Genomic DNA, 115,343 nt, shown 5'->3' with positions numbered 1-115,343 from the left:
TTTATGCCGGCAGACGCAGAGGGTTGGTACGATACATGTTGGGAATGGCCGACTTTTATTTTCCGCTGATCGAACAAAAACTGGATGCCTACGGATTGCCGTTGGAACTTAAGTATCTGGCGGTGGTAGAATCGGCCTTAAATCCTGTAGCACTTTCAAGAGTGGGTGCCTGCGGATTATGGCAGTTCATGCTTCCTACAGGAAAGAGCTACGGCTTGGAGATTAACAGCCTGGTAGACGAACGCCGTGATCCGGTTAAGGCAACGGATGCCGCCTGTCGCTACTTTAAAGATATGTATGCTATTTACGGTGACTGGAATTTGGTGATTGCCTCTTATAATTGTGGTCCGGGTAATGTAAATAAAGCCATTCGCCGTTCGGGCGGCAAACGCGACTTCTGGGCGATTTTCCCCTATCTGCCTAAAGAGACACGCTCGTATGTTCCCTTGTTTATTGCGGCCAACTATATCATGAACTATTCGTGCGACCATAATTTGTGTGCGATAGAAACATCGCTGCCGCTGGCAACCGATACGGTTATGGTAAATAACACGATTCATCTGCAACAGGTGTCGGATGTGTTGGGTGCAGATATCGGACAACTTAAAGCGCTCAATCCCCAATACAAAAGAGATATCATACCGGGTAGCTCAACTCCTTCTGTCTTAAAACTTACAGCAGCTCATGCCTATGCATTTGTTACAATGGAAGACTCCATCCGTAAGTACAAGGCCGAAGAGTTTTTAGCAAATCTCATCCCGGATGCTTCCGGCAACGATTCTAAATCGGATACGAAAGAGCGGATCACACACGTAGTAAAGAAGGGCGAGAACCTGTATACGATTTCAAACCTGTATGGTGTAGCCTCGAGGGATGTACGTAAGTGGAACAAGTTAAAATCCTCCAAAGTGGTAAGCGGCAGACGCCTTGTTCTTTATATTGATAACGGCGGAGTACGCCTTGCCGATAAGCCGTCCGCCTCTTCGGAAAAACCAGCTTCCGAACCTGCCTCCAAGTCGACCGCCGCAAAAACACAGGTTGCTGCATCAGGCGATTATATATCCTATAAGGTTAAATCGGGAGATTCGTTATATACCATTTCGAAAAAGTACCCGGGTGTAACTGCTCAGGTAATTCAGGAAACGAATGGGTTGCCTAATTCGGATATCCGTCCGGGACAAGTTCTTAAAATCCCTGTTGTGTAAACTATTTTACTCAGCACTGCTACTTTCTTGCAAATATTTGTATATTTGTACCTATAGTATATTAAAAGGAGGTAGTGGATATGAGTGAAGCAAACGATATATTATCAGCAGATGAACAGCTTATTCAGGAGGAATTTTCTAACCTTCTGAATGACTATCTTAATTCCAATCACAGGAGGAAAGTTGAGCGTATCACAAAAGCATTCAATTTTGCCAATCAGGCGCACAATGGAGTGAAAAGACGTTCCGGTGAACCCTACATCCTTCATCCTTTAGCGGTAGCACGTATTGTTTGCAGGGAAATGGGATTGGGTTCCACTTCCATTTGTTCTGCGCTGCTTCACGATGTGGTGGAAGATACCGAATATACCGTAGACGACATCCACGATATGTTTGGCGAGAAAATAGCCCAGATCGTGGACGGACTCACCAAGATATCCGGAGGAATCTTTGGAGAGAAGGCATCGGCACAAGCCGAGAACTTCAGAAAGCTGCTGCTTACCATGAGTGACGATATCCGTGTTATCCTGATCAAGATTGCAGACCGCCTGCATAATATGAGAACGCTCGGTTCGATGTTGCCAGCCAAACAATTTAAGATTGCCGGCGAAACACTCTATCTGTACGCGCCCCTGGCTCACCGGTTGGGCCTTTTTTCCATTAAAACGGAATTAGAAGATCTAAGCTTTAAATACGAACACCCCAAAGAATACGACTTTATAAAGGCGAAGCTCAAAGCAACGGAAGAGTCCCGAAGGGCTCTTTATGATCATTTCGCCGTACCTGTAAACAATAAACTCAGCGCCATGGGGCTTACCTATGAGATGCGGGACAGGGTAAAGTCTGTCTACTCCATTTGGTGTAAGATGGAATCCAAAGGTGTGACGTTTGAAGATATATACGACATCTTTGCCGTACGTATTATTTTTGACCCCATTCCGGGTATCGACGAGAAGAATCAATGTTGGGATATTTATTCGGCTATAACGGATATCTATCGGATTCGTCCGGACCGTATCCGCGACTGGGTAAGCAGACCTAAAGCAAATGGTTATCAGGCCCTACACCTAACCGTGATGGGACCCGACGGACAATGGGTGGAGGTGCAGATACGAAGCCGCAGAATGGACGATATAGCCGAAAAAGGATTTGCAGCCCATTGGAAATACAAAGAGAATAATGTGGAAGAAGATACCGAACTTGATAAGTGGCTGCAGACCATTACCGAGATTCTGGAAAGTCCGGATCCCAATGCACTCGACTTCCTCGATACCATTAAATTGAATCTTTTCTCGTCCGAAATATTTGTTTTCACCCCCAAAGGAGATATCAAAACATTACCTCTCGGCGCTACAGCGTTGGATTTTGCCTACGCCTTACACAGCAACATCGGCTACCATTGCATCGGAGCCAAGGTAAACCACCGGCTGGTGCCATTGAGTCACCCGCTTACCAGTGGAGACCAGGTAGAGGTGCTTACCTCCCGGTCGCAGGAGCCACAGCCCGAATGGCTCAGCTTTGTTACAACAGCCCGTGCCCGTGCCAAGATTGATGCCGTATTGAAACGTACGCGTAAAGAGATGGCCAAGTCTGGCGAAACAAAAGTAATGAACCTGCTTACCCGATCGGAAGTGGAAGCTTCTGTTGCCAATATAGAAAAGCTGTCTGTCTACTTCGGTTTTGCCAAACGTGATGAGTTCTTTTATGCTGTGGAGAAGGGAGACGTAACCTTGCCCGACAATGTGAAAAAGTTGTTGAAAGAGAAAACGGACAATGTTCTTTTCAAATATGTAAAGCAGGCTTTGGGCGTAACCCCTAAACCGGTTAAAACTCCTGAACAGTTGCCCGACGAGGCAGACAAGAAGCCTTCATACGATAAAACGAAACCCTATGTGTTGAGGGAGGAGGCCTTTGAACGGAACTATGTGATAGCCGATTGCTGCAAACCGATTCCGGGCGATGATGCCTTCGGGTTTGTAAACGACGATGGTAGTGTTGTGGTACACAAACGCTCATGCCCTATTGCCATGCGGTTGAAAAGCAGCTTTGGCGAACGGATCCTTTCTACAGAGTGGAGCAGTCATAAAAACGCCTCTTTTGAAGCGACGCTCGAAGTAAAAGGAATAGATTCCATCGGTGTGCTCAATATCATTACGAAAACCATCTCGGAGCAATTTTCGGTAAATATCCAGCGGCTGACAATCGAAGCTAAAGACGGGGTTTTTGAAGGCAAGATTAAAATGAAGGTACACGATGTGGAAGATATTCAGAAGATGTGTGTAACCCTGGCCAAAATTAAAAATATCAAATCGGTAGGCAGGATTGCCGACTAATAGGATAAAATAAAAACGGGCCGGTTCTTGTTTCAAAAGAGCCGGCCCGCTTTATGTCCTATTGTTTAGAAAGGCAGATCATCAATCGGATTTACCGGTCCAAAGTCGGGAGCGGTAGGTACGGCACCCGTGGCAAAGTTATCCGGGGTGTATCCGGCTGCAGGCATAGCCTGTGCAGCACCGGCACGATCTACTTTCCATCCGTTGATATTGGTATACCATTTACCATTAAACTCCCTGCTTTCTATATCAAAAGAGACGGTAACTTCCTCGCCGGATTGAATGGCATACTGATCGATCTTCTCTCCCCACAAGTTAAAGCATATCTTTTTGGGGTATTGATCATGTGTTTCCAAGATATAATCCTGCTTTTTCCACTCATTTCCACTTTTGCTGGTTCCTCCTTGAATGGGTAGAATAGCAATAATCTTTCCTGATACTTCCATGTTAGTCGCTTTTTATAAATAGGATGCGAATGTACTTATTTTCGCCTTTACGTACTAATTTATTGTCTCCAATTTTTGTTACAGCTTATTCGTTGCCGGGCTGAAGCGCATCAAAGGCCTCTTTTAATTTGTTCAGCTCTTCGCGTATGGCTTTAAGTCTGTTTACAATATCTTCCTGCCGGATAACTGTATCTTTGTTATCTTTCAGTTTTTGTTTGGCACCTGCCAGGGTGAGTCCTCTTTCCTTTACAAGGTGGTAGATCAGCCGTACGGCATCAATATCCTCCTTGGTATAGAAGCGGGTACCTTTGGCAGTCTTTCTGGGATTGATAATATCAAATTCCTTCTCCCAAAAACGCAGTGTAGACTCATTTACCCCAAAGAGCTGAGCTACCTCGCTGATAGAAGAATAAATCTTGACATCCTTATCTTTTTTAAGTCCCATTTTTGTTTTATTAATCCATTACCTGACCATGATTTTCTGCAATCTGAATCATCCTGTCGTATTCTTCGGGTGTTAGATCCATAAAGTAATACTTGGCAGGATTGTCGTATTTACCACGTACCATAACCTCGTAATGTAAATGCGGACCGGTAGACTTACCCGTGTTTCCAACCGTACCGATAACTTCGCCGCGGGTAACCTTCTGGCCTACTCTGGCTTTAAACTTATCAAGGTGGCCGTAAAGCGTCTCGTAACCGAATCCGTGTTTTATAACCAGGCAATTGCCATACCCCTGTTTCCATGAAGCAAAGGTAACCACTCCATTTCCGGTAGCATACACATCCGTTCCCTTTTTAGCGGAAAAGTCCATCCCCGAATGGAAGCGGGGAGTACGGTAGATAGGGTCGATACGCATCCCGTAGCCCGAAGCCGTCTGCCGTAAATCTTTATTGGATATGGGCTGGATGGCAGGGATACACTTCAGCCGTTCTTCCTGATTTTTACCCAGATGGATAAGTTCTTCCAGCGAATTAGACTGGATGTAAAGCTGTTTACTTAACATATCCATCTTTTGAGTGGTGGAAACCACCAGATCCGGGTTGCTTAGCGTAAGCAGATGTTCGTAGCGGTTGGTGCCGCCAAAACCGGCCTTACGCACCGACTCGGGAATCGATTCGGTCTGAAAGATTGCGCGGTACAGGTTTTCATCCCGAAGCTGAATATCGTTCAATACACTGAGAGCCTCGTTAAGCCGAAGGGATAATACCTCGTATTGTGTTTGAAGCAGCTTGTTCTCCTTTTGCATGAGCGACTCCCTGGGAGACTCCACAGCATATACCATTATAAAGAATATACCTACACCAATCGCGATACCAATGCTCAGATGGCGCAGAACAATAAAAAAGCGATCCTTGGCGGAAGGATAAACCCGCTCGTAATTAAGTGTATTAGGATTATATAAATAGTATGTTTTCCGACTTTTGAATAGTTTCATTGAATATTTATTGCGTGAACTAAGTGCAAAAATAATAATTTATGGTACTTTTGCAAATTGTTTTTCAGAATATTAACGACACTAGAATACAGATTATTGATTATGTTGACAGCAAAAGAAATCCGGGAATCATTTAAATCGTTCTTTGCATCCAAGCAACACCAGATTGTACCTTCCGCACCTATGGTAATTAAGGGAGACCCTACATTGATGTTTACCAATGCAGGGATGAATCAGTTTAAAGATATTATTTTGGGGAATGTGCCCATAAAATATCCCCGTGTCGCGGATTCTCAGAAATGTCTTCGCGTAAGCGGTAAGCATAATGATCTTGAAGAGGTAGGTCATGATACGTACCACCACACCATGTTCGAGATGTTGGGAAACTGGTCTTTTGGCGATTATTTCAAGAAAGAGGCTATCAACTGGGCATGGGAATACCTTGTTGAGGTACTTAAGCTGGATCCGAACCGTTTGTATGCCACCGTATTTGAAGGAAGTGCCTCCGAAGGACTGGAGCGCGACAACGAGGCTGCAGGCTATTGGGAACAGTACCTGCCTAAAGACCGTATCATCAACGGAAATAAAAAAGATAATTTCTGGGAAATGGGCGACACCGGTCCTTGCGGTCCCTGTTCTGAAATACACGTTGATATCCGTCCGGACCACGAACGTGCCGAAGTAGACGGATTGACACTGGTTAATCAAAGTCATCCGCAGGTAATTGAAATATGGAACCTTGTATTTATGCAGTTCAACCGTAAAGCAGACGGCTCATTGGAATCGTTGCCTGCCAAGGTAATTGATACCGGTATGGGTTTCGAGCGTCTTTGTATGGCTTTGCAAGGTAAAATTTCGAATTACGATACCGATGTGTTCCAGCCCATTATTCAGCATATCGCTTCGATGGCAGGAGTTACTTACGGCCAAAACAACCAGCAAGATATTGCCATGCGTGTAATTGCCGACCATATCCGTACCATCGCTTTCTCAATTACAGACGGTCAGCTGCCATCCAATGCAAAGGCCGGCTATGTAATCCGTCGTATTCTTCGTCGTGCCGTTCGCTACGGCTATACTTTCCTGGGCCGTCGCGAAGCATTTATGTATCAGCTGCTGCCTACTCTTATCGAGGTGATGGGCGATGCTTATCCGGAGTTGCAGGCACAGAAAACCCTGATCGAAAAAGTAATCAAGGAGGAAGAAGAATCCTTCCTGCGTACGCTGGAAACCGGTATTCGTTTGCTGGATAAGAAGATTGACGAGGCTAAAGCTGCCGGCAAGAACATTATCAGCGGGGTGGATGCCTTTACACTGTACGATACCTTTGGTTTTCCGTTAGACCTTACCGAACTTATTCTTCGCGAAAACGGGATGGAGGTAAACATCGACGAATTTACAGCCGAGATGCAAAAGCAGAAAGACCGTGCACGTAATGCTGCCGCCATCGAAACTGGCGACTGGGTTATTGTGAAGGAAGGCGACAGTAAATTTGTTGGTTACGATCAGTTTGAATGTGATGCCGAGATTTTGCGTTACCGTAAAATCAAACAGAAAAATAAAGAACTATATCAGCTTGTACTGGATGTAACTCCCTTCTATGCCGAAATGGGTGGACAGGTAGGAGATTCAGGCTGGCTTATCTCGGACGATGAGCAGCTTGATATTATCGATACAAAGCGCGAAAACAACCTGGCGGTTCATCTGTCAGCTAAATTGCCAAAAGATATTACGGCAACCTTCACCGCTAAAATCAATACGGAAAAGAGAATCCAGTGCGAGTGTAATCACTCTGCCACCCACCTGTTGCACGAAGCTTTACGCGAAGTGTTGGGCGACCATGTTGAACAGAAGGGTTCATATGTATCTCCGGAATCATTACGTTTCGACTTCTCTCACTTCCAGAAGGTGACCGACGAAGAGATCCGAACTGTTGAAAAGCTGGTGTCGGAAAAGATTCGTTCCAACTTCTCGTTGGAGGAACACCGTTCCATGCCGATTGCTCAGGCCAGAGAAATGGGAGCCATGGCATTGTTCGGCGAAAAGTATGGCGACGAAGTGCGTGTGGTTAAGTACGGAAGTTCTGTCGAGCTTTGTGGTGGAACTCACATCCCCGCCACCGGAATGATCGGTGCGTTTCGTATTGTAGCCGAAAGCTCCATTGCCGCCGGCGTACGTCGTATTGAAGCCGTTACTGCCCAGGGAGCCGAAAACTACCTGTATGCTCAACAAGATTTAATCCGCGAATTGCGCGGCATGATGAATAACATTCCGAACCTGGCACAGGCTATTAAGAAAACAATCGAAGAAAGTTCCGAACTTAAGAAACAGGTTAGCGAATTCCTGAAAGAAAAGGCGGTTGAACTTAAAAAACGTCTTATTGATGAAGCCCCTGAAAAACTAGGTGTAAAGGTGATTGTATTCCGTGGAGGCGGAAGTTCCGAGATAATGAAAGATGTGGCATTCCAGATCCGTGGCGAGGTAAAGGGTAAATTCCTGTTTGTTGCCGGTGTGGACGAAGGTGCTAAATGCCAGCTTCAGGTGATGATAAGCGACGAGTTGGTTGCCGAAGGACTTGATGCAAGCAAGCTGATCAAATCGGGAGCTCAATTCATCAAAGGCGGTGGCGGCGGTCAGCCTCACTATGCTACAGCCGGAGGAAAGGATGTTAACGGACTGGCTGATGCAGTGAATGCCATTGTAGAAGCAGCCGGATTAAATTAAGAACTATGGCGGCTCAGAACGTAATAATATGTAAAAACTTACAGTCGGAGTTACAGAATTTTCTCCAGTCGGTAAAGTATGACAAACTATTCGTGCTTACAGATTCCAATACATTGGAACTCTGTTTGCCGATGCTGAAGGAGGTTCCCCAATTGCAGGGAGCGCCGGTCATTACGGTAGAGGCCGGAGATACCAATAAAAATATTGAACAGGTAACAGCAATCTGGATGCGCCTTTGCAACGAAGGTGCATCCAGAAACTCGCTGCTGTTAAATGTGGGAGGCGGCATGATCACCGATATGGGTGGTTTTGTGGCTGCTACATTTAAACGCGGAATACATTCTGTAAATGTGCCAACTACACTGATGGCTTCCGTGGATGCCGCAGTAGGAGGGAAGACCGGTATAAATTTTAACGGACTTAAAAATGAGATAGGCTCTTTTTATCCTCCGTTGTGCGTGCTGATCGATTCGTCTTTTCTGAAGACGTTAGACCGGGACAACCTGCTTTCGGGTTATGCCGAGATGGTGAAGCATGCATTAATTAGCAACATGGAAACCTATCATGCCATCCTCTCATTTGATCTGGACCTGGTAGACTATACCCTGCTGAATCAGATGGTAGCTCAATCCGTAGCTGTAAAGGAGCGGATTGTGGAGGAAGATCCTAAAGAGATGGGCATACGCAAGGCCCTTAATCTGGGACATACCGTTGGTCACGCTTACGAAAGTTTATCTTTCAGAAAGGGAAGACCCGTATTGCACGGACATGCCGTTGCCGCCGGTTTGGTAAGCGAGCTATATCTGTCTTACAAAAAGTGTGGTTTCCCCATGGAAAACCTATCGCAGGTGGTATATTATCTGAAGAAATATTATCCCCCGTTTTTCTTTAATTGCGACGATTACGAGGCTTTGTACGAGCTTATGACGCACGATAAGAAAAATGAAGGAGGTATTATTAATTTCACCCTGCTTTCTCAAGTAGGTGAGGTTCAGATCAATCAATCGGTAACAAAAGAAAAAGTACTTGAGTCGTTCGATTTTTACCGCGAAAGTTTTGGCATTTAATAAAAAACCACTACTTTTGCACCCGTAAAGATTACTCGGGGTGTAGCTCAGCCCGGTTAGAGTACGCGTCTGGGGGGCGCGTGGTCGGACGTTCGAATCGTCTCACCCCGACTAACTGAAAATTAAGCACTTACATTAAATTGTAGGTGCTTTTTTTATGCCTTCAAGCAAAATTCTAAGTCCGATTTATGGGATCACTACCAAATTCTGGGTCTAAGCATAAATTTTGCATAATCTGTATAGGAAGAATTTAATGTCCGTTACACCTCTAAACTGTCTTCTGAACTCTTTTATCTTTGCATTAAACGATTCAGCAGCTGCATTTGTACTTCTGGATTGAAAGTAGTTTACAATGGTATTATAATGTTTTTCAAACGTTCTTTTCACTGTAGAGAATGCATCAAATCCCACTTCTTCTACCTGGTTGAACCATTCTGCAAGTTTTGCTCTGGCCACGTTAGGAGATATTTGACGGTTATAGATCTTGCAAAGACCGTAAGATAGTTCGTAAGCTTTCTTGATATCAGGATAGAGTTCAAATAATATATGTGCTCTATGCCATTGTGATAAGGTCCATTTTTCCTCCGGTTTAAATAACAGGTACCGGCTTCTGGCCAGCAATTGTTTTCGGGTATCTCCATTTGCCAATACCTCTGGTTGATACTCAATACCCTTTTCTTTGGCTTCTTTGTGAGCGGTATTTTCTTCGTCCAATGTTTCCCACCGATGCTTAATCCGGATATCCTGTACAGCTTCATAAGCCAGCTTCTGCACATGAAAACGATCTGTTACCCGTTTAGCCTCTGGAAAGCATTTTTTGACAATCAGATTCATATTGGCAGCCATATCCAGTGTCACTTCACGGACTATTTTGCGTCGTTGTTCTGGATAATGCTTATGTATAAGTTTGATGATCTCATTGGACTCGGTTCCTTCAAATATGCCAACAATTGAACCTTTCTTCCCTCTTCTGGCTTTATTGGTGATGATGGTATAAAGCTCACCATTCGAGAGTGATGTCTCATCAATGGTCAGGTAAGCTCCCAGGTTCTTAGGATAAACAACGTATCTTTCGGCATGTGCTCCTTGGCTCCAATAGCGAAAATTACTTAGCTTTTCTTTATGTTGTCGCTGAAAGTTACGTCCGTTAACCCCCAGGTAGGTCTCAAGGCTTTGACAACTGATGGCGTTAGTATCGACTAATTTCTTTTAAAAAAAGCAGCATACTCTGCGCTCATGCGAGTACCCTGTGCAATGACATTCCAATCCCTGCTTACCTTTTTAACTTCCCCTTCTATTTCAACATCCCATCGACGTCTTTTCACACTTAAGGTAACTAACATATTCCGTATGGGATAATCATTTATCAGACGCGGCTCCATGAAACCACTTGCCTTGTATTTATAATATTTGTATTCCGTTGGAATCTGGTTTTTCTCTTCCAGATAAATGGTCAGAGTTTTATCATATACATACTTTCCACTATTCCCTTTATCAAAGCCTACTATAGTAAAGTATTCTAGTATCCCTTCGGGTAATATTAACTCTAATAATGATTGGTTGAGATCCTTATCCATTTAATCTTATTTAGGAACACAAAGATAAATCATTTTAATTTTAGACCCAACTTTTGTCGGTGATCCAATTTTATCAGTTCTTTGAGCATTCACAAAGCACCAACAAAAAGAATGGTACGGGGAACTCACCCATACGTAGCAGAGGTAATGGCATACTCGGCAAACGAAATAAGTAAGTCCGTGCCAAAACGATTCGAGCATTGTACATCTCATCTTGTTTGTCTTTTAAAAATGCCAGTTTTCTGCTAAAGTATTAGCTGTGAACGCAATATTAATATATCTTTTTTGAATATATCCGCTTGTTTTCTGTTGTAAAGATACGAAATCCTACATGAAATTCGCAATTTAGCAATAATTTAATGTTGATTATTCACTCAAAGGTGAACTTATTGCAAGAAATAATTGTTTTTTAAAAAAAACATCTTTATCTTTGCGGGGAAAATCACTTAAAAGTAAAGTTGTGGAGTGTGAACTTGAGCTGTATTTAGAAAATGAAAATGTCAATATTTACTCTATTAGAACGAATGGAGAGAAACTTGAGATAGAAAAGTTTTTAGAAAAATTCCCTCCTGGTTCAACATATGAGAAAGATATAAATATAATATTAGCTGCGATAAAAAAAATAATATCTAACGGGGCATTAGAGCGTTATTTTAGACCGGAAGGGTCATATGCTGATGGTATTGGTGCTATACCTATAGAAGGAAATAGATTGAGACTTTACTGTATTCGCGTCTCAGATTCAATTTTAGTTATTGGGAATGGAGATGTTAAGCAAGTGAAAAAATGGCAAGAGTGTCCTATATTATCTCAATATGTTGAACAATTAAAGAAACTTCAAGAAAAGCTCACTCAATCCCTAAAAGATCGCACTACTACAATTGTGAATAAAAATATAAATGGACGTCTAAAATTTAATATAAAATGAACGGAAAAGGAAATTTGCTCGAAAATAGATTGAAGGAAATACCAAAAGATATAGAGGAATTTGTTTCGTTGTCATTTGATATTTCAGATAGGATTAGAGATGTTTTAGAAGAAAATAACATCTCTCAAAAACGGCTAGCTCAACTTTTAGGGAAAAGAGAATCAGAGGTTAGCAAGTGGTTAAAAGGAACTCATAATTTTACAATAGAAACGATTGCAAAAATAAGTGTTGTTCTTGATACTAAGATTTTTTACATACCAACAAAAACAAAATCTTTAGTAGAAATAAAACAGGCTATAAGTGATTTTGAATGTTTGTATAATAAATCATCTAATGAAAGATTCTTTAACATCAAGTTGCAGACTCTTCCTGAAAAATCAATATACAAAAACGAAGATCATATTGGGCTTGTTGGCTCCGAAAAGAAAATAGCTATAAAAAAAGTAGACAGTACAACTATCTATAAATTAGCTTGCACAACTAATTTTGAGAGTTCAAAAGAAAGTCCTACTATAAGTATTGTATTTTAGTAATTTTTTGAAATATGAAAAATAAAAAATCTGATTTTAAAGAAATTAGCATTAGTTTAAAGAAGATCCAGGATTGTAAATTTTATTATAATTTAGATTTTAAGTGTAATCAGGAAAGCTTGAAAGAAGATAAATTGCCATACAACGTAATCGTCAAATACTTTTTATCATATGAATTAGAAGAAGATTTGTTTTACATAAATATTTCCATTATTTATGAAGAAAAAGACAATCCAATATTAGAGGCGGAAAACCGTTTTACATTTCACATTAAGGAACTAAAAAAGCTTATCAAAGTACAAAGTAGCACATCGTTTGCGTTAGAAGTAGACTTTTTGCCAACCTTAATAAATGTAGCAATAGGAACAATGCGTGGAATTATCTTTTCAAGGACAGGTTCTAGTTCTCTTTCTGATTACCCATTACCTATGATTTCAATGAATGAGTTAACCCCTACAGATCAATAAAAGATTAAAGTATGGATAAGGCACAAAGAAAGGCTATTTTAAATCAGGCTTTTTCCCCGACACAGCCAATTCAAGAAAAAGATTTCTTTTTTGGAAGAATGAATCAACTCATGAAAGTTATTGAAGCCATAAATGAGAAAGGACAGCATGCAATTTTATATGGTGAGAGAGGAGTGGGAAAAACTTCCTTAGCAAATATAATGTATAAATCTTACACTAATATTTATCCGGTAAAAATCACATGTGATAGAAGACATACATTTCGTTCTCTTTGGGAAGATGCATTTGATAAGATACAGTACTCTCAAACAACAAGTGGCATAGGCTTTAATGCGCAAAATAAGAGCAAAATGGTATCAATGAAAAGCCTAATTTCATCATATACAGACTTGAAAACGAATCAAATTGTTGACATACTTAATAACCTTGGAAATGATTACAAATTGATGTTTATATTTGATGAATTTGATAATATAGATGATTTAAATACCAAATATTTTTTTGCAGATCTAATAAAATCACTATCCGATAATAACATTAATACAACGGTTATATTGGTGGGGATAGCGGAAAGTGTAGAAGATCTAATAGGAAGCCATCAATCACTGGAACGATGCCTAAAGCAAGTAAAGATGCCGCGAATGAAAAAGGAAGAGTGTGAAGAGATAATAGTCAATGGATTAAAACTTCTAGATATAAAAATAGATAAGAGTATTCAAGAAAAAATAATAGAATTTTCTTCAGGATTTCCGCATTATATTCATTTATTATGCAAATATGGGTGCTTAGAATTAATAGAAAATGATAAAAACTATTTTTCCGAACCATATTTAAATATTGCCATAAATAAAGGTATTGAAAATACTTCTGAACAATTACGAATAACTTTTAGGGCAGCTATTTTATCATCAAGCAATAACGGCAAATGGAAGAATATTTTATATGCTTGTGCTAATTCAGAATTAGATGAATTCAATTCATTCACAATCAGTGATATTGTTAAAGAATATAATAAAATCACACAAAAAGCATCTAATAATTCAAATCTGCATTATTGCATTAATGAACTCACAAAAAAGAATAGAGCAGAAATATTGACAAAATTGGGCAAGGGCAGAAGTTCTCGTTATACATTTAAAAATCCTATGATGAGAGCGTTTATTAAACTTAAAATGAATGCGAAATAAAATTATGTGACACAATTATGCACTAGTAATACTACTCTAACAACCTCGTTAATAACTCTATTCCCGAACCTATCCAAATACACTTCGGTTGTTTTTGCGTTTCCATGTCCGAGAATTTGTGAAATTTTATTCGTTGCGATATTACTGTTTCGTAGGTGTATAGATAGAGAATGGCAACATTGGTAGTCAAATTCAACTCAATGCCGACAGGTATAAAAATAGGTTCCAATGTTGAAATAGGTGAAATTTCGTATTTAACAGAATGTCAAATAAATGCAACATAGACTCAACGACTTTCTTTGATTCTTTGGGGCGCGTGGTCGGACGTTCGAATCGTCTCACCCCGACTAACTGAAAATCAAGCACTTACATTAATTTGTAGGTGCTTTTTTTATGTCTTCAAGCAAAATTCTAAGTCTGATTTATGCCTTTTTCTTGCTCTTAACGTTACATTCTATTGCAAATCTATTGCAAATCTATTGCAAATCTATTGCAAATATTGTGGATTAAATACTGATAAATCTGCTTCATTTCTTATTTAATCGTCTTACAACCTCCATTGGATATAAATAACAGTTCAAAAGTGGTTCTTCGTCAAATTTGGTGCAGGTTATCCTAAGTTGGAAAGCACGACCTTTCGTCTTAACAGTTCAAATCCAGCCCTGCCATACATCTCTCTTTTCTTGTTTTTTAATCTGTTTACATGACCCTCCACAACTCCATTACTCCAAGGGTATTTAATGGCGTTTTTTACTGCTTCCAAATCATGAATAATGCCATTTATAAAACTTTTAATCCTCCGTATTTGGGTCGACTTATACTTCTCGAGCCATTGGTCTAATCTAAGTTCATCTTTACTGTTCAAAACCTCTCTAAAAGTGTTGTATACCTCTCTCATGCTTTTTAATAACATAGAGGAGTTAATAATATCCTCTGCCAGTATGTGAGACTTGCTACACTCGCCTGTTTCCTTTGAAACACCCCATTCACTATTTGTTAAATGTATAGCAAGTCTGTTGGGTGACATTCCGCTAAATCGAGTTTCTTCATAAACTATCGGAGAGGTATTTAATGCTACTGGTAATCTTTTCTTATTCTGATATTCCGGGAAGTGCCTGTTGAACCACTGATAAAAAGATGTTTGATTACCCTTGAATCCCTGTTTTTTCAGAGACACAAATATATTTCTTACATTTAACCCCTGATTACAACACTCCTTAATCAGATCCATAAAATCTCCATAATTATTATAATAGATGGTTGCTCGTGGCAACAACTCTTCCATTTCAAAATAATATCTTACAGTATTACGGCTAATGTTTAAAGCCTTGGCAATTGCTCTTTGAGAGTAGTTGTTGTTTTTAAGCTCATGAATCCTGTTAAACAACTCCTGTTTTCTATGGTTAACACTATTGGTGTGTTTGTTATATTGTGAATCGCTGGTATTTTCGTTATCTCCACTACTTAAGCAGATGTTTTTTTTTTTGCTTTTATAAAGACTCTTCCTGTGAGCCAACCAACTATTTTTAATGGTTTTATACTCCATTCGTATTTCATGTGCTATGTGATCTCCCAGATTTTTCACTAAATGAAACCTGTCTGCTATTTGTGACGCCTTGGATGCCCCAGACTTTATAGCATTAGAGTAGCTGCTTGATCGATCCCTGGTTACATACAGTATGGAGTTATGTCTTATAAGCCAATCTGCAACCTCCTCCTTGTCTCTACTCTTTAGTAGTTCTACGGGACGGTGATTAATCGCATTTACAATAATAGTACCATACGATTTGCCTTTCCTGTATGCCCAGTCATCTATGCCTATGGTAGTTAGTTCCTGAAAATGGGGCATTTCTATAGACTTAACGATTCTAAGACAGGTAGAACTGCTCTGCTTTATTGATAGGAGCTCACTTATATACTCACCTTTACGAGAAGAGACCTCAATGAGCAGTTTTTGCAAAAAGTGACTTGTGCGATCTGTCAGTCGTGAGTGTTTCCGCGTTAAGGGCAGATGTTGCTCAGAGAAAACTGTTTGAGTGCAATTACTGTAACGGCATCTAAACTTTCTGACTTTCAGTATAATTTTAACAGCTCTGCCAACTACAGCTAGATCTGTTAATTTGCGCATATAGGATGAATGGACACTTTTACTCCTTTTACCGCAACAGATACATTTTGCTGTCTTGTCTTTAAGACGGGCAGATAGAAGAATCAAATTATCACTTATAACGGAATCATAGAATACAACACCTGGGATTCCAAAAATAGCTTGGAGCGAATGTTTGTTTATAAAAAAGTTATTATCTTTGGGTTGGCTAGTGTTGTCAATCATCTTTAAATCCTTTAGTGTCAGACCTTTAAAGATAATAAAAATAATTCTATTATACTAGCTTTTTGTTATTTATTTGCCTGTATATCAACACAATAAGTCAATTATACTGGTTGTTTAAGAACCGTTATTTTGCACCAAATTTGACGAAGAACCTCAAAAGTATACCACCATTCCAATTGAAAAGTATACCAGCTAATCAAAAAAAATAGAGGCTAATGTCAGCACTTGATGGAGTGCAGGCGTAGCCGAAACGGAATCAAGTGCTGACCTAATTAATCAAGATTAAGCACTTGTTCCATAACGTTTAATTTCTTTGTGATGTAAAAACCAGCACAGAGATAAAATGATTAGCATGAAAGACAAATCAGAAATTATCAGATTACGAAATTATGAGGGTTTGAGTGAAAGGGAAATTTCACGCAGACTAGGTTTTAGCCGCATTACGGTTCACCGTATCCTGGATGAGTATACCAAAGCCCTGAAGGAACAAGAAGGGGATAAATCCAGGATAGAGGCGTATATATTAACGCCCCCAATTTATAAAACAGAAAATCGTCCCAAACGACGTCTTACCGAGAATATCATCCGTATTATAGACCATTGTCTGGAGGAAAACGAAATTAAGAAACGGTCCGGGCGTCATAAGCAGCGTATGTTCAAACAAGATATACATGAGTTGCTAGTGGAAAAAGGTTATGACATATCCTATTCTACAGTATGTGGTTATATCAGCAACCAAAGCAGTCAAAAAGAAAAGGAAAGCTTTATCAAACAGGGTTATATCCCGGGTGAGAAGGCGGAGTTCGATTGGGGGGAAGTAAAGCTTTGCATAGCGGGTCGTTGGCAGAAACTGTACATGTCCGCATTTGCTTTATGTAGCAGCAATGGCCGTTGGGGGGATCTGTTTCACCGGCAAGACACGCTGGCCTTTATGGAATCTCACGCCAACTATTTTGAAGAATGTAAAGGTGTTCCCCATGAAGTTGTATACGACAATATGCGTGTAGCCGTAGCTTCTTTTGCCGGAAATGAAAAGGAACCAACCCAGGCTCTTCTTCGAATGACGGCATTCTATGGCTTCAAATACCGGTTCTGTAATGTCAGACGAGGAAACGAAAAAGGACATGTGGAACGTACGGTGGAGGTTTTGCGCCGCAAAGCCTTCTGCCTAAAAGACACTTTTGATACCATAGAACAGGCAACGGAGCATCTGCACCAGACCTGCAGGAAGCTAAACGCATCCGAAGATATCAGGCCAAAACTGGAGGAAGATCTTCGCTCGCTGTTACCCTATACAACACCAATGGGTTGTTTTGAAAGGCGAGAACTCAAAGTAGATAAATGGTCTACCATCACATTGAATACCTCCCATTACTCTGTACCCGACACGTTGGTAGGCAGAATGGTCGAGGTTAAAATATTCAGTGAAAAGTTACTGGTATATATGAACAATGCCCCTGTGGCGGAACATGAACGTTCTTATTATTCAACCTGGTCGCTCAATCTCAATCATTATCTACAGACACTTAAGCGAAAACCGGGTGCTTTAAGTGGTTCTGTTGCCTTATCTCAAGCTCCGGAATCAATGAAAGAGCTGTATTATAAGTACTTTACGGATAATGGAAAGTCTTTTGTTGACCTGCTTATCTTCGCAAAAGAACATGCAATCTCTTACGATGAAATCGCTCTTGCTGGCAAAGATGCCGAACAGTCCGGAATCAAAACAGTTACAGCAGCACATATTACAACGTTGCTATATAACAGGCTCAATCAAACACCTCCGCTTTACAAGCATGAACAAAAAGACGAGATAGAGGATTTTGCCATCAAGCAATTATCCATGTGGTCTATGATGATGAACAACAACTCTAAAATAGTATAATAATGAAAGAAAATGAATCCAACCTAAGGCAGCAAATAACAGACTTGTCGAAAACACTGAAGCTGCCTTCCATTCGCAAAACATTGCAAGATACCATAAAGGAAGCTGTTTGCCACTCCTGGAGCTATGAACAGTTCCTCTTTACCCTGCTTCACAGTGAAGACACACATCGTGAAGAGAATCGTAAAAAAGCCCACGTTAAACGTGCCGGATTCCCTCAATATAAATACCTGCAGGAATTGAACCGGGAAGAACTTCCCGATGATGTAAAAATTGTATTGCCTGAATTAGAGACTCTTGAATTTATTAAAAACGCTCAGAACATAGTCCTTGCCGGCAATCCGGGAACCGGAAAAACCCATATCGCCATCGGCCTTGGAATTAATGCCTGTAAAATGGGATATAATGTGTTGTTTACTTCCATCCCCCAGTTGCTTACTCAGATCCGGGAATGCCGTTCGGCCAGAACGCTGCACCAGCTGGAGTTGAAGTTTATTAAATACGATCTGGTAATATGTGATGAGTTTGGTTATGTATCCTTTAACAAAGATGGTGCTGAAGCCTTGTTCAATCACCTTTCCTTAAGGACTGGACGAAAAGCAACAATTATTACTACCAATCTGGCTTTCGATCGATGGAAAGAAATCTTCGGAGATCCAATCCTCACGGCCGCAATGGTAGATAGATTAACCCATAAAGCATATCTAATAAATATGAACGGTGATTCTTTTAGAATGAAAGAAACTCAAAAATGGATCAAAAATAAAAGAATCTAACCTGCGTTTAGATAACTTTTTTTATCTTCGCAAACAATGAGCACTGGTATACTTTTCAACTGGAATATGGTATACTTTTCAATTGTTATATACACATTGGAATGAGTTTTTGTCAAAACAAGTCGAGTAGGCCTGAGCATTTCAGCTCAAGCCTCTCACAGAACCGTGCGTGACAGTCTCCCATCACACGGCTCTTCTTATTCAGTCTGATAAGATTACCATTTCTTGTTAGCTGTTGGAGTTACTCCCCACTGCCAGTGGTAAAAGAGTTTAGACTCTTTCCGGGAGATGTTTCCCAGCCAGTAGTAAGCCCGATAGGGTTTCCCCTTGAAGCGCTTGAACTTGGCTGTAACCCATCTGGCCAGATGTCTGTTTACTTCATCTAACAGGATTTTGAGTCGGGTGGGATAAAATTTACCATAATAAGTAATCCATCCCCGAAGCACCGGATTGATGCTTTTCGCCAGGGTTTCCAGCGATAGAAACAGTTGTTTCCTTGTTTTCCAGCTGCGCATCTTTTCACGGATGCGGTTGCAGGCCTTGTTGCTGATTGCCGGCAGAAAGCCTGTAAAGTTGATGCCATTTCTGCCTTTTGCCTTCCGGGGTCGGAAGGTGTAGCCAAGGAAATCGAAAGAGATTGTATCAAACTCTCCCTTTCTGCGGCTGTCTTTACAGTACACAATCTTTGTTTTGTCATCGTTCAACATCAGTTTACATTGAGCAAACCGTTGTTGAACAGCTACTTTCAGTGCTTCGGCCTGGGATTGGGTGGCGCAGTGACAGATGGTGTCGTCTGCATACCTTTCGAAGGGAATGTGCGGATAATACCTGCTCATCCACTTGTCGAAGGCGTAATGCAGGAACAAATTGGCCAGCACAGGTCCGATTACGGACCCTTGCGGGACCCCTTTGTCCCGGTCGATTTTACTTCCATCCTGCAGTTCGTAGGGAACTTTGAGCCACCGTTCGATGTAAAGCAGCACCCATACACAATCGGTATGAAGTCTGACTGCTTTAATCAGCAGTTCGTGGTCAATGGAATCGAAGAACTTGCTGATGTCCATATCCAATACCCAGTTGTACTTCCAGCACCGCTCGCGTGCTTTGGCGATGGCATCGTGAGCAGAGCGGTTGGGCCGGTAGGCATAAGAATCCTCGTGAAAACAGGGTTCAATCTGTGGCTCCAGTATCATCACTGCCGCCATTTGAGCAATCCTGTCTCCTACCGTAGGTATACCTAACGGACGTTTATCTCCATTGGGTTTAGGTATTTCTACCAGTTTGACCGATGGAGGGAAGTAGCTTCCCGAACTCATGCGGTTCCAGATTTTGTAGAGATTGTCTTTGAGATTTTTCTCAAACTGTTCAATCGATACGCCGTCAATACCCGCACTTCCATGGTTTGCCTTGACTCGTTTGAAGGCCTCCATGATTAAAAACTTAGAAATCTCATGCGACTTTGCGTCTTTCATTTGCATCCTCCTGTTTTAATAGTTGTACATTTACTACGCTTGAATAAGCTGTTCCCTTGGCTCCATTTCCATTACAGAAACTTCGTCGCTACTACGGAACAGTCCGCCCCTGCCTCCGGTCCTCGGTACGCTGGTTCTTGCAGGGCTTCTGCTTGAACTTCTCCCTTCACATCCCGGCGCAGGTTCCTGCGTTCCGTGAAAAAGCCTCTGTACAAGTCATGCTATCTTTGCACCGGATGCCACCCGGACCGTAAACAGGTTCCTTCCGGATTTATCCCGGGTCTGACAGAAAAGCCCCGGTTCTGACATCGTCTGAACAGTTTTCGATGCTTCATCAATAGTTCCCTTGCGGTCATCTCTTGTACAGTTACCTGACGATTTATATCGCCTTTTGGTGTATCGCTCACCACCTTGTCTCTTAAACAAAGCAGCATACACTGGTTTGTAACCATCTCCTGTAAGACGGTTACGAGGGGCCTGCCCTCATCTCTTTCACAGTTACAAACATTGCCGCCTGCAATGTTTTCACAGCACACTCTGTCATCTATCATTATTTTGCTCAAAACCCCGTATGGGAGCGGCTTTTGGAAATGACAGATGGGGTGTGACGGATCTGTTTCATCTGTCATCTGTCATTCCGGGGTAAGCGTCTCCGCGATGCCATCTTGTGAACACATTTGATCCCCTTTACCTTTGTTTTCAAAAAAGAAACAAATGAAAGCATCCGAACTTTATGCATTGGCAATCGAAGAGTACAGGCAAATCTGTATTTTAAGTAGCATGACTTTACGGGACTATTGCAAAGAACGTCATGTCTGCTACGGAGGTATCCAGAATTGGATGAGCAGGCATTCGATCAAAGTAGCAGATCTCAAGCCTCGTCCCGTATTACCCGATACTTCTGCCTCCACTCCTGAGCAAGCCTCTTGTGAAGGACAACAACTCTATCCGCTCTCCTTTATAAAGGAAGCATCAGAAAAACCGGTTTTCACAGGGAATGTTTTCCCTGTGCTTAAAGGCGTCAACATCACTTTTCCCGATGGCGTAATTATAACCATTAAAGAGATTAGCCAGGAAGATCTGAATAAATTTATACAAACCTATTTTAACCAATAATCCGATGTTTGCACTTACAGAATCCATGAGCTATTATCTATGTCCGCATTACGTGGACATGCGCAAAGGCATCTATTCCCTATACCAGTTAGTGAAGACAGACATGAAACGGAATCCTTTGTCGGGAGAGGTTTTTCTCTTCCTTGGCAGGAACCGGTCGTTAATTAAGATCCTTCACTGGGAAGACGGTGGATTTGTTTTGTATCAGAAAAAGCTGGAACGGGGCACCTTTGAAGTCCCCCGATTTAACCCTTCAAACAATGAGTTTGAGATGAAATGGAAGACCTTTGTCTTGATAATGGAGGGCGTCTCGGTCCGTTCGGCAAAGTACAGGAGAAGGTTTTAGATAAGGCTTAATATATTGTATACCAAATACATAGCTAAATTATTTATTGTAATTTACTTTGATATCCGAAGTATTGTCCGTATCTTTATGACATGAATAGCAAACGGATTATTGAACTACAGGAAGACCAGCTGAAACTTTCCGCTCAAAGGGAAAAGATGTATTTGGAACAACTCGTCCGGCAATCTGAACAAATAGAAAGACTCTCTGTCCAGGTTGGTAGTTTAACCGAAACAATCCGTTCGCTGGAAAAAAGCCTGCTTCAAAAGAACGGGGACATGCAGAAGGTTGAGGGGAAAAACCGGAGAATGAGCAAGCTTCTCTCCAATAAATCGGAAAAGCTTGTGCCCGATACCGCAAAAGAAGAACCGACAGAAACCGCTCCCCCTGTTTTGCCCAAAGACCGCGGAAACAACAATGCCAAACGGAAAGAATACTTCTCTCTAGAAACCATTGTCGAGCATGTATATCCCGATGATCCTGCCTTTGACAAAGAAAAGGCCAGGGTGATCGGATCTGTAGACTCCGTCATGTATACCTACAGCAAGGCTACTTTTAAGAAAATCATATACAGACAATATAATTGCGTACAGCAGGAAAAGGTTTACTCGGGTAAAGCCCCCAGATCTCCCCTGCAGAACTCAAACTATGATGCCTCCTTTATCGCCGGCATGCTTCAACTGCGGTATGTTTACTCCATGCCTGTGGAGCGGATTGTCAAGTATTTTACAGAAAATGGCTTTGAATTAAACAAAGCTACCGCCCACGGACTGATTAAGAAGTCTGCCGGATTAATGGACCGCCTGGATGATGTTCTTCATACAGCGATCCTTGAAGATGACTATCTTTGTATGGATGAAAGTTACCATACCATCCTTACCAAAGAGAAAAACAAGGATGGTAAGGGCGTACGCAAAGGGTATATCTGGGCTGCGCTGGCCAATACAAAGAAATTGGTCCAGTACTTTTATGAAAACGGGTCTCGATCCCGGGAGGTTCTGACCAACTATATCGGCAATCATTACAAAGGAGCCATCCAGAGTGACGGGCTGATCAACTATAAAATACTTGAGACCGATACCTATCCTGATGTAATCCGGCTGGCATGCTTCCAGCACTGCAAGCGTCAGTTCCTGGATCTCGCAAACGATAAAGAAGCCATCGGAATTGTCAACATAATCAACCGGCTTTATCAGGCGGAGCATAAGATTGACCCGAAATGGAAGCCCGACAAAATCCTTGAACATAGACAAGAGTACGCCCCACCCATACTGGCTGAACTAAAAAGCAAACTGTTGGAAATACAATCCAATCCATCCACCCTTCCCAAGAGTCCCCTCTCGAAGGCCGTGAATTATACTCTCAACGAGTACGATGCACTGTGTAATTACATTGTACGTCCGGACTATGCGTTGGATAACAATGCCGTGGAAAGATGTATGCGAAGCATATCTTTAAGCAGAAAAAACTCTCTTTTTTGTGGCAGTCATGCCGGAGCTAAAAGAACGGCATTGCTCTACTCGCTATCCATCTCCTGCAAACTTCATAATATAAACTCCTTCGAATACTTTACGGACATACTAAACCGACTGGCATACATAAGTCCAACCGCTCCCGATCAAATATATCGCGATTTACTTCCAGACAAGTGGACTAAACTCTAATAACAATTAATAAATCTTACAAGACGGTATCGCGGAGACGCTTACTTCCGGGGCGAAAGCGTCTCAGAGTAAGCGTCTCCGCGATGCCATCTTGTGAACACATTTGATCCCCTTTACCTTTGTTTTCAAAAAAGAAACAAATGAAAGCATCCGAACTTTATGCATTGGCAATCGAAGAGTACAGGCAAATCTGTATTTTAAGTAGCATGACTTTACGGGACTATTGCAAAGAACGTCATGTCTGCTACGGAGGTATCCAGAATTGGATGAGCAGGCATTCGATCAAAGTAGCAGATCTCAAGCCTCGTCCCGTATTACCCGATACTTCTGCCTCCACTCCTGAGCAAGCCTCTTGTGAAGGACAACAACTCTATCCGCTCTCCTTTATAAAGGAAGCATCAGAAAAACCGGTTTTCACAGGGAATGTTTTCCCTGTGCTTAAAGGCGTCAACATCACTTTTCCCGATGGCGTAATTATAACCATTAAAGAGATTAGCCAGGAAGATCTGAATAAATTTATACAAACCTATTTTAACCAATAATCCGATGTTTGCACTTACAGAATCCATGAGCTATTATCTATGTCCGCATTACGTGGACATGCGCAAAGGCATCTATTCCCTATACCAGTTAGTGAAGACAGACATGAAACGGAATCCTTTGTCGGGAGAGGTTTTTCTCTTCCTTGGCAGGAACCGGTCGTTAATTAAGATCCTTCACTGGGAAGACGGTGGATTTGTTTTGTATCAGAAAAAGCTGGAACGGGGCACCTTTGAAGTCCCCCGATTTAACCCTTCAAACAATGAGTTTGAGATGAAATGGAAGACCTTTGTCTTGATAATGGAGGGCGTCTCGGTCCGTTCGGCAAAGTACAGGAGAAGGTTTTAGATAAGGCTTAATATATTGTATACCAAATACATAGCTAAATTATTTATTGTAATTTACTTTGATATCCGAAGTATTGTCCGTATCTTTATGACATGAATAGCAAACGGATTATTGAACTACAGGAAGACCAGCTGAAACTTTCCGCTCAAAGGGAAAAGATGTATTTGGAACAACTCGTCCGGCAATCTGAACAAATAGAAAGACTCTCTGTCCAGGTTGGTAGTTTAACCGAAACAATCCGTTCGCTGGAAAAAAGCCTGCTTCAAAAGAACGGGGACATGCAGAAGGTTGAGGGGAAAAACCGGAGAATGAGCAAGCTTCTCTCCAATAAATCGGAAAAGCTTGTGCCCGATACCGCAAAAGAAGAACCGACAGAAACCGCTCCCCCTGTTTTGCCCAAAGACCGCGGAAACAACAATGCCAAACGGAAAGAATACTTCTCTCTAGAAACCATTGTCGAGCATGTATATCCCGATGATCCTGCCTTTGACAAAGAAAAGGCCAGGGTGATCGGATCTGTAGACTCCGTCATGTATACCTACAGCAAGGCTACTTTTAAGAAAATCATATACAGACAATATAATTGCGTACAGCAGGAAAAGGTTTACTCGGGTAAAGCCCCCAGATCTCCCCTGCAGAACTCAAACTATGATGCCTCCTTTATCGCCGGCATGCTTCAACTGCGGTATGTTTACTCCATGCCTGTGGAGCGGATTGTCAAGTATTTTACAGAAAATGGCTTTGAATTAAACAAAGCTACCGCCCACGGACTGATTAAGAAGTCTGCCGGATTAATGGACCGCCTGGATGATGTTCTTCATACAGCGATCCTTGAAGATGACTATCTTTGTATGGATGAAAGTTACCATACCATCCTTACCAAAGAGAAAAACAAGGATGGTAAGGGCGTACGCAAAGGGTATATCTGGGCTGCGCTGGCCAATACAAAGAAATTGGTCCAGTACTTTTATGAAAACGGGTCTCGATCCCGGGAGGTTCTGACCAACTATATCGGCAATCATTACAAAGGAGCCATCCAGAGTGACGGGCTGATCAACTATAAAATACTTGAGACCGATACCTATCCTGATGTAATCCGGCTGGCATGCTTCCAGCACTGCAAGCGTCAGTTCCTGGATCTCGCAAACGATAAAGAAGCCATCGGAATTGTCAACATAATCAACCGGCTTTATCAGGCGGAGCATAAGATTGACCCGAAATGGAAGCCCGACAAAATCCTTGAACATAGACAAGAGTACGCCCCACCCATACTGGCTGAACTAAAAAGCAAACTGTTGGAAATACAATCCAATCCATCCACCCTTCCCAAGAGTCCCCTCTCGAAGGCCGTGAATTATACTCTCAACGAGTACGATGCACTGTGTAATTACATTGTACGTCCGGACTATGCGTTGGATAACAATGCCGTGGAAAGATGTATGCGAAGCATATCTTTAAGCAGAAAAAACTCTCTTTTTTGTGGCAGTCATGCCGGAGCTAAAAGAACGGCATTGCTCTACTCGCTATCCATCTCCTGCAAACTTCATAATATAAACTCCTTCGAATACTTTACGGACATACTAAACCGACTGGCATACATAAGTCCAACCGCTCCCGATCAAATATATCGCGATTTACTTCCAGACAAGTGGACTAAACTCTAATAACAATTAATAAATCTTACAAGACGGTATCGCGGAGACGCTTACGTCTCAGAGGTGTTTTCAGGATACTATCTTGTATGGTTCGACAGACTGTAATCAGACCGTTGAGCACCTCCGTAAGTACAACTTTAATCTTAAGCGGAAGTTTTAAACGTTTTTCATTCCTGAATCAGAGGTTTTCCCTTAAGGATTTAATGCTTTTCATAACGATGATTAGTCATTAACCTAAAGTATATTCTTCGTCCCACATCTGAGTGATCATTGTCTTCCATCTGTGTGACAATGGTCCCTCAGCTGTGTGACTATTGTCCCTCAGTTGGAAGACGAGTAAAGTCTGGAATGAAACAGGGCAGACGCATATTATTTTAGAGCTAAAAGAGTAAGGATTATTACTTAATGTGTATATATATAATGCAGATATTCAATATATTAAACATAGCATATCTGACGTTCATAATTTATTGTATCAAAACATCGTCAATTTAAAATAAGATTAAAATAGCCATATTTAATATTAATCGTACATATTGTATGTGATAAAATTTGCTTTAAAAATAATAACCGTCTCTAAAAATTGGATGTATCTTTTTGCTACGACAACTTTGTTAAGTTAAAACTTTAATCAGAATATTTAAGTTCAGTTTGAAGTCATATTGACATTACTAAAAAGAGCCCAAAAACGGTAATTACAACTACGAAAAGAAAGATAATAAATCTTCAAAATAATCACTTAAACTCATTGATATCTCAGTAAAAAATCGTATATTTACCTTATTATCAATAGTTTAAATACATAAAATATGACATTGCTTGCTTTTGCTTCAAGTATCGAAGATTATCGTTTTGACAGAAATAAGGTTCACTCTGCAGAAACTATTATTTATATTACGTTAGCTGCCGTTATTTGCGGGGCCGAGACATGGAATGAAATAGAAGACTTTGGTCATTGTAAAATTGATTTCTTCTCTCGTACGATCCCTTCTTTTAATGGAATACCCTCACATGATACATTTAACCGATTTTTCACAGTCTTGGATACCTCATATTTTGAAAATCAATTCAGAGAATGGGTTAAATCCATATGTGGCAAGTATAAAGGCGTGGTTGCTATCGACGGCAAAACAATATGCGGAGCATATGAGTCTGAAGAGGCTAAATTATTCAGAGGTACCTACTTAAAACCATCGAGTCCCAAATATAAACTTCACATGGTAAGTGCCTGGGCCGCAGACAATGGAATAAGCCTTGGACAAATCAAGACAGAAGAAAAATCCAATGAAATTACCGCTATCCCCGAACTATTGGAAGCATTAGATATTAAAGAGTGTATAATCACTATTGATGCTATGGGATGTCAAAAGACAATAGCATCTAAAATAATAGACAAAGAAGCTGATTACGTTTTGGCTGTGAAAAACAACCATATGCATTTATACAAAGAAATAGAACATTTTTTCACCATTTGGAGTGCTGAGAAGCCCAACCGGGTAAGCGTTTACGAGAAGAGCGAGACTGGACATGGTCGTTTGGAAAAAAGAACTTGCATAGCCTGTGACAACCTATACTGGTTAAATACTAAAGACTTCACTCAATGGGCTGGTTTGAAAACATTTGCCTGTGTCATTACAGAGCGTACCGTTCCAGGCGAAAAAGGCCCTCGTAAACAAAAAGAAACCAGATACTATATTTCTTCATTAGCTTTAGATGCTGAATTAATCGCTAGTTCTGTCAGAAAACACTGGTCTGTGGAAAATAATTTACACTGGCAATTGGATGTCTCGTTTAATGAAGATTACGGAAGAAAGAAGAACAATGCTGCCGTCAACTTTTCGCTTGTCTCTAAAACAGCTTTATCTATGTTAAAGCACTATGAAAGTAAAAGTAGCATTGCTCGCAAAAGAAAATCAGCAGGATGGTCTGACGACGTTCTCCAAAGCATACTTTCTGTGGAGAAATTTTAATGCGTCTGCCCTGTGGAATGAAAACGACTAATCTATGCCATGAACGGAGCTAATCACTTAAGGGAAAATGTAAAAACAGGAAGGGTGAATCTCTCTTAAAACCTTGGTTGTACAATTGTCTTAGCAGGAGTAGCCTGACCAAAGTTTGAGCCGCGTGTTCTTTGGTTATTGCAGCATACTTTTGCTGTATGGAGGCCGGTTGTAATCAAGATGTGCTGTTTGAATGATATTATTAAATATATTAAAAACCGTTATACTTGATTTGGATACATAAAAAAAGCATATCTTTGTTTATCAGAAATAATTGGAAAATACATATACATGAAAAAGATACTGCTACTATGTTTGGTGATGTTGATGGTGCCTGCTGTTTATGCACAGGTGTCGTTCGGGGTTAGGGCAGGGATCGGTTCTTCCGCTCTTGTCCAGAAGGTGGATGGGTCGCCTGTATCGGGAGCCCGTTTTGGCTTCAGCTTGGCTGGAATGCTGGATGTTCCGGTGTATAAACGATTTTCACTAAGGCCGGAACTTGTATTTATTAATCAGGGAGGGTCGTACGAGGCTTTCGAAAACAGTACAACACCTACCGCCCATTCATGCTACTACTATTCTATTCAGGTTCCGCTGAATGTGGTTTATTCTATTCCTATAAACGAAGCTAAGCTGGGAATTTCTCTTGGACCGAATTTTAATTATTCTCTTTTCGGTAATATGAAGTCCGGACAGGCCGATTATGATATCAAATTCGGACAAACGGAAGAAAATGACCTCAAGCCCTTCGATCTGGGTGTAAATATTGGATTAAGTGCGATTTATAAAGATGTATTCTTTGGCATACATGCTACTTACGGAACCCTGGACCGGTTGGCCGAAAAACCACAGGGAGCCTCCTCCGTTTATCAGAACAATATTACCTTTTCGCTTGGCTACTTCTTCCGTTAGGCTTGATTTGCTTTGAGTTGTCTGTTAAAAACATAGGCAAAAGTTTTTTTATTTAAAGAAAAGCCGTACCTTTGCAAGCCGATTATTATCAAATTGTACTAAGAGTTTAATTCTTAGCATGTTGTTACTTCATGTGTCCGAAGGAGCTCATGTAAAAGAATTTGTTTTTTGAATTATTAATTAAATTAATTTTAAGCAAGTGGATACTTTAAGTTTTAAGACCATTTCTGCAAACAAAGCAACTGTAAACAAAGAATGGGTGATTGTTGACGCAACAGGTCAGTCTTTGGGTCGCCTTTGCGCAAAAGTAGCAAAGCTTTTGCGTGGTAAGTACAAACCCAACTTTACCCCTCACGTTGATTGTGGTGATAATGTAATTATTATCAATGCAGACAAAGTCGTTCTTACCGGAAATAAGTGGAACGACCGTGTTTATCTGAGATACACTGGTTATCCAGGTGGACAAATCGCATTTACTCCTGCTTCATTGATGAAGAAGGGCGAACGTCGTTTGTTCGAAAAAGTAGTGAAGGGTATGCTGCCAAAGAATCGTCTGGGTGCGAAATTGCTTGGCAACATGTACGTGTATGCAGGCACTGAGCACAAGCACGAAGCTCAACAGCCTAAGGAAATTGATATAAACTCACTTAAATAACTAGTATGGAAGTAGTAAATGCAATAGGAAGACGTAAAGCTGCAGTTGCTCGCGTATTCGTTAGCGAAGGAACAGGAAAGATTACAATCAACAAACGTGATCTTACAACTTACTTCCCTTCAACAATTCTTCAGTTTATTGTTAAGCAGCCTTTATCTAAATTGAATGTTGCTGAACAATACGACATTAAGATTAATCTTGACGGAGGTGGTTTCAAAGGTCAGTCTGAAGCAGCTCGTTTGGCAATTGCCCGCGCGTTGATCAAGATCAATCCGGAAGACAAGCCTGCTTTAAGAGCTGAAGGCTTCGTTACACGCGATCCACGTACGGTTGAACGTAAAAAACCAGGTCAGCCAAAAGCACGCAAGAGATTCCAGTTCAGCAAACGTTAATGTTATTTGTGAGTATCTTGCAAGTAAGACGCGTTTAGTATCTAAATTGTTGGGATTTCTTTTGCATGATGATTTGCCGGAGAACTACCTGACGATTGTGTGTTAAACAGAATGTAAACGATTTTAAAAACAAAACAATGTCAAGAGTTAATTTTGATCAGTTATTAGAAGCCGGAGTCCACTTCGGACACTTAAAAAGAAAGTGGAACCCCGCTATGGCTCCTTATATTTTCATGGAGCGCAATGGTATTCATATCATTGACTTATATAAAACAGTTGCTAAAGTAGACGAAGCTGCAGAAATCTTGAAACAGATGGCTAAAGCCGGCAAGAAAATTCTTTTCGTTGCTACCAAAAAACAAGCTAAACAAACCGTTGCTGATAAGGCTGCTTCTGTAGGTATGCCTTACGTTATCGAAAGATGGGCTGGTGGTATGCTTACCAACTTCCCTACAATTCGTAAAGCCATCAAAAAGATGACTACGATCGATAAAATGACAAAGGACGGTACATTTGATAATCTTTCAAAAAGAGAAAAACTTCAGATTACTCGTCAGCGTGCAAAATTGGAAAAGACTTTAGGTTCTATTGCAGACCTAACCCGTCTTCCTTCTGCTTTGTTCGTTGTAGACGTAATGAAAGAACATATTGCTGTTCGTGAAGCAAACCGTTTGGGTATTCCGGTATTCGCTATGGTGGATACAAACTCTAACCCTAACAACATCGACTTCGTAATCCCTGCTAACGATGATGCTACAAAATCTGTAGAAGTTATCCTGGGTGCAATTTGCGAAGCTATGAACGAAGGTTTGCAGGAACGTAAGGCTGAAAAGATCGACACTGAAGCTGCAGGCGAAGGCGAAGCTGCTCCTAAAAGAGAACGCAAAGCTAAAGCTGGTGTTAAGAGAACAAGAAAAGAAGACGAAGAAGCATTGAATGCACGCGTTGTTGGAAAGTTCGTTAAGGATATAGAAGAATAATATATCATCAATACTACAATGTGTCAGTCCTGCCGCTTAATGAATCGCTTCGTTAATCTGCAAGTTGACACATTGTTTTTTTTATAAATCAGAAGATTACATACCAATAAAAATATAAAACTATGGCAGTTACAATGGCTGATATTTCTCACCTTCGCAAAATGAGCGGAGCGGGAATGATGGATTGCAAGAAGGCTTTGGAAGAAGCTGGAAATGATTTCGATAAAGCAATGGAAATTATCCGTAAAAAAGGTCAGGCTGTTGCCGCAAAACGTTCAGATCGCGAAGCTTCTGAAGGTTGTGTACTGGCAGCCGAAAACGCTGGATTTGCTGCAATTGTAGCTTTGAAATGCGAAACCGACTTTGTGGCTAAGAACGAACAGTTTGTTGCCCTTACTCAGGATATCCTGAACGTAGCTATGAGCGTTAAACCAGAAACTGTAGAGGCTTTGTTGGCTTCTCCTTTGGCTGATGGCCGCGCTATTCAGGAACACATCACCGACCGTGTTGGTGTAACTGGCGAAAAGATGGAATTAGGTTTCTATCAGTTCGTAAATGGTGCAAGCTCTGTATCTTATATCCACCCGGGAAACAAATTGGCTACTATCGTTGCATTCAACGAAGCAGTTGATCACACAGTTGCCCGCGACGTAGCTATGCAGGTTGCTGCTATGAATCCGGTTGCTGTACGTGCAGAAGAGGTTCCTCAGAATGTTATCGATACAGAAATGGAAATTGCCCGCGACAAAGCTCGTCAGTCAGGCAAACCAGAAAATCTGTTGGATCGTATCGCTCAGGGTGCTTTGCAGAAGTATTACAAGGAAAATACATTGCTTCAGCAGGAATTTATCAAGGATTCTAAGATCTCAATTGAAGAATACCTTCGTCAGCAAAGTAAAACACTTACAATTCTTGCATTCAGCCGTGTTACATTAAACGTTGATTAATCTTTGTAAGATATACATCAAAATGAAAGGGCTGCCCGTTTGGAGCAGCCCTTTTTTTGCTAGAGTGTGTTGTGTATAGTAAGCTAAAGTTTGATTGGAACGCCGTTGTAGAAATCCAGAATTTTGGCTCTGAAAATATAGTTGTATTTGGCCTGGATCTGTTCAGACAAACTTTGCGAGTATTTTGTTTTGGCTTCACTATATTCGTAAACCGTACTTTTACCTGCGTTGTATTTATCTTCTGCATAGCCAAAGGCCTCTTTGCTGGCAAGCACCGATTTATCCGCTGCTTTGTACTTTTCTTGTGCTGCAGTAGCATTAAAATAGGCTTGCTGTATCTCTTTGTAGAGTGTTTTCTTTGAACTTTCCATCATCAGTTCGCGGTTCAAAATCGCAATCTTGTTACTACGTACGCTGTTGCGTACCTGGAAACGGTTGAAGATTGGAATACTTAAACTGAAACCGATGGTCTTACGTTCGTTTTGTTTGATCTGATCGCTAAACGGAGTGTTTACAATATCGTTTCCTCCCGAGTAGTGATAGTATCCGTTGCTGTAGCTTGCGTTAAAGTCCAACTTGGGCAGATAACCTGATTTTGCCACTTGCAGCATTTTCTTCTGACTTTCCAAAAGGTATTCCTGCTCCTTAATCTGCGGCTTTACGTCAACTGCATTGTTGTACACCATGTCCGGAGGCAGGATGCTGTTCATATATTTCTCAATAGCATCTTCCACAACCGGAACGCTGATGTCGAACGATTGTCCGCTACGCTCCAGTTCAAGCATCTGCGCCAGGTTCAACAGAGAAAGATTCACATTGTTTCTGGATTCGGTAAGCGAAACTTCATCTTTAGCCAGCTGAGCTTTGATGTCGTACAACTGCGACATAGGAACCTTGCCTGCCTTTACAAGGGCATCGGTACGTGTAACCTGTTCGCTGGTTAGTGCAACCTGCAACTCGGCTACCGAGAGCAGTTCTTTATTATACAAGGCTTCAACAAAATAGGAAGCCACGTTGATGGCCAGGTCTTCTTTGGCTTTATTCAGATTTTCGGTAGAAGCCATCAAATCGAGTTTTCTGGCTTTGATATCGTTCGAAATCTTGAATCCGTCAAACACAGGCATGGATGTCTGCAGGTAAAAAGAGGAGTTGGCCGAGTTCTGATCAACAATCACACCCGTTTTGGATGGCGAACGGCCAAAGTCGAAGTTCTGTCCCAAACCGGCATTCAGGTTGGGCAGCCAGCTGTTCTTGCTCGTACTGAGGTCTACTTTTTTGCTTTCCTGATCTTGTACCTTTTGTTTAAGATCAATGTTGTGCTCGATGGCGTAGTTTATACACTCCTCGAGCGACCATTTCTTAGCTGGTTCCTGTGCCTGCGCACTCCAGCATAGGAGGAGTGCAGGCAGGTATAATTTGAATTTATTCATCTTAAGTCGTTATTAGATTATTTCTTGTTAGGCTCGATGGCAGCACCACGAATTTTGCTTTTAACGGTAAGACCTTCCGTAATTTCAATCTTAATACCGTCACTTAATCCTACTTTTACGTACTTCTTTTCGAACACCTGCTCAGGTTTTTCCTGTTTTACAACCTGAACAAAGGCCGAATCGCCGCTGAATTCTACAGTGCTTTCGGGTACGGTTAGTACGTTTTCTGACTTTTTAAGTACGATTTCGGCATTTGCACTATATCCTGCACGGATAAATGCATCCCCCGGGATTGATACGGCAGCCTTTATCTCAAATAAGATGGCTCCGTTTTTCTCTACACCTTTAGGAGATACATATTCCAGCATAGCATCAAATACCCGGCTTTCCATTGCTCCAACCGTCAACCGGATAGGCATTCCTTCGTGTATACGGCCAATTTCGGTCTCATCTACGGTTCCCTTAAAGATCATATCGTTCATGTTGGCTACCGATGCAATGGTTGTTCCATCGTTAAAGTTGTTGGACTGGATTACAGAGTTACCAACCTTGATGGGCACATCCAGAATCATACCTGTAATTGTACTGCGAACAAGTGTTGTACTGGCTACTTTCGAATTCTTGGCAATACCGTCGCGTATAATCTCCAAAGCATCTTGTGCGTTCTGTGCCTCTTCCTTCGCTTTCTTGTAGTTGGCTTCAGACAATTCGAAGTCTTCTCTGGCAATTACCCCCTGGGTATGCAGTTGTTTGTCTCTTTTATAGGTCTCTTCAATCTGCGACAGCGTAATTTGCGCAACTTTAACGCGTGATTCGGCACTGTTAAGCTGAACCATTTCCGGTATAACCTTGATTTTTGCAATAATCTCGCCCTCTTTTACCATCTGTCCGGCCTCTTTGTTAAGCTCGGCCACGATACCGCTGATCTGCGGTTTGATAAGTACTTCGAAACGAGGTTCCACATTTCCGGTTGCTACAGTTTTGGTTACAACCGTGTCTAGTTTAGGGGTCACGATTTCATATTGGGTGATTACCGGTTGTGATTTTTTCCACAAGAAATAGAAAGTACTGAGAACGGCTACTCCTACCAACACGAGTAAGAAAGTGCGTAAAATCTTTTTCACGTTGATGCTTTTCATAATCTTTGTTTATTATTTTTATTGTATTAATCTTAATTTATTATTCTTCTCTGATGGCATCTATAGCCTTAATCTGCATGGCCCGCCACGCCGGGATCAATCCGGCAACCATACCACTTATCAGCAATACGATTGAGGCATACACGGCTGTGTCTATATCTACTCCCGGATTAATAAAGAATGTCTCTCTGGTAACCTCCTGCGTGGACATGGCTTTATTGATGATATCCAGGATGAATACCCCGAAACTGAGTCCGAGCAATCCGGCCATGGCTGTAAGTGCAAGACTTTCGCTCATAACCTGCGAAATGATATTGTAGGGTTTGGCTCCCAGGGCACGTCTTACTCCGATTTCTTTGGTACGCTCTTTTACAGTCACCATCATAATGTTACTGATACCGATTACACCTGCCAGCAACGTACCCATACCAACCAGCCAAACCAGGAAGTCGATCCCGATAAACAGCATGTTGAATGTCTCGAACTGCTTGGCGATATTTACAAACTGAATAGCTTGCGGATCGTTTGGTGCAATCTCATTCTGAGCACTCAATATCTTTCTTACATCTTCAATAATGGGTTCAACCGACTGACCCGCATAGGCGCTGAAGCACAACAGGTGAAGTATATCGCCCTGGTTCAGGGTTTGCTGCATGGTGGAGAAGGGCAGGTAAATGCTCTCTTCAGAACGTCCCCCCAGGTTTAGTCCGGAGGCCTTGCCTTTTATTACACCTACAATCTGGTAGTATAGTCCGTTTACCCGGATAAACTTTCCGCAGGGGTCTTGTCCCATAAATAGTTCATCGCACACTTTTTTTCCGATATTGCAAACCTTTCTGCGGCTGTTATGGTCGATGTCGTTCAGCAAACGGCCGAAGAAGATGTCCTGACTTTCAATCTTAAAGTAATCGGGATAGATTCCTTTTACATTGTATGTGCCCGAAACCTGGCCGTAGGCCACGTTCTTGTCCGATCTGTTACCCCAGATAACCGGCGAGATCGCTTCGATTCCCTTTACATTTTTGCGGATACTCTCCACATCTCTGTTGCGCATGTTCCACGAACGGCCTTTGTTAAAGCCTTTGTATGGTTCGCTGGTCTGGTTTGAGAATACGAACACCGAGTTGGTGGCAAATCCTTTTACCCCTTGCATCATGCCGTTTTTTAATCCCGTTCCCGATCCCAGCAGCAACACAAGCATCAGAATACCCCAGAAAACGCCAAAACAGGTAAGAAGACTTCTTGTTTTGTTACGGGTGATGGTAACCCAAATTTCTTGCCATCTGTCTATATCAAACATATTTCTTTTCTGTTTTATATGAATTATTCGGCTCGCATCGCTTCAATGGCTGTGATTTTAACTGCTTTTCGTGCAGGGAAATAGCCGGCCAACACACCCGCAAGGATCAGTACTCCTGTGGATATCAATGCGATGGTAAGACTAACGGTAGGGTCCCTGAACATAGAAATATCGTCTTGTCCGGCGGCTTCACCTGCGCCGGAAGCCTGCATGCCATAGTTGATAAGCTCGGTAAGCCCGATTCCCGAAATCATTCCAACGTATCCGAAGATGGCCGTTATGAGGATTGATTCGAAGATAACCAGTTTCAGGATCGAGATGGGAGATGCCCCTACAGCTTTACGTATGCCGAACTCTTTGGTCCGTTCGCGTACGCTGATCAGCATAATGTTACTTACGCCTACAATACCTGCAATTAGGGTTCCGATACCAACAATCCAGACAAAGAAGATAATTCCGTTCATCATACTATTGAACATCCTGAACTCGTTGGCTGTGTTCCACATACCGATGGCACTTTTATCAGTAGGGTCAAACTGATGCCGTCTTCCCATACGCTGACGGAAACGATCTTCGAATGCCGTTGTTTCGTCTTCGGTATTCACTCCAACCACTGTAAACGAAAGCTGATTTAAACCATAACCTGCATTATACAGGGATTGTCCGGTTGAGAACGGGATATAGCAAGGAGCATCGTTGCTTTTATTGTCATCTTTATAAACACCAACCACCTGATACATCACTGTCCCTGCTTTAACGTATTTGCCTAGTCCGCTTTCCTTCTTAAACAGGATTTCTTCGATACGGGGACTAATTACAATCACTTTACGTTTTTCCACTATGTCGAGGTTGTTGATAAAACGTCCTTTACCAACCAGCATCTCTACAAAGTTGATTTTGGCATAATCGGGGAAAACGCCGTTCAGGTTACAGTTGTTAAACTCCTTCCCGTAAAACAAGGTGTCTCCATGATTGATGGTGGCAGATTTAAGGTCCACTTCAGAGTGTTCGCGGTTAAGAGCCACATAATCGTCTTCCTTGAAGCTTATCTGGCGGTTGCTTTGCAAACCTTTGTATGGCTTTGATGTAAAGCGGGGCCAAACCTCGATCTTGTTCATAGCCATGTTGCGGAAATTGTACATTACGCCGTTGCGTAAGCCGTTTCCTGCACCAAGCAGCACAATCAGCATAAAGATTCCCCATGACACGGAGAATCCGGTAAGAAAAGTACGAAGCTTATTCTTCTTGATTGTACTGAAAATCTCTCTGAAATTGTCGAAATCAAACATGGCCTTTTCCGTTTTCTATGGATTCAATCTGTCCGTCGCGCAAACGAATGATTTTTTTAGTTACATCGGCTACCGATTGTTCGTGGGTAACAATAATCATGGTCATTCCTTCCTGGTTTACATTGCGAAGCAGATCCATTACTTCGAGTGTAGTGTGACTGTCCAGCGCACCGGTAGGCTCATCAGCCAAAATAATCTGTGGTTTGGCAATGAGCGCACGGGCTATGGCAACACGCTGCTTTTGTCCACCGGACATCTCGTTCGGCATATGATCTGCCCAGTCGCGTAAGCCTACCATGTCGAGGTATTCCATTGCCAGCGCATTCCTTTTTTTTCTTTTCATACCTTGGTAATAAAGGGGTAGCGCTACATTCTCCATGGCATTTTTAAATGATATGAGGTTGAAAGATTGAAAGATGAATCCAATCATCTGATTACGAAGCTCGGCTGCACGAGTTTCACTTAAATTCTGGATCAGCTGATTGTTCAGCATGTATTTGCCCGTATCGTAGGTGTCTAATATTCCCAATATATTAAGAAGGGTAGACTTGCCCGATCCGGAAGCCCCCATAATAGAGACCATTTCTCCCTTATCGATGTCAAGGTCAATCCCTTTTAATACATGTAAAGGTGCACCGTTATGATACGTTTTGTTAATTCCGTCAAGATGAATCATAGTTGTAAAGTACTTTTATTTATAAGACGTATGGTTTTTAAGATAAGTTACAGAACTCAAACACTTTTTTTTATTGCACAAATATATGCACTGACTGAATACCTTGTATCACATAGTACTGATAATTAAACAAATTTAACTATATTATTTGAAATAATGTAGAGAAACTGGCCGTCCGGTTGTCCATAAATCTCACAGTTCCTGTCTCTTATTGGAAATAAATGTACGATTCAAATTAGCTTTTTTGTTGTTATCTTAGGCTATATTTAATAACTTCTTAATTGCCTTTTAGCAGAAATATCATCTGTTTCTACTTTTTTAGTAGATAAAGCGTTGATGGTTTTATATATTCATCTTATATTTGCTTCCCTAAATTCATTATTAATCATAAAAATTAGATCATGGAAAAACCTTATGTGGTAGGTATAGATATTGGTGGAACCAATTCTGTGTTTGGCGTTGTGGATGCAAGAGGTACAATCTTGTACAGTGGTTCAATTAAAACAGGTAAGTATGCCGATGTAAACGATTACGTGGCAGAACTTGCTAAGGGCCTTGAAATGGTTATCAACCAGGCTGGCGGTCACGATAAGATCAAAGGTGTTGGTGTTGGTGCTCCCAACGGTAACTATTTTAACGGTTGTATTGAGTTTGCACCAAATCTTCCCTGGAAGGGTAAAATTCCATTGGCTCAGTTGATCAGCGAAAAGCTTGGTGGAATTCCTGTGGCTCTTACTAACGATGCGAATGCAGCGGCAATTGGCGAGATGACTTACGGTGTTGCACGTGGTATGAAAGATTTCATTGTGATTACACTCGGAACAGGAGTGGGCAGTGGTATCGTAATCAACGGTAACCTGGTTTATGGTCACGACGGTTTTGCCGGCGAACTTGGTCACGTTATTATGCGTCGTAACAATGGCAGAATGTGTGGTTGTGGCAGACAGGGATGTCTTGAAGCCTATACTTCGGCTACAGGTGTTGCACGTACTGCACGCGAATACCTCGAGATTCGCAAGGACGAAAGTGTATTGCGTGAAATTGATCCGGACGAACTGACTTCAAAGGATGTTTATGATGCAGCCATGAAGAATGACAAGCTGGCAATTGAGATTTTTGAGACTACAGGAGCTATGTTGGGAGAGGCATTTGCCGATTTCGTGGCATTCTCAAGTCCTGAAGCTATTATTCTTTTCGGTGGTCTTACCAAAGCAGGCGATCTGATCATGAATCCGATCAAACGTTCGATGGATAAGAACATGCTGAAAGTTTTTGAAGGCAAGACAAAATTATTATTCTCTCAGCTAAAAGAAAGTGATGCTGCCGTATTAGGTGCCAGCGCACTGGGTTGGGAAGTGAAAGAATATTGATAAGTCATTCCAGCATATAAAAGGTGGGGAAGTTACCGGATTGTATCTTCTCTGCCTTTTTTATTTTAATCTCCTGTAGTATAACGAAATTCCCAGATCAGAAAAGTCATATCAAATGAAAGCGCTTCTTGTAACTCCTCCGCTTACGCAATTAAATACTCCCTATCCTGCAACCTGTCATCTGTTAGGGTTCCTGCATTCAAGAAATCACAATGCGGAACAGATGGATCTTGGCATAGAACTTATCGGACGGCTGTTAACCGGAACAATGCTGAAACGGATATTCGAAGCGGCGTCTCAACATAGCCGGTTGTCTAAGGCGAATCGAATCATTTTGCAACAGGCCGATTTTTATATCCGGACCATCGACCCGGTGATGCGTTTTCTGGGAGGTAAGGATGCAACATTGGCACAACGGTTTTGCGAGCTTACATTCTGGCCGGAGAGTAAACGCTTACCATCGGATGAAGATCTGGAATGGGGATTTGGCTTAATAGGAAATTACGACAGGGCGACGCATCTTTGCACGCTATTTCTGAAGGATTTGTGTGACTTTATAAATTCGACCATCGACCCTCATTTTGAGTTAATCCGATATGCCGAATCGCTATGCCTGCGTTTACCCGAATTTAGACCCTTGCAAAACGAATTGCAGAAACCGCATACCTTGATTGATACGTTGATGTTGGATATCTTCTCTCAACGTATGGCTTTGTGTAAGCCTGATCTTGTGGGTTTCTCCGTTCCCTTTCCAGGGAATTTGTATAGTGCACTTCGTTGCGCCCAATGGATCCGGCAGAATTTTCCGCAGGTGAAGATTGTGATGGGGGGCGGTTATGTAAATACGGAGCTGAGAAGTCTGACAGATCCGGCTCTTTTTGATTTTATAGACTATCTTGTTTTTGACGACGGAGAATTGCCTTTGTTGCGGATTATGGATGGAGGCGAGTTGATCCGCACGCTGTATAGAGATGATGCGGGCTCGATTATAAGGGTGAACTTCGACAGTAAGGAGAATATTCCTTTTGCCGAATCGGGTACACCCAGCTACGAGGGGTTACTGCAGAATAATTATATCAATATGATTGAGCTTACCAATCCGATGCATGCTTTATGGAGCAATGGAAAATGGAATAAGCTGATGTTGGCCCACGGCTGCTATTGGGGTAAATGTGCATTTTGTGACGGGGCGCTGGATTACGTGAAACGTTTTGATCAGGCTCCGGTTGAGCTGATTGTAGACCGGATGGAGGCTGTGATTGCTCAAACAGGACAAACGGGTTTCCACTTCGTAGACGAGGCTGCACCTCCTGCTTTACTTCGTAAATTGGCTGAAGAGATTATTCGCAGGAAGTTAATCGTATCTTACTGGACCAACGTGCGATTCGAGAAATCTTATACTCCCGAACTCTGTTACTTACTGGCTCAATCGGGTTGCATAGCCATTTCAGGAGGTCTTGAGGTTGCTTCTCCGCGCATCCTCAAAATGATAAACAAAGGGATTACAGTGGAAAGTGCCAGCGAGAGTATGCGTAACTTTACCGAAGCCGGAATAATGACTCACGCGTATCTGATGTATGGATTCCCTACCGAAACGGCCCGTGAGACAATAGACTCCCTCGAGGTGGTGCGCAATCTGTTTGCCAACGGATGGATTCAATCGGCCTTCTGGCATCGATATGCGATGACAATCCACAGTCCCTCAGGAATCTGTCCGGAGAGCGTCGGGGCAAAGCATGTTGACCAGCCTTTAGCCCCATTTGCCAACAACGAGATCCCTTTCACCACATCTCAGGAAATCGATCTGGATTTTTATGGAAAGGGACTGAATCTGGCTACCTATAATTATATGCAAGGGGCCGGTTACGATATTCCCGTCAAAAAGTGGTTTAACAGTAAATAGTGAATTAGTCTTTCTATCTTTGTAAAAAAAGAGTTTATGCATCCTTTACATCAATTTAAATATTGTCCCAAATGTGGATCGGACGGGTTTGCCGTCAATAATGAAAAATCCAAACGTTGCTCTTCCTGCGGGTTTGTCTATTACTTTAATCCATCGGCTGCGGTAGCCTGCTTTATCCGTAATGAGGTTGGTGAGTTGCTTGTGGTAAGACGGGCGAAAGATCCGGCTAAAGGAACGCTCGATTTACCCGGCGGTTTTGTAGATCTGCATGAATCGGCCGAAGAGGCTGTCCGCCGTGAGGTGAAAGAAGAGACCGGATTGGATGTAAAATCAAGCAGGTATCTGTTCTCCATACCCAATATTTATCTTTACTCGGGATTTGAAGTGCATACGGAAGATCTTTTTTTTGAGTGTTATGCAACTACTTTCGACGGACTAATTGCGGCAGACGATGCTTCGGAAATTGTTGTGTTGAAGCTGCAAGAGGTGGATGCCAGCTTGTTCGGACTGACATCTGTAAAAGAGGGAGTTGTTAGATATTGTAAAGAGAATTAATTCTTTTTACAAACCTCATAGTTTTTTATTTGGAGCCTATTCTCTATCTTTGCCTATCAGAACATTCAGGCACAATCCTGTGCCTGACCAAAAAGCAAAGGAGTGATGAAAAGAATACTAATTCCACTGTGTTTAGTTGTAGGCTCTCATGCGGCCACCGGGCAACGATCTCATCAGTTTGAGTCGCCCGAACGACTTTTTGTTGAAGGAAAGGAGATGTTTGTTTTAAGGAACTATCCGGGGTGTACAGATAAACTTGAGGCATTCAAAAAGCAATCTACGGATGCCGACCTTATCCAGGAGTCCGATTATATGCTTGCTTGTGTGGCTTTTGAACAAGGCAAGGAGAATGCATCGGAGGTGTTGAAGGAATTTATGGATAAATATCCGGATACGCGTCATAGCGATGAAATCCATTTTTTGATTGCTTCGGCTCACTTCGACCATAAAGAATTTGAAAAAGCGGTATTCTGGTTTAATCAGTCTACCATCGAGATGCTTAGTCCGTCTCAACAGGAAACGTATAGTTTCAGATATGCCTATTCACTGCTGCAGACCGGCGAAATGGACAAGGCGAGAGGGTACTTTACCCGCCTGAAGCAGATTGGAACAAAATACAACGATGCCGGTGCCTATTACGTTGCTTATATCGACTATGCCACGGGAAAGTACAACAATGCGTTGGTGGAATTCGATCGTTTGAAGGATAAACCCGAATATGCTTTGCAATCTTCCTATTATACGGCTCAGATTTATTTCATCCAGAAAAAATACGACAGAACCATTGCTGAAGGAGAGGCTTTGCTGAAGAATTATCCTCACAGCGAAAACAATGCGGAGGTTCGACGTATTTTGGGTAATTCATATTACCACCAGGGAAATCAGGACAAGGCCATTGCCAACCTGAGCAAGTATGTTTCGGATACCGATGCGCCCCTTCGTGGCGATTTGTACATTTTAGGTGTCTGCTATTTTAATAAAGGGAGCTTTAACAGTGCGGTGGACTGTTTCGGACAGACTGTTCGCGAACAGGATGCCCTTACACAGAATGCCTACCTGTACCTGGGTCAGTCTTACCTGAAGCTGAACGATAAAAACAATGCACGCATGGCTTTCGAGTCGGCGGCGAAGACTTCGTTCGACAAACAGGTTAAGGAGGCTGCCACCTATAATTACGCTTTGCTGATTCATCAGACTTCCTTTACAGGGTTTGGAGAGTCGGTTACTATTTTCGAGAATTTCCTGAATGAGTTCCCCAACTCTGTTTATTCAGATAAGGTGAACGATTACCTGGTTGAGGTGTATCTTACAACCAAGGATTACCGTTCGGCATTGGCTTCCATCGAAAAGATCAAGCGCCCGAGTACTAAAATACTGGAGGCAAAGCAGGATATTTTATTCCAGTTGGGAACGCAATCCTTTACGAATGTAAAACTGGATGAGGCGATCGACCTGTTCAACCGGGCTATTTCTTTGGGGTCATACAACCTGGAAGCCCGAAACGATGCCTATTTCTGGCGTGGTGAAAGTTACTACCGCAAAGGTGAATTTGCCAGTGCCGCCTCCGATTATAGAACCTATCTGAACAATACTCAGGCAAAAAGCGGAGAGATGTATGCGTTGGCTCACTATAATCTGGGGTATTGTTACTTCAAACAGCAACAATATGCCGATGCATTAAGCAGGTTCAGAAGCTATGTTGATATGGAAAGCAACCGTCAGTTGCCTGCCTATGCAGATGCATACAATCGTATCGGCGACTGTCTGTTCCAAAGTCGCCAGTTTGCCCAGGCTGAAGAGAGTTACAGCCGTTCGGCAACTTTACAACCGTCGGCCGCCGATTATTCGGTATATCAGAAAGGCTTCCTGCTGGGACTTCAAAAGGATTACCGTGGAAAAATCAGTGCGATGGACCGTCTGGTTCGCGAATACCCGGAGTCTCCCTATGTGGATGATGCTCTGTTTGAGAAAGGCCGGGCCTACGTTATGCTTGAAAACAGTCAGGGTGCTGCAGAGGCATTCGAAAAAGTGATAAGTCAGTTTCCTCAAAGTACACAGGCACGCAAAGCCGGTATTCAGCTGGGGTTACTTTACTTTAATGACAACCAGCCCGAAAAAGCTGCTGCTGCCTATAAGAAGGTGGTCGACAATTATCCGGGAAGTGATGAGGCAAAGGTTGCTTTGCAAGATCTGAAGTCGGTTTACATGGATCTGAACGATATCAATGCCTATGCCTCGTATGTGAATTCATTGGGCGGATCGGTTCATTTTGATGTAAGCGAGCAGGATTCGCTGACTTATCTGGCTGCCGAAAAGTTATTTATGCGCGGTGATAACGCTGCGGCGAAGAAGAGTCTGACAAATTACCTGCAGTCGTTCCCTAAAGGGGCATTTAGTTCGAATGCCAATTTCTATCTGGGAAGCATTGCTTTCGCAAATAAACAATATGACGAGGCAAAACAGCTGTTTGCATCTGTTCTTTCCAGCGGTGATACTAAGTTTGCGGAAAACGCAACGGCACGTAAAGCCGAAATAGAATACCTGCAGGAAGATTATGCTGCGGCGTTGCTCACCTTTAAGCAATTACATGCCATCGCCGAAAGTAAGGAAAACAAAGAGGCGGCCAAATTAGGAATGATGCGTTGTGCTCAGTATACCGGAAAACAACAGGATGCCCTTACTGCTGCCGACGAGCTGCTGAAGGATCCTAAACTGTCGCCCGAACTGAATGCCGAGGCGCGTTATATAAGGGCTAAAGCATATATTGCCCTGAAGCAGGCCTCCAAGGCATTACCCGATTTGCAGACGATCAGTAAGGATACCCGCACTGTGCATGGTGCTGAGGCTAAATATTTGTTGGCTCAGTTGTACTTTAATAATAAAGAGAATGCCAAGGCCGAAAAAGAGCTGATGAATTTCATTGAAAACGGAACACCTCATCAGTATTGGCTGGCCCGTGGATTTATTTTACTGGCGGATATCTATATTAGTCAGAATGATGATTTTCAGGCTCGTCAATATCTGACCAGCTTGCAGAATAATTATAAAGGTACGGATGATATAGCCGGGATGATTGAAAACAGATTGAGTAAACTAAAGAAATAAGAACTGGGATGAAAGCAATATATAATGTAAAAGCCCTCTGCCTGGTGGTTGCCTTAGGTGCTGCTGCATCGGTACATGCACAGGAAGATAAATCGAAAGAAAAGGAGCTGAACCGGGAGATGACTTTGGAACGGGAATACGATCCGTCGGTTCAGGATGCTTCGAAGGTGAATACGCTGCCAAAGATCAAGGAGCCTGTAGTGAAAAAGATGCCTATAGACTACAGCACATTTGCTGTTCCTACAGATCCACAACAGGAATTATCTTTGTTGGGGTCGGGGAGTGTGATGACTGAGATTCCTTACAGTAAGAAAAGGGGGTACCTGAATCTGGGAGCTGGTAATTACATGAACATCAACGGCGACTTGGGGTATCATATCCTGAATACAGAGAAGGACAAACTGAATGTCTTTTTATCGCATCGTTCTACCAACGGGAATATAGGTTACCTGCAGATGGACGACAAGCAGAAAGCAAAGCTTAACAATAACCTGGGTGGCATTAATTTCAGCCACGAATACGAGAAGCTCGCTTTGAAACTTGGCTTTGGAATAGATCACAGTACATTCAATTACTACGGTTTTGTGGCCGATTTAAGGTTGGTCGATTTGGGTGTTCTGCCTTTATTCGATTATGATACGAATCAGGCAAATACAAAGATCGGAGGTACGATCGGGTTCGAATCAAAAGGTCACGGCCCGTTCGAATATGCCTTGGATCTGGATTATAAGCGATTTACCAACAAGTACGGGATGACAGGAGGTTTGGGTGGTATTGCCGAAAATACGTTTGGAGCATCTTTCGACCTGAACAGTGAGTTTAACGGAGGGATGACCATCGGATTGGAAGGTGAGGTAGAATACTTCAATTACGGTGAGACAGAGCCGGAAACGACCGTTCCCTTCGAGCGTAACAATCACCTCGAGTCTACGTTAAGTCCCTATTTAAAGATGAATGGCGAACGTTGGAACTTACGATTGGGTGCCAATGCTATGATCATCACGGGCGACGAGAAAAAGGTGTTCTTGTCTCCGAATATCAATTTCGATGTTGAACTTGCTCCGAAGACTGTTTTTTATGCAACGGCAACCGGCAAAGTAAGTGCCAACAGTGCCTGGGAAATTTCTGCTGTAAACAGATATATCAATCCTGATTTAATTCTGGAGGCTTCACGCACCTGGTTGGACGGGATTGCCGGAATTAAAAGCGGAGCGGGTGCAGGCTTCTGGTTCGATGTTTTTGGCGGATACAAAATTACCGACAACGAACATTTCTTCCTTCCGCAGATATCTATGCTGACCAAGTTCGGTAATGTGAGTAATGTGGCTTATTATAACGCTAAGAAGTTCTTTGGCGGAGCCTCGTTGAAATATAGTTATCAACAACTTTTCAACATATCGTTGAAGGGTGTTTATAACTCCTGGTCGGTAAATGAAATTGAGCGCGAGGAACCTGCCGGTGAAACTACAATTACAGATATCAAAGCATTCGGTAAGCCTAAAGCAGAGTTGTTTGGAGAAATATCGGTGGTGCCCATGGATAATATCACGCTTTCAATGGATTATTACCTGGGAACAGGAAGATACACCCATGCGAACGGATCTAATATCAAAATGGATAATATCAATGAGCTGAATATGAAAGGTACTTACCAGCTTAACGAAACCTTTGGTGCTTATATTAAATTCAACAACCTGCTTTTCCGGAAATATGAGCTGCTTTATGGGTATCCGCAACAAGGATTCAATGCCATGGTTGGTATTAATCTGAACTTTTAACGGGTTCTGCAGTCTGTATAATCGGATTACAAATATGAAAGGGGGTACTATTACAGTACCCCCTTTCATATTTATTATATGTTGTTTAACATGTTTTATGGCAAAAAAGCTTGACAAACCCTTTGTGGGATTGTATCTTTGCATCGTGGTTTTTTCATAATAGTATTAGATTTAAGGTTAACAAAGTTGGTTAGGGGATGTCGGGATGACATCCTTTAATTGTTTATAGGGGGAGCTATCTCCCTTTTTTTTATTTTGCTGGCTCCATCAGCCAGGCCAGGTTAAACCGGTAATGAAGTCTGCTGCTAACCAGATGGATGGTTTTGTCGGGCGACTGTACAGCAGCCAGGTAGCCTCTGGGTTCGGCATGTGTCGAATCCATCTCGAAGTAGCCTGTCCATGCCCCGCCGTTAAGAAAACGATACGTCCCGTCGGTCAGTAACTTTTTAACCGGCCAGGTTTTCCCTTCGTCGTACGAAAGTGCCGCATACATTCCATAACCCCTGAAAGACATTCCGGATGCATTTGCAAAGAGCATTCCCCTATTTTCTTTTTTTGTTCGTATCGGATGGTCGGTGAATGAGATTAATAACAAAGGTCCTTCAGACAGACGAAGCAGAACAAGACGTTGTCCTCCGTCAATAGGTGGAAATTCGGACGCGTAATAGGTCCAGCTCTTACCCATATCTTTGGATATACTCATAGGCATACGCAACACGCCGTTGGCATCTGGCAGACTGTTCCCTCTGGCTAGTGCCAGCAGGTCGCCGTTCATCAGCTGTACGATTCCGGTATGTATCCCTGCGATGGTCGATCCGGTTCCATTCGGTTTAAACTGGGCTGGTTGCCCGTCCCACGGATCGGACCAGGTCTTTCCTTTGTCTTTACTGATGTGGATCGCCGCCCCGTCGTGACTTCCCGGTCCGGCATCGCAGGGTTGAATGTACCACCCTTCGCGGGTTTGAATCGTACCTGCTATTACCTGGTGACGCTTGGTGTGTTCGGGAGCTATCAGATGTGGGGCCGACCAGGTGGCGCCGTTATCTGTACTCTCGCGTTGTATCATGGCTAAGTTCTGCCAGTCACCGGAAGCTTCCACTCCGTTAAGATGAAGTAACCTCCCTTGTCCGTCGTTAAAAAGAGAAGAGCCTGTCATATTTCGATCCGGAACTTTAAAGAATAAAGAGGCTTTTTCCCAGGTTTCACCTCCTTTTCTTAAACGGGAACCCAGAACAACCATTTCGCGTCCGTTTTCTTCATTGGCCGAAAACCAGATGGCCAGCAGGTCGCCGTTAGGGCACCATGTAATTGCCGGCTGGTGATTATGACGATAGAAGGGGATACCCGAGTTACATGCGGGTTCAATTACATAGGGAACAGGAGGAAGAAAGAACGGTTTCCGGGTTACGCCTTTTTTCCAGTTGTATTTTGTCTGCGGAACTTTAACCGGTTGTTCCGCCTGTGCCGATACGTCAAGCGGCTCACTTTCCGGATAGTCGGCCTGAACAATTCTAAATCCTGTCTGCGCATGCTTATCTTCCGGTATCATGGCCATCCGGTTGGATGACCGGAGGTATTTTTCCGGAGTATTATGACTTCCACCACGGGTAACGCGATACAAACCATGCTTCATCCCAACCGGATCTGTTTGGTCATCGGCTATGTAAGGTCCGTACCAGTCAAGGCACCATTCTTCCACATTGCCATGCATGTCATGTAACCCGAATTTGTTGGCAGGAGTTTCTCCCACCGCCAGTGAGACCGGTTTCATATCGCGCACTATTTGCTGATTCTTATGGAAAATACCCGGTAGTCCGTCATCCATCGAGAAGGTTAGGTAGCTTCCGGCTCTGCAGGCATATTCCCATTCTGCTTCAGTGGGCAACCTATAGGTTTTGCCCTCCTTCTCACTTAGCCATTTACAATAGTTCATGGCATCGTTGTAGCTAACATATACAACTGCTTCATTGTCATGAACAGAGATACCATTCTTTCCACGATACGCTTTGTGCGCCGGGTCGTACGCTTCATATTGTGCGTTGGTTATTTCGGTTACCGACATTTTAAAGGGTTTCGTCAGCGTTACCTTGTGTATCGGAGCTTCGTCGTAGTTGCTTCCTTCGCCATTGCCTCCCATGTAAAAGAATCCGGCAGGAATATCCGCCATTTTTATTTCGGACAACGGGTTCTGACTGTAAAGTAGTGAGTTTGTAAAAAGAAATGAAAGCAGTATCCAGCTTTTAAATGAAGAGCATATTGTTTGATTCACAATCCTTTAATTAATGGTTATACATGTCTTTATTAAAGAAATTCATAATTTTCATCATCATGGCATGAGCCTGACGAGCCGGACTTTCGGGGTTTATCTCCATAGCTTCCAAGTAATTATTGATTGCCAATTGCATGTTTCCCTTTTTTCGCCAGGCATTTCCCCTTAAATAATAGGCTTCATCATTTTGGGGATCTGCAGCAATAATTTCGTCCAGGAGGCGGATGGCCTCGTCTGCTTTATTGTCTAATATAAGTTGTTTGATTGCTTCCATAGGTTTCTTGTTTCGAGACAAAGATAAAAAAAATGAAGAATATTCGCCACAAAGTACTTTGTTGGTGGCCAGTGGAGCCGATGTAAAAAATGGTTTTTTTATTGATTTAGTGAGATTTCGTAAATAATTATGTAAGTTTGTACCCGATTTCGAACGAGAAAGCAGAAAATATGCATAAAAACCTGGTAATAGTAGAATCCCCGGCCAAGGCTAAGACCATCGAGAAATTTCTTGGAAAAGAGTTTAAGGTGATGTCTAGTTATGGCCATATACGCGATTTAAATCCTAAAGAATTCAGTATTGACACGAAAAAAAATTATCTTCCCAAGTACGTTGTACCTGCAGATAAGAAAAAGTTGGTGTCCGAATTAAAGAGTGAAGCGAAGCAAGCGGAACAAGTCTGGCTCGCATCCGATGAAGACCGCGAAGGAGAAGCTATATCGTGGCATTTATACGAAGTGTTGGGCTTGAAACCCGAAAACACGAAACGAATCGTATTTCATGAAATTACCAAGACGGCTATTTTGCATGCTATTGAGACCCCCCGTGATATAAATCTTAATCTGGTGGATGCTCAACAAGCACGGCGTGTGCTGGATCGTATTGTGGGATTTGAGCTGTCTCCGGTTCTTTGGAGGAAGGTAAGACCAGCTTTGTCTGCCGGTAGGGTTCAGTCGGTTGCTGTCCGTTTGATTGTTGAACGTGAACGGGAGATAAACGCTTTTGTGAGCGAGGCTGCTTACCGTGTGATTGCCAATTTTATTCTGCCGGACGGATCTACTGTACTGAAAGCGGAGTTGAACAAACGTTTGAAGACAAAAGAGGAGGTTATCAGTTTGTTGAACCAATGCAAGACTGCATCGTTCCAGATTGACGATATAACGAAGAAGCCGTTAAAGAAATCTCCGGCTCCTCCTTTTACCACCTCTACCTTACAGCAGGAAGCTGCCCGTAAGTTGGGTTATTCGGTATCTCAAACCATGTCGATTGCTCAAAAGTTATATGAATCGGGGATGATAACCTATATGCGTACCGACTCAGTAAATCTAAGCGATTTGGCATTGGGAACATCCAAAGAGGAAATTGTTAACACCTACGGCGAGAAGTATTATAAATTCCGCCAATATCATACCAAATCTAAAGGAGCACAAGAGGCTCACGAGGCCATACGCCCTACATATATCGATCGGGTAGAGGCGGGAGGTTCCGCTCAGGAGAAAAAATTGTACGAGCTGATCCGTAAGAGAACATTGGCGTCTCAAATGGCTGATGCCGAATTGGAGAAAACAACTATTTCTGTCAGCTTCCCCGGATGGAAGGATAAGTTCCAGGCTACGGGAGAGGTAATCGTTTTCGATGGCTTCTTACAGGTGTATCGCGAAAGCATGGACGATGAAAATGAGAAAGAACAGGAAAACGGACTTTTACCAGCTGTTAACCTGAATGATATTCTTGTGCTGGATGAGGTTAAAGCTACCGAAAGATTTACGCAACGTCCCCCCAGATATACGGAAGCCAGTCTGGTTAGACGATTGGAGGAGTTGGGTATCGGCAGACCTTCAACCTATGCACCTACTATTCAGACGGTACAAACCAGAGGTTATGTTGTCAAGGGTGATAAAGCAGGAGAGGAGCGCAACTTTACTGTAATTTCTTTACGAAAGGAAAAGATTTCGGAAGCACAAAAAAGCGAAACTGTTGGAGCAGATCGTAACAAGCTTATGCCAACGGATATAGGAATTGTGGTAAACGACTTTTTACTTGAATATTTTCCCAATATTCTGGATTATAATTTTACCGCCAACGTTGAAAAGGAGTTCGACTCCATTGCCGACGGCGAAATGGAATGGACACGCGTTATCGATAATTTTTATAAAATTTTCCACCCAATCGTTGACGAGGCAATGACCAGTAAAACAGATCATAAGGTTGGGGAGAGAGAACTTGGTATTGATCCGAAAAGTGGTAAGCCTGTGTTTGTAAAGATCAGCCGGTACGGTCCTTGTGTTCAGATGGGACAAGCATTCCCGGACGATAAAAAAGCACCTAAACCTGCTTTTGCCGCATTGATGAAGGATCAGTCCATCGAAACAATCACTCTGGAGGAGGCATTGAAATTGTTTGATCTGCCCCGTAAGGTAGGCGAATTCGAAAACGAAGAGGTTATAGCCGCAATCGGACGTTTCGGTCCGTTTATCCGTCACAACAATAAATTCGTTACGATTCCGAAAGAGTTGAATCCATATACGATTAAGTTGGACGAAGCCATCGAGCTTATTGAGAAAAAAAGGATACAGGAAGAACAACGATTCATCAAATCTTTCGAGGAAGAACCGGAACTTCAGATTTTGAACGGACGTTTCGGGGCTTATATTGCTTATAAGAAGAGTAATTATAAAATTCCAAAGAATACCGATCCTCAGAAACTTACGTACGAGGAATGCATGAAAATCATCGAAGAAGCCCCGGATAAGAAGACTACAAAGAAAAAGGCAACACGAAAGAAAGAATAATACAATGTTATATATACAAAAGAGGCGCTTCCATTGGAAGCGCCTCTTTTGTATATATAACATTGAAAAAATTACATTCTTTCCGGAACTTCAATTCCAAGCAAGGACATACCCTTTTTAACCACCTTGGCAACATTGGCCGATAGAACCAGACGAAATACCTTCACATCTTCATTCTCTTCGCGCAAGATAGAAAAATCATGGTAGAACTGATTGTATTCTTTAACCAGGTCGTATACATAGTTGGCTATGATAGCCGGACTGTATTCGTTTCCTGCATCTTTAACAACCGATTCGAAATCTGATGTGAGTTGGATAAGTCCCTCTTCTTTTTCAGAAAGAGCGATATTCGCCGCCAGCTGGTTTGGCAGAGTGATACCTTGTTCGGCAGCTTTGCGAAGAACCGAACAGATACGGGCGTAAGTGTATTGTATGAACGGTCCGGTGTTTCCATTAAAATCGATGGATTCTTTCGGGTTGAATGTCATGTTCTTACGCGGATCAACCTTCAGGATAAAGTATTTCAGGGAGCCAAGTCCTACCATTGAAGCGATCTTCTCGGCCTCCTGGGTTGTTAATCCGTCCAGTTTCCCTAATTCCTGGGATATTTCGCGTGCTGTGGAGATCATCTCTTCCATCAGATCGTCGGCATCTACAACAGTTCCTTCTCGGCTTTTCATTTTTCCTTCGGGCAGTTCAACCATGCCGTAAGAGAAATGAACCAACCCTTTACCAAATTCAAAGCCCAATTTATCCAATAGGATAGACAGTACCTGGAAGTGATAATTTTGTTCGTTACCCACAACGTATATCATCTTATTGATAGGGTAATCGTCAAATCGAAGTTTGGCGGTACCGATATCCTGTGTCATGTATACAGAAGTACCATCTGCTCGGAGCAAAAGTTTTTCATCCAGTCCGTCGCCCGTAAGGTCGGCCCAAACCGAACCATCTTCCCTGCGATAGAACACACCCTTCTCCAAACCTTCAAGCACTTTCCCTTTCCCTTCCAGATAGGTCTGAGATTCGTAGTAAATCTTGTCGAAGTCAACCCCCATTCGTTTGTAAGTTTCATCGAACCCGGCATAGACCCAGTTGTTCATCATCGTCCATAAGTCAATCACCTCTTTATCGCCGGCCTCCCATTTAAGCAACATCTCACGGGCTTCCGCCATCAATGCCGACTTAGCTTCGGCCTCTTCCTTCGAGAGTCCGCTTTCCTGAAGTTCAGCAAGTTCCTGTTTGTATTTCTTGTCGAACAAAACATAAAAATCGCCAATCAGATGGTCCCCTTTTTTCCCTGCAGATTCAGGAGTAGCTCCCTCACCCCACTTTTTCCAGGCAAGCATCGATTTGCATATATGAATTCCTCGGTCGTTTACAATATTAGTTTTAACTACTTTGTATCCGTTTGCCTTCATAATTTCAGCAAGGCTATAGCCAAGTAAATTATTGCGTACGTGACCCAAATGCAGAGGCTTATTTGTATTAGGCGAAGAATACTCAATCATCACCAATGGCGAAGTCTCCGTAGCTTCAACGGTCCCAAAGGAGGGGCTGCTGTGGATTGTGTTTAATAGCTCGATCCAGCAAGAAGCCGAAATCGTAAGGTTCAGGAAACCTTTGATAACGTTAAAGTCGGCAACGGCAGGTTCATTTTCAAGAAGATACTTTCCCAAATCCTGTGCCGTTTGTTCGGGAGATTTTCTGGATATTTTTAAAAAAGGAAATACCACCAGCGTAAGGTGTCCTTTAAACTCCTTTTTTGTTTTTCCAAGCTGAATCTGAGCTCCGTCTATTTCTGTTCCGTAGAGCTCTTTTATCCCGGATACAATTGTACTCGCAATCTGTTGTTCGATGACCATATGCTTCTGTCTATATGTTCGTTATTTTTCCTGCAAAGATAACACTTTACGGAGAGGTATAAAAAAAAAGGATGCAATTCCTATTGCATCCTTTTTTTATCATACGAAAATTTCTTACTTGATCTTGTCGGTTAGTTCAGCACCAGCCTTAAATTTCACAACTTTACGAGCAGGAATGTCGATAACTTCTTTCGTTTTAGGATTAACTCCTTTACGTGCGGCTTTTTCAGTAGTTGAGAACGAACCAAAACCAAGAAGGGAAATTTTTCCACCTTCTTTCATTTCGTTAGAGATTGTTTGGATGAAAGCCTCAACAGCTTTCTTAGAGTCAACTTTGCTTAATCCCGATTGCTCAGCAACGGCATTAATAAATTCTGTTTTGTTCATGATGGTTTGATAGTTAATATATTAAACAATGGACCGATAGCTTATTGTCGGCTTCAAAGTTACCTTTATTTTAAATATAACAAAAGATTTATAAACTTTTTTTGACTATGAGCTATTTTTTCCTTTTATTAAGGGCGTTTTTTTGATAAAAATGGCCTTTAAAAGGCCTGTTTTCTGTGGGAATAGGAGATTGTGCCTCTATAAAATGCCTACGGGTATGGCTGGCTATATAGAAAATAATTTTACCTTTGCCGTAAATATTTGCTTATGATAAATCAAGAAGGATCAGGATTCCTTAGCAGGATTCCGGTAGTAACGAAAAATATTATAATAATCAATCTGCTTTTCTGGATGGCGAGCATTGTTTTGCCGCGCATTGGGATTGACCTTATTCATATAGGAGGATTGCATTTTCCGTGGGCAACCGATTTTTATGCTTTTCAGTTTATCTCTTATATGTTTCTTCACGATACAAGTTCGTTGTCGCATGTTTTCTTCAACATGTTTGCCGTATACATGTTTGGCCGCGTACTTGAAAATGTGTGGGGACCTAAACGTTTTCTGATATTTTACATCGTATCCGGACTGGGTGCTGCAGTAGTGCAGGAGGCTGTATGGTTCTTCAATCTACGCGAACTTGTTTTTGCTTCGCAGGATTACATTAATCTGAATGGCGAGCAGATCATATCCAAGAGCGAATACATGAATTATTTTGTGACAATTGGCGCATCCGGTTCTGTGTTTGGTATTTTGCTTGCATTCGGGATGTTATTCCCCAATGTTCCCCTGTACCTGATGTTTATTCCCGTACCCATTAAGGCTAAATATTTTGTAGTTTTTTACGGACTTGCAGAGCTGTTTATGGGTGTGGCTAACTTCGGCGGAGATAACGTCGCTCATTTTGCCCACCTGGGAGGAATGCTTTTCGGATACTTCCTGATTCGTTACTGGAGAAAGAATGACAATGACAATGGAAGATTTTATCTCTAAAATAAAATATAACTTCAACCAGGGAAGCATCCTTTCCAAGCTGATCTATATTAACGTTGGACTGTTTCTGATTGTAAGATTACTGTCGGTTGCATTCATCTTGTTTAATATGAATGCAGACACTGTGCTCTTCTGGTTGCAGGTGCCTTCGTCTCCAATTCAGTTGTTGTATCGCCCCTGGACGTTGTTGACCTATATGTTCACCCATTTTGACTTTCTGCATATAATATTCAATATGCTTTGGTTGTATTGGTTCGGCGGACTGTTTCTGAACTTTTTCAGCGAACGTCAGTTGGGTGGGTTATACGTAATAGGTGGATTGGCAGGAGCTTTATTGTATATCGTTTCGTATAACTTCTTTCCCTATTTCAGCAATGTAGCGGCTCATAGTACTTTAATGGGCGCTTCGGCTTCGGTTATGGCAATTGTGTTTGCAGTCTCCTTTTATAAGAAAGACATGGAGATCTCTCTTTTGCTTATCGGCCGGATCAAGCTGATCTATCTTGCCTTGTTTACTTTGGGAATCGATTTGCTGGCAATAACGTCCGACAATGCCGGAGGTCATATCGCACATATCGGAGGAGCCCTTGCCGGTATTCTTTATGCTTCGCAATACCATAAAGGAAAAGACCTTACCGCTCCATTCAATAAAATAATTGATTTTGTTGTAAATCTGTTGCGACGTAAACCCAGAATGAAAGTTACACACCGACGTGCTGAAACTGATCGGGATTATAATGCCCGCAAACATCAGGAACAAGAAGGGATTGATAGAATTCTGGATAAACTGAAACGTTCCGGTTACGAGAGTTTATCGGATAATGAGAAAAAGCAATTGTTTGATGCCAGTAAAAAGTAACCCACAGAAAGTATGAAAACATTCAAGTTGTTGTTGCATGTGCTTTTTGGAATGGGACATTTTCTGGTTGCATTCCTGTTTCTTTTATCCGCTTTCTCCGACCGCATCTCGCCAGAAAAACACTTGGTTTTCTCCTATATCGGATTGGCATTCCCTGTATTCATGGTGCTGAACTTTCTTTTTATCCTTTATTGGCTGGTTGTTTCAAACTGGAAGTCGGCTTTGATAGGAGTAGCCTCCTTTATTATCGCATGGGGACAAGTAACCTCGTATCTTCCTTTTCATAGCATGAACACTCCACTGCCTGAAGAATCATTGAAGGTGCTTACCTATAATGTGATGGGTTTTGCTTATAAAAATCATACAGCCGATTCTCCCAACCGGATAATCGAATACATTGCCGATTCGGGAGCCGACATTGTTTGTCTGCAGGAATATTCGACCAGCAGGCATGGAAATGGATTAACCACCCGGAAATTAAATAAAGCCTTGAAAATGTATCCCTATCGTTCGGTAGTGGAACTGAATGCCAATAAATATCAAAGCATCGGCATTGCCCTGTTTTCCAAATACCCCATTGAGAAGAGCCGGCGTATAAAATATAAAAGTGCCTTCAACGGTTCGGCAGTACACGAACTTACCGTAAAAGGGAAAAAAGTAACCCTGATAAACAATCACCTTGAATCATTCAAGCTTACGATGGAAGACCGATCCAAGTACTCGCAGATAATCGGGAATCTGGGATCCGAGGGCTTGTCGGAATTGAAGGGCTCTTTGCAGCAAAAGCTGGGTACGGCATTTCAGATCAGAGCCGGACAGGCCGAAACGGTGGCAAAAGAGATAAAGGAGGCTAAAGGAGAGTATGTGCTGGTATGCGGAGATTTTAATGATACTCCTATTTCCTATGCCCACCGCACCATTCAAGGGAACCTGGTCGATGCTTTTGCTGCATCGGGAAGAGGATTGGGGATAAGCTATAACCAAAACAAGTTCTGGTTCCGCATAGATAATATCCTGCACTCTTCCAATATCAAGTCCTATCGTTGCACGGTGGACAAAGTACGTTATTCGGACCACTATCCTATGTGGTGCTACATAACGCTGGAATAGAATTTAGTTTTCAACCGCGTCGTAAACATCCGCAAACAGCGACTCTACAAAGAAATAGGTGGCGTTGCAGAATAAAACAGGGTCTTTAATGGCCGTAACCGTATTACCCTTTCCATTTCCCATAATAACATCTTCGGCCGGATATGTTTTCGCCTTAGCTTCTCCACCCGGACTATATTGATAAGAAATGTCGGTAACCTCTACAGAATACCCGTTGTCCTGACAATTAATCCTCATTTTATATTTGACGATTGTCTTTTCCGAGTCGTTCAGCAGTAATTCAACCTTGGATCCAATGAACAGGGTCCCTTTGTTTTTATTGGCCGAAACACTGGATATGAATACATCCTTGCCATAATTTTCTTTCGCCCATGCATGGATGGACTGAAATATTTCTTGTCGGTCGGAATCCTTAACCTCTACCTTGTCGCTGTATAATACCTTGCCTTCGCGGGTAGGGGCGCAAGACTCCACAGTCCCTTTATGCCCCTGGGCAGCAACTATCATTGGTAAAATGGAAAACAGTAATAAAAAAAATCGTTTCATATGCAGTGTTTTATTTAATCCATACATTTTGTATTTCACCTAAAAGAATTTTGCTTCCATTTACCGGAGCTCCTGCCGTTCCGTTTTGTTGCGACAAAGAGATTTTCTTACATTCGATAATCATCCATGCTTCAGAAAAAGCCTTGTTGCCGTTGGACGTAGTAATAAGAGTAAGTCCCGAGTTTTGAATTCTATCCGGATCTTTGCTCCGGTTATCCTTGTTCTTGTCGAGAACATCTCTGTAGGCTTCGGTATAGAACGAAAGCGTATAAGACGAAGCCGATTCGATCAGCGAGGCGATATGTTTACCGGATTCGGTGATACAGAAGGCAACCGGCTTGCTAAACGCATAACCTACACCTCCCGAGCTAAGCGTGGCAAAATCTGTTTCCTGTCCGTTGGAAACCGTAATCATCATCTGGTCGTTCTGCATCATCCGGATGATATTGCCCGGAATTTTATCTGCAGCAACCGCTTTGTATCCGGCAGGTACATTGGCCTGAACAGGTAAAACTTCGGGTTGAGCCTGTGCAGCGGCAGTAGTTGTTGCAGCAATAAGCGGTGTAGCGGCAACAACCGGAGCAATGGGAACAACCGGTGTAACCACCGCAGTCTGAGATGTTACAGCCGGAACAACAGCCGCTGTAACCGGAGCTGCAGCCGAGGCACTTGCCGATACCAGCCCGTTAATTTTATTTGTCGCATCAACAAAAAGCTTGTCTATCAAATCGATTGTGCCTTTTCTGAACTTTCCCGGTACCCGAAGCAACTTGTTATTCCTAAGTGCAATCTTGTCGGTTATCCACTCTTCAGCCACATACTTTTCGGGTTGTTTCTGGTAAGAAACATTGTATTCGTATCGTATACCGCTTATCTCCAAATCGCAACGCTGGTCAACACATACAATACGCATCAGGTAGTTGATCGTAGTCCTGTCGAGCGACAGAGCCGAGCTGCTGAATACGATATATTCGTTACCGAGGCAAGCAATTGCACCTTCTTCGGGCTTCTGATATACTACTCTGTTTTTTTCTCCGTTATAATAATCGCCTGCCCAGGATAACATGGCTTCGTAAAGCTGTTCCTGAGATAGGGAAGGGGCTTTGATTGTTTTAGAAAATACAACCTTTCCGTCCACTTCCGGGACAGCACCAGCCAGATAGTGTTCTTCTTTTTGAGCAAAGAGAATGCCCGGCATTAATAAAAAAAGAAAAAATAGACGTTTCATTATGCGTTAGATTTATTTTATGGCAAACCTACTTAAAAAACTTCGATTATTAACGGATACGTGTCAAAAAATGGCTGATCGTTGTTCTTTTTAGGATTGTTTGCAATCGACGTTAAGGAATGTATTTGAGTGTAAATTGTTATTTTTTGAAACTGAAGTGATTGAATTCCAAATAAAACCGGTTAATTTTGAGATTTCAAGCCATTTTGTCTTTCAAATAAAGCCTGTGATACGCAAATTATTAATTGATTTAGTCGCAGTCATTGAAAAAAAATCATATATTTGCACCCTGTGAAAAAATCGAAAAATATATAATGTAATAACATAAAAATAAGATTCAAATGCAAAACAAAGGATTTGTAAAGGTCTTCTCTGTGTTACTTACCCTGGTTTGCTTGTTCTATCTGTCGTTTTCTTTTGTGACCAGATACTATTCAAGTAAAGCAGCAGAGTACGCAGCTGGGGATCCGGCAAAAGAGAGTCAGTTTATCGACTCACTCTCTACTCAGAAGGTATGGCTTGGCTATACCCTTAAGCAGTGTCGTGAAATGGAAATTAGTTTAGGTCTCGACTTAAAAGGAGGTATGAACGTAGTTTTGGAACTGAATGTGGCTGATGTGCTTCGTTCACTTTCAAATAAAAACACGGACGAGAACTTCAACAAAGCGCTTGATCTGGCTTATGCCCGTCAGAACACCAGTCAGAAAGACTTTATTGATCTTTTTGCCGAAGAATATAAAAAACTTGATCCGGGAGCACGTCTTTCTGCTATCTTCAGCACTTTCGAACTGAAAGACAGAATTACTCCTCAAAGTACCGATGCACAGGTTATTTCTGTAATCCGTGAAGAGTTGAAGAGTGCTATCGACAATTCATTCAACGTATTACGTACCCGTATCGACCGTTTCGGTGTGGTTTCTCCTAATATCCAGCGTCTTGAAACTGCCGGCCGTATCCTGGTTGAATTACCGGGTGTTAAGGAACCGGAGCGTGTTCGTAAGCTTTTACAAGGTAGTGCCAATCTTGAATTCTGGGAAACATATGATTTACCCGAAATTTATCAACAGCTGATTGCTGCAGACAATGTACTAGCAAAATTAGATCTGTCCAAATTTGATGCCGCAGCAGCAGAAGCTCCTGTAGCAGATTCAGCTTTAGTGGCAACAGATTCTACAGCTGCAGTAACTGAAGAGGTTGCCGAAGTTGCTGATTCTGCAAGTGTAGATACGCTTCTTGCCAAAATCGAGCAGAAACAACCTGATACACAGTCTTCTCAGTCAATGGAAGAGTTTGCAAAACAACACCCGTTGTTTGCCCTTCTGCAGATCAATCAATATAACGGTCAGCTTGCAGGTGGTCCGGTTGTTGGTGTTGCTCATGTAAAAGACATGGCTAAGATCGACGAATACCTTAACATGAAACAGGTAAAAGACGTATTGCCAAGAAACCTTTCTTTGAAATGGGGTGTGAAGGCAATCGACGAAAAAGAACAATTCTTCCAGCTATATGCTATCAAGGTTACCAACCGCGACGGAAGTCCGGCTTTGGGAGGTGATGTTGTAACAGACGCACGCGACGACTTCAACCAACAGCCCGGCCGCGCCGAATCTGAAGTAAGCATGACGATGAATGCCGAAGGTGCTAAAGCCTGGGCTCGTCTTACAAAAGAAAATATCGGTAAATCGGTTGCCATCATTCTGGATGATATGGTTTACTCTGCACCACGTGTAAACGACGAAATCACTGGTGGACGTTCATCTATTACAGGCGACTTTACACCTGAAGAGGCGAAAGACCTTGCCAACGTGTTGAAGTCAGGTAAGATGGCCGCTTCTGTACAGATTGTACAGGAAGATGTGGTTGGTCCGTCTTTGGGCCAAGAAGCGATCACTGCTGGAGTAATCTCTTTCGTTATCGCATTGGTGTTGCTGATGTGCTACATGTGTGCAGCTTACGGTTTAGTACCGGGTATGATTGCTAATGGAGCCTTATTGATAAATATATTCTTTACAATGGGTATCCTGGCCTCCTTCCAGGCGGTGCTTACTTTAGCCGGTATTGCGGGTATGGTATTGACCTTAGGTATGGCAGTTGATGCGAACGTATTGATTTACGAACGTACAAAAGAGGAATTACGTGCCGGTAAGAATCTTAAGAAGGCATTGGACGATGGTTACAAGAATGCATTCTCTGCTATCTTCGACTCCAACCTTACTACAATCATCACAGGTATCGTGTTGTTCTACTTCGGAACAGGTCCTATCCGAGGTTTTGCAACGACCTTGATTATAGGTCTTATCGCCTCATTCATCACAGCCGTGTTCCTGACCCGTATCGTTTATGAGGGACTTATTGCTAAGGAAAAAATTAAAACACTTCCGTTTACTACTTCATTTACCAAAGATTTACTTGTAAATCCGACCGTAAATTTCTTAGGAAAACGTAAAACAGGTTATTTAATCCCATTGGCACTTATCCTTGTGGGTATCGCATCTTTCTTCACTATCGGATTAAATAATGGTATTGACTTCACAGGTGGTAGAAACTATATTGTACGTTTTGATCAACCGGTTCAAACCGATAATGTTCGTGGAATGCTTAGCGACCAGCTAGATGGAGCTGTAAGTGTTATAACTATTGGTTCAGCTGATCAGGTGCGTATTTCTACAAACTATAAGATCGCTGATTCAAATGCAGAGGTTGACCGTGAAATTGAAACTAAGCTTTATGAAGGATTAAAACCTCTTTTGAAGGATGGTACTACGCTGGATCAATTTGTAGATACTAATATTCAAAGTTCTCAAAAGGTTGGACCAAGTATGGCAGACGATATCAAGAATAGTGCTTATCTTGCTGTATTGTTCTCCATGATCTGTATGGCAGCCTATATCTTGCTACGATTTAGAGATGTATCATTCTCTGCCGGAGCATTTGCTTCTGTTGCTGTAACAACATTCAGTATTATAGCATTGTATTCTTTGCTTTGGAAGTTTATGCCATTTTCAATGGAAGTAGACCAGACGTTTATTGCGGCAATTCTTACTATTATCGGATATTCAATTAACGACACCGTGGTAGTCTTTGACCGTATTCGTGAAACAATCGGTCTATATCCTAAACGTGATCGTTACCAGGTAATAAACGATGCATTGAATTCAACCTTGTCTCGTACTCTTAATACATCATTAACTACATTTGTAGTTGTACTGTGTATCTTTATTCTGGGTGGCGATACAATCAGAAGCTTTACTTTTGCAATTGCATTAGGTGTAGTTATTGGTACTTATTCAACCCTGTTTGTTGCAACCCCGATTGCATACGAAATTCAGAAAAGAAGCCTTGCCAAAAAAGCTGCTAAAGAGTCTGCAAAATAATAAATAGACTTATTCTATAGATAGAAGCGAGGTTCCTCAAGCAGGAGCCTCGCTTTATTTTTTTAAAGACTGCTTATCTGTACAAATAAAAAGAGGGTGCTCAAACAAGTGAGTACCCTCTTTCATTTTATAGCGTAATGTAACCTTAATGCTTTCTGGTAGTGGTAACTTCCACCCTTTTTGTAGGAGCAAGGTTCTCGTTCCGGTAGTTAAGCTGAGCCACCATATTCTCTGCAAGCTGCTTAAAGGCCATCCCGGTAAGTGAATCAGTATCCAGCGCAACCGGTTTACCGCTGTCGCCGCCTTCGCAAATGCTCTGTACGATGGGTATCTGACCGATTAAGGGTATAGACAGCTCTTCGGCCAACTTCTTGCAACCCTCTTTGCCGAATATATAATACTTGTTTTCGGGTAACTCGGCTGGGGTAAACCAGGCCATGTTTTCGATCAATCCAAGTACCGGTACATCAATCTTTTCGCCGGTAAACATGCTGATTCCTTTACGCGCGTCTGCAAGGGCCACCTCCTGAGGTGTACTTACAACCACGGCTCCCGTAATGGCCAGGGTTTGTACCAGTGTAAGATGAATATCGCTTGTGCCCGGAGGAAGGTCTAGCAGGAAGAAGTCCAGTTCTCCCCAGTTGGCATCCGCAATCAGCTGTTTAAGGGCGTTGCTGGCCATACTGCCTCTCCACAAGACTGCATCCTCTTTGCTTACAAAGAAACCGATAGAGAGAAGCTTTACCCCGTATTTTTCGATGGGCTTGATCAGCTCGCGTTCTCCAACTGTTTCCATATAAGGACGTGCATCTTCCACATTGAACATCTTAGGCATGGAAGGTCCGAATATATCCGCATCCAATAAGCCCACCTTGTAGCCCAGCTGAGCTAATGCAACGGCCAGATTGGCGGCAACTGTACTTTTACCAACCCCACCCTTACCGGAAGACACTGCAATAATGTTCTTTACCTGAGGCAACAGCTTGTCCGGTTCCGGACGTGCCACCTGTTTTGTTTTTACCTGAATGTTTCCTTTAATTTCCACTTCCGGACCCACATAGGTGTTTATGGCAGTCTCGGCAGCTTTTACGACCGACCGGATAAACGGATCGTTCGGTTTCTCAAAAATCAGCGAAAAAGTAACTTTATTGCCATCAATACGGATGTCGTCCTCTACCATTTCGGCAGAGACAAGATCCTTTCCTGTACCCGGGTAACGCACCTTGGAAAGTGCGTCCATAATTAGTTTAGGATATATAGCCATTTTCAGTAATTATTTATGTGCATATTTATTTCCCTGAAGCCAAAGCGCTGCGTTTGCTACGGTTGAAACTCCGGTAGGGATCCAGTTCAATCTCCACCTCCGGCTCCGTCAGCGACTCTCTCTCTTCACAAACAAATTTAATATACTTGATGTTCAAACCCCTGTCCAGCCATTGCTGTTCGTAGTAGGTCCTGATGCCCAGAATATCGTCTGCCATGCCCGAATGATACAGGTCGTCTGTACTGCAAAGAACCGGGTAATTATTGGCCTTAACCATTTCGCAGGTATATTGAAACATGAAGTTGCTGTCGGTCTTCAGATGAACAATCCCGTCGCCGGCCAGCAGTTCGCGGTATAGTTTCATGAAGCGGGTGGAGGTAAGCCTTTTGCTCACCTTCTTCATCTGCGGGTCTGGAAATGTGATCCAGATTTCGGAGACTTCGTTAGCCGCAAAGAAGTGAGAAATCAATTCGATGTGTGTACGCAGAAATGCCACGTTGGTCATTCCCTGTTCCATCGATTCCTTGGCACCACTCCACATCCGGGCCCCTTTGATGTCTATTCCGATAAAGTTCTTGTTTGGGAAAAGCTTTCCCAAACCAACGGTGTATTCACCCTTACCACATCCCAGCTCCAAAACGATGGGGTTGTTATTCTTGAAAAAACGTTCATTCCAATGACCCTTCAGATCGAAACCTTTCTCCTGCAAAGTGGCAAATGGAAATTGGAATACGTGCGGATAGCCCGCCATATCGTCAAACTTAGCTAATTTATTCTTTCCCATGCTGCAAATATACGACATTATTTCTTTTTAGAATTCGGATTATCAAGCCATTTACCGTCCGTTGTCTTTGGTTATAATTTATGTCGAAATGATTTGTCATCTATCATTTTTGCATGTAAATAAACTCGATATCTTAACAGAATAAGAACTTTCTATACGATAAACTATTGTTTTCATAATGGTGAACTATTCGTTTGGCATTTGTCTGCTTTGCGTTTGACAATTGTTGAATGCAAAGTAGACATATGGGTAACTTGCGTTCAACAATTGTCAAACGAATAGTTTGTAACTATGAAAACAATTAATCTATACCATGAACGTTATTCTTTTGCCTTGCTTTCCAGTATGACGATTGCCTGGTAGTTGTAGCTTTCCGGAACGATGGTGGGGGTGATCACTTTACCTTCAAACTCGATGCGGTTGCATATCGCTTTGGCAAAATTGTTTTGTATTTTGGGAACTTCCCAGTACGTTACCAGTTCGTGTTCTGCTTCATCGCCAAAAACAGTAGGGCATTTGAGCTTGTATGTGAGCACTTTCTCATCAGGGCAATCATTTGCACCCATTCCGAAATCGTTGGTTAAAAAGCTGTAGCCGTTGTATTTTGTCATTCCTAACCGGGGACTATCAGGAATGTAGTTTTTAGATTTAGAAGCAATCACATCTTCGCAGGGTTGAGAAGTTACAACTTTCAGGGTATACAAATCCCTTTTTACTAAACCGGACTGAGCCTGCTCTACAGAAACAGATCCGGATTCGCGCTCCAGTTCAATCCCTTGTACCAGGTCTTTCCCGGAAGCATCCTGAAAACTGAGGGCTAAATTATAGAAAACAAGGTCCGGTTCATGGTCGGAAGTACGGCAGGACGAAAAACTACTAAGAATGATAAGGCCCAGCAGCCCTGTAAATAAATACGTCTTCATGGTTTTTACAAATTAAAGTTGATTTGATATTATTTAGATAGATACAGTTTTTTACAAAATCGCTGCTTTCCGATCGAAAGCAATCGGGGATACCCAGTCTCTTGGAAGGTTGAAGTAAGGACGCATACATGCTATTTTCCTCAAATATAGAGATATAAACCGGACCGGCAATAAAAAACAAAGCAGAAAATCTTTTAAAGATTTCTGCTTCGTTCTGCTCTCCCTCTTGGACTTGAACCAAGGACCCTCTGATTAACAGTCAGATGCTCTAACCAACTGAGCTAAGGAAGAATTTAAATACATAGTCAAGGTTGTTCTGCTCTCCCTCTTGGACTTGAACCAAGGACCCTCTGATTAACAGTCAGATGCTCTAACCAACTGAGCTAAGGAAGAATTTAAATACATAGTCAAGGTTTGTTCTGCTCTCCCTCTTGGACTTGAACCAAGGACCCTCTGATTAACAGTCAGATGCTCTAACCAACTGAGCTAAGGAAGAAAATTGCAATTGTCAGAAGTGGATGCCATTTCTTAAAATGCAGTGCAAAAGTAAGTCTTGTTTTCGAAATATGCAATATATTTGCAGAAAAAATAAGAAAAAATGAGAACTATAGGTTTGGGGAATGCTTTGGTGGACGTGGTATTGAGGGTGAAAGACGAGTCGGTTTTGTCCGATATCGGCATAGCAAAAGGAGCTATGGAGCTGATAGACAAAGATCAAATGATTCGTTTGCGTTCGGCCAGCACAGACCTTTCAAGATCGGTTTCTCCGGGTGGTTCAGTATGTAATACCATCCGTGCAATGGCAAATTTAGGAGCCAATGTGGGATATATCGGGAAAATCGGATCGGACGAATTGGCGCAAAGCTATGAAAGTGCCCTCCAACAAGCGGGCGTGGAACCTAATTTTGTGAAGACCGAAGGTATATCCGGTAGCTGTACGGTGTTCGTTACTCCGGACGGCGAACGTACCATGGCTACATTCCTCGGACCGGCTGCCACATTGAATCCTGCCGAGTTAAAGTCCGAAATTATACGTACATACGACTGCATTTACATAGAGGGGTATCTTATCGTAAACGAACCGTTGTTCCGCGAGGCTTTGTCGCTGGCTAAAGAGGCCGGATTGAAAGTGGCGCTCGATTTGTCCAGTTTCAATGTGGTGGAATCAAACCTGGCTATGTTACAGGAGGTGATTCCGGCCTACGTAGATATTCTGTTCTGCAACGAGCAGGAGTCATTTTCCTTTACCGGACTTTCGCCCCGCGAGGCAGCATCCCGGTTGGCGCAGATGGTGGATATTGCAGTGGTTACACTGGGTAAAGAGGGAGCGTTGGTGGCAACAGGCAACGAGGTTATCCCTATTGATGCTGTTAAAGCCCGGGCTGTGGATACAACGGGTGCCGGCGATCATTTCGCAGCAGGCTTTTTATTCGGGTTAAGTAAATCGGCTACATTGGACAGGGCGGCCAGAATCGGAGCGCTGTTGGCTTCGCACGTGGTGGAAGTGTCCGGAGCCTGCATTCCGGATCATCAATGGGAACAAATAAAGTTAAAAGTAGCACATATTTTAAACTAATACCCCTAATATTGTATACATTTACGGCATACAAAAGTAATTAAGAAAAAATCTATGGATAAGTTGATTCAGCGAAGTAAAATTCTCATTCGTATTTTTCTCCTTTTTCTGATATTGCTTCCGGTGGAAGGAAAGTCGCAAGCCGATAATCGCTTCGAAGTAAGTAAGAATCTGGATGTATTTAATGCCTTGGTAAAAGAGGTGGATATGTTTTACGTGGATTCCGTCGATGTGGAAAAGACGGTAAGAACAGGGATCGATGCGATGCTCTCCACGTTGGATCCGTATACGGAATACATTCCTGAACAGGAGATGGGCGACCTCAAATTCATCACTACCGGCGAATATGGAGGTATCGGTTCGTTCATTCGCGAACGCGACGGTGGCGTGTACATTATTGAGCCTTTCGAAGGGATGCCTGCGGCACTGGCCGGACTGAAGGCCGGAGATAAACTGCTGGTGATAGATGGTACAGACCTAACCGGAATGACGTCTGATAAGGTGAGCGAATTGCTTAAAGGCAAGCCTAATACGAAGATGACTTTAAAGATTCAACGTCCCAACGAAAAGAAACCCCGTACATTGGAACTTATCCGCAAGCAGGTGCTGGTAGATCAGGTAACTTACTACGGTGTTCGTAACGACAGCATCGGATATATCTACCTGAAAGGGTTTACCGATAAAAGTGCCCAGGAGGTGAAGGCTGCTTTCGAAGACCTGAAGAAGAATCATCATATCAAGTCGCTGGTATTCGACCTGCGTAATAACGGTGGTGGCTTGCTGGACGGTGCTGTTCAGATCGTTGGTATGTTTGTGCCTAAAGGGGAGGTGGTGCTTTCTACCAAAGGTAAGATCAAACAATGGGACCGTACCTACCGTACCGCTACCGAACCGTTGGATACGGTGATGCCTATTGCCGTGCTTATCAACGGAGGTTCTGCGTCGGCTGCCGAAATTGTTTCCGGAGCCTTACAGGATATGGACCGTGCCGTATTGGTTGGTCAGCGTAGCTTCGGGAAAGGCTTGGTACAGTCTACCCGTGAACTGCCTTATAACGGCAACCTGAAGGTTACCATGTCTAAATATTATATCCCCAGCGGCCGTTGCATCCAGGCCATCGATTACTCGCACAAGAACCCCGACGGAAGTGCTGCCCGTATACCGGATAGCCTGACTACCGTATTCAATACATCCAAAGGCAGACTGGTGCGTGACGGCGGAGGTGTGCGTCCGGATTTTGAGGTGGAAGAGGCTAAAGTGCCTACCATCATGTATTACCTGGTGGCTGATATGGTTGCTTTCGACTTTGCCACAGAGTGGGCCCAGCGTCATCCTTCCATCGGAACGATCGAATCATTCCGGTTCAGTGATGCAGATTACGAAGAGTTCAAGAAGTTTGCCAAAGAAAAGAACTTTACCTACGACCGCCAGAGTGAGAAGCTGCTTAAAAACCTGAAAGAGGTGGCTGGCTTTGAAGGCTACCTGGATGAATCGTCGGACGAGTTCAAGGCATTGGAGGCAAAGCTTACGCCCAACCTGGACCGCGACCTGGATCGTTTTAAGGATCAGATAACCGAGTTGCTCTCGGCCGAGATCGTAAAACGTTACTACTATCAGAAGGGAGAATTGATACAGAGCCTTAAAAAGGACAAGGTGTTGGACAAAGCACTGGAGGTGTTGGGAAATCCTTCCCTTTATCAAACAACGCTTTCAGTTCCAACAGCAGCGCTTTCTGCTATCGGAAAGTAATATGCAATACTACAAGTTCGGAAACGGTTCCCACCCGGTAGGGGGGACCGGCACATCCGATACCCGAGGAGACATAAAATTGTGTGTCTCCTTTTTTATAATATCCATACGGACATTCAAAAATCAGTTTCATGATAAGCGGATAGGGCCAAAACTGTCCGTTGTGCGTATGGCCGTGTAATCCCAGGTCGGCTTTGTTCATCACCATTTCATTGAAAGCCAGCGGTTGATGGTCCAGAACGATGACGGGCAGATCAGGGTCAAGGTCTTTGGTAAGTGAATGAAGCGGTTTCCTTTTTTTGTTTACCAGATCGTCTCTGCCAACCAGGTAAAAGGTAGAGTCGGGCATGGCCACCGAATCAATCATCAAGGTACCGCCGGTTTGAAGAAGCCATTTGTGTTTGGCATTGATGTTGGCTCTGTACTCGTGGTTACCCAATACGATATAGGTACCCAGCGGAGCATGAATTTGCCGCAGCTCCTCTTCAACCTTCTGGTTTACTGCAATTCGCGACTCGTAATCCATGATGTCGCCCACCAATACGGCCAGATCGGCCTTCTGTTCGTTAGCCAACGCTACATACTTGTGTACAAGCGACCGGTTGATGGTTTCGCCTATGTGCAGATCGCTCATCATTACGATCTTAAGACTGTCGCGGGTACTGCCTTTCTTAGGCAGGGTGATCGACACATGCCTTACCACCGGATGGGTTACGGTATGGTAGGCCTTGAACATCAGGATCGTTACGCCGGCGGTGATAGTAAAGAATAAAATAAGTTTGGTCTTCGCATAATTCTTTTTTATCACTTGAGGAATCAACGGAATATACCGGTTCAGGAAGCGGATCAGCTCCAGCACCAACAGACTCATCGTAAGATACAGGGAGGCGATGTACCAGGTGTTGCATATTTGCATGATGGGGATAAATATGCTGTCTGGCAGGCTCTTGCGAAAGAAGAATCCGGTAAGATAAAGTGATATTTCCAGGATAAAGAACAGGGTGAATGGAACCCTCCACTTCTTTGTTGGAGGAATAGCCTGGTATCCCCGTATAAATATATAGGAACTTAACAGCAATTGTCCGACTATGGCCTGTATAAATACCTTCATCTGTACCGGTTTTTAGCGTTCGTTACCCTTTGTCTGCCTGCGAAAAGGTTATATTGAATACCACCATTTCACTTTGTGTGCCGATGCGGAAGGGTGGTCCCCAAAGGGACAAGCCCGAAGAGACATAGAAATGGGTGTTTCCTTTCCTTTTGTATCCGTGACTAAGTTCAAACATACGGTCCACCACCAATGTCATAGGCCATACCTGTCCCCTGTGCGTATGTCCGCTGAACTGCAGATCTATGCCCGCATCAACCGCCTTGTCTAATTCGAAGGGTTGGTGGTTCAGCATGATTACAGGTAGAGAAGGGTCCACCTGCGCTGCGAGCGAATCCAGACTTTCCCGTTTACGGTTGTTGGCATCGTCCCGCCCGATCAGCTGGATTCCGTTGGGAAGGGTTACCACGCTGTCCTGCAGGAGAACAATGCTGGTCTTTGCTATAAAGTCGCGGCTGGCTTCCATGCCGCTTATATATTCGTGATTACCCGGAATCATGTATACACCCAGCGGTGCATGCAGCAGATTCAGCTCCTCCTCCATGCGTTGGTCCAGTACCGGATGGAGACTGTTATCAATGAGATCGCCCCCGATAAGGATCAGATCCGGACGTTGTTCATTAATGAGATCTACGTAGTCTTTCAGTTGTTCCTTGTCGGTTCCGTATCCAAGGTGTATATCGCTTATAGCTACCACTTTAAGCTGTTGATAACTTTTCGCAGGCTTGTTGATAACTATGTTGATAACGTTGGTTTCCGGATGTTTGTATTGGTAGTATCCATAGGCCAGAACCATTGAAATAAGGGCTGTGGCATATAAAAAGCTATGCTTTATCCTTAGTTTGAAAAGATGAAGGATGTCAAGCAATAACAGAAGCATCACCATGTACAGGGTGAAGACCAGCCAGCCCGTGCCAAGCAGGTGTATCCAATGCATCAGCTGATAGGGGAGGTTGAGGTCCCGTAAAAGAAATACGCCGAATACGGCAAGCGCCATGAACCAGAAGGCGGTAACGGCCGCAATCTTTCCAGCCGTTGGGAAGGTTTTGATAACCTGCCACCCTTTGTAAAAAATATAGGCATTTCCGAGAAGGTATACGGAAAAGATAATAATAAAGAACGTGGGCATTGCTTCTAATTTTTGCAAATATAACGAACCTGAACGGATTCTGCAACAAGCAGACCGATTGTGTAAATAACAGTTCCGGACGGAAAAGGTTGAAAAAAGAAAGGGGCACCCGTCCAGAGCGCCCCTTTCCGTATAACGTAGAATTTATTTTTTCAGATCTGCATCCATGGCAGCAGCGGCCTTGCGTCCGTCTCCCATAGCCAGGATAACCGTTGCTCCGCCACGTACTATGTCGCCTCCGGCGTAGATATGGTTGACAGCCGATTGCATGCTTTCCTGATTCACCACAATGGTTCCCCATTTGGTTACATCAAGGCCGCTGAAAGACTGAGGGATCAGCGGATTGGGTGAAACCCCGATGCTCACAATAACCTCGTCTACTTCAATCTCTTCGATCGCTCCTTCAATAACCACCGGTTTCCGTCTGCCGGAAGCATCCGGTTCGCCCAGTTCCATCTTTTGAAGAACCATATGCGTTACCCTGCCACGTGCGTCGCCTTTGTATTCAATGGGATTATGCAGCGTAAGGAATTCAATACCCTCTTCCTTGGCGTGTTTAACCTCTTCGATTCGGGCCGGCATCTCTTCTTCGCTGCGGCGGTAAACAATCATGGCACGTTCCGCACCCAGACGTCTCGCTGTACGTACCGAGTCCATCGCGGTGTTACCTCCACCGATTACAGCTACACGTTTCCCCATAAATACTGGCGTATCCGATTCCGGATTAGCTGCGTCCATCAGGTTAACACGGGTAAGGTATTCGTTGGACGACATCACACCCACCAGGTTTTCGCCCGGTATATTCATAAAGTTTGGAAGTCCTGCTCCGCTGGCGATAAAGATACCTTTAAATCCCTCTGCCTGAAGTTGCTCCTGACTGATAGTCTTTCCGATGATACAGTTGGTGATGAATTGCACACCCATTTGGCGCAATACGTCGATTTCCACATCCACAATCTGATTGGGCAGGCGGAATTCGGGAATACCGTATTTCAATACCCCTCCGATTTCATGGAGTGCTTCAAATACCGTAACATCGTACCCCCGCTGTGCCATATCCCCCGCAAAGGATAATCCGGCTGGTCCGGAACCGATAACAGCCACTTTGATTCCATTTTTCTCGGGAATGACCGGGATGGATATTTGTCCGCTTTCTCTTTCGTAATCGGCGGCAAAACGTTCCAGGTAACCAATGGCTACAGCCTCTTTGCCTAGTTTCTGTGTGTAGATACACTGGCTTTCGCATTGCTTTTCCTGCGGACAAACCCGGCCGCATACGGCGGGTAGTGCGCTGGTTTCCTTCAGTGTCTTAGCTGCCTCCAGAAAGTCGCCCTTCTCTATCTGCTTTACGAATGTAGGTATGTTGATGCTAACCGGACATCCGTTCATACAGGTGGGGTTGGGGCAGTCCAGGCAACGTTGGGCTTCCATCATGGCCTGCTCGGCTGTCAATCCCAGGTTTACCTCTTCTTTATTGTGGCTGCGGTATTCCGGATCCAGTTCATTCATGTGAACACGGGGAATATCCGTTCTTTCTTTATTCTTTTTGCTTTTGCGTAGCTCTTCTCTCCATGATTGGGCACGACGGGCTGCAATAATTTCTTCGATTGTCATAGTAGCCTACTTAATTTTATTTTTTACCAAGACCATTATATGCACCCAGGCGCATTATCATCTCATCAAAATCTACCTGATGGGCATCAAACTCCGGACCATCAACACAAACAAACTTTGTTTTGCCTCCGATCGAAACCCTGCATGCACCACACATGCCGGTACCATCCACCATGATGGTGTTTAAAGACGCAACGGTAGGAATGTTGTACTTCTTGGTAAGTAATGATACGAACTTCATCATGATAGCCGGACCGATTGTAACGCAAAGGTTTACCTCCTCGCGGTTTATTACCTCTTCGATACCGTTGGTAACGAGTCCCTTTTTCCCGTAAGAACCATCATCGGTCATTACAATCACTTCGTCGGAATTGGCTTTCATCTGTTCTTCCAGAATAACCAGATCCTTGCTTCTTGCGGCCAAAACAACAATTACCCTGTTGCCTGCCTTGTGCATTGCCTCTACAATGGGCAGAAGGGGCGCACAGCCCACACCTCCGCCGGCACATACAACGGTTCCCACCTTTTCGATGTGGGTAGCCTGACCAAGGGGACCAACCAGGTCGGTAATGTAATCTCCTTCGTTTAATTCGCATAGCTTGCGTGAAGATTCGCCTACCGTTTGTATAACCAGGGTGATCGTACCCTTTTCGGTGTCTGCAGCAGCAATGGTAAGCGGAATACGTTCTCCCGTTTTTCCCACTTTGACAATCACAAAGTGACCTGCCTTGCGTGAACGAGCGATCAATGGGGCTTCAACTTCCAGTTTTACCACATTGGCAGAAAAATGCTCTTTACTTACAATTTTGTTCATTAAGAAAGTTCTAATTGATAGTCTGTGTTTGTATATTTTTGGCAAAAATACGCAAAATCTACGTATTTGACAGTCATTTGATAAAATAATTGACGTTATTCAAACAAACCTTCATCTCTTACCAACATAAGGATGGCAGAATGCGGTACAATCAGATAGGCTTCGTCGTCGAAAAAGATTTCGTAGGCAGCGTTCTGAAGGTAGACGGCCAAATCTCCCTCTTTTGCCTGCAGGGGAAGGTATTGGACCCCTTCTTCCTTTTTCTTTTGCCAGACTTCATGCTCTTCGGAGGTAGACGGTAACGGATATCCCGGTCCGGCTTTGATAATGTAGCCGCTTTGTATCTTTTCTCCCTGCTGTACCGATGGGGGTAGGTACAGACCTGTCTTCGTCTGACTCTGAGGATTCTTAGGTTTAATCAAGACTTTGTCTCCAACCATAAGTAACTTATTCAAATCTTTCTGATCTATTGAAAGTTGCATACCTGAACTATTTACTGTTTACAGGGTACAAAGATACAGGCCTGCAGCCAATAAATCAATTTCTTTTTATTTTTTTGATCTGGAAGAAAAGAAACAACCAGGCCGTAAGGGCTGCTATTACGTCTGATACCGGCGAAGCCAGCCATACGCCGTCCAGTCCGAAATAATCGGGTAAAATAAGCAAAGCCGGAATAAGGAACAGGCATTGCCTGCTGATACTCTGCACCATGGATATCCAGGCCATCCCGATGCTCTGAAAGAACTGGGCGATTACAACCTGCGAACCTACAACCAAAAAGGCCATGAGCGACAACCGCAGGGCATTGGAAGAGATGGAAAGCATGAGCGGATCGTTCGTAAACGCCCTCACTATGAGGTGGGGGAAGAACCAGCTGCCGATAAATCCGATTCCGGTAACCGCAGTTGCAATCAAAATGACCAGACGAAGGGTCTTCATCACCCGGTCCATGTTGCCGGCTCCGTAATTAAATCCCACAATGGGCTGCATGCCTTGCGATAATCCCAGAATGAACATCATCAGCAGCAGGGCAAAACTGGTTATAATACCATTGGCTCCCACAGCATAATCTCCACCATGGGTCTTTAAAGCATTAATCATCAGTATATTCACCATGCTTCCGGCCAGCTGCATGGCAAAAGGAGACATCCCGATACTTACAATTGCCAGTACAATAGGGAGCTTAAGTTTGAAGTACTTGCGATGAAAACGTACAATGCTGTCTTTCTGTAAGAAATGATTCAGAACGAACAGGGCACTTGCCGCCATGGATATAACCGTTGCAATGGCTGCCCCCCGGATACCCATGCCGAATCCGAAAATAAAAATAGGATCCAGCACAACGTTCAGGATGGCGCCGATAAGCATAGTGACCATGGCCTTGCGCGGATAACCGGATGCACGCATGATGGCATTATATCCAAAGCTGAACGTAGCCAGCAGATTGCCCGGAATGGTTATATAGAGATAATCCATGGCATAGGGAATGGTCTGTTCGCTGCCTCCGAACCAGATAAGAAGTTCTTTAAGAAACGACAGAGATACAATGACGGAGAAGGAGGTCAGTATCAGGGTAAGCATCAGGGCGTTTCCCAAAACATTCTCGGCTTTGTCGACCTCTCTTTTCCCCAGATGGATGGAAATACGGGCAGAGCTTCCGGCTCCTACCAACATACCGAATGCCTGCAGGAAAAGAAGGATCGGGAAGGTGAGTGCCAACCCCGAGAGAGCCATAGCGCCTACCCCCTGACCGATATAGATACGGTCTACGATATTATACAGGGCATTCACCAGGGTGCCGATTACAGCCGGAACCGCATAATGATAGAGCAGTTTGGGTATTTTCTCGTTGGCCAGCCGGGCCGTTATTGCGTTATCCATAGGGATTCATTCGGATTGATTTGGAACAATGTCAGAGTACCTCCAGCATCTCGGCAATATTCGTTGCCGTTTTTACCTCTCCCGACGGGAGACGGATTTCAATGCTATGGGGATTGGTGCAAATAATATGCGGACATCCCTCCTGAGGTGCCGTAGGCCGGTATCCATTCCGGATCAGGGCATTGCCCGCCCAGTAGCTGGTAACCATTTCGCCTTCAATCCCAATGGGGGTTGTGTTGGCTTGTACCTGCAATTTGCCGGTGGTTGCATCAAAGGCTATCTCCTCTTTGCCAAAGAAAGAGGCGAAATGGCCCGATAAGATGAGGTCTTCGGGTGTGCCGCTGATAATGGGTTTGCCTTTGGCCTGCAGCCAGATGCAATCGCCCATCTGAATGGCCAAATCCAGGTCGTGGGTTGATAATAATATGGCCTTGTGCTGCTCGCGCGCCAGCTTACGGAGCAACACCATTGTCTCGATGCGGCTGGTCACATCCAGGAAAGCCGTTGGCTCGTCGAGGAGGATAAGCGGACATTGCTGAGCCAGAGCCTTGGCGATCATGGCCTTCTGCCGTTCACCGTCGCTCAATTCCGACACATAGTTTTTTGCCTTGTGACTAATCCCCGCAGCTTCCAGTGACTGTCTGATGATTTCGTGGTCCTTCTTCTTCAGTTGGCCGAAGAAACCCGTGTAGGGATGTCGGCCCAACGAAACCAGTTCGTAAACCGTAATACCTCCGGCATTGGTCTTTTCCGTAAGAACCACCCCAACCGTAAGAGAAAACAGCCGCTGCGAATAATCGGTCAGCGGTTTACCTTGCAGATGGATACTTCCGGCCAGCGGCTTCTGGAAACCACAAAGCGTCCGCAGCAACGTAGACTTTCCCGCACCGTTCAATCCCAGCAGGCAGGTCACCTCCCCGGGCTTCAGCGAAAGCTGAAGCCCCTCGTTGACGAGCTTCTTTTTCTTGCCTTTCAGTAAATACCCGATCTCCAGATCGAACGTCTCTATAGCAGGGATATAATTCATAGTCACTTAGTTGAAGTATTGAATGTTTTTGCGGTTCATGATTACATAAATAATAACAGGTGCACCTATGAGGGGAGTCACCGCATTGAGCGGTAAGATACCGTTCCCTCCCGGGAGGACCATTACAATGTTACACAGCAACGCAACGCAGCTACCCGTCAGCAATGTAACAGGCAACAACAGCTTATGGTTGGAAGAACCGAGCAATAACCGGGCAATATGCGGTACTGCCAATCCGATAAAGGAAATGGGACCACAGAAAGCCGTGGCCGTAGCAGTAAGAATCCCGGTGCAAAGCAGAATCAAAACCCGGGTCCGCTTTACCTTTATGCCCAGGTTGGCGGCATACATCTCTCCCAAAAGGAGTGCGTTCAACGGCTTGATCAACAATATGGAAAGGAGTAAACCCACCAGCGAACAGGTTGTGAAAAAGGGTAACTGCTGACTGGATACTCCCGAAAAGTCACCCATACCCCACATCACAAAGGCATGCACCTTGTCGGTCGACGCATAGTAATTGAGGATTGAGATCAGCGAAGAGGCCATATATCCCACCATGATTCCGATAATGAGCAACATAACATTGCTCTTCACTTTGGTGGAAAAGAAGATGATGATGCCAAGGATGAGGCATGCTCCGGCAAAGGCGGCCACCACAATAGCCAAATAGCCGCTCATGGGGAGTGAGTTTACCATGTTGAGGGTGCCTCCAAAGTAAAGCATCACCGCTGCAACACCCAGGTTTGCACCGTCGCTGATACCTAAAATGGAGGGTCCGGCCAACGGATTCTTAAACAAAGTTTGCAGAAGTAGTCCACTCACCGCAAGCGAAGCCCCTGCAAGTAAGGCGGTAACAGCCTGCGGGAGGCGTGAATTCAGCAGAATCTGCTTCCATGATTCCTTTACGGTTTCATTTCCCATTAAAATATCGGCCACGGCATCCAAAGGGATGGATACGGCACCATACACCAGACTTCCGGCAAAGAGCAGTACCAGGCAAATGCTTAGCCATACATATATAGAAAGAGATTGTTTGTTCATTTTGCAAAGGTATAAATATGTTGTAAAAGTGCCCGATTTGTAGACGCAAACTTATCGGGAAGGAATGTGTGTTATTCATTCAATTAATAAGTGTCTGAATCAGTATGCTATCTTTTAGATATCTTATCAGATAAGAATCTGCTTTTTGTGTTTCCGCAAACGTTTGCAGAACATTTTTAGATTAATTAATATTTGTAAAACAAAAAATGTTAAATATTATCCTTATGTTTACAACGTTTAATATTCTCAATAAGAAGAAATCAGTATTTAGTTTTATTGTTAACCTAAAAAAAATGTATTATGCAACGAAAGAAAGCATTAAGTTCTTTCAGACATTGGAGAGTAGGAATACTTTCTGTGTTGATTTCCTTTTGCATGACTGCCGCTTTTGCTCAGCAAAGCACTGTTAAAGGAAAAGTTTTAGATGAAACAGGCCAACCCATTATCGGAGCCAATGTTGTAGAAAAAGGTACCACCAACGGTACAATTACAGATCTGGATGGAAATTTTACGCTAACAGTTCCCAATGCACAACGATCTGTACTTCAGTTCTCATTTATCGGTTACACCACACTGGAAGAAACAGTGAAGGGTCGTACCAGCATCAATGCGAATTTATCACCATCCGTAGTAAACTTAGGTGAAGTAGTGGCTATCGGTTACGGTACGCAGACTCGTAAGGAAATTACAGGTTCTGTTGCCAACGTAACGGAAGAGAGCTTCAACAAAGGGGTTACACGCGATGCAACCGACTTGTTGCAAGGTAAGGTTGCCGGTTTGGTTATCACTTCTGGTTCCGGTGATGTTACAAGAGGTAACACCATGCGTTTGCGTGGTACTTCCACTCTGCAGAACGACCAGGGTCCGCTTATCGTTATCGACGGTGTACCGGGTGGCGACATGTCGACGGTTTCTCCTTCCGATATCGAGTCTATCTCTGTACTTAAGGATGCTTCCTCGGCTGCTATCTATGGTTCTCGTTCGGCCGGTGGTGTTGTCCTTATTACTACCAAACGTGGTTCAGGATCCAAGACTATGATCTCGTACGACGGTTATGTAGCTATGGATCAGATGGCTAACAAGCCCGATCTTATGAATGCCGACCAATGGCGTGCGTATGCAAACAGCAAGAGTCTGGATACCTCTACTTACGATTTGTATGGTGCAGATACCGATTGGTTCGACGAAATGACCCGTACCGGTATTTCTCAGAATCACAGTGTATCCATGTCCGGCGGTGGTTCCAAGAGCAACTATCGCGCCTCTTTCTCTTACCTGGATCGCAACGGTATCATGCGCGACAATGCCATGGAAAGATACAGCTTCCGTTTCCAGTTCTCTCAGCGTGCCATCAACGACCGTTTGAAAATCGGATTGACCGGTTCGGCAACACTTACGGATAACCAGGTCCCTAACGGTGATAACTTCGTGCTGGCTTACAGTATGTTGCCTGTATATCCTGTATTTAATGCAGACGGAACCTATTTTACCAAGGTAAACAAGGAATACGACCAGGGTAACCCGGTTCAGAACCAGGATTTGAATACCATGAAGAATAAAATGAATTATTTCTATGCAAACGGAGATGTTCAATTCTTATTGATGGAAGGTTTGAATGTGAAGGCTAACTTGTACAAGAGCCGCTTTAACGGCGAATTCAGTCAGTATACACACTCTGCCACATCTATGGGATACAAGGACCAGGGTTTTGCCAAGAAGCAGAACCGTGCCTGGGATCGTAGCCTGATGGAGTGGACGGCCGATTACAACCGTACATTGGGTGACAATGAAGAGCATAAGGTAAACGGTTTGATTGGTTACTCATGGGAAGAAAACGAATATTCCATGTTCCATGCCCAGAACCGTAACTTTGTTAACGACGATTTGCAGTACAATAACCTGCAATCGGGTCAGGGTCTGAAACAGGGCGATGTACAGTCGGAACGCAACCAGTATCGTCTGATCTCTTTGTTTGCCAGAGCAAACTATAGCTACAAAGAACGTTATATGATTACCGCTACAGTACGTCGCGACGGTTCGTCTAAGTTCGGAGCCAACAATAAATGGGGTACCTTCCCTTCGGCTTCTGCAGCCTGGGGTATCTCTGAAGAGGCTTTCATGGAAGATGTTAAATGGGTGGACGACCTTAAGCTGCGTGCCGGTTACGGTGTAACTGGTAACCAGGACGGACTTCAGCCCTATAAAACACTGCAGTTGTACGGTGCCGACGGTCAGTACTATAATAACGGAAGCTGGCTTACTGCCTACAAGATCAACCAGAATGCCAACCCGGATCTGAAGTGGGAATCTACCGCCATGTTAAATGTGGGTGTCGATTTCACTTTGTTCAACGGCCGCCTGGGTGGTACTTTGGAATGGTACGACAAGCGTACATCAGATATGCTTTATACCTACAGCGTACCAACTCCTCCGTTTGTTTACGGTTCGATGATGGCCAACGTGGGTGATATGTCCAACAAGGGTATCGAATTGTTACTTAATATCGGTGTAATCCGTAAGAAAGATTTTAACTGGAACATGTCTGTAAACTTGTCACATAACAAAAACGAGATTACCAAACTATCCAGCGAGATTTATACGACCAACCGTATCTATACCGGTGATCCATGGATTCGCGGTGGTTCGGGAACAACCTCGCACGTAATTGAGGAAGGTCGTCCGGTAGGACAGTTCTATATGCTTAAATGCAACGGTATCGACGAAAACGGTAAATACATTTTTGAAGATGTAAATGAAGACGGACAGATTTCGGAAGACGACCGTACCTATGTAGGCAGCGCACAGCCCGACCTAACATTCGGTATCAACAATTCATTTGCATGGAAGAATTGGGATTTGAGTTTCTTCCTTCGCGGAACAATTGGAAACGACGTATTGAACGGACCACGTATGGCTTATGGAACATCGGCTTACCTGATCGGAACAAACGCATTGGACGATCCATTGATTTACGACCTGAAAGAATCTCCACGTATTTGTTCATACTACCTGGAAGATGCCTCTTTTGTACGTCTGGATAACCTTTCTTTGGGTTATACATTCAATACAAAGAATGTGAATTGGCTTGATAAGGCCCGTGTATATGTTGCTGCACAGAATCTGTTCGTATTAACAGGCTATAAGGGCTTAGATCCTGAAGTGGAAATTGTACGTTCTGGTCAGTCTGCCGAAGCAGCCGGTTTATCACCGGGTCTCGAACCAAGACAGTTCTTCCCTAAAGCAAGAACATTTACGATAGGTGTAAATCTTACTTTCTAAATCATTAAATTTGCTCATTATGAAAAGAAAATCAATTATATCAATACTGACCGGAGCTGCTCTGTTGTGTTCCATGCCATCGTGTATGGACCTGGATGAAACGGTTTACGATAAGGTGCAGGCCGATAAGTTTGGCAAAACCGATGCGGAGATAAACTCAATCATCGCCCCTATCTATAAGACTCTTAAAAAGGCATGGCCCAACGCCTATTTTTACATGACGGAATGCTCGGGCGATATGGCTATAACTCCTACCCGTAAGGGTGGCGACTGGTGGGATAACGGTGCCTATAAAGATTTACATATGCACACCTGGACTATCAATACCGGAACCATTAAAGATGGTTGGAACGATGCCATGCAGAGTATTTCTACCTGTAACCAGGTATACAGCATTATTGAGGCATCGCCAAGTATGACGGAAGAGGCCCGCACCCGTACCCTGGCGGAAATCCGCGGAATCAGGGCCTATTGGTACTATATGCTGATAGACAACTTTGGAAACGTTCCTTTGGTGACCGATTTTAGCGATACCGAACTTCCGGCTACCAAGTCAAGAAAAGAGGTGTACGATTTCGTGGTTAAAGAGCTGAACGAGATTAAAGATAAATTACGCGACGATGTAACCGGTGCCAGCTATGGTAAATTTACCAAGGGTGCTGCCTATACATTGCTTGCCAAGATGTACCTGAATGCGCAGGTGTGGACAGGAACTCCCAACTGGCAGGGTGTGATTGATGCTTGTAACGAGGTTATGAAGCTCGATTATATTATCGAACCGGATTGGAAACAGAGTTTTATCGTTAACAACCAGAACTCCAAAGAGATCATTCTTCCAATCTGTTTTGGTCGTGCCGACGGTGGAAATACGATGCATTACCGTACCCTTCACTACCTTGATCCTATTGCTTTGGGTATGACGGTAGGTACATGGAACGGTGTTTGTGCTCAACCGGATTATGTGAAGGCGTTTGACGATGCCGACAAGCGTAAAGTAGGTTCATTCCTGATGGGTGAAATGAAAGACCCGGCTACAGGTAAAGTACTTATGACTGCTCACAACCGTCCGCTTAACCATACAATAGACCTTACCCTGATTCCGGGAACGGAACGTGGTGGTACAACCTGGGGTGATGTAAACCAGGAAGATGGTGCACGTGCCAACAAATGGGAATTTGAAGTGGGATTGGCTGCATCCGATCAGGAAAATGATTTCGCTATTTTCCGTTTGGCAGATGTATACCTGATGAAAGCCGAGGCTTTGGTACGCGCCGGTCAGGATAACGCAGAAGCAACCCGTCTGGTTAATATTATCAGAACACGTGGTTTCGGTAATACAAACCATAATTACACATCTGTAACGTTGGATAACATCCGTATGGAACGTAAATTCGAGTTGGCATGGGAGATGTACAGCCGTCAGGATAACATCCGCTTCGGTACATTCCTGGATGCCCGGTTCCTTAAAACAAAATCGGACGAATACCGCAAACTGTTCTGTATCCCTCAGGATGCATGGCAGACAAACAACAAGCTGGTTCAGAATCCGGGTTATCCCGCATTTGCTAAATAATCAGTCTCGTATAAAAAAAGAAAGGCGCTCTGTTTTAAGGGCGCCTTTTTTATTGATACTAAACTTACGTGGAGAGTGTAAACTCCGTAAAATTGGCATGAATGTACAGAAACAAAACAATCAGTTCCATGAAGTGATGCATGCGACTGTAATACACTTTGATTACCGGAACTTTACCTGAATCCCTTGATCTGTTGTAGCTGCATGCTGTATATCGTAGGGATTTACATCCACTTCGCCCTTTACCAGTTCCGGAATGTTGTAAGAATAAAGCAGGAAGTTGTAGTGATCCGGATCCTGTTGTGGGAGCAGAAAGGGTTTCGAGGTTGTTCCATCTTCGTCTACATGCACCAGATAGGGAAGCGTATAAACGCCGTTTTCGCGGCGACTGCTTACTACGAACCAGCGGCTGTTGCTGCTCCAGCTATGATAGCTTTCGGTATCCTCACTGTTAACCTGTCCCATCTCCGTTTGCCTGCCCGATCGGAGGTCTATCATCCGTATCTCGGCATCCTTGTGCCAGATCGGAAACTGACCGTAAGCTGTTTCCGTATACATCATAAAGTTCCCATCGGGAGACATGCGGGGGAAGGATACACTGATGGAATCGGCACGTACCAGGGTGTCTACCTGCGAACCGATGGTTCCGTTGGCAGCATCGAAGGGCACCCTGCACAGACTGTACCGAAGCTGGTTGTACTTTTCGGGCATCTTCAGGGCAGGGGCCGAACAGAAATAGAGCCACTTGCCGTCGGCCGAGAATGAAGGGAAGGTCTCGTAGGCATCCTTGGTAATAAGCGACGACTTCGATAGAATCTCTTTTTTGGATACATCATACACCACCACATCCGATTCGGCATCGAATACCTCCATCTTTTTACCCGGAACAGCATGAAAGAATTGCCGAATCGTGTTTACAGACGACGCGATGTATCTGCCCGAAGGATGCCAATAGGGGTAGGTGAGGTTGCTTACGGTCTGATCTGTTTTGGTCTTCAGCTTCTCAATCTCCCCATCGGATACGATGTAAGTACCCCCATTGTCGGCACGCATATGAAACATCATCCGGTCGGGATTCCCGTTGCAGAACGAGTGACAGTTCACGCAGTTGTAGCCCGTTAGCTTATTCTCGATGACAGGCTTTTCGTGGAATGTCTCCAGATTACGCTGATAAATCCCAACAATGTGCCATTTCTCGTATCCCGGCTCGATGAGGCGGTAAACCATATAGGGGTCTATTGTATCCTTGCTGACATAGATGGCAAACTTCTTCCAGGTGATCCACTGCTGTTTGGAACGGGCGGAGACTTCAATCCACAGCGAGTCGCCGGCACATGCCTGCAACAGGTTGTGCCAGTCAGCCATGTCAAACTGCACTTTGTGGGAGCCAAAACATTCCATCTGCCTGCTTTGATCCCTGTTGGTAACCTTTACGTAGCTTTTGTCGTATACGGCAGCTAACTTGAAATTAAGCGGAGCCATATTGGAGGGTACCGATACTCCGGTATAATCGGGGTACAGATCCGGATAACGGCTCTCTGTTACGGCATTTTCAGGATAGCTTTTTTGAAGCGAGCTACCAATCAACAGTCCAGCCGACAGCACAATAACGACCGATCCGGCAAGTATAACGTGGCGTGTTTTCATTCTTTTCATCCTTAGTTCCTTTGAGGAGTTTCTTCAAACTGAGCGTAATAGTAATATGTATTCCCGAATTCCTGCTGAAGCGCTTTGGGCCCGTTGCCCGCCACACTGCAGAACTTGATAAACCGTTCGTATACGTTCCGGTCGATTCCATACGAACTGAAAGCTTCAGGATTAGACTCCACCGTAGCATAATAAATACAGATCGCCTCCTGATAATGGATGGGAAGTTTTGTATACAGACTTTGGGCCGACTGCATATATTGCATAAAAGCGGTCAGGTCCTTGTATAAAAGCAGGTACGACAGGGCATATTCCAGCGCCGGCCGGTTGTTGGGATGATCGTCTAACAGATAGCCCAGGGCATTGGGTAACGTTTTAGCAGGATCGAACGGATTGTCGGTCACCACATTCACCTTCCGCTTTTCGGTAATCCAGGGAGTCTTTCCGGCGGTATCCTCCTTTAGCAACCCCCGCATCTTACGGGCCCAATCCCGATAAAACAATGTATTTTCTAGGATGGTGATGTACTTCCGTGCAGCACCGTACTCCTCATTCACAAGATACGTTTCAACCAAGCGCGTCATCAGTCGGCTTTGCACCCTTCGTTCCGAACTCAGCACCCCCACGAAGGCATAGCGCTGCGAACTGTTGATATGCCCTATTTGCCAGGCCACCTCGCTGGCAGCAATCAGATCCAGTCGGGTTACCGGATCCTGCGGAATAAGTCCGGATACCCCCGCCTGCAGAAAATCAAACTGCCGGTTCCCCAACTGGTTGGTATGCGACAAAGCCAGGTTGAGGTAAACCAGCGCATTGAGGTCCTTTACCGGATGCTTGCCGGCATGGTCTATAATCTTTTGCCAGTTGCCTGTACGTGCATAGTAATCGTAGCGGTAGGTCTGCTCAATTGGGCGTCCTCCATACAGTATACCTAATGCGATACCACCGATAAGAAGCAAATAACATAAGGACCGACTGTACTTGAAGCCGGACTGCCATTTCCGTAATCCATACAGCAGAATGGACAGGAGTGGGAGTGAGCATCCGATGATACGGAACGACAACGGCTGAGGATATTCGGGATGATACAGGTAACGGCTAAAGAAAACCTCCTCCATGGGAACCACAAACAGGGTACGCATGGCAAGAAGAGGCAGCAGCAGAGCAAATGCAAGATAAGTCAGTGCCGTGACAAATTTCTGTTTATTACCTGGCTTGCTGATTTCGTAAAATCCCATCAGGAAAGCTGCCAGCAGATGAGCCGGAGCAGCCAACAGATAACAAGCCGTAAGCAATCCCGCAGCCAGCAGAAAACGCCGGTAACCGGCAAGCGAATACGTGTAACCCAGAGCAACTACCAATCCGGTGAGCAGCGATATTGGCACACTTAGAGATTCGGGTGGGAATATCCAGAAAAGGAAGCCCGGAACAAGGCACCACAAGGCAGAAAAAAGGTATCCGCACCTTCTGTAAAACAGAAGGGCGGATACCGCTATAAGTACTGATACGAGGGCCAGAATAGCCGGAGCAACATGAGGCAGCACAAAAAACTGCATCAAAGCCCCGTTCAGATATTCGGTAAGTCCCCCGGGTGTATGAATCAAATCCGTAAAATAGGCATTGGTGTACAGAAACAAAACAAACTGTTCCATAAAGTGATACCAGTACCTGTAATGCAGGTCGAAATACAAAAAGCTGCCTGCAACAAACAATCCAATCAGAATAAGGTTATCAAAGCGATGTGGTTTCATGTAAAATCAACTTGTTTATGCGCCACCTCCTTCGGTGCTTTGTCCGGATCCTCCGGATTTTATGTCGTCGTTGGAAATACCGCGCTTAACTTTCTTAATGGCACTCTTCAAATCTCCGAAACGCCAGGAAACATTCACATAAAAGCTACGTCCGGTCATCCGGTTGATATTCTGTCTGTAAAAGTTTGCATCCTGGGTGGTCGACTTCATCTCTTTTGTCTTCCACAACGGATCCTGACACGACAAAGATACGGTAAGTTTCTTTTTTAAGAAATCTTTATTAAGCGTAATTCCCGTATAATAAAACGCAGACGATTTTCCCTGCAGCTGAATACGCGGAGCATAGTAACCACCGTTCAGGTTGATACGGAAATCTTTGGGCATCGTGTACTGGATACCGGCAAAAGCCTGGTAGTTGAAACCACTGTTATTCCCCCAGTTTTCACTTTTCATATCCCGGTAGTCCATTCCCCCGTTCAGGTAAACACGGAACACACTTACCGGATTCCAGCTACCGTAAAGATACAGACCGATGTTGCGGTTCTTGCCGATATTGTCGTAGGTAGTCTGCGTAACTCCGGGTTTATCGGGAGCGATAAAGGTATATTGTTCAATACCGTTGTTAACAAAAGAGTAGTTAACGCTGGCATTCACGTTTAATTTCTGTGTGAACATGCTGTAGTTGAAGGAGATGTTGTGACTCTTCTCCGCATCAAGCTCCGTATTACCGTAGCTGATATTCAACGGGTCGGTAGTGTTTACATAGGGGTTCAGGTACCAGATACCCGGACGCTGAATACGCATGTTGTAACCCAGACGGATATTCTGACTCATATTGACCTGGTACGACAAGGTAGCCGAAGGAACCAAATCAAAATAGTCGGCATTAAACTCATTGTCGCCCTTCACCTTCAGACTGGTACCTTCGGCACGCAGACCCGCTTTGAATGCTACTTTTTTAAACTTCAGGTTATACCCTCCGTAACCGGAATAGATATGCTGGGTATGGTTAAAGTCGGCATTGATATCGGTTACCGGCAGGTCGTTAATAAAACGTTCGGTTTCACTGTCGCTCTGACGGAGAATATACTTGGCTCCTACCTCGAGGGACTGGGTTTTGCTAAGCGGACGAGTATAGTCTACCTGTCCGGTATGCTCGCTGGTGGAAGCATCGTTGTTTGTACTTTCCAGGCGGTCGTTGTAGTTTAGAATACCATCTATTTCGGTATTGTTGCTGCTTCCGTTTGGAGAATCATTGTACTTATATGAAATGGTAAGCAATTCATCCTTCAGGGAGGTAGAGTGCTGGAAGTCCAGGTTCAACTCGTTGCCGCCGTAGGTGTACCTTGCGTTGCTGTTACGGGTAAACTGATAGACAGGATCCTCGTCAGCATTGCGCATCAGTTCGTTGGTTTCCGACAAACTGCGTGAGCGTCCGGCATAGCGGTTGGCCGAAAGGCTAAGCAGGTTCAACGTATCGATTTCGTAGCTTAGCTCCAGGTAGCCATACTGACCGGGACCTTTATTCTTCGATTTACCATCTTGCGTAAGGTACTTCATCTCGTTGCTGTTAAAGTTTTCGCGATACGAGTTATAGTCGTTATACGGACTGTTGCGGTAATGATAGTTATAATTGCCCGTTATCCCCAGTTTTCCAATCTTGGCGGTAACGTAGGCACCTCCGCCAATGGTACCTGTTGAGCTTCCGCTTGCACGTACGGTTCCGGTGTATCCCTGCAGCGCACTTTTTGTGATGATGTTGATAATACCCCCAACCCCTTCGGCATCGTATTTGGCACCGGGTTCGGTTATCACTTCAATGTTTTTTACAGAATTGGCCGGCATACTTTTCAAGACATCGCCCGGGTTATTCGAAATCAGATTAGATGGCTTACCATTCATGTAGATTTTAAAGTTACCCGATCCTTTCAGCTGAATCTTGTCATCGCCGTCCACAGTAACCATCGGAACCTTGCGAAGCATATCCAGCGTGGTGCTGGTTACAGCCTCGGGGTCTTCATCCAGGTTGTAGGTAATCTTGTCTACCTCCACCTTTACCAAAGGCTTTTGGGCGGTAACGGTAATTTCGCCCAACCGCTTTGTGTCTTCGGTCATGTACAACTTGCCCAGGTCCATCTTTTTCTTAGCCTCGGTAAGGGTGAACTGTGTTTTGGAGGTAGCCTTGCCGATTGATTGCATGGTGATGATGTAAGTGCCGGGTGTTTTCAATACGGTTTCAAATTTCCCGTCAATATCGCAAGCCAGTAGCTTTTCCGCCTTATGGGGCGTGCTGCTAACAGCGATCGACAAAGTTGCATAGGGCACGGTTTCATTTGTAAGGGAATCGACTACCTGTCCTTTAATGGAGTAGGGAGAGTTAACATCCGATTGCGCCTGGGCTAACAACGGAATAAGTAGAGTCGTCAAAAAACAAAGGATTAATTTTTTCATTTAAAATAATAAATAAGGTGAATACTGGGTCTGCGAACTTATAAATTCATTTTTTGGCAAATATACGACGATTAACTAGTGTGTACCTATTATTTCGGTTAAAGAAGGCTAACGTTTTGCTTAAATCAGTTATTATTCATTATCAAATCTTTTATTTTATGTAGTAAGTATTAAGAAAATGTAAATCCGCTTTTCTTTTTATTTCCTATATTTGTTGTTTAACCACTAAAATCATTTAGGTATGAAGCTGTATGTTGTAATCTTTTTGGCGTGTTGTTTTTCTTTCGGTCTTTCTGCTCAGGGCCTGGAAGAGATAAAGTTACTTGCACCCGATAAAACCAGGGGTAATTCCATGATGCAGGCTTTTGCCAACAGGCATTCCGCCCGTGTTTTTGCCAATAAAAAATTATCTGTTAAAGATCTTTCGGACCTTTTGTGGGCCGCCAATGGTGTAAACCGGGCCGATAAAGGGATGCGTACCGCACCTTCGGCATTAAATAAGCAAGACATCGACGTGTATGTGGTCCTTGCCGAAGGAGCTTATCTGTACGATGCCAAGGCGCATACCCTTAAGCCTGTGGCCAAGGGAGATTACAGACCCTTGCTGGCCGGAGGGCAGGATTTCGTGAATAAAGCACCTGCCTGCCTTTTGATGGTTTCGGATTTATCCCGTTTTGGCGAAGAGAAGGAGTATACCCGGATGATGGCTGCAATGGATGCCGGTATAGTTTCGCAAAACATCAACCTGTTTTGTGCCGGAGCCGGACTAAGCACCGTACCCCGTGCATCGATGGACCAGGCCGGACTACGAAAAGCCCTCAAATTAAAGGACTCTCAAATCCCCTTGATGAATAACCCCGTTGGTTATCCGGTTAAATAACACCTTATAAAGTACTTTCCGTACCCGCCAGCAAAGGAATAATTGCCGGCAAACTAAAAACTGCACAATCTGTTGTGCAGTTTTTGCCTATTTCTGCTTGTTGCATTGTGCAATATTAGCTATATCTTTCAAAACCCCTTGGAATAACTTATGCACTACGGGTGGCAATCTGAGCGTGTTGTTTATTTTAATTTACGGAATATCTCGGGCATGGCCGAAGGATTCATAGGAGTCATATCCACCAGATCGAGATGTTTCACCATATGGAGCGTACCTTGCTTGTAGGTCTGGAAATGCTTCGTACCGATATGGTGCCGGTAAGCCTCCTGACTGGCATAAATCTCGAGGATGCGTATCTGACACGAGTCGCGCTTCTGAATCATGGGATAGATGGCAATTACTCCGGGCTCTTCTTTCACGGAGGTAGCCCCCACATTAAGAGCAAACTCCAGGTATTCGTCCAGGTACTGAGGATATACCTCTATTTCCGAAATACGCACCAGCATATCTCCATCCGATTGCGCTGTTACTGCTGTCATGGTAAGCATAATAGTTCCTATTACAAGAATAATCTTATTTTTAATCATATAATTTTATATTACTTGATGTAGTTCAATTACTTTATTGTAAACGCCCCCCCTTCTTTATAATAAGTGAATTGCTAAAGTTGTGCTTTTACTATCCCTTCGGCCCATTTTATGGCATCGGGAGTGCCGTTGTTGAGCAACCTCCCTGTTTGCCAGTTGATGTCGCTGTACTGCTTCTTTAATAAGTTTGTACTGTTTTGTATAGAGCTGCTGCCCGATGTGGCAAATGGAATGACGGTCTTCCCTTTCAAATTGTAGCTTTCAATGAACGTGTTGATAATCCGGGGAGTTTGGTTCCACCAGATGGGATAACCCAGAAATAGTATGTCGTAGGTTTCCGCCTGTGCATTCTTATCGGCAAGTACAGGGCGCGATGTTGTACTACCCATCTCAATACTGCTGCGGCTCTGCTTATCCTGCCAGTCGAGATCGGCAGCTGAATAAGCTTTCTCGGCCTGGATGCGATACAATGTGGCATGAGTGGCTTGGGCAATGGCTTTGGCCACAGTTTCGGTATTTCCTGTGCAGGAAAAGTACGCAACCAGAACTTTCTTCTCTTGGGCATGCGTAAATGTCCCCGCCAGAACACATGCAAGGATTAAAATCAATTGTTTCATACAAATTTGGTTTTTGATTTCAAAATACGTTCAGCAACTGTAGTGCAGTCTACCTTTTATTTTTAATTAATGTATTACTGCAAAGTTCAATAATAAAAAGCACATTGTTAGTATATAGATTACGGAGTTTATTACCATTTTTACTTATTTAACCCCTTCAAATTTAGCTATTTTCTTAATTTATCTGCGCCCTTTATATTACATCCTTGTCACCAGTGTACAAATCAATGTTTTGTAAATTTAATTTACAAAAGTGAATTTGTAAAATATTGTTGAGGCGATTAGTATGCTTGTATCAATCGCAAACATTGTCTGATTGGTTTACTTTTTTTGATTTCAACCAAATGTTAATAACCATCATGGGCTCTGGGAGTTAGGGATGGTGAGGTGGCGTAAATAAACTAATTATTTATTTTTTCGGGAAAATAGATAAGTAATTAGTTGCAGAATCGGAATGTTTGGGCCATCTTTGTGGTGTTTAACAAATAAAATATTAATATGAAAGTGAAAGAATTTTTCGCCAAAACCGAGTTATCATGCGAACACTGTGGAGAAAACCTGTTAGCCAATCCTGCATCAGGTATAATTGTTACCTGGAGAAGTGAACAAAACTCACCAAACGGAAAAGAAATATACCAAAAAGCATATTATTGCTGTAAAGGAGAGTGCGATAAAGAGATGACGAAGAAATCTAAGGCTGTAGGTCTGATCTACAGCGGATGGGAAGATCTGTCGGTTTACTTTAATCCACTGACTTATATCAACAAGAATGTATTGTGGATGGATGCGATCAATCAGGGTGTAACATTTAAACCGGCTGCGTTCGACAAAATGATAAACCTGTTTACGGTAGCTTTTACTGAAACTTCTAGAGAGCTGACAAGTAAAGAGGCTGAAGAAGTCAAAGATCGCTTAGAAAACGGAATCGATCCCATGCTATAAGGGCTGATTCTGTTTAAAGCAAATTGTAGGAAAATTTAAAGCAACCGGTCGGTGTTGTAATTTCTGACTTAGTTAGACGTTGCCCCGACCGGTTCTTTCATTTTTATTTAATGCGTATTTGTTTGTTGTAGGTGCCGTGGGGCCTGTTCAGTTCCTTGTACAGGATGTTAAGGCGTTTGCTGGCGTGTACAAGCCTTTGGAGCACTTCGGTCCGTTCGGGTTTGTTGGTGGTATAGAAAAGTATCCCCATCAGGTGATCCATCTCCATCCGGATTTCTGCTTCCAACCTTTCCAATCTGGGACGCTCCATCAGGTTTTGCTGATGCAGGGCTATCACTTCCAGTTCGTCGTCGCAGAATAGAGCCACCCGTATATCGCTTTCTCCGGATTCATCATCAAGTGTTCCTCCAAACTTTTTCACCCTCCTGTTGTAGGCACTTTCGCGGAAGATGGTGCAGAAGCCCTCTTTGCCGTATCGGTGGAATAGGGAGTCGGGGTCTTCGCCTTCGGGAAGGAGGCAGTTCATCACCATAAAGCCGGCATCTGCCAACTGTTTTTCGATGCGGGCAGCGGCATTTTGTCCGGCTTCGTCGCCATCCAGCACCAATGACACCCGGCGAGCATATCTTTTTAGTAGCTCTATCTGTTCGTCGGACAGGGCCGATCCGCACAGGGCGACCGTGTTTTGATACCCTGCCGCATGCATGGCGATGCAGTCCTTGGGGCCCTCTACCATGTGAACTAGTCCCTCGCTCAGGATATGATCTATGGCCTGGTACAGTCCGTATATTACCCGGCTTTTGTTGTAGAGGGCATTGTTGGCGCTGTTGATATACTTGGGTATCCCTTTGCCGCCTACGGAATTTATCTGCCCAAAGTACCGGCAGGTAAAGCCCACCAGTATGCCCCGTTCGTTGTGGATGGGGAAGGCGATGCGTCCCTTAAACTGGGTAAAGCCTTGTGGGGGATATTGCCGTACCATTCTCACACCAAAGTTCACATAAGCTTCGGAGAGACCTCCGCAGTCGGGTACATAGCCGTAGCATGAATTGGCAAACGCTCTGTTTTCCTGCTCCATGGCCCGGAGTTGTTCCGGGGTTGCTTCGGGTTCGGGCGCTTTCTGTTTAGCCTTCGGTGTTTCCAATGGAGCGAAGAATCCCTCAAATTCTATAGGGTTTTCATAAATCGGCCCCTTTGTTTCAGTGCTTTCTGATGATTGATCAGACGGTCCGCCATGGCGTGCGCATAGCAGTTTGAGGGCTTCGGGGTAGGAGCACGACTCCTTTTCCATTACAAAGGTAGCTTTGTCGCCCCCTTTACCGCAGGGGAAGCAGTGCCACAGCCCTTTGTGGTTGTCTAACTTCAGCGAGGGATGGGTGTCGTTGTGGAACGGACAGCGCATCAACGCTTTACCATTGGATTTAAAGTGTACGGATCCGTACCAGTTCACCACCGTCTCGAGGGTAAGATGGTCTTCCACAAATTCTGATTGTTTAGAGTGCTTTTTCATTGGTCCGGATAGATTTGTTGAATTTTAGATTTATTTTTATTGAAAGAGATAAAATCCCATAGTTTGGTAAATGTTTTATTGTGCCTGAAGTTTGCATGGCCGATGCCTCCGTTTCGGTTTTTAAGGAGCAGCAGCTTGGCGATGCCTACCAGATTTTCGCCGGTGTCCTGATCCTTGGTGATGCCTAAACGGTCGGGGCGGTATACAAACATCACCACGTCCGAGGTCTGTTCGATAACTCCCGAGTTGCGCAGGTCCGACAACACCGGAATCTTGGCTTTGTCGCCACGGTGCTCAATCTCGCGGTTCATCTGCGACACCACGATTACAGGAATGTTGCAGCGCACTGCCAGATCCTTCAGGGCATTGATGTTCCTACCGATGGCCTCGTCGGCCGTGCCCCCTTTCTCTACCGGAGCCGATATCAGCTGCAGGTAGTCCACTGCCAGCATGTCGCACTTACCCCGCTTGCAGGCCAGCATGGTTTCGGTAACGATGCTCTCGATGCGGGCGTTCCCCATGTAGCGGATGTCCAGCTTCAGGTTGGTTAGCTCCTCTTGCAGCAGCCGTTCCACCTCCATTTCCTGACCTTCGGTAAGCACCCCGCGGCGCAGCAAGTCGGGGTTGATATCCGTAAGCATGGCAATAGAGCGGTTGGCCGTATCGTAATCGCCCATTTCATGGTTCACCAGCCGCACGTGGTAGCCCTTTTTGGCAATCTCCTGCAGGATGTGCAGCGTAACCATGGATTTACCTTCGGAGGGACGAGCCGCCAGGGTATAGATCTCGCCCGGAAAGAAGCCCCCGCCCGTAAGCTTGTCGAACTCCGTAAAGCCCGAAGGAATGGCCCGGCTATCCAATCCCAGCGCCCGGTTCTTTCGGAAATCCTTCAGGTTGGACGCTACAATCTCGGCCAGCGGACGCGCCTCGTTGCCCGTGTCGGTGTCGTTGCAAATTTTATCCACTCCGGAATGCAGCGTGCCCAGGATGGAGGTGATGGGCGTGCCCACATCGGTAAGCGAAAGTTTAACGGCATTAAGATGCTCGGTAAGTCGGAACCGGATGTAGCTGTCTTTTATCAGCAGCGCATACTCCGTAACCTGCGACGAATCCCTAGCCATGGTGAACAACTCCGGATCATAGGCCAGCCCGTTCATCTGCAGGAACAGCTCGCGGTCCATCTCCTGCATGGTGCGGTCTATCAGGTTGTAGTTGGTACGTTTGCCCTGTTCGAACAGGTGCACGATGGCCTTGTAGATAAATCCCAGCTCGCGCGAGCTGAACATGTCGGCCTTCAAAAATCCAATCACGTTGGTAATAGCCTCGGTGTTGGCAAGCAGGCAGGCAACTACCGCTTTTTCGTGGGTGATCCCCGTGTTTTTCTCAATCATTGCTCATAAAATCTAAAATGTGTCCTTTCAATGAAAACGTGGTGTTAGACGCTTCCGTTTCTCTCTCTTTGTGTCTCTTTTTGCCGGAGCCCCCTTCCGAAGAACTTTCCTGTTTGGGTTTGCCGGCGATGGAATCGTAGTACAGCATGCCGATGTGCGAGATACCCTTTATGTTTTCCACCTCGATTAGATAGCGTTCCTTGAGGATATTCAGCACTCCCCTTACCCGCCAGGGAGAAAGGTTAAATTTTGCTGCCAGCTCGGCTTGCGAACAAATCACTTGCCCTCTGTGGCAGGTAAGCTGCTTGTTGTCTCTGATCACAGTTCCGGTAGCAAAGTAACTTCTGGAAAACAGGAAAAGATAAACATGGGCGATAAGCTGCTCTTCGGCATCAGACCCGTAAAGATCGTTCAGTACTTTTCGTGGTACCCTTACGTAGCCCGACTCCAACAGGCTATCCAGGTAATTCAATTCTAAATTCTTCAAAGTCTTGTAAATTAATGATTTAAGATTAATAAATTTATTTCTTCCTAAATTGCCACAAGCCGATTCACATACCTTTTCTCTGCATTGATGCGGGTTTTGAGGGGGTTAGTCACAAGCCGAATCACAAGCCCTATATTAATATATAAAGAATATTTCTGTATAAGGCTACGCTTTAAAACCGTAAATCCGTTGCCGCTGCAACTCAGGAACCACCTCAAAGAACAGTTAAAAGATTGGAATAACAAGTGTGACGTTTTTTGCAAATTAACAAGTGACCTAAATCGTTGTACTACATTAACATATGCAAATTTTCACTTGGTAAATTCTTCTGAGCACTCTCGTTTTTTCTGCTCCAGAAACAGGGTGGCGTAGTACACAAAATCCTTCTCTTTATCTACCTTAAATTTGATTAAATTATTGGTGATTGTGCGGTAACTTTTATCCAGATTAAAAGTATCATTTAAGAAGTGAGATAATCTGTTTAGCGAACAATTAGGAAACGCACCTGCATCGTACATCTGACGGATGAATAGTATTATCAACTCTCTCTTAGTCATGTCGATAGGTAGCGGTTCGTTTCTCGATTTATCCTTGCTTTGTGCTTTATTTTCTGCATTTTTTGCTTTGTGAAACTCCTTTATAAAGGAGGCGGCAAGCTCTTTCCAATGGAGAATTTTACCCTCTATTTCGCCCTTGGCCCAACCCAAAAGAAACTGTAAAATAGACTCCTTCTCGTAACCTTCTTTTAGTTCCTTTAAGACCCTCTTTAACTGCCCAAAATAGGGTAATTTTTTTTGACACAGATTTTTGACCATATCTCGACCGTATTGGAGTGTTTTTAACAGCATTTCGTTAATTTTAACTAAATCCATGATTGTGTATTTTTATAAGTTAATATTTATAAATCTATTTTATCGTGTTTATCAGATACTATTTCCTTTTTTTAGTCCGCTAATCACCTTTCAAAAGGAAGTATTCATTGCGTTTGGGCCATTCTATTTCTTGTGCCGGAAAGCTTTTTCAGCTTCCGAAAGGACATAGGAGTGGCCGTTCACGCCATTTTCTTTCGTTTCCAAAAGCTGTATGGAGTGATTTTCTACCTAAAAAAGGATTAAAACCGGATAGAAAAGGAACGTTTCCCGGTGATAAGAGAGGTGTTCCATAAAGATAAAAGAGCGTTTTTGAGAGATACCTGATCCTGTTTTCAAGGCTATAAGATCGTTTTTTCAAAGATATATGTTTGACAAATCAAAGATATAGGATTGAACTTTCAAAGATATATGATTGGAAAGCCAAAGATATATGAATGAATTCTCAAAGATATAGTATTGAAAACGGAACGGTAACTACATTTTAAAACGTTCTTTGAAGGGTGATTAGGGTGGCCCGAGGCATTCAAACAGCAGGGCGATTTGTTTGGGACTGAACCGTCGCTGACCTTTTTGCCATCCTGTCTCTTGCAGACGGGACACTAGATTGGGATGCCTTAGCATCCAACGAAGCAACTGTTTGGTGGCAGCCGACACCGAGAGCGAGGGTGAGTACAATTGGCTGAGTTCAGACAAAGAGTAACTCTTAACAGGTATTTCTTCTGTGGTTTTCACTAGATTTAATTCTTGTTTAATTATAATCAAATATACGTATAATTATTTATATTGGCAAATTATAGCACTGATTTTTAGGAAATAAAAGCATCTTTTTAGCATATTTCGGACATATTCTCCCATAAACTGCACTAACTGCACATAGGTGTCTGTTTTGCGCAAACAGGTAGGAGGGTGGATGTATCTTTGCATTGTTACGTAACGAAAAGATTTCATTAACCCTTAAAAATTAAAAGCGTATGTCACTAAAATTTTCACTTGTGCACCGTAAGGATATGACCAAAGGTGCTCCTGCCGATCGCAAATTGTATTATGGTTTAACCCGTGTTTCCAGTCGATTGGACCTGGAGAAGTTGTGCGATGCCATCGCCTCGCGAAGCACTGCCAGTCGTGGCGACATCAAGTTGGTACTTGAAGGTCTGATCTATGAGATGTGTAGCAAGCTAACTGAAGGGTACTCTATTTCCCTCGGTACCTTTGGTACCTTCCGCATCACCAACGGTTCGAAAGGAGTTGCCACTCCGGAAGAGTTCAACGCCAGCATGTTCAACAAAGGACGCATCACCTTCAGTGCCGGAACGATGCTTCGCGGTGCACTGAAAGACCTGAAGTATGAAAAGATGCAGGTGGTAACTGTGGAAGAAAAGTGCGATAAAGAGCACGTTTATTAATCCCTCATTGTACCCCCGGATACCGGTGCCGGGGGTGCAATTTTGTATTCAAATCCTGCGGATTCCAAGTGGCCTGTTTTGCAGCCTATTGTTCTGGGGATACAAATCTCAATTTTGAATTACAAGGTTTAGAAACTAACAAACGATTTTTATGCTGAAAGAAATATTTGTACAGAGTTATTACCCCCAGGTAAAGGAGGCGGGAATAAAATATGGCATTAACCCGGTGGTGCTGCTGGCCCAGATCGCCATCGAAACAGGGTGGGGCGAGTCGGTGCTGTGTAAAGAGCACTTTAACTTCGGTGGTTTGACGGGCTTCGGCAAACCCTCCGAGTTCTGGCCGGGTACCAAGGTGCAGCTTTGCGAAAAGGGACTTACCTACCGGAGCTACCCCGATGCCAGAAACGGTATCCTGGATATGGCCCGCCTGCTGCGCTCATCCTATGCCTCTGCCTGCAACGTAAGCAACGTTCCGGCCGCCTACGCCCAGGAGATAGCCTACAGCCGCTACATCAGCGAGGTAAACGGCGACAACCGCCAAAACTACAAGATGTTGCTGGTAAAGCTATCCGCCACCATGAGCCGGTTAATAGCACTGCAGTTTCCGGAACATAAAGATTGATTCTCAACACAACCCCTTAAAACAAACAGAAAGATGAAACAAGTAAAACAGATCATTGAATTTATTTTAGTAGTGGCAAGCTGCTTTTTTCGGAAAAGGAAACAGCAAAAGGTCCACCCTTACGTTCCTGAAGATCCTTACCCTCCTGGCACTTGTAATGGAAGAAAAGGAGATTGTCCTGGCTGCACTGGGTGTAATTGTAACCCTCAGTCAGCGCCCGCCACCGGAGGACAACTCCAAGCCTACAGGCAAAACGGAACTTCCGGTCAAAGTGCAGTTACGGGACAATCCTGCACCTCCGATTACTCCGGCGATAGAAGCCAGTACGATGTTGCGCCCAACGAAGGAGCCAACGGAACCACCCCTGCCTCCGGAGCCACCAACCTGCTTGGCTGGTGTTTGATAGCAGTAGCCGGCACCAGTTACCTGTATAAGTTGCTGGTATAGCAGTTGGTTTTATGTAAGAATGGTCCGGCTCACGAGAGTCGGACTTTTTTGCGTTTTATAAAGTCTATGTTATAGTTAAATGGAATGAGTTCTGAATATAAGTATCGTTAGGGTTGAAAATAGTTCTTTATTATATACTTAAAGTATAGAATTGTAAAATAAATTCAACCAAAATATCTTTTCTTATCAAGAAATATTATATTTTTGTAGTTGAATCTATATAATAATTATATACTATGAGTATAGAAAAGGGGAATAAACTTAACCACCTATTGATGAATGGCAACCCCGGTGGTTTGTATTTTTCTGCATGGCTGAAAGAAAATGGATACTCAGACCAACTCATAAAGAGATATCGTGATTCGGGTTGGCTTACTGCCTTGACCAAAGGTGTTATGTTTCGTACAGGAGATAAGCTGAGTTCTTTTTCTGTATTGGATAGTTATAATGAACAGATGAAAAAAAGCTTCCATATAGCTGCTCATTCAGCTTTAGAACTTTCCGGATTCAATCACTACGTTCCCATGGGAAAACCGTTGTTAATGATAGGACATCCCAAACAAGAATCTATCCCTGATTGGATGTTGGACGAAGGTTTTGACCGTACAATGAAATTCTTTTCAACCGAGACCTTCTCAAAACCACAATTAGCTTCATTTAATTCAGATTATTCTAATCTGCTGGCCTCTGTTCCCGAGCAGGCTTTTTTTGAATGCTTGCTTTTAGCGCCTAAACAATATTCATATATGGATCTGTATTATATAATGGAACAGCTTACCACTCTTCGTCCATCAGTTTTACAACTATTATTGCAAACTACAGACAATCTGAAAGTTAAACGAATGTTTCTTTATATGGCAGAAAAGGCTGGACACTATTGGTTTGATTCTCTTAATCTTGACAAGTTGAATTTGGGCACAGGAAAGCATAAGTTGGTGGAAAGCGGTGTTTATGTGTCTAAGTATAAAATAACAATACCAAAAGATTTATACGATTATGAATGACCAATATAAAAAACAAGTGGCTCTTTTGATACGAATAATGCCATTAGTATATAGAATAAAAGATTTTGCTGTGCATGGTGGAACTGCAATTAATTTGTTTCATAAGAATATGCCTCGTTATTCTGTTGATATTGACATTACATATATACCCCTAAAGAAAAGAGATGAAAGTCTTCAGGATATTAATTTAAATCTGTCTAATCTGAAGAAAATTATTGAGAAGTCAATCCCCGATATTAAAATTATCCATAAGGCTGATGTTTGGAAGCTGATGTGTACTAAAGATGGTGCAACCGTAAAGATTGAAGTAAATGGAACAAAGCGAGGTATTATCGAACCAATTGAAGATAAAGAGCTTTGCAGTAAAGCTCAGTCTGAATTTAAAATGGGATGTATTGCACGAACTGTTTCTTTTACACAGTTGTATGGAGGTAAAATTTCTGCAGCGTTAAGTAGACAACATCCTCGTGATTTGTTTGATTGTAAATACATGTCTCTTGATTCTATTGCTCTAGCAAAGTATGGCTTAATATTTAGCCTTTTAGGAAGTGATAAGCCCATTCTTGAGTCTTTACAACCAAATCCGATTGATCAACGGGATGCCTTGGAAAACCAATTTCAGGGAATGACTGACATTCCGTTTACTTACGAAGATTATGAAAAAACCAGAGAGCAATTAATTGTTTCTGTTCACTCAATTTTGACCGACGAGGACAAAAGTTTCCTTATTGATTTTGAACAAGGAGAACCGCAATGGGAGAACTCTGTTTACAGCCATTTCAAGGATTTCCCTTCCGTTCAATGGAAGTTACTAAATATAAACAAGCTTAAAATTCATAACCCAACGAAATTCAACATTGAGCTAAATAAATTAAAATCCTTTTTTGCAGAGATTTAAAGAGGGTTGCTGGTGTAGGGTACGAAGGGGATAAAACAAAAAGAGCTCGTTTCATTGAAACGAGCTCTTTTTGTGAGCGAAAGACGGGACTCGAACCCGCGACCCTAACCTTGGCAAGGTTATGCTCTACCAACTGAGCTACTTTCGCAATATGTCAATTTTAAAGCAAATCCTGATAAATAAGATTATTTACCAGGATTTGTACCCGGAGCGGGACTTGAACCCGCACAACTGCAATAGTCAAAGGATTTTAAGTCCTTCGTGTCTACCATTCCACCATCCGGGCGGCCTGGAGCGAAAGACGGGACTCGAACCCGCGACCCTAACCTTGGCAAGGTTATGCTCTACCAACTGAGCTACTTTCGCATTACTTGTTTGCGGTTGCAAAGGTAGATAACTTTTTTATATGAGCAAATTTTTAAGGAAAAAAGTTAATAGAAATCTCGTAACAATGTCGATACTGGTATTTATCAACAGAGCAATAATCGGTTCTAAAATCCGTTTAATATTTAATTAATGATGTACATTATGAAAAAAATGAATCTTATTAAAGGAATACAGTATGTTCCTGAAGTATTTATTGTTTTAGTGGCTATGTATTGGTTTTTAGATGGTTTGTTGGCGACCTCATATATAAACTATCTGATGCTTGCAGTCATTCTCTTTATGTCGTTGCTGGTTATTCTCAAAAATAAAACAATGGCTCTATTTGCATCCTTACTAATTGGTATCGGAAGCATATACATGATTTTTGCTGTACTTTCAGAGTATAGTGAATTTTCGAGAGGGGATGCAAACGGACTCAAACTGTTATTAACAGGTGCAATAATCTTTTTATCCACTTTATTGATCTCTATTTTGCTACCCATAAAATATTTCAAAAGAAAGCAAAGTCTGTCGTAAAACACCTAACTTCCCAACCTTAAACAAAATAATATAAAGTTACAGCAAATGAATTTTTTTGAATACTTATTTTGTCGTTTGTATTGGTGGAATACTAAAATTGTTAAGGAAAAAGAAATGCCAGTGTATTATTCTATAATGGGAATTTCTGTTTTTCATGGATTTAGTGTTATTCCTATATTTGGGATTTTATATGTTTTGATATTTGACTCTTTTTATATAAAAGATACGGCCATTGGATTGGATCCTTTTTTGATTATTGGAATAATTTCCTTAGCCATAGATTTCTTATATTTTAGAAATAAGCAAACGGTATTATATAAGCAATTTAAAAAGATTCCTAAGCAGAAGAAAACGAGAATGGATGCTTTGTGTATTATTTATATCGTGAGTATCATTGTAGTAAATACATTATTTATGTTCTATTTTAGATCTAAGAATGCAGGATAATTACACCTGTATTTATTCAATATGTTTTTTAGTATTGATTTGTGGGATAAAGGAAAGGTGTATTTTCCATTTTATATTCCACAATTTCAAATAAAGAACGGATTCCTGAAGTTCCTTTCTCCCCAACCTAAGGCCTTTTGGTTGGATTGTGTTACCTATTGAATGGTTTGTTCTATTAATGGGGGAGGGTTTGTTGTACTTTTGCGTTTCAAATTAGATAATACGTTAACAATTAAATTTTGAAAAGCATGCACTTGTCTTACTCTCCAACCGGTAATAACCGCATCGAAATAGCGGATGTATTACGTGGTTTTGCTGTATTGGGAATTACCCTTATCCATTTTATCGAACGGTTTAGTCTTTATAGTTATCCGGAAGAAACCTGTAATTTATTGTTGTTTACGGATAAGGTGATATGGGATAGTGTGTTTTTTGCCTTTTCGGGTAAGGCGTATTGCATCTTTGCACTTCTTTTCGGGTTCAGCTTTTTTATCCAGGATAACTCACAAAAGATAAAAGGAAAAGATTTTCGCCCCAGATTTGCCTGGCGACTGGTTTTGTTGTTCTTTATTGCCTGCATAAATTCGTCTTTGTTTCCGGGCGAGATATTGATGCTTTATGCTTTGCTGGGGTATGTGATGATTGCGGTGTGCCGACTTTCATCCCGATCCATTGCCATTATTGCGGGCATTCTTTTACTGCAACCGCTTGAATGGGGACAGATCATCATTGCGCTGTTGGATCCTGCATTTGTTATCAATGCTCAGCTGGATGCTCCTTACTGGGAGATCGTTAATACGGTTCAGAAGGAGGGCTCTTTTATCGAATTGTGCAAGACGGCTCTGTGGACGGGGAATATTGCCAATATGGGCTGGATGCTTCTACATGGAAGGGTTACGCAGACAGCAGGTTTGTTTATGGTTGGTATACTGATAGGGCGTAGCAATTTGTTTCACTATACGGAACAGAATATCCGTTTCTGGACGAAGGTGTTTATCGCTGTAACCATCGCCTTTTTCCCTATTTATGGTCTTACGGCTATTTTACCCGACTTTATCACCCGCGAGGCGCTTCTTGTTCCTTCTACCTTGTTGCTTAAGTCGCTCTCTAATATTGCCTTTACCGGAATCTTGTTTGCAGGGGTAATTCTTGTGTATTACCTTACAAAGCTGAAGGGGGTACTCCACCAGCTTGCGCCTTATGGACGCATGAGTCTGACCAACTATCTGTCGCAGTCGTTAATAGGGGGATTCCTGTTTTATAACTGGGGATTGGGACTTTATCGCTATACCGGCATCACCGTATGTATTCTTATAGGTGTGGGTATATTCTTTATCCAGTTCTGCTTTTGCCGTTGGTGGCTTCGTTCGCATCCGCAGGGTCCGCTGGAATGGCTATGGAAGAAGGCAACCTGGATTAACGTAGGCAACCAGCTTTACTAGTTTTAGTTGTGAATCTGGATGGTTTCGCCGCTTTGAGTTACGTTGTATCTTCTTAATGCAAACTTGGAGGGACCGGAGTAGGGGGTGCCTCCGTTGCTGATGTCGTAAACGGTTTTGCACTGCGGACAGGTGGCTGTGCCGTCGTTGTTGCCGGGTACAATCACAACATCGCGACGGGCTTCGTTGGGGCAGCAGCGGTCGAACGCCATATAAAGGTTGTCGTAGCTGTGTACGATAAGCAGTCCGGCATAGCCGGTATATTCTCCGGCGGCACGGGGGGTGGTAAATTCTTTATAACTCAGCAGAGGCACCAGGTCTTTGTCGCTGTAGCGCAAATCCAGTTTAAACCAGACACGGGCATAGGGTATATCCGATTCCGTTATTTTGGAACAACTGCAGATTACCATCAACAACAGTACTACAACAGCTCTTTTCATTCTTGGGGTGTTTGTTACGGTTTAAGAGATTAAAAACAGGTCTGCTATTGAAACGGAAAGCAGACCTGTTTCTTATTTCAGGAACGCAGAATTGTTTCAATTTCATTCAGCTCTTCGGCGGTGAAGTCCGGATTCTGAAGTGCGTTGAGGTTGTCTTTAAGCTGTTGAACGGAGCTGGTTCCCACAATGAGCGAGGTTACACGCGGGTCTTTCAGCACCCATACCAACGCCATCTCGGCCAGTGTTTGTCCCCTTCGTGCGGCTACCTCATTCAGCTTGCTTACCTTGGCTATTACCTGGGGGGTAACCTGTTCTTTTTGCAGGAATCCCGAGGGTTTGGCTGCCCGCGAATTTTCGGGTATGCCGTGCAGGTATTTGTTTGTAAGCAGTCCCTGTGCCAGGGATGAGAAGGCGATGAGTCCTACGCCGTGTTGCTTGCCTACCTCCAGTACTTCGGGTTCTACGTCGCGCACAAGCATGCTGTATTTGCACTGATGCAATAAGCAGGGGGTGTTGTGGGCCGAGAGGTATTTGTAGGCTTCGGCGGCCTTGTCGGCAGGATAGTTTGAGATGGCGGTGTAAAGGGCTTTGCCTTGCTTTACGATATCTACCAACGCCTGCATGGTCTCTTCAAGCGGCGTGTTGGGATCGTACCGGTGACTGTAAAATACATCGAAGTATTCGAGGCCGGTGCGCTTGAGACTTTGATCGATGCTGGCATGCAGGTACTTGCGGGATCCCCATTCGCCGTATGGGCCGGGCCACATCAGATAGCCTGCTTTGGAAGAGATGATCAGCTCGTCGCGGTATCCCTGCAGTTGTTTCTTGAATATTTTACCGAAATTGCTTTCTGCCGATCCGGGAGGGGGACCGTAGTTGTTTGCAATATCGATGTGGGTGATTCCATGGTCGAAGGCGTAAAGGATCATCTTTTCTGCCTCTTCCTGGTTGTCTATGTCGCCAAAATTATGCCACAGGCCCAATGAGAGGGCCGGAAGTATAATGCCCGATCGTCCGCAACGGTTGTATTTCATCCCATTCGTGTAGCGGTCTGCTGCTGCTGTGTAGTCCATAGAAGATAGGTATTAATGGTTTTTGTATTGGTTTATCAGACGAAAGTACAAACAAAAAAAATAGCAGCCAAAGATCATTCCGATTCTTTGGCTGCTGCAATGCATATTGTTACGATAACAGCGTTTGTTCTGCTTCGTGTATCTTGCTGAATGAGAACCCGTCTATAACCTGCTGCATGAGTGCAGATACGTGGTCGTTGCACAGGTTGCCGATGCTGCCTTCGTGGGTGTGACTTACAGCTTTCTGCGGTGTGAACCGTCCGGCTTCAATCTCGAGACCCACCTGCTTGTAGGCATCGCGGAAGGGTACGCCTGTAAGAACAAGCCGGTTTACCTCTTCCACACTGAAGATGAGCGAATACTTATCGTCGGTCAGAATGGTTTCGTTTACCTTTACCTCCTGCATCATCAGGGTGACCATACGCAGACAGTCTTTCAGTTCGTCGAACGCCGGCAGGAACACCTCCTTGATAATTTGAAGATCGCGGAAGTAACCAGACGGCAGGTTGTTGCTGATAAGCGTGATTTGCTGCGGCAACGCCTGAATCTTATTGCATTTGGCCCGCGTGAGCTCGAACACATCCGGATTCTTTTTATGGGGCATGATACTGGATCCGGTAGTAAACTGATCGGGCAATTTGATGAATCCGAAATTCTGACTGTTAAACATACAGGCATCGAATGCCAGCTTGGACAGGGTGGCGGCTATTCCCGCAAGGGCGAAGGCCACGGTGCGTTCCATTTTGCCACGTCCCATCTGGGCATATACCACGTTGTAGTCCAACGAGTCGAATCCAAGCAGATCGGTGGTAAGCTGACGGTTCAACGGGAACGATGATCCATATCCTGCTGCCGATCCCAGGGGATTGCGGTTGCATATCTTGTACGCTGCCTGCATAAGCTGCAAATCGTCGGTAAGACTCTCTGCATAGGCGCCGAACCACAACCCGAAGGAGGATGGCATGGCTATCTGCAGGTGGGTATATCCGGGCAGGAGTACCTCTTTATAGCGGTTGCTCTGACTTAACAATACATCGAACAGGCCGGATACAAGCTGTACCACCTCTTCGATCTGGGCGCGGGTGAAGAGTTTAAGGTCCACCAGCACCTGGTCGTTGCGTGAACGTCCGCTGTGGATCTTTTTACCCATATCTCCCAGCTTGCGGGTAAGCATCAGCTCTACCTGCGAGTGTACGTCTTCGACCCCCTCTTCAATTACAAACTGACCTTTATCGGCAATGGCATAGATGTTCTTGAGTTCAGCCAACAGAACCGGCAGCTCCTCTTTGGCAAGCAGTCCGATGCTTTCAAGCATGGTGATGTGTGCCATGGAGCCCAGAACATCGTATTTTGCCAGGTAAAGATCCATTTCGCGGTCTTTACCTACTGTAAAGGCTTCCACCTGTTGGTCTACCTTTACATTCTTTTCCCAAAGTTTTTGAGCCATATTGCTAATTAATAGGGCAGCGATGCAATAACCACAGCTATTTTATCCAGGGCATCCTGCAGGGGTTTGGAAACCATCGGCTTGATAAACGGATTAAGGTCTGCCTTGATCGTCATCTTCATCTTCGTATCTTCGGGGGCAACCTGTTTCAGTTGAATCCATAAGAACAAAGGTACAGGTGAATTCGTTGTTTCAAACTTGATGGTTTTGTTGGGTTCACGTTCCACAATGCGGAACGTGATTTTACCTACCGGTGCCACAGCGAATGAACATGAATCGCTGTCGAATTCGAAATCTTGTATTTTATCCTGGGGAAGGCGGTCTTTAATCCGCTCCAGGTTGGATAAATCAGAGAGCATGGTGAAGATGCGATCTTCATCGTGCGGGATTGTTTTAACCTCGCTAACAAATTCTGTCATATGTTGGGGTTTTAAATCAGGCTTCGGGATTCCAGTTAGCCGGATCCTTGCGCCACTCCTGCAACGTTTCGATATCCGATTCGTCGATATAATTTGTACGTACGCCTTCTTCAACCACAGCATCGTAGTTACTTAAGGTCGTAAGTGTTACCTTGGCATCCTTAAATTGTTGCGTTGCAATGGGGAAGCCGTGTGTAAAGATGGCTACCATACCGATTACCTCGCAACCGAAATTGCGTACGGCTTCTACAGCTTTTAAACTGCTTCCTCCTGTAGATACCAGGTCTTCAATAATCACCACTTTCGATCCGGGTTTCAATTCGCCTTCAATCAGGTTTTCCAAACCATGATCTTTGGGGGTAGACCGGATGTATACAAATGGCACATTAAGCAAATCGGCAACCAAAGCTCCTTGTGCGATAGCACCTGTGGCAACCCCGGCAATGGCGTCTACATTTTCATACTTTTCGCTGATAACCCGGGCAAGTTCCAATTTGATAAACGTACGAACAGCCGGATAAGAAAGTGTCTTTCTGTTGTCACAGTAGATAGGAGATTTCCATCCCGAAGCCCATGTAAACGGATTAGCCGGTTGCAATTTAACGGCTTTAATTTTTAATAATTTCTCAGCAACTAATCTTTCCAGTGTTTTCATACAATCCTTTATATTTGATATCGTTTGCAAAAATAGACAATGTGATTGATAAAGCCTAAGGAAACCGATTAAAATTTCCTATATATTTAGGCTATGGATAACGTTAAGATACTGATATGTGCCCCTTCGATGGCGTTTATGCGTTGGGCACATGCTTCGATTGTGGCCCCGGTTGTAAGTACATCGTCTACCAGTAAGATGTGTTTGCCGGTAAGTTTTTGGGGCGTGTTTATGTGAAAAATATCCTGTACGTTTGTCCACCGCTCGAACACATTCTTATGCGTCTGGGTGTTTGTCTGCCGTTTCCGTACCAGCGAACGGCAGTCCACGGGTATTTGTGCCACAGATGCGATGCCCCGGGCAATGCACTCGGCCTGGTTGTACCCTCTGCGTCGTTGTCTTCCGGGGTGTAGCGGTACCGGGATTATCAGGTCAATGCCCTCGAAAAAGTCCTCTTTGTACAGTTCGGCAGCCGCCAGTTTGCCCATTTGGAAGCCGGCTTCTTTCTCGCCCCGGTACTTGATGGCGTAAATCAGTTGCTGGACCTTCCCTCCCTTTTCGTAATATAAATAGGAGGTAGCCTTGGTGACGGGTGTTTTGCCGGCAAAAAGCTGTTCGGCGGGATTGAAGGGCCGCTTGTGGAAGTGGGTGCGCGGCAGACTATACAGACAGCTCAGACAGAGCGTTCTTTCGCCTTCTACAAGCGGTTCGTCGCAAAGCAGACACAGTCTGGGGAAAAAGAGATGCAACAGGTCATTCCATAGTTTCATCGTCGCCTCCTTTTACCAATTGCTGCAGACAACGAGAGATGAGGTTGCTTTCGAATCCCCTGCCTGCACCAAAGCGAAGGAGTTTCAGGTAGGCATCGCGGGCATCTTTGGCTTTGATGCTTTTTTTCTTATTTGCAAGCAGCTCTGCAAGCAGTTCGTTGTAATATTGCTCGTCGATACTTCCCAGGGATTCTTCGCGTAATGCGGAGGATATTCCTCTGTTACGGAGCTCGAAGTCTATTTTGATTCGTCCCCATTTGTTGAACCGGAGTTTGTCGTTTACAAAGCTCCGGCAGAACCGTGTTTCGTCGATAAACTTTTCCTCTACAAGCCGGCGGATGATACGTTCCTTCACCTCCGGAGAGGCATCGGCTGCGTCCAGCTTCTTTTTTACATCGTGGATGCATCGTTCCGCCGCCGAGCAATAGGCTGCGCAAAGGTGTAATAGTTCGGCTTCGGTTTTCTCTTTCATCGTTTGGCTTGTATAATCCGGTCCTTACCCGGGATGTCTTTAATAATCTCGATATCGGTATAGCCCTCTTCTTCCAGCAACCCGGCTACCTCGTTGCCGTACTGGGCGTTGATCTCGAAGTACAGCGATCCGCCCTTTCGTAGTTTCTCGTTGCCGAACCGGGCGATGGACCGATAAAAAAGCAGCGGATCGGAGTCAGTTACAAACAGGGCCAGGTGCGGTTCGTAGTTCAGCACATTGGCCTCCATCGACTCTTTCTCGCTCAGTTTTACGTACGGAGGGTTGCTTACAATCACATCAAATACACCGGGAATGTCTTCCAGCGCTTTCCTGGCCAGGATGTCTGTTTCGATAAAGTGTACTGTTACCCCGTTCTTTGTCGCATTTCTGGCGGCTGTTGCAAGGGCTCCCGGCGAAACATCGGCCGCAACAACCCGTGCTTCCGGTAGGTGTGCAGCCAGGGTTACGGCAATGCAGCCGCTTCCGGTTCCGATATCCAGGATGCGTATGCCCTGCTGACGGTGCCGGGACAGGATACGTTCCACCAGCTCTTCGGTCTCCGGTCTGGGTATCAGCACATCGGGGGTAACGTTAAAGTCGAGGTCGTAAAAGCAGGCGATACCCAGAATGTACTGGATGGGTTCCTGGTTCTTTAACCGTGTAACAATCGCTTCGATGTCTTGTTTCTGTGTATCGGATATTTGTATATCTTTGTCGAACAGTAGACGTTGCTGGGGGATGGAACAACATCTTTCCAGTATCATTTTAGTGAGACTTCGGATTTCTTCTGCTGAAAAAAGTCCTTTCAGGGAGTCTTCGATGTAATTCCGTATCTCTTTCATGGGCACATGTTTTTGTGCAAAAGTAAGTTAGAATTGGTAAATTAGCAAGGAAAATAATGCAGATTGAAGAGAAATATATGGCCAGATGTATTGCATTGGCCCGTAAGGGTGCCGGCAATACTTCGCCCAATCCGATGGTTGGAGCCGTGATTGTTCATCAGGATAAGATAATTGGCGAAGGCTATCATCGCCGATGTGGAGAGGCTCATGCTGAGGTGAATGCGGTGGGGATGGTTCAGGATAAATCGCTGCTGACCGATTCTACGCTTTATGTGAGTCTGGAGCCTTGTTCTCACTTTGGGAAAACTCCTCCTTGTGTGGATCTGATCATAAAACACCGTATTCCTCGTGTGGTGGTAGGCTGTAAGGATCCTTTTCCGGAAGTGTCCGGCAGAGGGGTGGTCCGACTGAAGGAAGCGGGTGTAGAGGTGGTTACCGGTGTGCTTGAACAGGAGGCGCGGGATTTGAACCGCTATTTTATGACGAGCCAGCTTGCCCGACGTCCCTACATTATTTTGAAATGGGCCCAGAGCCGCGATGGGTTTATAGACGGATCCCGTAAGGGCGGGGTACATGTGCCGGTTGTTCTTTCCACCCCCCAAACCATGCGGATGGTACACAAGCTGCGATCTGAAGTGGATGCCATTATGGTGGGTACCAACACGGTGCTGAATGATAACCCGTCGCTAACGGTACGGAGCTGGTCGGGGCGTAACCCTGTCCGGGTGATTGTAGACCGTACCCTGCGCATCCCCCACGGATTCCATGTGCTGGACGGAGCTGTACCTACCTTGGTGTTTACGGAAAAGACTCCCGGAAACAGGCCGGGGGTAGAGTACGTGGAGGCCAATTTTACATCCGATATTCTGGATACGGTATTATCTGAGTTGCACGCCCGAAAGATTCAGTCTCTGTTGGTTGAAGGGGGTACCGAATTGTTAAATAGTTTTATTGCTGCCAACTTATGGGATGAAATCCGGGTGGAGACGGCTCATGTGTATCTTAAGGACGGAGTGCCTGCCCCGGCGCTGAATCTGTTGCCCCAGTCTACGATATTGCATAACGATTCGAAAATTGACTGGTACAGACGAACCGATTTTTAGATCGGATTCTGTGTATTGACACTAAAATAATATAAATATTGATTAAATATGGGGCGGAAAGCAAAAAATGTTTCTACTTTTGTGCCTTATATGATTAAACTTATGCTTTTGATGAAAAATAAAGTAGTACTATTCCTGGTTGGTAGTTGCATGCTGGCACTTTCTTCCTGTTTGGGAAATGATGAGGTGGAAAATGTTACAATCAAAGATCCTCAGGTTAAAGCCTTTTCACTGTCTAACGACTCTGTCCCCGGATTGAATAGTGTTAAGTTTTCCATAGATCAGCTGAACGATCGTATTTATAATATCGATTCCATGGATTATGGAACGAAAATCGAAAAGGTGGTATGTAAATTTACTGCTGCATCCGGCTTTTCGTCTATTCAGGTAATTCAGGAAGCAACCGGCGACACCATCTGGTGGAACGGTTCCGATTCGCTTAACTTCTCTAAACCGGTTACATTTATCACTACTGCATACGACGGTGTTACAAAAAAGACATACCGTGCCCAGGTGAATATTCATCAGGTGGTGCCCGATTCGTTGGAATGGGGGTTATACACTAATACGATGTTACCACAGGCTGTACAAAAACAGCAGGTGCTGATGAGTCCCGACAGTGCCACTCTTTACATGTATGCAAAGGGTGCTTCCGCACATGAATTGTATACTTCGCCGGCTACAGATAAGCCGGTGTGGACAAAAAATCAATTGACAGGTTTCCCTGCCGATGCATTGATCAAACAGGCTGTATTCTTTAATAACGAGGTGTATGTACCTGCTGCATCGGGTGCTTTGTACCGTTCGACCGATAAAACTTCTTTTGTTCAGGTAGCAGGAGCTCCTAAGGTGGTTGCTGTTTACGGTGCAATTAATGAAGATAACAACTCGGCTCCGGCATTGTCTCTTTTAGTGGACGACTCGGGTGTATACCGATTTGCTGCAATGAGTGAAGCCGGTGTATTTACCATGGGTGAGATCGCTCCGGATCAGTTCCCTGTTTCCGGATTCTCGGCTCTTTCTTACAACTCGATGTACTTTGCCCGCTTAATGACAGTAGCCGGTAAAACTGCTGCAGGCGAACTTACCAATGCGGCCTGGAGTACTTTTGATGGAAAGTCTTGGGCGCTTCTTACAGATGCTTCTTCTTCCTATTTTGGAAAAAGAGAAGGTGCTTCGCTTACCTATTACGATGATAAGTTCTTCCTGATTGGTGGTTTTACTACCGCCGGCAAGGGAACAAGTGATATTTATTTGTCTATCGATAAAGGGGTATCCTGGGCTTTAGCCGATTCGATGGTTATGTTACCCGCTGTATATACTGGTAGAGGCGATGCTTCTGTGGTAGTGGAGAAATCAAAATTCATGCTTATTTTCGGAGGGAAGAGTACAAATGGTGGCTCGGAACTGAACGAAACATGGCGCGGACGAATTAACAGATTGGGCTTTAAAGAGTAGAATGTTCCTTTGAATCATAATTTTGCACTGCTTTTAACGTTAGGAATGGTGTGATAAATAAATTCGAAGGATATGAATTCAACTTTCTTTAAACAGGCTTTTCTGATTTTTGCAATCAGTTTTTCCTTTGTCTTTACGAAGGCACAGGAATATAAATATGAAATAGGAGGAATGGCTGGCGGAGCCTTTTATATGGGCGATGTCAACAAAAGCAGTTTATTCAAAGAGTTGAATCCTGCTGCCGGCGCTGTTGTAAGATACAACACCAATTTCCGTTGGGCGCTTAAAGGATCTTTGCTTTGGGGAAAGGTTTCGGGAAGCACCGATAATACGGATAACGTATTTCCGGGAGCGATGCCGGTATCTTTTACAAAGAATATGGTAGACCTGGGGGGGCAGATCGAGTTTAATTTCTTTCCGTATAGCGACAAGTATACATACGCTTATACAAAAAGAATGACACCGTATATTTTTACGGGACTTGGTTTAACAACGTCTTTTGGAGAAGGAAATACGTCTGCCGGTGTTAACCTGCCTCTGGGCATAGGGATTAAGTACAAGTTGATGAACCGGGTAAATATCGGGTGCGAGTTTTCATACAGAAAACTGTTTGGAGACAATCTGGATGTTACCGGCGACAACCAATTGCTGGATGATCCCTATAAAATGAAAGGGAGCGCATTGAAGAATAAAGATTGGTATTCTTTTTTGATGCTTTCGGTAACGTGGGACTTCGGACCCCGAGACCGGCCCTGCAACAATGAGAATAGTTATTATTAAGAATACGAAACAGAAATGTCTTTGATAGAAAAAATTGACAGAAATAGAATGCCACAGCATGTTGCCATCATCATGGATGGGAACGGCCGTTGGGCAAAATCACGGGGAAAAGACCGTAGTTTTGGTCATATGGAGGGTGTCGTTTCTGTACGAAAAGTGGTTGAAGCGGCAACTGAGCTCGGATTGAAATACCTTACGCTATATACTTTTTCTACCGAAAACTGGAGCAGACCTGATGAGGAAGTTCAGGCTTTAATGGGACTGCTGGTATCTGCTATCCACAGGGAAACCCCCGATTTAATGAAAAATAATGTACGGTTGCTGGCTATAGGGGATCTTTCCAGATTACCTGCCGATGCGCGTACTACTCTGATGCAATGCATAGAAGAAACCTCTTCCAATGATGGAACAACCATTGTACTGGCTTTGAGTTATTCTTCCAGATGGGAGCTTGTGGAGGCCGTAAAAGCATTGTCGGCCGAAGTGCTTGAAAAGAAAATTATTCCCAACAATATAACCGAAGCAATGGTTTCGGAACATCTTACTACTCGTGGTATCCCCGACCCGGATCTGTTAATCAGAACTGGAGGAGAAAAGCGAATCAGTAATTTTTTGATGTGGCAATTATCGTATGCAGAACTGTATTTTACAGATGTGTACTGGCCGGATTTCAGAGAAGAGGAGTTGTATGAAGCTGTCCTGGATTACCAGTGCCGCGAACGTAGGTTTGGTAAGACAAGCGAGCAATTATAATTATTAACAATAGCTGTTATATGTACAAAAGAATAGTGCTGTTTTTTATTTTTCTTGGCTATGCTTTCGGAGCTTTTGCCCAGGAAAGTGACACTACAAAAGTTGAGAATGAATCGGGCGAAGTTCCGGTTATTTCATATTCGTTATCACCGAAACAATACAAGATTGAAGACATCAAGGTAACGGGTGTGAAGAATTATGATGATTTCGTGTTAATCGGATTCTCCGGATTATCTGTGGGCGACATGATAACCGTCCCCGGAGAGGAAATTACAGCTGCTGTAAACCGGTTTTGGAAGCATGGTCTTTTCTCAGATGTGAAAATTCTGGCTTCCAAGATTCAGGATGATAAGGTGTGGTTGGAAATTAAACTTAAACAGCGTCCGCGTATTTCGGAAGTTAATTATAATGGAATAAAGAAGGGTGAGCGTGAAGACCTGGAAGCAAAACTTAATTTAAAGAAGGGTTTTCAGATTACACCGAACCTTATTGACCGGGCAAAGATTGTTATTCAGAAATTCTTTGATGGCAAAGGGTTTAAGAATGTCGATGTGCAGATTGTTCAGAAGGATGACGTTTCCAAGGAAGGCGAGGTTATTGTTGATATTAACATCGATAAAAATGAAAAGACTAAAATCAACCAGATCATTTTTACCGGAAACTCTATGCTTAAGGATGCCGATCTGAAGAAAGCGATGAAGAAAACAAACGAAAAGTTTGCATGGAAGCGTTGGAAGACAAGCATTAAAGAGATGTTCAGTACGAAGAAATTCGTTACAGAGGAATACGAAAAAGATAAAAAGAATATAATTGATAAATACAATGAACTTGGTTATCGCGATGCGGTATTGTTGGCCGACAGCGTAATCAATCACGATGAAAAGACGGTTGATGTGTATCTTTCCATCAGCGAAGGTCAGAAGTATTATCTGAAGGATATCAACTTTGTTGGTAATACGCAGTATCCTACCGATCAACTGATGGCGATCTTAGGTATGAAACCGGGTGAGGTGTACAACCAGAAGAAGCTGAATGAGCGTCTTACTACAGATGATGATGCTGTATCTAACATATACTATAATAACGGATATCTTTTCTTTGGTGCTGATCCGGTGGAAGTAGAGGTTGAAAATGACTCTATCGCCCTCGAGATCCGTATTCAGGAAGGTCCTCAGGCTACTATCAACCGTATCATCATTAATGGTAACGACCGTTTGTACGAAGATATTGTTCGTCGTGAGTTACGTACAAAACCGGGTATGTTGTTCAGTCGCGAAGACTTGATCCGTTCTGTACGTGAACTTGCTCAGATGGGTCACTTCGATCCGGAAAACATGAATCCGAATCCTGTTCCGGATGCGGAAAACGGAACTGTGGATATTCAGTATAATCTGGTATCAAAGGCAAACGACCAGGTTGAGTTTTCTGCCGGATGGGGACAGACTGGGGTTATCGGTAAGTTGAGTTTGAAGTTTACCAACTTCTCTATGAAGAACTTCCTGAATCCTTCTACTTATAAAGGTATCATACCTCAGGGAGAAGGACAGACATTGACTTTAAGTGGTCAGACAAACGGTCGTTACTACCAGGCATACAGCGTTTCCTTTATGGATCCTTGGTTTGGAGGTAAACGTCCCAATACACTTTCGGTAAGCGCTTACTTTTCAATGCAGACTGATGTTAGCAGCAATTTTCTTAGCCGCAGTTCGTACGGTATGAATCCATATTATAGTATGTATGGTAACTCTATGTATGGCAACTCAATGTACGGAAATTCTATGTATGGAGGTAACTATGAGTTGGCATACGATCCGGATAAGTCCATGAAGGTTCTTGGTATGTCTGTTGGTTACGGTAAACGCTTGAATTGGCCGGATGACTATTTCCAGTTTATGCTTACCCTCAACTATCAAGTATATATAATGAAGGATTGGGCTTACTTCTTGGTTCAGAATGGAAGTAGTCATAATCTTAACTTAGATTTGATGTTGCAGCGTAACTCCGTAGATAATCCATTGTATACGCGTCGAGGTTCTCAGTTCTCTGTCTCGGTTTCTGCAACTCCTCCTTATTCTTTGTGGGATGGTAAAGATTATGCTTCTATGGCAGACACTGATCAAGGTAAGTTCAAACTTATTGAGTACCACAAGTGGAAGTTCAAAGCTAAAATATTCTCTCCATTGGCACCTCTTACTGTTAAACGTACACCAGTGTTGATGTCTCGTGTTGAATATGGATTTTTGGGCCATTACAACAAGAATAAGCGATCTCCGTTTGAAACTTTCTATATGGGGGGTGATGGTATGAGTGGATATTCAACTATGAATTCAAACGAAACAATCGGTCTTCGTGGTTACGAGAATGGTAGCCTTGCCGGAAACAACGGATATAACTCTTATGCTTACGCTTACTCACGTCTTGCAATGGAATTACGTTATCCGTTCTTGCTTGAGCCTACCTCTACAATTTATGGTCTGGCTTTTGTTGAAGCAGGTAATGCCTGGCAAAATTTGAAAGACTTTAATCCGTTCAACTTAAAGCGTTCTGCAGGTGTGGGTGTACGTATCTTCCTTCCTATGATTGGTATGATGGGTATCGACTGGGCTTATGGTTTTGATAAGGTTAACGGACAGCGCAATGCTGGTGGAAGTAACTTCCACTTCATAATCGGTCAGGAGTTTTAATTAATTAATGTGAAATATAGTGTGAGATATAAACTGTCGGTTATATTTGCAGTCTGACATATATTGTTGAACCAATAAAAAGGAAAGAATATGAAAAAGATTATCTACATGTGCACGATGCTTGTTCTTTGTTCTTTTGCGGGCATGGCACAGAAGTTCGCGCTGATAGACATGGAATATATCCTGAAGAATATCCCCGCTTATGAAATGACTAACGAACAGTTGGCCCAGCTGTCTCAGAAATGGCAGGGCGAGGTGGAAGCCATTCAGCAGGAGGCTCAGAATATGTACAAAACATATCAGAGCGACCTGGTGTTTCTTTCGGCCGAAATGAAAACGAAACGTGAGGAGGCTATTGTTAAGAAAGAACAAGAGGCGCAAGAGTTGAAACGTAAGTATTTTGGAGCAGAAGGAGAGCTGTATAAAAAACGTGAGAGCCTGATGAACCCGATGCAGGATGAAATCTATAATGCTGTAAAATTAATATCGGAAGAGAAAGGGTAT

99 protein-coding genes, 7 tRNA genes and 1 pseudogene (2 of these 107 cut by a window edge) are annotated in these 115,343 nt (G+C 43.6%); 53 read left to right on the top strand and 54 right to left on the bottom strand.

Annotation, left to right across the window (positions count from 1 at the left end):
• On the top strand, window positions 1-1,205 hold the 3' portion of the coding sequence (locus F5613_RS10145) for a lytic transglycosylase domain-containing protein (RefSeq protein WP_179399677.1). 322 nt of this gene lie to the left of the window's left edge; 1,205 of the gene's 1,527 nt are visible here — the last part of the coding sequence; its start codon lies off the left edge, out of view; it ends in the stop codon at window positions 1,203-1,205.
• Window positions 1,206-1,285: 80 nt separating this feature from the next.
• Window positions 1,286-3,538 carry a RelA/SpoT family protein gene (locus tag F5613_RS10140; RefSeq protein WP_179399676.1) on the top strand — a complete coding sequence of 751 codons (2,253 nt, stop codon included), beginning with the start codon at window positions 1,286-1,288 and terminating at the stop codon, window positions 3,536-3,538.
• 65 nt (window positions 3,539-3,603) lie between these two features.
• On the opposite strand, the gene F5613_RS10135 is transcribed toward F5613_RS10140, so the two are convergent.
• The 3 genes from F5613_RS10135 to F5613_RS10125 form a co-directional block, all read right to left on the bottom strand.
• A complete protein-coding gene (locus tag F5613_RS10135) occupies window positions 3,604-3,984 on the bottom strand; it encodes a DUF3127 domain-containing protein (protein WP_179399675.1) in 381 nt (126 codons plus the stop codon).
• Between the two features lie 85 nt (window positions 3,985-4,069).
• Window positions 4,070-4,429 carry a MerR family transcriptional regulator gene (locus F5613_RS10130; protein ID WP_068186516.1) on the bottom strand — a complete coding sequence of 120 codons (360 nt, stop codon included), beginning with the start codon at window positions 4,427-4,429 and terminating at the stop codon, window positions 4,070-4,072.
• A gap of 10 nt (window positions 4,430-4,439) precedes the next feature.
• Entirely contained in the window at window positions 4,440-5,423 is a 984-nt protein-coding gene (locus tag F5613_RS10125; RefSeq protein ID WP_079682641.1) for a M23 family metallopeptidase, read from the bottom strand.
• Between the two features lie 102 nt (window positions 5,424-5,525).
• On the opposite strand from F5613_RS10125, the gene alaS reads away from it, so the two are divergent.
• From alaS to F5613_RS10110, 3 genes are all read left to right on the top strand, one after another.
• Window positions 5,526-8,147: an alanine--tRNA ligase gene (gene alaS / locus F5613_RS10120; RefSeq protein WP_179399674.1), complete on the top strand. Its 2,622-nt coding sequence runs from the start codon at window positions 5,526-5,528 to the stop codon at window positions 8,145-8,147.
• 5 nt (window positions 8,148-8,152) lie between these two features.
• The gene (gene aroB / locus F5613_RS10115) at window positions 8,153-9,214 is read left to right on the top strand and encodes a 3-dehydroquinate synthase (protein WP_179399673.1); all 1,062 of its coding nucleotides are present in this window, start codon (window positions 8,153-8,155) and stop codon (window positions 9,212-9,214) included.
• A 36-nt stretch (window positions 9,215-9,250) separates the two neighbouring features.
• Window positions 9,251-9,325, top strand: a tRNA-Pro gene (locus F5613_RS10110).
• Between the two features lie 102 nt (window positions 9,326-9,427).
• Here the strand turns inward: F5613_RS10110 and F5613_RS10105 are convergent.
• Window positions 9,428-10,402: pseudogene (locus F5613_RS10105) on the bottom strand (ISAon1 family transposase); the annotation flags it as partial.
• An 11-nt stretch (window positions 10,403-10,413) separates the two neighbouring features.
• Window positions 10,414-10,791 carry an ISAon1 family transposase N-terminal region protein gene (locus F5613_RS10100; RefSeq protein WP_179399672.1) on the bottom strand — a complete coding sequence of 126 codons (378 nt, stop codon included), beginning with the start codon at window positions 10,789-10,791 and terminating at the stop codon, window positions 10,414-10,416.
• Window positions 10,792-11,251: 460 nt separating this feature from the next.
• On the opposite strand from F5613_RS10100, the gene F5613_RS10095 reads away from it, so the two are divergent.
• The 4 genes from F5613_RS10095 to F5613_RS10080 are packed head-to-tail and all read left to right on the top strand — an operon-like array spanning window position 11,252 to window position 13,903.
• Window positions 11,252-11,719 (top strand): hypothetical protein, encoded by a 468-nt coding sequence (locus F5613_RS10095; RefSeq protein ID WP_179399671.1) that lies wholly within the window; start codon window positions 11,252-11,254, stop codon window positions 11,717-11,719.
• Complete coding sequence (locus tag F5613_RS10090; RefSeq protein ID WP_179399670.1) at window positions 11,716-12,249, top strand: helix-turn-helix domain-containing protein; 534 nt, start codon at window positions 11,716-11,718, stop codon at window positions 12,247-12,249. Before F5613_RS10095 ends, F5613_RS10090 begins: the two co-directional genes overlap by 4 nt.
• A gap of 14 nt (window positions 12,250-12,263) precedes the next feature.
• Window positions 12,264-12,716, top strand: coding sequence for a hypothetical protein (locus F5613_RS10085; RefSeq protein ID WP_179399669.1), 453 nt, complete (start codon window positions 12,264-12,266; stop codon window positions 12,714-12,716).
• Window positions 12,717-12,727: 11 nt separating this feature from the next.
• Window positions 12,728-13,903: an nSTAND1 domain-containing NTPase gene (locus F5613_RS10080; RefSeq protein ID WP_179399668.1), complete on the top strand. Its 1,176-nt coding sequence runs from the start codon at window positions 12,728-12,730 to the stop codon at window positions 13,901-13,903.
• Between the two features lie 610 nt (window positions 13,904-14,513).
• Here the strand turns inward: F5613_RS10080 and F5613_RS10075 are convergent.
• On the bottom strand, window positions 14,514-16,235 hold the full coding sequence (locus F5613_RS10075) for an ISL3 family transposase (protein ID WP_179399175.1): 1,722 nt from the start codon (window positions 16,233-16,235) through the stop codon (window positions 14,514-14,516).
• Between the two features lie 352 nt (window positions 16,236-16,587).
• Between F5613_RS10075 and istA the strand changes: the two genes are divergently transcribed.
• Both istA and istB read left to right on the top strand, forming a co-directional pair.
• Window positions 16,588-18,117, top strand: a complete 1,530-nt coding sequence (gene istA / locus F5613_RS16530) for an IS21 family transposase (protein ID WP_179399667.1) — start codon at window positions 16,588-16,590, stop codon at window positions 18,115-18,117.
• Between the two features lie 2 nt (window positions 18,118-18,119).
• Window positions 18,120-18,893: an IS21-like element helper ATPase IstB gene (istB, locus tag F5613_RS10065; RefSeq protein ID WP_179399666.1), complete on the top strand. Its 774-nt coding sequence runs from the start codon at window positions 18,120-18,122 to the stop codon at window positions 18,891-18,893.
• A 215-nt stretch (window positions 18,894-19,108) separates the two neighbouring features.
• On the opposite strand, the gene ltrA is transcribed toward istB, so the two are convergent.
• Window positions 19,109-20,365: a group II intron reverse transcriptase/maturase gene (gene ltrA, locus F5613_RS10060; RefSeq protein WP_179399665.1), complete on the bottom strand. Its 1,257-nt coding sequence runs from the start codon at window positions 20,363-20,365 to the stop codon at window positions 19,109-19,111.
• A gap of 221 nt (window positions 20,366-20,586) precedes the next feature.
• Window positions 20,587-20,916 (bottom strand): hypothetical protein, encoded by a 330-nt coding sequence (locus F5613_RS10055; protein WP_179399664.1) that lies wholly within the window; start codon window positions 20,914-20,916, stop codon window positions 20,587-20,589.
• Between the two features lie 163 nt (window positions 20,917-21,079).
• Here F5613_RS10055 and F5613_RS10050 point away from each other — a divergent pair, with 163 nt between their 5' ends.
• The 12 genes from F5613_RS10050 to tsf all read left to right on the top strand — a co-directional run bounded on the left by F5613_RS10050 (window position 21,080) and on the right by tsf (window position 31,920).
• Window positions 21,080-21,481, top strand: a complete 402-nt coding sequence (locus F5613_RS10050; protein WP_179399236.1) for a hypothetical protein — start codon at window positions 21,080-21,082, stop codon at window positions 21,479-21,481.
• 4 nt (window positions 21,482-21,485) lie between these two features.
• On the top strand, window positions 21,486-21,827 hold the full coding sequence (tnpB, locus tag F5613_RS10045; protein ID WP_179399235.1) for an IS66 family insertion sequence element accessory protein TnpB: 342 nt from the start codon (window positions 21,486-21,488) through the stop codon (window positions 21,825-21,827).
• Between the two features lie 92 nt (window positions 21,828-21,919).
• Window positions 21,920-23,491: an IS66 family transposase gene (gene tnpC, locus F5613_RS10040; RefSeq protein WP_179399234.1), complete on the top strand. Its 1,572-nt coding sequence runs from the start codon at window positions 21,920-21,922 to the stop codon at window positions 23,489-23,491.
• Between the two features lie 140 nt (window positions 23,492-23,631).
• A complete protein-coding gene (locus F5613_RS10035) occupies window positions 23,632-24,033 on the top strand; it encodes a hypothetical protein (protein ID WP_179399236.1) in 402 nt (133 codons plus the stop codon).
• 4 nt (window positions 24,034-24,037) lie between these two features.
• The gene (gene tnpB / locus F5613_RS10030) at window positions 24,038-24,379 is read left to right on the top strand and encodes an IS66 family insertion sequence element accessory protein TnpB (RefSeq protein WP_179399235.1); all 342 of its coding nucleotides are present in this window, start codon (window positions 24,038-24,040) and stop codon (window positions 24,377-24,379) included.
• A gap of 92 nt (window positions 24,380-24,471) precedes the next feature.
• A complete protein-coding gene (gene tnpC / locus F5613_RS10025; protein WP_179399234.1) occupies window positions 24,472-26,043 on the top strand; it encodes an IS66 family transposase in 1,572 nt (523 codons plus the stop codon).
• A gap of 800 nt (window positions 26,044-26,843) precedes the next feature.
• Window positions 26,844-28,004 carry an ISAs1 family transposase gene (locus F5613_RS10020; RefSeq protein ID WP_179398492.1) on the top strand — a complete coding sequence of 387 codons (1,161 nt, stop codon included), beginning with the start codon at window positions 26,844-26,846 and terminating at the stop codon, window positions 28,002-28,004.
• A gap of 321 nt (window positions 28,005-28,325) precedes the next feature.
• Entirely contained in the window at window positions 28,326-28,946 is a 621-nt protein-coding gene (locus tag F5613_RS10015; protein WP_179399663.1) for a porin family protein, read from the top strand.
• Between the two features lie 199 nt (window positions 28,947-29,145).
• Window positions 29,146-29,601 (top strand): 50S ribosomal protein L13, encoded by a 456-nt coding sequence (rplM, locus tag F5613_RS10010; RefSeq protein WP_179399662.1) that lies wholly within the window; start codon window positions 29,146-29,148, stop codon window positions 29,599-29,601.
• Between the two features lie 5 nt (window positions 29,602-29,606).
• Window positions 29,607-29,993, top strand: a complete 387-nt coding sequence (gene rpsI, locus F5613_RS10005; RefSeq protein ID WP_179399661.1) for a 30S ribosomal protein S9 — start codon at window positions 29,607-29,609, stop codon at window positions 29,991-29,993.
• Between the two features lie 137 nt (window positions 29,994-30,130).
• Window positions 30,131-30,973 carry a 30S ribosomal protein S2 gene (rpsB, locus tag F5613_RS10000; RefSeq protein ID WP_068183231.1) on the top strand — a complete coding sequence of 281 codons (843 nt, stop codon included), beginning with the start codon at window positions 30,131-30,133 and terminating at the stop codon, window positions 30,971-30,973.
• Between the two features lie 122 nt (window positions 30,974-31,095).
• Window positions 31,096-31,920: a translation elongation factor Ts gene (tsf, locus tag F5613_RS09995; RefSeq protein ID WP_079682634.1), complete on the top strand. Its 825-nt coding sequence runs from the start codon at window positions 31,096-31,098 to the stop codon at window positions 31,918-31,920.
• Window positions 31,921-32,003: 83 nt separating this feature from the next.
• Here the strand turns inward: tsf and F5613_RS09990 are convergent, their stop codons facing one another.
• From F5613_RS09990 to F5613_RS09970, 5 genes are read right to left on the bottom strand one after another with little or no spacing between them, the layout of a single operon-like run.
• Window positions 32,004-33,350, bottom strand: a complete 1,347-nt coding sequence (locus F5613_RS09990; RefSeq protein WP_179399660.1) for a TolC family protein — start codon at window positions 33,348-33,350, stop codon at window positions 32,004-32,006.
• A 17-nt stretch (window positions 33,351-33,367) separates the two neighbouring features.
• A complete protein-coding gene (locus F5613_RS09985) occupies window positions 33,368-34,489 on the bottom strand; it encodes an efflux RND transporter periplasmic adaptor subunit (RefSeq protein WP_179399659.1) in 1,122 nt (373 codons plus the stop codon).
• 40 nt (window positions 34,490-34,529) lie between these two features.
• On the bottom strand, window positions 34,530-35,789 hold the full coding sequence (locus tag F5613_RS09980) for an ABC transporter permease (protein WP_179399658.1): 1,260 nt from the start codon (window positions 35,787-35,789) through the stop codon (window positions 34,530-34,532).
• A gap of 23 nt (window positions 35,790-35,812) precedes the next feature.
• A complete protein-coding gene (locus tag F5613_RS09975; protein ID WP_179399657.1) occupies window positions 35,813-37,078 on the bottom strand; it encodes an ABC transporter permease in 1,266 nt (421 codons plus the stop codon).
• The gene (locus F5613_RS09970) at window positions 37,071-37,754 is read right to left on the bottom strand and encodes an ABC transporter ATP-binding protein (RefSeq protein WP_179399656.1); all 684 of its coding nucleotides are present in this window, start codon (window positions 37,752-37,754) and stop codon (window positions 37,071-37,073) included. The genes F5613_RS09975 and F5613_RS09970 overlap by 8 nt, the downstream gene beginning before the upstream one ends.
• A 401-nt stretch (window positions 37,755-38,155) precedes the next feature.
• On the opposite strand from F5613_RS09970, the gene F5613_RS09965 reads away from it, so the two are divergent.
• The 5 genes from F5613_RS09965 to F5613_RS09945 all read left to right on the top strand — a co-directional run bounded on the left by F5613_RS09965 (window position 38,156) and on the right by F5613_RS09945 (window position 46,465).
• Window positions 38,156-39,124 carry an ROK family protein gene (locus F5613_RS09965; RefSeq protein ID WP_079682628.1) on the top strand — a complete coding sequence of 323 codons (969 nt, stop codon included), beginning with the start codon at window positions 38,156-38,158 and terminating at the stop codon, window positions 39,122-39,124.
• Between the two features lie 115 nt (window positions 39,125-39,239).
• Window positions 39,240-41,027, top strand: coding sequence for a B12-binding domain-containing radical SAM protein (locus F5613_RS09960; RefSeq protein ID WP_179399655.1), 1,788 nt, complete (start codon window positions 39,240-39,242; stop codon window positions 41,025-41,027).
• 36 nt (window positions 41,028-41,063) lie between these two features.
• The gene (locus tag F5613_RS09955; protein ID WP_079682626.1) at window positions 41,064-41,582 is read left to right on the top strand and encodes an NUDIX hydrolase; all 519 of its coding nucleotides are present in this window, start codon (window positions 41,064-41,066) and stop codon (window positions 41,580-41,582) included.
• A 105-nt stretch (window positions 41,583-41,687) separates the two neighbouring features.
• Entirely contained in the window at window positions 41,688-44,687 is a 3,000-nt protein-coding gene (locus F5613_RS09950) for a tetratricopeptide repeat protein (RefSeq protein ID WP_179399654.1), read from the top strand.
• Between the two features lie 8 nt (window positions 44,688-44,695).
• Window positions 44,696-46,465, top strand: coding sequence for a TonB-dependent receptor (locus tag F5613_RS09945; protein WP_179399653.1), 1,770 nt, complete (start codon window positions 44,696-44,698; stop codon window positions 46,463-46,465).
• Window positions 46,466-46,715: 250 nt separating this feature from the next.
• On the opposite strand, the gene F5613_RS09940 is transcribed toward F5613_RS09945, so the two are convergent.
• Together F5613_RS09940 and F5613_RS09935 are read right to left on the bottom strand one after the other, a co-directional pair.
• Window positions 46,716-48,632, bottom strand: a complete 1,917-nt coding sequence (locus F5613_RS09940; RefSeq protein ID WP_179400015.1) for an SUMF1/EgtB/PvdO family nonheme iron enzyme — start codon at window positions 48,630-48,632, stop codon at window positions 46,716-46,718.
• A 112-nt stretch (window positions 48,633-48,744) separates the two neighbouring features.
• Complete coding sequence (locus tag F5613_RS09935) at window positions 48,745-49,008, bottom strand: tetratricopeptide repeat protein (RefSeq protein WP_068183197.1); 264 nt, start codon at window positions 49,006-49,008, stop codon at window positions 48,745-48,747.
• 170 nt (window positions 49,009-49,178) lie between these two features.
• Between F5613_RS09935 and topA the strand changes: the two genes are divergently transcribed.
• Entirely contained in the window at window positions 49,179-51,521 is a 2,343-nt protein-coding gene (gene topA, locus F5613_RS09930) for a type I DNA topoisomerase (RefSeq protein ID WP_179399652.1), read from the top strand.
• Window positions 51,522-51,592: 71 nt separating this feature from the next.
• On the opposite strand, the gene argS is transcribed toward topA, so the two are convergent.
• Complete coding sequence (gene argS / locus F5613_RS09925) at window positions 51,593-53,386, bottom strand: arginine--tRNA ligase (RefSeq protein WP_179399651.1); 1,794 nt, start codon at window positions 53,384-53,386, stop codon at window positions 51,593-51,595.
• 114 nt (window positions 53,387-53,500) lie between these two features.
• On the bottom strand, window positions 53,501-53,773 hold the full coding sequence (locus F5613_RS09920) for an HU family DNA-binding protein (RefSeq protein WP_079682620.1): 273 nt from the start codon (window positions 53,771-53,773) through the stop codon (window positions 53,501-53,503).
• A gap of 267 nt (window positions 53,774-54,040) precedes the next feature.
• Between F5613_RS09920 and F5613_RS09915 the strand changes: the two genes are divergently transcribed.
• From F5613_RS09915 to F5613_RS09905, 3 genes are all read left to right on the top strand, one after another.
• On the top strand, window positions 54,041-54,763 hold the full coding sequence (locus tag F5613_RS09915; RefSeq protein WP_179399650.1) for a rhomboid family intramembrane serine protease: 723 nt from the start codon (window positions 54,041-54,043) through the stop codon (window positions 54,761-54,763).
• On the top strand, window positions 54,744-55,622 hold the full coding sequence (locus F5613_RS09910; RefSeq protein ID WP_179399649.1) for a rhomboid family protein: 879 nt from the start codon (window positions 54,744-54,746) through the stop codon (window positions 55,620-55,622). The genes F5613_RS09915 and F5613_RS09910 overlap by 20 nt, the downstream gene beginning before the upstream one ends.
• A gap of 162 nt (window positions 55,623-55,784) precedes the next feature.
• Window positions 55,785-56,732 carry an endonuclease/exonuclease/phosphatase family protein gene (locus F5613_RS09905; protein WP_394353472.1) on the top strand — a complete coding sequence of 316 codons (948 nt, stop codon included), beginning with the start codon at window positions 55,785-55,787 and terminating at the stop codon, window positions 56,730-56,732.
• 3 nt (window positions 56,733-56,735) lie between these two features.
• Here the strand turns inward: F5613_RS09905 and F5613_RS09900 are convergent, their stop codons facing one another.
• Both F5613_RS09900 and F5613_RS09895 read right to left on the bottom strand, forming a co-directional pair.
• Entirely contained in the window at window positions 56,736-57,278 is a 543-nt protein-coding gene (locus tag F5613_RS09900) for a DUF4468 domain-containing protein (protein WP_179399647.1), read from the bottom strand.
• A gap of 10 nt (window positions 57,279-57,288) precedes the next feature.
• Window positions 57,289-58,506 (bottom strand): DUF4468 domain-containing protein, encoded by a 1,218-nt coding sequence (locus tag F5613_RS09895; RefSeq protein WP_179399646.1) that lies wholly within the window; start codon window positions 58,504-58,506, stop codon window positions 57,289-57,291.
• Window positions 58,507-58,847: 341 nt separating this feature from the next.
• On the opposite strand from F5613_RS09895, the gene secDF reads away from it, so the two are divergent.
• Window positions 58,848-61,880 (top strand): protein translocase subunit SecDF, encoded by a 3,033-nt coding sequence (secDF, locus tag F5613_RS09890; protein ID WP_179399645.1) that lies wholly within the window; start codon window positions 58,848-58,850, stop codon window positions 61,878-61,880.
• A 145-nt stretch (window positions 61,881-62,025) separates the two neighbouring features.
• Here secDF and F5613_RS09885 read toward each other — a convergent pair whose 3' ends face one another.
• From F5613_RS09885 to F5613_RS09860, 6 genes are all read right to left on the bottom strand, one after another.
• A complete protein-coding gene (locus tag F5613_RS09885; RefSeq protein ID WP_068183169.1) occupies window positions 62,026-63,144 on the bottom strand; it encodes an Mrp/NBP35 family ATP-binding protein in 1,119 nt (372 codons plus the stop codon).
• A gap of 25 nt (window positions 63,145-63,169) precedes the next feature.
• Complete coding sequence (gene trmB, locus F5613_RS09880; RefSeq protein ID WP_079682613.1) at window positions 63,170-63,928, bottom strand: tRNA (guanosine(46)-N7)-methyltransferase TrmB; 759 nt, start codon at window positions 63,926-63,928, stop codon at window positions 63,170-63,172.
• Window positions 63,929-64,248: 320 nt separating this feature from the next.
• Complete coding sequence (locus F5613_RS09875) at window positions 64,249-64,851, bottom strand: hypothetical protein (protein WP_179399644.1); 603 nt, start codon at window positions 64,849-64,851, stop codon at window positions 64,249-64,251.
• Between the two features lie 217 nt (window positions 64,852-65,068).
• Window positions 65,069-65,142 (bottom strand) — tRNA-Asn (locus F5613_RS09870).
• Window positions 65,143-65,170: 28 nt separating this feature from the next.
• Window positions 65,171-65,244 (bottom strand) — tRNA-Asn (locus F5613_RS09865).
• 29 nt (window positions 65,245-65,273) lie between these two features.
• Window positions 65,274-65,347, bottom strand: a tRNA-Asn gene (locus F5613_RS09860).
• Window positions 65,348-65,449: 102 nt separating this feature from the next.
• Here F5613_RS09860 and F5613_RS09855 point away from each other — a divergent pair.
• The gene (locus F5613_RS09855; RefSeq protein WP_179399643.1) at window positions 65,450-66,427 is read left to right on the top strand and encodes an adenosine kinase; all 978 of its coding nucleotides are present in this window, start codon (window positions 65,450-65,452) and stop codon (window positions 66,425-66,427) included.
• Window positions 66,428-66,481: 54 nt separating this feature from the next.
• Entirely contained in the window at window positions 66,482-68,176 is a 1,695-nt protein-coding gene (locus F5613_RS09850) for a S41 family peptidase (RefSeq protein ID WP_179399642.1), read from the top strand.
• Here F5613_RS09850 and F5613_RS09845 read toward each other — a convergent pair.
• From F5613_RS09845 to F5613_RS09810, 8 genes are all read right to left on the bottom strand, one after another.
• Window positions 68,163-69,287 carry a metallophosphoesterase gene (locus F5613_RS09845; RefSeq protein ID WP_179399641.1) on the bottom strand — a complete coding sequence of 375 codons (1,125 nt, stop codon included), beginning with the start codon at window positions 69,285-69,287 and terminating at the stop codon, window positions 68,163-68,165. The genes F5613_RS09850 and F5613_RS09845 overlap by 14 nt on opposite strands.
• A 22-nt stretch (window positions 69,288-69,309) precedes the next feature.
• Entirely contained in the window at window positions 69,310-70,413 is a 1,104-nt protein-coding gene (locus tag F5613_RS09840; RefSeq protein WP_179399640.1) for a metallophosphoesterase, read from the bottom strand.
• Window positions 70,414-70,557: 144 nt separating this feature from the next.
• A complete protein-coding gene (gene gltA / locus F5613_RS09835; protein ID WP_079682609.1) occupies window positions 70,558-72,027 on the bottom strand; it encodes an NADPH-dependent glutamate synthase in 1,470 nt (489 codons plus the stop codon).
• A gap of 16 nt (window positions 72,028-72,043) precedes the next feature.
• Complete coding sequence (locus F5613_RS09830; protein ID WP_079682608.1) at window positions 72,044-72,841, bottom strand: sulfide/dihydroorotate dehydrogenase-like FAD/NAD-binding protein; 798 nt, start codon at window positions 72,839-72,841, stop codon at window positions 72,044-72,046.
• A 95-nt stretch (window positions 72,842-72,936) separates the two neighbouring features.
• Complete coding sequence (locus tag F5613_RS09825) at window positions 72,937-73,323, bottom strand: co-chaperone GroES (protein WP_079682607.1); 387 nt, start codon at window positions 73,321-73,323, stop codon at window positions 72,937-72,939.
• A 55-nt stretch (window positions 73,324-73,378) separates the two neighbouring features.
• A complete protein-coding gene (locus tag F5613_RS09820) occupies window positions 73,379-74,722 on the bottom strand; it encodes an MATE family efflux transporter (RefSeq protein WP_179399639.1) in 1,344 nt (447 codons plus the stop codon).
• A 31-nt stretch (window positions 74,723-74,753) separates the two neighbouring features.
• On the bottom strand, window positions 74,754-75,749 hold the full coding sequence (locus F5613_RS09815) for an ABC transporter ATP-binding protein (RefSeq protein ID WP_179399638.1): 996 nt from the start codon (window positions 75,747-75,749) through the stop codon (window positions 74,754-74,756).
• Between the two features lie 6 nt (window positions 75,750-75,755).
• On the bottom strand, window positions 75,756-76,790 hold the full coding sequence (locus F5613_RS09810; RefSeq protein ID WP_179399637.1) for an iron ABC transporter permease: 1,035 nt from the start codon (window positions 76,788-76,790) through the stop codon (window positions 75,756-75,758).
• A 300-nt stretch (window positions 76,791-77,090) separates the two neighbouring features.
• Here F5613_RS09810 and F5613_RS09805 point away from each other — a divergent pair, with 300 nt between their 5' ends.
• Entirely contained in the window at window positions 77,091-80,069 is a 2,979-nt protein-coding gene (locus tag F5613_RS09805; RefSeq protein ID WP_179399636.1) for a SusC/RagA family TonB-linked outer membrane protein, read from the top strand.
• A gap of 19 nt (window positions 80,070-80,088) precedes the next feature.
• Window positions 80,089-81,642, top strand: coding sequence for a RagB/SusD family nutrient uptake outer membrane protein (locus F5613_RS09800; protein ID WP_179399635.1), 1,554 nt, complete (start codon window positions 80,089-80,091; stop codon window positions 81,640-81,642).
• 162 nt (window positions 81,643-81,804) lie between these two features.
• On the opposite strand, the gene F5613_RS09795 is transcribed toward F5613_RS09800, so the two are convergent.
• Genes F5613_RS09795 through F5613_RS09785 form a run of 3 tightly spaced genes read right to left on the bottom strand, consistent with a single transcriptional unit; the run spans window position 81,805 to window position 87,491 of the window.
• On the bottom strand, window positions 81,805-83,298 hold the full coding sequence (locus F5613_RS09795) for a TolB family protein (RefSeq protein ID WP_179399634.1): 1,494 nt from the start codon (window positions 83,296-83,298) through the stop codon (window positions 81,805-81,807).
• 2 nt (window positions 83,299-83,300) lie between these two features.
• Entirely contained in the window at window positions 83,301-85,040 is a 1,740-nt protein-coding gene (locus tag F5613_RS09790; RefSeq protein WP_179399633.1) for a DUF6057 family protein, read from the bottom strand.
• Between the two features lie 15 nt (window positions 85,041-85,055).
• Window positions 85,056-87,491 carry an outer membrane beta-barrel family protein gene (locus F5613_RS09785; RefSeq protein WP_179399632.1) on the bottom strand — a complete coding sequence of 812 codons (2,436 nt, stop codon included), beginning with the start codon at window positions 87,489-87,491 and terminating at the stop codon, window positions 85,056-85,058.
• Window positions 87,492-87,732: 241 nt separating this feature from the next.
• Between F5613_RS09785 and F5613_RS09780 the strand changes: the two genes are divergently transcribed.
• Window positions 87,733-88,371 carry a SagB/ThcOx family dehydrogenase gene (locus tag F5613_RS09780; RefSeq protein WP_179399631.1) on the top strand — a complete coding sequence of 213 codons (639 nt, stop codon included), beginning with the start codon at window positions 87,733-87,735 and terminating at the stop codon, window positions 88,369-88,371.
• 182 nt (window positions 88,372-88,553) lie between these two features.
• On the opposite strand, the gene F5613_RS09775 is transcribed toward F5613_RS09780, so the two are convergent.
• Both F5613_RS09775 and F5613_RS09770 read right to left on the bottom strand, forming a co-directional pair.
• Entirely contained in the window at window positions 88,554-88,958 is a 405-nt protein-coding gene (locus tag F5613_RS09775) for a putative quinol monooxygenase (RefSeq protein WP_246303394.1), read from the bottom strand.
• Window positions 88,959-89,032: 74 nt separating this feature from the next.
• The gene (locus F5613_RS09770) at window positions 89,033-89,575 is read right to left on the bottom strand and encodes a flavodoxin (RefSeq protein WP_068183108.1); all 543 of its coding nucleotides are present in this window, start codon (window positions 89,573-89,575) and stop codon (window positions 89,033-89,035) included.
• 498 nt (window positions 89,576-90,073) lie between these two features.
• On the opposite strand from F5613_RS09770, the gene F5613_RS09765 reads away from it, so the two are divergent.
• Window positions 90,074-90,517: a hypothetical protein gene (locus F5613_RS09765; protein WP_068183104.1), complete on the top strand. Its 444-nt coding sequence runs from the start codon at window positions 90,074-90,076 to the stop codon at window positions 90,515-90,517.
• Window positions 90,518-90,620: 103 nt separating this feature from the next.
• Here F5613_RS09765 and F5613_RS09760 read toward each other — a convergent pair whose 3' ends face one another.
• The 5 genes from F5613_RS09760 to F5613_RS16700 form a co-directional block, all read right to left on the bottom strand.
• On the bottom strand, window positions 90,621-92,027 hold the full coding sequence (locus F5613_RS09760; protein ID WP_179399630.1) for a DNA primase: 1,407 nt from the start codon (window positions 92,025-92,027) through the stop codon (window positions 90,621-90,623).
• A complete protein-coding gene (locus F5613_RS09755; RefSeq protein ID WP_179399629.1) occupies window positions 92,024-93,418 on the bottom strand; it encodes a replicative DNA helicase in 1,395 nt (464 codons plus the stop codon). Before F5613_RS09755 ends, F5613_RS09760 begins: the two co-directional genes overlap by 4 nt.
• Entirely contained in the window at window positions 93,411-93,905 is a 495-nt protein-coding gene (locus tag F5613_RS09750) for a hypothetical protein (protein ID WP_179399628.1), read from the bottom strand. Before F5613_RS09750 ends, F5613_RS09755 begins: the two co-directional genes overlap by 8 nt.
• 311 nt (window positions 93,906-94,216) lie before the next feature.
• A complete protein-coding gene (locus F5613_RS09745) occupies window positions 94,217-94,777 on the bottom strand; it encodes a hypothetical protein (RefSeq protein ID WP_179399627.1) in 561 nt (186 codons plus the stop codon).
• A gap of 504 nt (window positions 94,778-95,281) precedes the next feature.
• Entirely contained in the window at window positions 95,282-95,509 is a 228-nt protein-coding gene (locus F5613_RS16700) for a DUF4248 domain-containing protein (protein WP_350456598.1), read from the bottom strand.
• 239 nt (window positions 95,510-95,748) lie between these two features.
• Between F5613_RS16700 and F5613_RS09735 the strand changes: the two genes are divergently transcribed.
• From F5613_RS09735 to F5613_RS09715, 5 genes are all read left to right on the top strand, one after another.
• Complete coding sequence (locus F5613_RS09735; protein WP_079683869.1) at window positions 95,749-96,180, top strand: HU family DNA-binding protein; 432 nt, start codon at window positions 95,749-95,751, stop codon at window positions 96,178-96,180.
• A 151-nt stretch (window positions 96,181-96,331) separates the two neighbouring features.
• On the top strand, window positions 96,332-96,802 hold the full coding sequence (locus F5613_RS09730; protein WP_179399625.1) for a glucosaminidase domain-containing protein: 471 nt from the start codon (window positions 96,332-96,334) through the stop codon (window positions 96,800-96,802).
• A 33-nt stretch (window positions 96,803-96,835) separates the two neighbouring features.
• On the top strand, window positions 96,836-97,249 hold the full coding sequence (locus F5613_RS09725; protein WP_179399624.1) for a hypothetical protein: 414 nt from the start codon (window positions 96,836-96,838) through the stop codon (window positions 97,247-97,249).
• Window positions 97,250-97,485: 236 nt separating this feature from the next.
• Complete coding sequence (locus F5613_RS09720; protein WP_179399623.1) at window positions 97,486-98,253, top strand: type IV toxin-antitoxin system AbiEi family antitoxin; 768 nt, start codon at window positions 97,486-97,488, stop codon at window positions 98,251-98,253.
• On the top strand, window positions 98,246-99,151 hold the full coding sequence (locus F5613_RS09715) for a nucleotidyl transferase AbiEii/AbiGii toxin family protein (protein ID WP_179399622.1): 906 nt from the start codon (window positions 98,246-98,248) through the stop codon (window positions 99,149-99,151). The genes F5613_RS09720 and F5613_RS09715 overlap by 8 nt, the downstream gene beginning before the upstream one ends.
• A 75-nt stretch (window positions 99,152-99,226) precedes the next feature.
• On the opposite strand, the gene F5613_RS09710 is transcribed toward F5613_RS09715, so the two are convergent.
• From F5613_RS09710 to F5613_RS09700, 3 genes are all read right to left on the bottom strand, one after another.
• A tRNA-Gly gene (locus F5613_RS09710) sits at window positions 99,227-99,299 on the bottom strand.
• A 54-nt stretch (window positions 99,300-99,353) separates the two neighbouring features.
• Window positions 99,354-99,437 (bottom strand) — tRNA-Leu (locus F5613_RS09705).
• A gap of 4 nt (window positions 99,438-99,441) precedes the next feature.
• Window positions 99,442-99,517: transfer RNA gene (locus F5613_RS09700), tRNA-Gly, on the bottom strand.
• Window positions 99,518-99,679: 162 nt separating this feature from the next.
• Here F5613_RS09700 and F5613_RS09695 point away from each other — a divergent pair.
• The 3 genes from F5613_RS09695 (at window position 99,680) to F5613_RS09685 (ending at window position 101,946) form a co-directional block, all read left to right on the top strand.
• Window positions 99,680-100,054, top strand: coding sequence for a hypothetical protein (locus tag F5613_RS09695; RefSeq protein WP_179399621.1), 375 nt, complete (start codon window positions 99,680-99,682; stop codon window positions 100,052-100,054).
• Window positions 100,055-100,102: 48 nt separating this feature from the next.
• Window positions 100,103-100,504, top strand: a complete 402-nt coding sequence (locus tag F5613_RS09690) for a hypothetical protein (protein WP_068183071.1) — start codon at window positions 100,103-100,105, stop codon at window positions 100,502-100,504.
• Window positions 100,505-100,752: 248 nt separating this feature from the next.
• Entirely contained in the window at window positions 100,753-101,946 is a 1,194-nt protein-coding gene (locus tag F5613_RS09685) for a DUF418 domain-containing protein (protein ID WP_179399620.1), read from the top strand.
• A 2-nt stretch (window positions 101,947-101,948) separates the two neighbouring features.
• Here F5613_RS09685 and F5613_RS09680 read toward each other — a convergent pair whose 3' ends face one another.
• The 8 genes from F5613_RS09680 to prmC all read right to left on the bottom strand — a co-directional run bounded on the left by F5613_RS09680 (window position 101,949) and on the right by prmC (window position 108,061).
• The gene (locus tag F5613_RS09680; protein ID WP_179399619.1) at window positions 101,949-102,383 is read right to left on the bottom strand and encodes a hypothetical protein; all 435 of its coding nucleotides are present in this window, start codon (window positions 102,381-102,383) and stop codon (window positions 101,949-101,951) included.
• Between the two features lie 77 nt (window positions 102,384-102,460).
• The gene (locus F5613_RS09675; RefSeq protein ID WP_179399618.1) at window positions 102,461-103,456 is read right to left on the bottom strand and encodes an aldo/keto reductase; all 996 of its coding nucleotides are present in this window, start codon (window positions 103,454-103,456) and stop codon (window positions 102,461-102,463) included.
• Window positions 103,457-103,565: 109 nt separating this feature from the next.
• Entirely contained in the window at window positions 103,566-104,903 is a 1,338-nt protein-coding gene (gene argH, locus F5613_RS09670) for an argininosuccinate lyase (RefSeq protein WP_079684453.1), read from the bottom strand.
• A gap of 8 nt (window positions 104,904-104,911) precedes the next feature.
• Window positions 104,912-105,322, bottom strand: a complete 411-nt coding sequence (locus tag F5613_RS09665) for an SRPBCC family protein (protein ID WP_079684454.1) — start codon at window positions 105,320-105,322, stop codon at window positions 104,912-104,914.
• A 16-nt stretch (window positions 105,323-105,338) separates the two neighbouring features.
• The gene (gene pyrE, locus F5613_RS09660) at window positions 105,339-105,977 is read right to left on the bottom strand and encodes an orotate phosphoribosyltransferase (RefSeq protein WP_179399617.1); all 639 of its coding nucleotides are present in this window, start codon (window positions 105,975-105,977) and stop codon (window positions 105,339-105,341) included.
• 86 nt (window positions 105,978-106,063) lie between these two features.
• Window positions 106,064-106,747 carry a ComF family protein gene (locus tag F5613_RS09655; RefSeq protein WP_179399616.1) on the bottom strand — a complete coding sequence of 228 codons (684 nt, stop codon included), beginning with the start codon at window positions 106,745-106,747 and terminating at the stop codon, window positions 106,064-106,066.
• Window positions 106,731-107,219, bottom strand: a complete 489-nt coding sequence (locus F5613_RS09650; RefSeq protein ID WP_179399615.1) for a regulatory protein RecX — start codon at window positions 107,217-107,219, stop codon at window positions 106,731-106,733. Before F5613_RS09650 ends, F5613_RS09655 begins: the two co-directional genes overlap by 17 nt.
• Window positions 107,216-108,061: a peptide chain release factor N(5)-glutamine methyltransferase gene (gene prmC / locus F5613_RS09645; RefSeq protein WP_179399614.1), complete on the bottom strand. Its 846-nt coding sequence runs from the start codon at window positions 108,059-108,061 to the stop codon at window positions 107,216-107,218. The genes F5613_RS09650 and prmC overlap by 4 nt, the downstream gene beginning before the upstream one ends.
• A 56-nt stretch (window positions 108,062-108,117) precedes the next feature.
• On the opposite strand from prmC, the gene ribD reads away from it, so the two are divergent.
• From ribD to F5613_RS09615, 6 genes are all read left to right on the top strand, one after another.
• Entirely contained in the window at window positions 108,118-109,164 is a 1,047-nt protein-coding gene (gene ribD / locus F5613_RS09640) for a bifunctional diaminohydroxyphosphoribosylaminopyrimidine deaminase/5-amino-6-(5-phosphoribosylamino)uracil reductase RibD (RefSeq protein ID WP_218858919.1), read from the top strand.
• A 111-nt stretch (window positions 109,165-109,275) separates the two neighbouring features.
• Window positions 109,276-110,622, top strand: coding sequence for a DUF6242 domain-containing protein (locus F5613_RS09635; protein WP_179399613.1), 1,347 nt, complete (start codon window positions 109,276-109,278; stop codon window positions 110,620-110,622).
• A 72-nt stretch (window positions 110,623-110,694) separates the two neighbouring features.
• On the top strand, window positions 110,695-111,402 hold the full coding sequence (porG, locus tag F5613_RS09630) for a type IX secretion system protein PorG (RefSeq protein WP_179399612.1): 708 nt from the start codon (window positions 110,695-110,697) through the stop codon (window positions 111,400-111,402).
• 15 nt (window positions 111,403-111,417) lie between these two features.
• Window positions 111,418-112,155 carry an isoprenyl transferase gene (locus F5613_RS09625; protein WP_179399611.1) on the top strand — a complete coding sequence of 246 codons (738 nt, stop codon included), beginning with the start codon at window positions 111,418-111,420 and terminating at the stop codon, window positions 112,153-112,155.
• 20 nt (window positions 112,156-112,175) lie between these two features.
• Complete coding sequence (gene bamA / locus F5613_RS09620; protein ID WP_179399610.1) at window positions 112,176-114,839, top strand: outer membrane protein assembly factor BamA; 2,664 nt, start codon at window positions 112,176-112,178, stop codon at window positions 114,837-114,839.
• A 90-nt stretch (window positions 114,840-114,929) separates the two neighbouring features.
• Window positions 114,930-115,343, top strand: the 5' portion of a protein-coding gene (locus F5613_RS09615; RefSeq protein ID WP_179399609.1) for an OmpH family outer membrane protein. 102 nt of this gene lie beyond the right edge of the window; the window shows 414 of its 516 coding nt (coding positions 1-414); the start codon lies at window positions 114,930-114,932; its stop codon lies off the right edge, out of view.

Origin of the sequence: Macellibacteroides fermentans (assembly GCF_013409575.1) — a bacterium.
Classification (GTDB): Bacteria; Bacteroidota; Bacteroidia; order Bacteroidales; family Tannerellaceae; genus Macellibacteroides; species Macellibacteroides fermentans.
The sequence above is the reverse complement of the archived record's forward strand: the minus strand, read 5'-3'. Positions and strand labels throughout refer to the sequence as shown.

Excerpts from the sequence above, each read along its gene's own strand:
- F5613_RS10140 (WP_179399676.1), top strand. The coding sequence starts at position 1,286 with ATGAGTGAAGCAAACGATATATTATCAGCAGATGAACAGCTTATTCAG.
- F5613_RS10135 (WP_179399675.1), bottom strand. The coding sequence starts at position 3,984 with ATGGAAGTATCAGGAAAGATTATTGCTATTCTACCCATTCAAGGAGGA.
- F5613_RS10130 (WP_068186516.1), bottom strand. The coding sequence starts at position 4,429 with ATGGGACTTAAAAAAGATAAGGATGTCAAGATTTATTCTTCTATCAGC.
- F5613_RS10125 (WP_079682641.1), bottom strand. The coding sequence starts at position 5,423 with ATGAAACTATTCAAAAGTCGGAAAACATACTATTTATATAATCCTAAT.
- alaS (WP_179399674.1), top strand. The coding sequence starts at position 5,526 with ATGTTGACAGCAAAAGAAATCCGGGAATCATTTAAATCGTTCTTTGCA.
- aroB (WP_179399673.1), top strand. The coding sequence starts at position 8,153 with ATGGCGGCTCAGAACGTAATAATATGTAAAAACTTACAGTCGGAGTTA.
- F5613_RS10100 (WP_179399672.1), bottom strand. The coding sequence starts at position 10,791 with ATGGATAAGGATCTCAACCAATCATTATTAGAGTTAATATTACCCGAA.
- F5613_RS10090 (WP_179399670.1), top strand. The coding sequence starts at position 11,716 with ATGAACGGAAAAGGAAATTTGCTCGAAAATAGATTGAAGGAAATACCA.
- F5613_RS10085 (WP_179399669.1), top strand. The coding sequence starts at position 12,264 with ATGAAAAATAAAAAATCTGATTTTAAAGAAATTAGCATTAGTTTAAAG.
- F5613_RS10080 (WP_179399668.1), top strand. The coding sequence starts at position 12,728 with ATGGATAAGGCACAAAGAAAGGCTATTTTAAATCAGGCTTTTTCCCCG.
- F5613_RS10075 (WP_179399175.1), bottom strand. The coding sequence starts at position 16,235 with ATGATTGACAACACTAGCCAACCCAAAGATAATAACTTTTTTATAAAC.
- istA (WP_179399667.1), top strand. The coding sequence starts at position 16,588 with ATGAAAGACAAATCAGAAATTATCAGATTACGAAATTATGAGGGTTTG.
- istB (WP_179399666.1), top strand. The coding sequence starts at position 18,120 with ATGAAAGAAAATGAATCCAACCTAAGGCAGCAAATAACAGACTTGTCG.
- ltrA (WP_179399665.1), bottom strand. The coding sequence starts at position 20,365 with ATGAAAGACGCAAAGTCGCATGAGATTTCTAAGTTTTTAATCATGGAG.
- F5613_RS10055 (WP_179399664.1), bottom strand. The coding sequence starts at position 20,916 with ATGATAGATGACAGAGTGTGCTGTGAAAACATTGCAGGCGGCAATGTT.
- F5613_RS10050 (WP_179399236.1), top strand. The coding sequence starts at position 21,080 with ATGAAAGCATCCGAACTTTATGCATTGGCAATCGAAGAGTACAGGCAA.
- tnpB (WP_179399235.1), top strand. The coding sequence starts at position 21,486 with ATGTTTGCACTTACAGAATCCATGAGCTATTATCTATGTCCGCATTAC.
- tnpC (WP_179399234.1), top strand. The coding sequence starts at position 21,920 with ATGAATAGCAAACGGATTATTGAACTACAGGAAGACCAGCTGAAACTT.
- F5613_RS10035 (WP_179399236.1), top strand. The coding sequence starts at position 23,632 with ATGAAAGCATCCGAACTTTATGCATTGGCAATCGAAGAGTACAGGCAA.
- tnpB (WP_179399235.1), top strand. The coding sequence starts at position 24,038 with ATGTTTGCACTTACAGAATCCATGAGCTATTATCTATGTCCGCATTAC.
- tnpC (WP_179399234.1), top strand. The coding sequence starts at position 24,472 with ATGAATAGCAAACGGATTATTGAACTACAGGAAGACCAGCTGAAACTT.
- F5613_RS10020 (WP_179398492.1), top strand. The coding sequence starts at position 26,844 with ATGACATTGCTTGCTTTTGCTTCAAGTATCGAAGATTATCGTTTTGAC.
- F5613_RS10015 (WP_179399663.1), top strand. The coding sequence starts at position 28,326 with ATGAAAAAGATACTGCTACTATGTTTGGTGATGTTGATGGTGCCTGCT.
- rpsI (WP_179399661.1), top strand. The coding sequence starts at position 29,607 with ATGGAAGTAGTAAATGCAATAGGAAGACGTAAAGCTGCAGTTGCTCGC.
- rpsB (WP_068183231.1), top strand. The coding sequence starts at position 30,131 with ATGTCAAGAGTTAATTTTGATCAGTTATTAGAAGCCGGAGTCCACTTC.
- tsf (WP_079682634.1), top strand. The coding sequence starts at position 31,096 with ATGGCAGTTACAATGGCTGATATTTCTCACCTTCGCAAAATGAGCGGA.
- F5613_RS09990 (WP_179399660.1), bottom strand. The coding sequence starts at position 33,350 with ATGAATAAATTCAAATTATACCTGCCTGCACTCCTCCTATGCTGGAGT.
- F5613_RS09985 (WP_179399659.1), bottom strand. The coding sequence starts at position 34,489 with ATGAAAAGCATCAACGTGAAAAAGATTTTACGCACTTTCTTACTCGTG.
- F5613_RS09980 (WP_179399658.1), bottom strand. The coding sequence starts at position 35,789 with ATGTTTGATATAGACAGATGGCAAGAAATTTGGGTTACCATCACCCGT.
- F5613_RS09975 (WP_179399657.1), bottom strand. The coding sequence starts at position 37,078 with ATGTTTGATTTCGACAATTTCAGAGAGATTTTCAGTACAATCAAGAAG.
- F5613_RS09970 (WP_179399656.1), bottom strand. The coding sequence starts at position 37,754 with ATGATTCATCTTGACGGAATTAACAAAACGTATCATAACGGTGCACCT.
- F5613_RS09965 (WP_079682628.1), top strand. The coding sequence starts at position 38,156 with ATGGAAAAACCTTATGTGGTAGGTATAGATATTGGTGGAACCAATTCT.
- F5613_RS09960 (WP_179399655.1), top strand. The coding sequence starts at position 39,240 with ATGAAAGCGCTTCTTGTAACTCCTCCGCTTACGCAATTAAATACTCCC.
- F5613_RS09955 (WP_079682626.1), top strand. The coding sequence starts at position 41,064 with ATGCATCCTTTACATCAATTTAAATATTGTCCCAAATGTGGATCGGAC.
- F5613_RS09950 (WP_179399654.1), top strand. The coding sequence starts at position 41,688 with ATGAAAAGAATACTAATTCCACTGTGTTTAGTTGTAGGCTCTCATGCG.
- F5613_RS09945 (WP_179399653.1), top strand. The coding sequence starts at position 44,696 with ATGAAAGCAATATATAATGTAAAAGCCCTCTGCCTGGTGGTTGCCTTA.
- F5613_RS09940 (WP_179400015.1), bottom strand. The coding sequence starts at position 48,632 with ATGGCGGATATTCCTGCCGGATTCTTTTACATGGGAGGCAATGGCGAA.
- F5613_RS09935 (WP_068183197.1), bottom strand. The coding sequence starts at position 49,008 with ATGGAAGCAATCAAACAACTTATATTAGACAATAAAGCAGACGAGGCC.
- topA (WP_179399652.1), top strand. The coding sequence starts at position 49,179 with ATGCATAAAAACCTGGTAATAGTAGAATCCCCGGCCAAGGCTAAGACC.
- argS (WP_179399651.1), bottom strand. The coding sequence starts at position 53,386 with ATGGTCATCGAACAACAGATTGCGAGTACAATTGTATCCGGGATAAAA.
- F5613_RS09920 (WP_079682620.1), bottom strand. The coding sequence starts at position 53,773 with ATGAACAAAACAGAATTTATTAATGCCGTTGCTGAGCAATCGGGATTA.
- F5613_RS09915 (WP_179399650.1), top strand. The coding sequence starts at position 54,041 with ATGATAAATCAAGAAGGATCAGGATTCCTTAGCAGGATTCCGGTAGTA.
- F5613_RS09910 (WP_179399649.1), top strand. The coding sequence starts at position 54,744 with ATGGAAGATTTTATCTCTAAAATAAAATATAACTTCAACCAGGGAAGC.
- F5613_RS09905 (WP_394353472.1), top strand. The coding sequence starts at position 55,785 with ATGGTGCTGAACTTTCTTTTTATCCTTTATTGGCTGGTTGTTTCAAAC.
- F5613_RS09900 (WP_179399647.1), bottom strand. The coding sequence starts at position 57,278 with ATGAAACGATTTTTTTTATTACTGTTTTCCATTTTACCAATGATAGTT.
- F5613_RS09895 (WP_179399646.1), bottom strand. The coding sequence starts at position 58,506 with ATGAAACGTCTATTTTTTCTTTTTTTATTAATGCCGGGCATTCTCTTT.
- secDF (WP_179399645.1), top strand. The coding sequence starts at position 58,848 with ATGCAAAACAAAGGATTTGTAAAGGTCTTCTCTGTGTTACTTACCCTG.
- F5613_RS09885 (WP_068183169.1), bottom strand. The coding sequence starts at position 63,144 with ATGGCTATATATCCTAAACTAATTATGGACGCACTTTCCAAGGTGCGT.
- trmB (WP_079682613.1), bottom strand. The coding sequence starts at position 63,928 with ATGGGAAAGAATAAATTAGCTAAGTTTGACGATATGGCGGGCTATCCG.
- F5613_RS09875 (WP_179399644.1), bottom strand. The coding sequence starts at position 64,851 with ATGAAGACGTATTTATTTACAGGGCTGCTGGGCCTTATCATTCTTAGT.
- F5613_RS09855 (WP_179399643.1), top strand. The coding sequence starts at position 65,450 with ATGAGAACTATAGGTTTGGGGAATGCTTTGGTGGACGTGGTATTGAGG.
- F5613_RS09850 (WP_179399642.1), top strand. The coding sequence starts at position 66,482 with ATGGATAAGTTGATTCAGCGAAGTAAAATTCTCATTCGTATTTTTCTC.
- F5613_RS09845 (WP_179399641.1), bottom strand. The coding sequence starts at position 69,287 with ATGAAGGTATTTATACAGGCCATAGTCGGACAATTGCTGTTAAGTTCC.
- F5613_RS09840 (WP_179399640.1), bottom strand. The coding sequence starts at position 70,413 with ATGCCCACGTTCTTTATTATTATCTTTTCCGTATACCTTCTCGGAAAT.
- gltA (WP_079682609.1), bottom strand. The coding sequence starts at position 72,027 with ATGACAATCGAAGAAATTATTGCAGCCCGTCGTGCCCAATCATGGAGA.
- F5613_RS09830 (WP_079682608.1), bottom strand. The coding sequence starts at position 72,841 with ATGAACAAAATTGTAAGTAAAGAGCATTTTTCTGCCAATGTGGTAAAA.
- F5613_RS09825 (WP_079682607.1), bottom strand. The coding sequence starts at position 73,323 with ATGCAACTTTCAATAGATCAGAAAGATTTGAATAAGTTACTTATGGTT.
- F5613_RS09820 (WP_179399639.1), bottom strand. The coding sequence starts at position 74,722 with ATGGATAACGCAATAACGGCCCGGCTGGCCAACGAGAAAATACCCAAA.
- F5613_RS09815 (WP_179399638.1), bottom strand. The coding sequence starts at position 75,749 with ATGAATTATATCCCTGCTATAGAGACGTTCGATCTGGAGATCGGGTAT.
- F5613_RS09810 (WP_179399637.1), bottom strand. The coding sequence starts at position 76,790 with ATGAACAAACAATCTCTTTCTATATATGTATGGCTAAGCATTTGCCTG.
- F5613_RS09805 (WP_179399636.1), top strand. The coding sequence starts at position 77,091 with ATGCAACGAAAGAAAGCATTAAGTTCTTTCAGACATTGGAGAGTAGGA.
- F5613_RS09800 (WP_179399635.1), top strand. The coding sequence starts at position 80,089 with ATGAAAAGAAAATCAATTATATCAATACTGACCGGAGCTGCTCTGTTG.
- F5613_RS09795 (WP_179399634.1), bottom strand. The coding sequence starts at position 83,298 with ATGAAAAGAATGAAAACACGCCACGTTATACTTGCCGGATCGGTCGTT.
- F5613_RS09790 (WP_179399633.1), bottom strand. The coding sequence starts at position 85,040 with ATGAAACCACATCGCTTTGATAACCTTATTCTGATTGGATTGTTTGTT.
- F5613_RS09785 (WP_179399632.1), bottom strand. The coding sequence starts at position 87,491 with ATGAAAAAATTAATCCTTTGTTTTTTGACGACTCTACTTATTCCGTTG.
- F5613_RS09780 (WP_179399631.1), top strand. The coding sequence starts at position 87,733 with ATGAAGCTGTATGTTGTAATCTTTTTGGCGTGTTGTTTTTCTTTCGGT.
- F5613_RS09775 (WP_246303394.1), bottom strand. The coding sequence starts at position 88,958 with ATGATTAAAAATAAGATTATTCTTGTAATAGGAACTATTATGCTTACC.
- F5613_RS09770 (WP_068183108.1), bottom strand. The coding sequence starts at position 89,575 with ATGAAACAATTGATTTTAATCCTTGCATGTGTTCTGGCGGGGACATTT.
- F5613_RS09765 (WP_068183104.1), top strand. The coding sequence starts at position 90,074 with ATGAAAGTGAAAGAATTTTTCGCCAAAACCGAGTTATCATGCGAACAC.
- F5613_RS09760 (WP_179399630.1), bottom strand. The coding sequence starts at position 92,027 with ATGAAAAAGCACTCTAAACAATCAGAATTTGTGGAAGACCATCTTACC.
- F5613_RS09755 (WP_179399629.1), bottom strand. The coding sequence starts at position 93,418 with ATGATTGAGAAAAACACGGGGATCACCCACGAAAAAGCGGTAGTTGCC.
- F5613_RS09745 (WP_179399627.1), bottom strand. The coding sequence starts at position 94,777 with ATGGATTTAGTTAAAATTAACGAAATGCTGTTAAAAACACTCCAATAC.
- F5613_RS09735 (WP_079683869.1), top strand. The coding sequence starts at position 95,749 with ATGTCACTAAAATTTTCACTTGTGCACCGTAAGGATATGACCAAAGGT.
- F5613_RS09730 (WP_179399625.1), top strand. The coding sequence starts at position 96,332 with ATGCTGAAAGAAATATTTGTACAGAGTTATTACCCCCAGGTAAAGGAG.
- F5613_RS09725 (WP_179399624.1), top strand. The coding sequence starts at position 96,836 with ATGAAACAAGTAAAACAGATCATTGAATTTATTTTAGTAGTGGCAAGC.
- F5613_RS09720 (WP_179399623.1), top strand. The coding sequence starts at position 97,486 with ATGAGTATAGAAAAGGGGAATAAACTTAACCACCTATTGATGAATGGC.
- F5613_RS09715 (WP_179399622.1), top strand. The coding sequence starts at position 98,246 with ATGAATGACCAATATAAAAAACAAGTGGCTCTTTTGATACGAATAATG.
- F5613_RS09695 (WP_179399621.1), top strand. The coding sequence starts at position 99,680 with ATGAAAAAAATGAATCTTATTAAAGGAATACAGTATGTTCCTGAAGTA.
- F5613_RS09690 (WP_068183071.1), top strand. The coding sequence starts at position 100,103 with ATGAATTTTTTTGAATACTTATTTTGTCGTTTGTATTGGTGGAATACT.
- F5613_RS09685 (WP_179399620.1), top strand. The coding sequence starts at position 100,753 with ATGCACTTGTCTTACTCTCCAACCGGTAATAACCGCATCGAAATAGCG.
- F5613_RS09680 (WP_179399619.1), bottom strand. The coding sequence starts at position 102,383 with ATGAAAAGAGCTGTTGTAGTACTGTTGTTGATGGTAATCTGCAGTTGT.
- F5613_RS09675 (WP_179399618.1), bottom strand. The coding sequence starts at position 103,456 with ATGGACTACACAGCAGCAGCAGACCGCTACACGAATGGGATGAAATAC.
- argH (WP_079684453.1), bottom strand. The coding sequence starts at position 104,903 with ATGGCTCAAAAACTTTGGGAAAAGAATGTAAAGGTAGACCAACAGGTG.
- F5613_RS09665 (WP_079684454.1), bottom strand. The coding sequence starts at position 105,322 with ATGACAGAATTTGTTAGCGAGGTTAAAACAATCCCGCACGATGAAGAT.
- pyrE (WP_179399617.1), bottom strand. The coding sequence starts at position 105,977 with ATGAAAACACTGGAAAGATTAGTTGCTGAGAAATTATTAAAAATTAAA.
- F5613_RS09655 (WP_179399616.1), bottom strand. The coding sequence starts at position 106,747 with ATGAAACTATGGAATGACCTGTTGCATCTCTTTTTCCCCAGACTGTGT.
- F5613_RS09650 (WP_179399615.1), bottom strand. The coding sequence starts at position 107,219 with ATGAAAGAGAAAACCGAAGCCGAACTATTACACCTTTGCGCAGCCTAT.
- prmC (WP_179399614.1), bottom strand. The coding sequence starts at position 108,061 with ATGAAAGAGATACGGAATTACATCGAAGACTCCCTGAAAGGACTTTTT.
- ribD (WP_218858919.1), top strand. The coding sequence starts at position 108,118 with ATGCAGATTGAAGAGAAATATATGGCCAGATGTATTGCATTGGCCCGT.
- F5613_RS09635 (WP_179399613.1), top strand. The coding sequence starts at position 109,276 with ATGAAAAATAAAGTAGTACTATTCCTGGTTGGTAGTTGCATGCTGGCA.
- porG (WP_179399612.1), top strand. The coding sequence starts at position 110,695 with ATGAATTCAACTTTCTTTAAACAGGCTTTTCTGATTTTTGCAATCAGT.
- F5613_RS09625 (WP_179399611.1), top strand. The coding sequence starts at position 111,418 with ATGTCTTTGATAGAAAAAATTGACAGAAATAGAATGCCACAGCATGTT.
- bamA (WP_179399610.1), top strand. The coding sequence starts at position 112,176 with ATGTACAAAAGAATAGTGCTGTTTTTTATTTTTCTTGGCTATGCTTTC.